Annotated in this window: 116 protein-coding genes, 1 tRNA gene, 5 rRNA genes, 3 pseudogenes and 3 riboswitches (1 of these 128 running past the window's edge); of the genes and pseudogenes, 106 read left to right on the plus strand and 19 right to left on the minus strand. The window is 41.6% G+C overall.

Features of this window, described 5'->3' with window-relative positions; genetic code table 11:
• The 7 genes from ACN6MY_RS03450 to tsaD form a co-directional block, all read left to right on the plus strand.
• Positions 1 to 453 (plus strand): 23S ribosomal RNA (locus ACN6MY_RS03450); it begins 2,478 nt to the left of the window's first position.
• 106 nt (positions 454 to 559) lie between these two features.
• Positions 560 to 676: ribosomal RNA gene (gene rrf / locus ACN6MY_RS03455) — 5S ribosomal RNA — on the plus strand.
• Positions 677 to 737: 61 nt separating this feature from the next.
• Positions 738 to 811, plus strand: a tRNA-Met gene (locus ACN6MY_RS03460).
• A 218-nt stretch (positions 812 to 1,029) separates the two neighbouring features.
• Complete coding sequence (tsaE, locus tag ACN6MY_RS03465) at positions 1,030 to 1,485, plus strand: tRNA (adenosine(37)-N6)-threonylcarbamoyltransferase complex ATPase subunit type 1 TsaE (RefSeq protein WP_419882745.1); 456 nt, start codon at positions 1,030 to 1,032, stop codon at positions 1,483 to 1,485.
• On the plus strand, positions 1,482 to 2,189 hold the full coding sequence (gene tsaB / locus ACN6MY_RS03470) for a tRNA (adenosine(37)-N6)-threonylcarbamoyltransferase complex dimerization subunit type 1 TsaB (protein ID WP_419882746.1): 708 nt from the start codon (positions 1,482 to 1,484) through the stop codon (positions 2,187 to 2,189). Before tsaE ends, tsaB begins: the two co-directional genes overlap by 4 nt.
• A 21-nt stretch (positions 2,190 to 2,210) precedes the next feature.
• Positions 2,211 to 2,663: a ribosomal protein S18-alanine N-acetyltransferase gene (gene rimI, locus ACN6MY_RS03475; RefSeq protein WP_419882747.1), complete on the plus strand. Its 453-nt coding sequence runs from the start codon at positions 2,211 to 2,213 to the stop codon at positions 2,661 to 2,663.
• Positions 2,660 to 3,673, plus strand: coding sequence for a tRNA (adenosine(37)-N6)-threonylcarbamoyltransferase complex transferase subunit TsaD (tsaD, locus tag ACN6MY_RS03480; RefSeq protein WP_419882748.1), 1,014 nt, complete (start codon positions 2,660 to 2,662; stop codon positions 3,671 to 3,673). Before rimI ends, tsaD begins: the two co-directional genes overlap by 4 nt.
• Positions 3,674 to 3,940: 267 nt before the next feature.
• On the opposite strand, the gene ACN6MY_RS03485 is transcribed toward tsaD, so the two are convergent.
• On the minus strand, positions 3,941 to 5,866 hold the full coding sequence (locus ACN6MY_RS03485) for an ABC-F family ATP-binding cassette domain-containing protein (RefSeq protein WP_419882749.1): 1,926 nt from the start codon (positions 5,864 to 5,866) through the stop codon (positions 3,941 to 3,943).
• A 140-nt stretch (positions 5,867 to 6,006) separates the two neighbouring features.
• Here ACN6MY_RS03485 and moaC point away from each other — a divergent pair, with 140 nt between their 5' ends.
• The 3 genes from moaC (at position 6,007) to ACN6MY_RS03500 (ending at position 7,913) form a co-directional block, all read left to right on the plus strand.
• A complete protein-coding gene (gene moaC / locus ACN6MY_RS03490; protein WP_071353222.1) occupies positions 6,007 to 6,501 on the plus strand; it encodes a cyclic pyranopterin monophosphate synthase MoaC in 495 nt (164 codons plus the stop codon).
• Positions 6,502 to 6,535: 34 nt separating this feature from the next.
• The gene (locus ACN6MY_RS03495) at positions 6,536 to 7,204 is read left to right on the plus strand and encodes a redox-sensing transcriptional repressor Rex (RefSeq protein ID WP_419882750.1); all 669 of its coding nucleotides are present in this window, start codon (positions 6,536 to 6,538) and stop codon (positions 7,202 to 7,204) included.
• An 88-nt stretch (positions 7,205 to 7,292) separates the two neighbouring features.
• Positions 7,293 to 7,913 (plus strand): DUF3885 domain-containing protein, encoded by a 621-nt coding sequence (locus ACN6MY_RS03500; protein ID WP_419884061.1) that lies wholly within the window; start codon positions 7,293 to 7,295, stop codon positions 7,911 to 7,913.
• 54 nt (positions 7,914 to 7,967) lie between these two features.
• Here the strand turns inward: ACN6MY_RS03500 and ACN6MY_RS03505 are convergent, their stop codons facing one another.
• The gene (locus ACN6MY_RS03505) at positions 7,968 to 8,174 is read right to left on the minus strand and encodes a YdiK family protein (RefSeq protein ID WP_071350479.1); all 207 of its coding nucleotides are present in this window, start codon (positions 8,172 to 8,174) and stop codon (positions 7,968 to 7,970) included.
• Positions 8,171 to 8,902, minus strand: coding sequence for a CPBP family intramembrane glutamic endopeptidase (locus ACN6MY_RS03510; RefSeq protein WP_419882751.1), 732 nt, complete (start codon positions 8,900 to 8,902; stop codon positions 8,171 to 8,173). Before ACN6MY_RS03510 ends, ACN6MY_RS03505 begins: the two co-directional genes overlap by 4 nt.
• Before the next feature lie 400 nt (positions 8,903 to 9,302).
• Here ACN6MY_RS03510 and groES point away from each other — a divergent pair, with 400 nt between their 5' ends.
• Positions 9,303 to 9,587 carry a co-chaperone GroES gene (gene groES / locus ACN6MY_RS03515; protein WP_419882752.1) on the plus strand — a complete coding sequence of 95 codons (285 nt, stop codon included), beginning with the start codon at positions 9,303 to 9,305 and terminating at the stop codon, positions 9,585 to 9,587.
• Between the two features lie 60 nt (positions 9,588 to 9,647).
• Positions 9,648 to 11,276, plus strand: a complete 1,629-nt coding sequence (gene groL / locus ACN6MY_RS03520; RefSeq protein WP_419882753.1) for a chaperonin GroEL — start codon at positions 9,648 to 9,650, stop codon at positions 11,274 to 11,276.
• A gap of 78 nt (positions 11,277 to 11,354) precedes the next feature.
• Here the strand turns inward: groL and ACN6MY_RS03525 are convergent, their stop codons facing one another.
• The 4 genes and pseudogenes from ACN6MY_RS03525 to ACN6MY_RS03540 all read right to left on the minus strand — a co-directional run bounded on the left by ACN6MY_RS03525 (position 11,355) and on the right by ACN6MY_RS03540 (position 14,197).
• Entirely contained in the window at positions 11,355 to 12,644 is a 1,290-nt protein-coding gene (locus ACN6MY_RS03525; RefSeq protein ID WP_419882754.1) for a tyrosine-type recombinase/integrase, read from the minus strand.
• 146 nt (positions 12,645 to 12,790) lie between these two features.
• On the minus strand, positions 12,791 to 13,282 hold the full coding sequence (locus ACN6MY_RS03530; RefSeq protein WP_419882755.1) for a PH domain-containing protein: 492 nt from the start codon (positions 13,280 to 13,282) through the stop codon (positions 12,791 to 12,793).
• A gap of 18 nt (positions 13,283 to 13,300) precedes the next feature.
• On the minus strand, positions 13,301 to 13,741 hold the full coding sequence (locus ACN6MY_RS03535) for an ImmA/IrrE family metallo-endopeptidase (protein WP_419882756.1): 441 nt from the start codon (positions 13,739 to 13,741) through the stop codon (positions 13,301 to 13,303).
• 16 nt (positions 13,742 to 13,757) lie between these two features.
• A pseudogene (locus tag ACN6MY_RS03540) lies at positions 13,758 to 14,197 on the minus strand (helix-turn-helix domain-containing protein).
• A 166-nt stretch (positions 14,198 to 14,363) separates the two neighbouring features.
• Here ACN6MY_RS03540 and ACN6MY_RS03545 point away from each other — a divergent pair.
• The 55 genes from ACN6MY_RS03545 (at position 14,364) to ACN6MY_RS03815 (ending at position 52,890) form a co-directional block, all read left to right on the plus strand.
• Positions 14,364 to 14,591, plus strand: a complete 228-nt coding sequence (locus tag ACN6MY_RS03545) for a helix-turn-helix transcriptional regulator (RefSeq protein WP_419882757.1) — start codon at positions 14,364 to 14,366, stop codon at positions 14,589 to 14,591.
• A gap of 66 nt (positions 14,592 to 14,657) precedes the next feature.
• Positions 14,658 to 14,960: a hypothetical protein gene (locus tag ACN6MY_RS03550; RefSeq protein WP_419882758.1), complete on the plus strand. Its 303-nt coding sequence runs from the start codon at positions 14,658 to 14,660 to the stop codon at positions 14,958 to 14,960.
• Positions 14,960 to 15,658: a BRO family protein gene (locus ACN6MY_RS03555; protein WP_419882759.1), complete on the plus strand. Its 699-nt coding sequence runs from the start codon at positions 14,960 to 14,962 to the stop codon at positions 15,656 to 15,658. Before ACN6MY_RS03550 ends, ACN6MY_RS03555 begins: the two co-directional genes overlap by 1 nt.
• A gap of 61 nt (positions 15,659 to 15,719) precedes the next feature.
• Positions 15,720 to 16,247, plus strand: coding sequence for a helix-turn-helix domain-containing protein (locus ACN6MY_RS03560; protein WP_419882760.1), 528 nt, complete (start codon positions 15,720 to 15,722; stop codon positions 16,245 to 16,247).
• Entirely contained in the window at positions 16,244 to 16,513 is a 270-nt protein-coding gene (locus tag ACN6MY_RS03565) for a hypothetical protein (RefSeq protein ID WP_419882761.1), read from the plus strand. Before ACN6MY_RS03560 ends, ACN6MY_RS03565 begins: the two co-directional genes overlap by 4 nt.
• Positions 16,514 to 16,808: 295 nt before the next feature.
• Positions 16,809 to 17,027: a hypothetical protein gene (locus ACN6MY_RS03570; protein ID WP_419882762.1), complete on the plus strand. Its 219-nt coding sequence runs from the start codon at positions 16,809 to 16,811 to the stop codon at positions 17,025 to 17,027.
• Between the two features lie 224 nt (positions 17,028 to 17,251).
• Complete coding sequence (locus ACN6MY_RS03575; protein WP_419882763.1) at positions 17,252 to 18,649, plus strand: hypothetical protein; 1,398 nt, start codon at positions 17,252 to 17,254, stop codon at positions 18,647 to 18,649.
• Between the two features lie 2 nt (positions 18,650 to 18,651).
• Complete coding sequence (locus ACN6MY_RS03580; RefSeq protein ID WP_419882764.1) at positions 18,652 to 19,665, plus strand: RecT family recombinase; 1,014 nt, start codon at positions 18,652 to 18,654, stop codon at positions 19,663 to 19,665.
• Positions 19,666 to 19,856: 191 nt separating this feature from the next.
• Positions 19,857 to 20,510, plus strand: coding sequence for a DnaD domain protein (locus ACN6MY_RS03585; protein WP_419882765.1), 654 nt, complete (start codon positions 19,857 to 19,859; stop codon positions 20,508 to 20,510).
• Positions 20,476 to 21,339, plus strand: coding sequence for an ATP-binding protein (locus ACN6MY_RS03590; RefSeq protein WP_419884062.1), 864 nt, complete (start codon positions 20,476 to 20,478; stop codon positions 21,337 to 21,339). Before ACN6MY_RS03585 ends, ACN6MY_RS03590 begins: the two co-directional genes overlap by 35 nt.
• A gap of 174 nt (positions 21,340 to 21,513) precedes the next feature.
• Positions 21,514 to 21,714 (plus strand): hypothetical protein, encoded by a 201-nt coding sequence (locus ACN6MY_RS03595; RefSeq protein WP_419882766.1) that lies wholly within the window; start codon positions 21,514 to 21,516, stop codon positions 21,712 to 21,714.
• Positions 21,715 to 21,725: 11 nt separating this feature from the next.
• On the plus strand, positions 21,726 to 22,163 hold the full coding sequence (locus ACN6MY_RS03600) for a RusA family crossover junction endodeoxyribonuclease (RefSeq protein WP_419882767.1): 438 nt from the start codon (positions 21,726 to 21,728) through the stop codon (positions 22,161 to 22,163).
• An 11-nt stretch (positions 22,164 to 22,174) separates the two neighbouring features.
• Positions 22,175 to 22,870 carry a 2-methylcitrate dehydratase gene (locus tag ACN6MY_RS03605; RefSeq protein ID WP_419882768.1) on the plus strand — a complete coding sequence of 232 codons (696 nt, stop codon included), beginning with the start codon at positions 22,175 to 22,177 and terminating at the stop codon, positions 22,868 to 22,870.
• A gap of 294 nt (positions 22,871 to 23,164) precedes the next feature.
• Complete coding sequence (locus tag ACN6MY_RS03610) at positions 23,165 to 23,599, plus strand: hypothetical protein (protein WP_419882769.1); 435 nt, start codon at positions 23,165 to 23,167, stop codon at positions 23,597 to 23,599.
• 43 nt (positions 23,600 to 23,642) lie between these two features.
• Entirely contained in the window at positions 23,643 to 23,801 is a 159-nt protein-coding gene (locus ACN6MY_RS03615; protein ID WP_419882770.1) for a hypothetical protein, read from the plus strand.
• A gap of 53 nt (positions 23,802 to 23,854) precedes the next feature.
• Entirely contained in the window at positions 23,855 to 24,013 is a 159-nt protein-coding gene (locus tag ACN6MY_RS03620) for a hypothetical protein (RefSeq protein ID WP_419882771.1), read from the plus strand.
• 66 nt (positions 24,014 to 24,079) lie between these two features.
• Positions 24,080 to 24,271 carry a DUF3954 domain-containing protein gene (locus tag ACN6MY_RS03625; protein WP_419882772.1) on the plus strand — a complete coding sequence of 64 codons (192 nt, stop codon included), beginning with the start codon at positions 24,080 to 24,082 and terminating at the stop codon, positions 24,269 to 24,271.
• 84 nt (positions 24,272 to 24,355) lie between these two features.
• Complete coding sequence (locus tag ACN6MY_RS03630; RefSeq protein WP_419882773.1) at positions 24,356 to 24,739, plus strand: ArpU family phage packaging/lysis transcriptional regulator; 384 nt, start codon at positions 24,356 to 24,358, stop codon at positions 24,737 to 24,739.
• A 429-nt stretch (positions 24,740 to 25,168) separates the two neighbouring features.
• Positions 25,169 to 25,321 (plus strand): hypothetical protein, encoded by a 153-nt coding sequence (locus tag ACN6MY_RS03635; protein WP_419882774.1) that lies wholly within the window; start codon positions 25,169 to 25,171, stop codon positions 25,319 to 25,321.
• A 49-nt stretch (positions 25,322 to 25,370) separates the two neighbouring features.
• Entirely contained in the window at positions 25,371 to 25,934 is a 564-nt protein-coding gene (locus ACN6MY_RS03640) for a hypothetical protein (RefSeq protein ID WP_419882775.1), read from the plus strand.
• A 76-nt stretch (positions 25,935 to 26,010) separates the two neighbouring features.
• Positions 26,011 to 26,883: a terminase small subunit gene (locus ACN6MY_RS03645; RefSeq protein WP_419882776.1), complete on the plus strand. Its 873-nt coding sequence runs from the start codon at positions 26,011 to 26,013 to the stop codon at positions 26,881 to 26,883.
• On the plus strand, positions 26,876 to 28,168 hold the full coding sequence (locus tag ACN6MY_RS03650) for a PBSX family phage terminase large subunit (protein WP_419882777.1): 1,293 nt from the start codon (positions 26,876 to 26,878) through the stop codon (positions 28,166 to 28,168). Before ACN6MY_RS03645 ends, ACN6MY_RS03650 begins: the two co-directional genes overlap by 8 nt.
• 5 nt (positions 28,169 to 28,173) lie before the next feature.
• Entirely contained in the window at positions 28,174 to 29,517 is a 1,344-nt protein-coding gene (locus tag ACN6MY_RS03655; RefSeq protein WP_419882778.1) for a DUF1073 domain-containing protein, read from the plus strand.
• Positions 29,510 to 30,283, plus strand: coding sequence for a minor capsid protein (locus ACN6MY_RS03660; RefSeq protein ID WP_419882779.1), 774 nt, complete (start codon positions 29,510 to 29,512; stop codon positions 30,281 to 30,283). The genes ACN6MY_RS03655 and ACN6MY_RS03660 overlap by 8 nt, the downstream gene beginning before the upstream one ends.
• 437 nt (positions 30,284 to 30,720) lie before the next feature.
• Positions 30,721 to 31,848, plus strand: coding sequence for a DUF2213 domain-containing protein (locus ACN6MY_RS03665; RefSeq protein ID WP_419882780.1), 1,128 nt, complete (start codon positions 30,721 to 30,723; stop codon positions 31,846 to 31,848).
• Positions 31,849 to 31,877: 29 nt separating this feature from the next.
• Positions 31,878 to 32,342, plus strand: a complete 465-nt coding sequence (locus ACN6MY_RS03670) for a structural cement protein Gp24 (RefSeq protein WP_419882781.1) — start codon at positions 31,878 to 31,880, stop codon at positions 32,340 to 32,342.
• Between the two features lie 26 nt (positions 32,343 to 32,368).
• Positions 32,369 to 33,250, plus strand: a complete 882-nt coding sequence (locus tag ACN6MY_RS03675) for a DUF2184 domain-containing protein (protein WP_419882782.1) — start codon at positions 32,369 to 32,371, stop codon at positions 33,248 to 33,250.
• Entirely contained in the window at positions 33,250 to 33,582 is a 333-nt protein-coding gene (locus ACN6MY_RS03680) for a hypothetical protein (protein WP_419882783.1), read from the plus strand. The genes ACN6MY_RS03675 and ACN6MY_RS03680 overlap by 1 nt, the downstream gene beginning before the upstream one ends.
• A gap of 17 nt (positions 33,583 to 33,599) precedes the next feature.
• Positions 33,600 to 33,866, plus strand: a complete 267-nt coding sequence (locus ACN6MY_RS03685) for a hypothetical protein (protein WP_419882784.1) — start codon at positions 33,600 to 33,602, stop codon at positions 33,864 to 33,866.
• 16 nt (positions 33,867 to 33,882) lie between these two features.
• Entirely contained in the window at positions 33,883 to 34,218 is a 336-nt protein-coding gene (locus tag ACN6MY_RS03690; protein ID WP_419882785.1) for a DUF4054 domain-containing protein, read from the plus strand.
• A gap of 1 nt (position 34,219) precedes the next feature.
• The gene (locus ACN6MY_RS03695; RefSeq protein WP_419882786.1) at positions 34,220 to 34,834 is read left to right on the plus strand and encodes a hypothetical protein; all 615 of its coding nucleotides are present in this window, start codon (positions 34,220 to 34,222) and stop codon (positions 34,832 to 34,834) included.
• Positions 34,834 to 35,196: a hypothetical protein gene (locus tag ACN6MY_RS03700; RefSeq protein WP_419882787.1), complete on the plus strand. Its 363-nt coding sequence runs from the start codon at positions 34,834 to 34,836 to the stop codon at positions 35,194 to 35,196. Before ACN6MY_RS03695 ends, ACN6MY_RS03700 begins: the two co-directional genes overlap by 1 nt.
• Complete coding sequence (locus tag ACN6MY_RS03705) at positions 35,177 to 35,656, plus strand: phage neck terminator protein (RefSeq protein WP_419882788.1); 480 nt, start codon at positions 35,177 to 35,179, stop codon at positions 35,654 to 35,656. Before ACN6MY_RS03700 ends, ACN6MY_RS03705 begins: the two co-directional genes overlap by 20 nt.
• Positions 35,657 to 35,667: 11 nt before the next feature.
• A complete protein-coding gene (locus tag ACN6MY_RS03710; protein WP_419882789.1) occupies positions 35,668 to 36,678 on the plus strand; it encodes a DUF3383 family protein in 1,011 nt (336 codons plus the stop codon).
• Positions 36,679 to 36,694: 16 nt separating this feature from the next.
• Positions 36,695 to 37,087, plus strand: coding sequence for a phage structural protein (locus ACN6MY_RS03715; RefSeq protein WP_419882790.1), 393 nt, complete (start codon positions 36,695 to 36,697; stop codon positions 37,085 to 37,087).
• A gap of 5 nt (positions 37,088 to 37,092) precedes the next feature.
• Positions 37,093 to 37,443: a hypothetical protein gene (locus ACN6MY_RS03720; RefSeq protein ID WP_419882791.1), complete on the plus strand. Its 351-nt coding sequence runs from the start codon at positions 37,093 to 37,095 to the stop codon at positions 37,441 to 37,443.
• A gap of 43 nt (positions 37,444 to 37,486) precedes the next feature.
• Complete coding sequence (locus ACN6MY_RS03725; protein ID WP_419882792.1) at positions 37,487 to 37,630, plus strand: hypothetical protein; 144 nt, start codon at positions 37,487 to 37,489, stop codon at positions 37,628 to 37,630.
• A 33-nt stretch (positions 37,631 to 37,663) separates the two neighbouring features.
• Positions 37,664 to 41,125, plus strand: a complete 3,462-nt coding sequence (locus ACN6MY_RS03730) for a transglycosylase SLT domain-containing protein (protein WP_419882793.1) — start codon at positions 37,664 to 37,666, stop codon at positions 41,123 to 41,125.
• A complete protein-coding gene (locus ACN6MY_RS03735; protein ID WP_419882794.1) occupies positions 41,125 to 41,700 on the plus strand; it encodes a LysM peptidoglycan-binding domain-containing protein in 576 nt (191 codons plus the stop codon). The genes ACN6MY_RS03730 and ACN6MY_RS03735 overlap by 1 nt, the downstream gene beginning before the upstream one ends.
• A complete protein-coding gene (locus ACN6MY_RS03740; protein ID WP_419882795.1) occupies positions 41,697 to 42,041 on the plus strand; it encodes a phage baseplate plug family protein in 345 nt (114 codons plus the stop codon). The genes ACN6MY_RS03735 and ACN6MY_RS03740 overlap by 4 nt, the downstream gene beginning before the upstream one ends.
• Positions 42,031 to 42,873 carry a phage protein gene (locus ACN6MY_RS03745; protein ID WP_419882796.1) on the plus strand — a complete coding sequence of 281 codons (843 nt, stop codon included), beginning with the start codon at positions 42,031 to 42,033 and terminating at the stop codon, positions 42,871 to 42,873. Before ACN6MY_RS03740 ends, ACN6MY_RS03745 begins: the two co-directional genes overlap by 11 nt.
• Entirely contained in the window at positions 42,873 to 43,328 is a 456-nt protein-coding gene (locus ACN6MY_RS03750) for a hypothetical protein (protein WP_419882797.1), read from the plus strand. Before ACN6MY_RS03745 ends, ACN6MY_RS03750 begins: the two co-directional genes overlap by 1 nt.
• On the plus strand, positions 43,325 to 43,687 hold the full coding sequence (locus tag ACN6MY_RS03755) for a DUF2634 domain-containing protein (RefSeq protein WP_419882798.1): 363 nt from the start codon (positions 43,325 to 43,327) through the stop codon (positions 43,685 to 43,687). Before ACN6MY_RS03750 ends, ACN6MY_RS03755 begins: the two co-directional genes overlap by 4 nt.
• Entirely contained in the window at positions 43,680 to 44,849 is a 1,170-nt protein-coding gene (locus tag ACN6MY_RS03760; protein ID WP_419882799.1) for a baseplate J/gp47 family protein, read from the plus strand. The genes ACN6MY_RS03755 and ACN6MY_RS03760 overlap by 8 nt, the downstream gene beginning before the upstream one ends.
• Positions 44,846 to 45,574, plus strand: coding sequence for a hypothetical protein (locus ACN6MY_RS03765; protein ID WP_419882800.1), 729 nt, complete (start codon positions 44,846 to 44,848; stop codon positions 45,572 to 45,574). Before ACN6MY_RS03760 ends, ACN6MY_RS03765 begins: the two co-directional genes overlap by 4 nt.
• Before the next feature lie 37 nt (positions 45,575 to 45,611).
• A complete protein-coding gene (locus ACN6MY_RS03770; protein ID WP_419882801.1) occupies positions 45,612 to 45,908 on the plus strand; it encodes a hypothetical protein in 297 nt (98 codons plus the stop codon).
• A 12-nt stretch (positions 45,909 to 45,920) separates the two neighbouring features.
• A complete protein-coding gene (locus ACN6MY_RS03775; RefSeq protein WP_419882802.1) occupies positions 45,921 to 48,476 on the plus strand; it encodes a hypothetical protein in 2,556 nt (851 codons plus the stop codon).
• Positions 48,476 to 48,631, plus strand: coding sequence for a hypothetical protein (locus ACN6MY_RS03780; RefSeq protein ID WP_419882803.1), 156 nt, complete (start codon positions 48,476 to 48,478; stop codon positions 48,629 to 48,631). Before ACN6MY_RS03775 ends, ACN6MY_RS03780 begins: the two co-directional genes overlap by 1 nt.
• Positions 48,632 to 48,669: 38 nt before the next feature.
• Positions 48,670 to 48,966: a hypothetical protein gene (locus ACN6MY_RS03785; RefSeq protein ID WP_419882804.1), complete on the plus strand. Its 297-nt coding sequence runs from the start codon at positions 48,670 to 48,672 to the stop codon at positions 48,964 to 48,966.
• A gap of 71 nt (positions 48,967 to 49,037) precedes the next feature.
• Positions 49,038 to 49,244, plus strand: a complete 207-nt coding sequence (locus tag ACN6MY_RS03790; RefSeq protein ID WP_419882805.1) for a hypothetical protein — start codon at positions 49,038 to 49,040, stop codon at positions 49,242 to 49,244.
• 213 nt (positions 49,245 to 49,457) lie between these two features.
• On the plus strand, positions 49,458 to 49,844 hold the full coding sequence (locus ACN6MY_RS03795; protein ID WP_419882806.1) for a hypothetical protein: 387 nt from the start codon (positions 49,458 to 49,460) through the stop codon (positions 49,842 to 49,844).
• 16 nt (positions 49,845 to 49,860) lie between these two features.
• On the plus strand, positions 49,861 to 50,127 hold the full coding sequence (locus ACN6MY_RS03800) for a phage holin (protein ID WP_419882807.1): 267 nt from the start codon (positions 49,861 to 49,863) through the stop codon (positions 50,125 to 50,127).
• A gap of 45 nt (positions 50,128 to 50,172) precedes the next feature.
• Entirely contained in the window at positions 50,173 to 51,201 is a 1,029-nt protein-coding gene (locus ACN6MY_RS03805) for a peptidoglycan-binding protein (protein ID WP_419882808.1), read from the plus strand.
• Positions 51,202 to 51,428: 227 nt separating this feature from the next.
• A complete protein-coding gene (locus tag ACN6MY_RS03810; protein WP_419882809.1) occupies positions 51,429 to 52,331 on the plus strand; it encodes a DUF6731 family protein in 903 nt (300 codons plus the stop codon).
• Positions 52,332 to 52,335: 4 nt separating this feature from the next.
• Positions 52,336 to 52,890 carry a hypothetical protein gene (locus ACN6MY_RS03815; RefSeq protein WP_419882810.1) on the plus strand — a complete coding sequence of 185 codons (555 nt, stop codon included), beginning with the start codon at positions 52,336 to 52,338 and terminating at the stop codon, positions 52,888 to 52,890.
• A 358-nt stretch (positions 52,891 to 53,248) separates the two neighbouring features.
• Here ACN6MY_RS03815 and ACN6MY_RS03820 read toward each other — a convergent pair whose 3' ends face one another.
• Positions 53,249 to 53,494 carry a hypothetical protein gene (locus tag ACN6MY_RS03820; protein ID WP_419882811.1) on the minus strand — a complete coding sequence of 82 codons (246 nt, stop codon included), beginning with the start codon at positions 53,492 to 53,494 and terminating at the stop codon, positions 53,249 to 53,251.
• Positions 53,491 to 53,691 (minus strand): hypothetical protein, encoded by a 201-nt coding sequence (locus tag ACN6MY_RS03825; RefSeq protein WP_419882812.1) that lies wholly within the window; start codon positions 53,689 to 53,691, stop codon positions 53,491 to 53,493. The genes ACN6MY_RS03820 and ACN6MY_RS03825 overlap by 4 nt, the downstream gene beginning before the upstream one ends.
• Positions 53,692 to 53,722: 31 nt before the next feature.
• Here ACN6MY_RS03825 and ACN6MY_RS03830 point away from each other — a divergent pair, with 31 nt between their 5' ends.
• Positions 53,723 to 53,947, plus strand: a complete 225-nt coding sequence (locus ACN6MY_RS03830) for a peptidoglycan-binding domain-containing protein (RefSeq protein ID WP_419882813.1) — start codon at positions 53,723 to 53,725, stop codon at positions 53,945 to 53,947.
• A gap of 46 nt (positions 53,948 to 53,993) precedes the next feature.
• On the opposite strand, the gene ACN6MY_RS03835 is transcribed toward ACN6MY_RS03830, so the two are convergent.
• A complete protein-coding gene (locus ACN6MY_RS03835) occupies positions 53,994 to 54,308 on the minus strand; it encodes a hypothetical protein (protein ID WP_419882814.1) in 315 nt (104 codons plus the stop codon).
• A gap of 1 nt (position 54,309) precedes the next feature.
• Positions 54,310 to 56,178, minus strand: a complete 1,869-nt coding sequence (locus tag ACN6MY_RS03840) for a DEAD/DEAH box helicase (protein ID WP_419882815.1) — start codon at positions 56,176 to 56,178, stop codon at positions 54,310 to 54,312.
• A 199-nt stretch (positions 56,179 to 56,377) separates the two neighbouring features.
• Here ACN6MY_RS03840 and ACN6MY_RS03845 point away from each other — a divergent pair, with 199 nt between their 5' ends.
• Positions 56,378 to 56,614: a hypothetical protein gene (locus tag ACN6MY_RS03845; RefSeq protein ID WP_419882816.1), complete on the plus strand. Its 237-nt coding sequence runs from the start codon at positions 56,378 to 56,380 to the stop codon at positions 56,612 to 56,614.
• Between the two features lie 394 nt (positions 56,615 to 57,008).
• Here ACN6MY_RS03845 and ACN6MY_RS03850 read toward each other — a convergent pair.
• Positions 57,009 to 57,845, minus strand: a pseudogene (locus ACN6MY_RS03850) (tyrosine-type recombinase/integrase).
• A gap of 474 nt (positions 57,846 to 58,319) precedes the next feature.
• On the opposite strand from ACN6MY_RS03850, the gene ACN6MY_RS03855 reads away from it, so the two are divergent.
• A complete protein-coding gene (locus tag ACN6MY_RS03855) occupies positions 58,320 to 60,026 on the plus strand; it encodes an exosporium glycoprotein BclB-related protein (RefSeq protein ID WP_419882817.1) in 1,707 nt (568 codons plus the stop codon).
• 224 nt (positions 60,027 to 60,250) lie between these two features.
• Here ACN6MY_RS03855 and ACN6MY_RS03860 read toward each other — a convergent pair whose 3' ends face one another.
• Positions 60,251 to 61,330, minus strand: a complete 1,080-nt coding sequence (locus ACN6MY_RS03860; RefSeq protein WP_419882818.1) for a glycosyltransferase — start codon at positions 61,328 to 61,330, stop codon at positions 60,251 to 60,253.
• 462 nt (positions 61,331 to 61,792) lie between these two features.
• Complete coding sequence (locus ACN6MY_RS03865; protein WP_419882819.1) at positions 61,793 to 62,032, minus strand: hypothetical protein; 240 nt, start codon at positions 62,030 to 62,032, stop codon at positions 61,793 to 61,795.
• Between the two features lie 89 nt (positions 62,033 to 62,121).
• Here ACN6MY_RS03865 and ACN6MY_RS03870 point away from each other — a divergent pair, with 89 nt between their 5' ends.
• Positions 62,122 to 62,607, plus strand: coding sequence for an HNH endonuclease (locus ACN6MY_RS03870; RefSeq protein ID WP_419882820.1), 486 nt, complete (start codon positions 62,122 to 62,124; stop codon positions 62,605 to 62,607).
• Positions 62,608 to 63,105: 498 nt separating this feature from the next.
• Here ACN6MY_RS03870 and ACN6MY_RS03875 read toward each other — a convergent pair.
• Positions 63,106 to 63,288 (minus strand): annotated as a pseudogene (locus ACN6MY_RS03875) (tyrosine-type recombinase/integrase); the annotation flags it as partial.
• 167 nt (positions 63,289 to 63,455) lie between these two features.
• Between ACN6MY_RS03875 and ACN6MY_RS03880 the strand changes: the two are divergent.
• The 3 genes from ACN6MY_RS03880 (at position 63,456) to ACN6MY_RS03890 (ending at position 66,349) form a co-directional block, all read left to right on the plus strand.
• On the plus strand, positions 63,456 to 63,872 hold the full coding sequence (locus ACN6MY_RS03880) for an NUDIX hydrolase (RefSeq protein WP_419882821.1): 417 nt from the start codon (positions 63,456 to 63,458) through the stop codon (positions 63,870 to 63,872).
• A gap of 387 nt (positions 63,873 to 64,259) precedes the next feature.
• On the plus strand, positions 64,260 to 65,486 hold the full coding sequence (locus tag ACN6MY_RS03885; RefSeq protein WP_419882822.1) for a Bcr/CflA family multidrug efflux MFS transporter: 1,227 nt from the start codon (positions 64,260 to 64,262) through the stop codon (positions 65,484 to 65,486).
• Positions 65,487 to 66,058: 572 nt separating this feature from the next.
• Positions 66,059 to 66,349 (plus strand): hypothetical protein, encoded by a 291-nt coding sequence (locus tag ACN6MY_RS03890; RefSeq protein ID WP_419882823.1) that lies wholly within the window; start codon positions 66,059 to 66,061, stop codon positions 66,347 to 66,349.
• A gap of 231 nt (positions 66,350 to 66,580) precedes the next feature.
• On the opposite strand, the gene ACN6MY_RS03895 is transcribed toward ACN6MY_RS03890, so the two are convergent.
• The 3 genes from ACN6MY_RS03895 to ACN6MY_RS03905 form a co-directional block, all read right to left on the minus strand.
• Entirely contained in the window at positions 66,581 to 67,060 is a 480-nt protein-coding gene (locus ACN6MY_RS03895; protein ID WP_419884063.1) for an ECF transporter S component, read from the minus strand.
• Between the two features lie 318 nt (positions 67,061 to 67,378).
• Positions 67,379 to 67,699 (minus strand): YolD-like family protein, encoded by a 321-nt coding sequence (locus tag ACN6MY_RS03900; protein WP_419882824.1) that lies wholly within the window; start codon positions 67,697 to 67,699, stop codon positions 67,379 to 67,381.
• Positions 67,700 to 68,196: 497 nt separating this feature from the next.
• On the minus strand, positions 68,197 to 68,751 hold the full coding sequence (locus ACN6MY_RS03905; protein ID WP_419882825.1) for a glutathione peroxidase: 555 nt from the start codon (positions 68,749 to 68,751) through the stop codon (positions 68,197 to 68,199).
• A gap of 188 nt (positions 68,752 to 68,939) precedes the next feature.
• Between ACN6MY_RS03905 and ACN6MY_RS03910 the strand changes: the two genes are divergently transcribed.
• From ACN6MY_RS03910 to essA, 7 genes are all read left to right on the plus strand, one after another.
• Entirely contained in the window at positions 68,940 to 70,295 is a 1,356-nt protein-coding gene (locus ACN6MY_RS03910) for a TrkH family potassium uptake protein (RefSeq protein ID WP_419882826.1), read from the plus strand.
• A 272-nt stretch (positions 70,296 to 70,567) separates the two neighbouring features.
• The gene (locus ACN6MY_RS03915) at positions 70,568 to 70,864 is read left to right on the plus strand and encodes a WXG100 family type VII secretion target (RefSeq protein WP_419882827.1); all 297 of its coding nucleotides are present in this window, start codon (positions 70,568 to 70,570) and stop codon (positions 70,862 to 70,864) included.
• Between the two features lie 115 nt (positions 70,865 to 70,979).
• Positions 70,980 to 71,219 (plus strand): EsaB/YukD family protein, encoded by a 240-nt coding sequence (locus tag ACN6MY_RS03920; RefSeq protein WP_419884064.1) that lies wholly within the window; start codon positions 70,980 to 70,982, stop codon positions 71,217 to 71,219.
• Positions 71,220 to 71,274: 55 nt separating this feature from the next.
• Complete coding sequence (essB, locus tag ACN6MY_RS03925; RefSeq protein WP_419882828.1) at positions 71,275 to 72,603, plus strand: type VII secretion protein EssB; 1,329 nt, start codon at positions 71,275 to 71,277, stop codon at positions 72,601 to 72,603.
• 43 nt (positions 72,604 to 72,646) lie between these two features.
• Entirely contained in the window at positions 72,647 to 77,101 is a 4,455-nt protein-coding gene (essC, locus tag ACN6MY_RS03930) for a type VII secretion protein EssC (RefSeq protein WP_419882829.1), read from the plus strand.
• Between the two features lie 52 nt (positions 77,102 to 77,153).
• On the plus strand, positions 77,154 to 79,961 hold the full coding sequence (gene esaA / locus ACN6MY_RS03935) for a type VII secretion protein EsaA (RefSeq protein ID WP_419884065.1): 2,808 nt from the start codon (positions 77,154 to 77,156) through the stop codon (positions 79,959 to 79,961).
• The gene (gene essA / locus ACN6MY_RS03940) at positions 79,951 to 80,454 is read left to right on the plus strand and encodes a type VII secretion protein EssA (protein WP_419882830.1); all 504 of its coding nucleotides are present in this window, start codon (positions 79,951 to 79,953) and stop codon (positions 80,452 to 80,454) included. The genes esaA and essA overlap by 11 nt, the downstream gene beginning before the upstream one ends.
• Positions 80,455 to 80,519: 65 nt before the next feature.
• Here essA and wecB read toward each other — a convergent pair whose 3' ends face one another.
• Complete coding sequence (gene wecB / locus ACN6MY_RS03945) at positions 80,520 to 81,653, minus strand: non-hydrolyzing UDP-N-acetylglucosamine 2-epimerase (RefSeq protein WP_419882831.1); 1,134 nt, start codon at positions 81,651 to 81,653, stop codon at positions 80,520 to 80,522.
• A 325-nt stretch (positions 81,654 to 81,978) separates the two neighbouring features.
• Here wecB and ACN6MY_RS03950 point away from each other — a divergent pair, with 325 nt between their 5' ends.
• The 25 genes from ACN6MY_RS03950 to purF all read left to right on the plus strand — a co-directional run bounded on the left by ACN6MY_RS03950 (position 81,979) and on the right by purF (position 115,248).
• Positions 81,979 to 83,178, plus strand: coding sequence for a glycosyltransferase family 4 protein (locus tag ACN6MY_RS03950; RefSeq protein WP_419882832.1), 1,200 nt, complete (start codon positions 81,979 to 81,981; stop codon positions 83,176 to 83,178).
• A 14-nt stretch (positions 83,179 to 83,192) separates the two neighbouring features.
• Positions 83,193 to 84,509, plus strand: a complete 1,317-nt coding sequence (locus ACN6MY_RS03955) for a glycosyltransferase (protein WP_419882833.1) — start codon at positions 83,193 to 83,195, stop codon at positions 84,507 to 84,509.
• Between the two features lie 67 nt (positions 84,510 to 84,576).
• Positions 84,577 to 85,875 (plus strand): nucleotide sugar dehydrogenase, encoded by a 1,299-nt coding sequence (locus ACN6MY_RS03960; RefSeq protein WP_419882834.1) that lies wholly within the window; start codon positions 84,577 to 84,579, stop codon positions 85,873 to 85,875.
• Positions 85,876 to 85,978: 103 nt separating this feature from the next.
• A complete protein-coding gene (locus ACN6MY_RS03965; protein ID WP_419882835.1) occupies positions 85,979 to 86,902 on the plus strand; it encodes an LCP family protein in 924 nt (307 codons plus the stop codon).
• Positions 86,903 to 87,063: 161 nt separating this feature from the next.
• Positions 87,064 to 88,017: an AAA family ATPase gene (locus ACN6MY_RS03970; protein ID WP_419882836.1), complete on the plus strand. Its 954-nt coding sequence runs from the start codon at positions 87,064 to 87,066 to the stop codon at positions 88,015 to 88,017.
• Positions 88,018 to 88,022: 5 nt separating this feature from the next.
• On the plus strand, positions 88,023 to 89,225 hold the full coding sequence (locus ACN6MY_RS03975; RefSeq protein WP_419882837.1) for a DUF58 domain-containing protein: 1,203 nt from the start codon (positions 88,023 to 88,025) through the stop codon (positions 89,223 to 89,225).
• A complete protein-coding gene (locus ACN6MY_RS03980; RefSeq protein ID WP_419882838.1) occupies positions 89,222 to 91,399 on the plus strand; it encodes a transglutaminaseTgpA domain-containing protein in 2,178 nt (725 codons plus the stop codon). The genes ACN6MY_RS03975 and ACN6MY_RS03980 overlap by 4 nt, the downstream gene beginning before the upstream one ends.
• 57 nt (positions 91,400 to 91,456) lie before the next feature.
• Positions 91,457 to 91,558, plus strand: a riboswitch (purine riboswitch).
• A gap of 131 nt (positions 91,559 to 91,689) precedes the next feature.
• Positions 91,690 to 93,243 carry a glutamine-hydrolyzing GMP synthase gene (guaA, locus tag ACN6MY_RS03985; RefSeq protein WP_419882839.1) on the plus strand — a complete coding sequence of 518 codons (1,554 nt, stop codon included), beginning with the start codon at positions 91,690 to 91,692 and terminating at the stop codon, positions 93,241 to 93,243.
• Between the two features lie 237 nt (positions 93,244 to 93,480).
• On the plus strand, positions 93,481 to 95,037 hold the full coding sequence (locus ACN6MY_RS03990) for a hypothetical protein (RefSeq protein ID WP_419882840.1): 1,557 nt from the start codon (positions 93,481 to 93,483) through the stop codon (positions 95,035 to 95,037).
• Positions 95,038 to 95,178: 141 nt separating this feature from the next.
• Positions 95,179 to 95,280: riboswitch (purine riboswitch) on the plus strand.
• A 98-nt stretch (positions 95,281 to 95,378) separates the two neighbouring features.
• Positions 95,379 to 96,713 carry an NCS2 family permease gene (locus ACN6MY_RS03995; protein ID WP_090991291.1) on the plus strand — a complete coding sequence of 445 codons (1,335 nt, stop codon included), beginning with the start codon at positions 95,379 to 95,381 and terminating at the stop codon, positions 96,711 to 96,713.
• Positions 96,714 to 96,885: 172 nt separating this feature from the next.
• A complete protein-coding gene (glcT, locus tag ACN6MY_RS04000; RefSeq protein ID WP_419882841.1) occupies positions 96,886 to 97,728 on the plus strand; it encodes a glucose PTS transporter transcription antiterminator GlcT in 843 nt (280 codons plus the stop codon).
• 193 nt (positions 97,729 to 97,921) lie between these two features.
• A complete protein-coding gene (ptsG, locus tag ACN6MY_RS04005; protein WP_419882842.1) occupies positions 97,922 to 99,991 on the plus strand; it encodes a glucose-specific PTS transporter subunit IIBC in 2,070 nt (689 codons plus the stop codon).
• A gap of 333 nt (positions 99,992 to 100,324) precedes the next feature.
• A 16S ribosomal RNA gene (locus ACN6MY_RS04010) occupies positions 100,325 to 101,875 on the plus strand.
• Positions 101,876 to 102,014: 139 nt separating this feature from the next.
• Positions 102,015 to 104,946 (plus strand): 23S ribosomal RNA (locus ACN6MY_RS04015).
• Positions 104,947 to 105,007: 61 nt separating this feature from the next.
• A 5S ribosomal RNA gene (gene rrf, locus ACN6MY_RS04020) occupies positions 105,008 to 105,124 on the plus strand.
• Together the 16S, 23S and 5S rRNA genes form the textbook arrangement of a ribosomal RNA operon.
• A gap of 800 nt (positions 105,125 to 105,924) precedes the next feature.
• The gene (locus tag ACN6MY_RS04025) at positions 105,925 to 106,470 is read left to right on the plus strand and encodes a DUF2179 domain-containing protein (RefSeq protein ID WP_419884066.1); all 546 of its coding nucleotides are present in this window, start codon (positions 105,925 to 105,927) and stop codon (positions 106,468 to 106,470) included.
• Positions 106,471 to 106,480: 10 nt separating this feature from the next.
• Positions 106,481 to 106,663 carry an NETI motif-containing protein gene (locus ACN6MY_RS04030; protein WP_419884067.1) on the plus strand — a complete coding sequence of 61 codons (183 nt, stop codon included), beginning with the start codon at positions 106,481 to 106,483 and terminating at the stop codon, positions 106,661 to 106,663.
• A gap of 78 nt (positions 106,664 to 106,741) precedes the next feature.
• Positions 106,742 to 106,844: riboswitch (purine riboswitch) on the plus strand.
• A gap of 135 nt (positions 106,845 to 106,979) precedes the next feature.
• Complete coding sequence (gene purE / locus ACN6MY_RS04035) at positions 106,980 to 107,468, plus strand: 5-(carboxyamino)imidazole ribonucleotide mutase (protein WP_090991036.1); 489 nt, start codon at positions 106,980 to 106,982, stop codon at positions 107,466 to 107,468.
• The gene (purK, locus tag ACN6MY_RS04040) at positions 107,452 to 108,612 is read left to right on the plus strand and encodes a 5-(carboxyamino)imidazole ribonucleotide synthase (protein ID WP_419882843.1); all 1,161 of its coding nucleotides are present in this window, start codon (positions 107,452 to 107,454) and stop codon (positions 108,610 to 108,612) included. The genes purE and purK overlap by 17 nt, the downstream gene beginning before the upstream one ends.
• Entirely contained in the window at positions 108,609 to 109,901 is a 1,293-nt protein-coding gene (purB, locus tag ACN6MY_RS04045) for an adenylosuccinate lyase (protein WP_419882844.1), read from the plus strand. The genes purK and purB overlap by 4 nt, the downstream gene beginning before the upstream one ends.
• A gap of 91 nt (positions 109,902 to 109,992) precedes the next feature.
• Positions 109,993 to 110,712, plus strand: coding sequence for a phosphoribosylaminoimidazolesuccinocarboxamide synthase (purC, locus tag ACN6MY_RS04050; RefSeq protein WP_419882845.1), 720 nt, complete (start codon positions 109,993 to 109,995; stop codon positions 110,710 to 110,712).
• Complete coding sequence (gene purS, locus ACN6MY_RS04055; protein ID WP_419882846.1) at positions 110,705 to 110,959, plus strand: phosphoribosylformylglycinamidine synthase subunit PurS; 255 nt, start codon at positions 110,705 to 110,707, stop codon at positions 110,957 to 110,959. The genes purC and purS overlap by 8 nt, the downstream gene beginning before the upstream one ends.
• Positions 110,956 to 111,642: a phosphoribosylformylglycinamidine synthase subunit PurQ gene (gene purQ, locus ACN6MY_RS04060; protein ID WP_419882847.1), complete on the plus strand. Its 687-nt coding sequence runs from the start codon at positions 110,956 to 110,958 to the stop codon at positions 111,640 to 111,642. The genes purS and purQ overlap by 4 nt, the downstream gene beginning before the upstream one ends.
• Positions 111,626 to 113,848 carry a phosphoribosylformylglycinamidine synthase subunit PurL gene (gene purL, locus ACN6MY_RS04065; RefSeq protein WP_419882848.1) on the plus strand — a complete coding sequence of 741 codons (2,223 nt, stop codon included), beginning with the start codon at positions 111,626 to 111,628 and terminating at the stop codon, positions 113,846 to 113,848. The genes purQ and purL overlap by 17 nt, the downstream gene beginning before the upstream one ends.
• Positions 113,833 to 115,248, plus strand: a complete 1,416-nt coding sequence (gene purF / locus ACN6MY_RS04070) for an amidophosphoribosyltransferase (RefSeq protein ID WP_419882849.1) — start codon at positions 113,833 to 113,835, stop codon at positions 115,246 to 115,248. Before purL ends, purF begins: the two co-directional genes overlap by 16 nt.
• Positions 115,249 to 115,343 lie beyond the last annotated feature (95 nt).

The raw sequence follows: 115,343 nt of genomic DNA on the forward strand, positions 1-115,343 counted from the left end.
GATAACAGGCTTATCTCCCCCAAGAGTCCACATCGACGGGGAGGTTTGGCACCTCGATGTCGGCTCATCGCATCCTGGGGCTGTAGTCGGTCCCAAGGGTTGGGCTGTTCGCCCATTAAAGCGGTACGCGAGCTGGGTTCAGAACGTCGTGAGACAGTTCGGTCCCTATCCGTCGTGGGCGCAGGAAATTTGAGAGGAGCTGTCCTTAGTACGAGAGGACCGGGATGGACGCACCGCTGGTGTACCAGTTGTCTTGCCAAAGGCATAGCTGGGTAGCTACGTGCGGACGGGATAAGTGCTGAAAGCATCTAAGCATGAAGCCCCCCTCAAGATGAGATTTCCCATAGCGCAAGCTAGTAAGATCCCTGAAAGATGATCAGGTTGATAGGTCTGAGGTGGAAGCGTGGTGACACGTGCAGCTGACAGATACTAATCGATCGAGGACTTAACCAAAATGACGCGTAAACCCTTCACTATTATCTAGTTTTGAAAGAACAAAAAAAGTTCTTGCAAAATTTCTTGAAAAGATATATAATAATAAATGTCTTCAGAGAAAATGTTTGGTGGCGATAGCGAAGAGGTCACACCCGTTCCCATTCCGAACACGGCAGTTAAGCTCTTCAGCGCCGATGGTAGTTGGGGGTTCTCCCCCTGTGAGAGTAGGACGCCGCCAAGCGAAATTTATGTATATTCACCTGAAATATGGTTATAATATATATGAATCAATATTTTATCGTCGCGGGGTGGAGCAGTCTGGTAGCTCGTCGGGCTCATAACCCGAAGGTCGCAGGTTCAAATCCTGTCCCCGCAATCAGGAAAACGAAACTTTTGTTTCGTTTTTTTTTGTTTTCTGAGATCTTGAAATACGCTTCACCCCTTTTAGCTAAAATGAACCTATTAATTATGCTTCAAAACCAAGCTATCCTTTTTCTAATTTGTTTCTTTTTTTGAAAAAAGGTACACTAAGATTATGTATACACAAGCTGTAAACTAAAATAAAATTGAATGAAGTTAAGTGGTGAACGATAGATGGAAATATTTAAATGGATTTCTCAAAGTGCGGAAGAGACGGATCAATTCGCAATGGAACTGGCAAAGCACTTAATTGCAGGAGATGTACTTGCCCTGGAAGGAGACTTGGGTGCGGGAAAAACGGCATTCACGAAGGGGCTTGCGAAAGGTTTGGGAGTAACAAGGAATGTCAACAGCCCCACATTTACCATCATTAAAGAATATCAGGGTCGCCTGCCTCTGTATCATATGGATGTTTACCGTGTGAGCGAAGGAGAGGAAGATTTGGGATTTGATGAGTACTTTAATGGTGATGGCGTGACGGTTGTTGAATGGGCTCATTTGATTGAGGGCCAGCTGCCGGCAGACCTGCTGCAGATACAAATTTTACGGCTGGATGAGACAAAGAGGCGCTTTGTTTTCGAAGCTCATGGCGAACGATATGTTAAGTTATGTAAGGAGATTCTTTCATGAAGGTTTTAGCTATTGATACATCGAATTTTACTTTGGGCATTGCATTGATTGAAGGCAGCCAGATAATTGGGGAGTATGTAACCAACCTGAAGAAAAACCATTCATTAAGAGTTATGCCTGCAATTGAAACCCTCCTTAAGGACTGTGAAACGGCTCCGGGGGAAATAGGCAAAATTGTAGCAGCAAAGGGACCAGGATCATACACAGGTGTGAGGATCGGTGTGACTATCGCCAAGACCCTTGCCTGGACGCTAAAGGTTCCTTTGTCGGGAGTTTCAAGCCTTGAAGCGCTCGCAGCAAATGGAAGGTATTTCAATGGTTTGATCTCCCCTTTATTTGATGCAAGACGCGGGCAGGTTTATACGGGCTTATATCAATACGGAGAATCAGGAATAGAGACCGTGCATGAAGATACCAATATCTTATCCTCTGAATGGGCCGCGAAATTAAAGGAATTTGGAAAGCCCGTCTTATTTGTCGGACAAGATATAAGCCTTCATAAAGAGGCCATTGCCGAACAGCTTGGTGACCTGGCTGTATTTTCTCCTCCTCAGGCTTATATACCGCGTCCATCTGAGCTTGCTTTCATTGGCAGGGACAAGAGTGAGGAGGATATCCATCATTTTGTCCCCAACTACGTACGCCTGGCTGAGGCGGAGGCTAAATGGCTCGAGCAGCAGGGCAGTTCTCAGGGAAAAAAATAAATGGGAAAGAGACCGATATGGATGAGTAAAACAATGATGTTCCGGATGATGAAAACAGAAGATATCGATCAAGTTCTTATCGTAGAAAGAAAGTCATTCACTCTTCCATGGAGCAGGGATGCTTTCTTTAATGAATTAAATCATAACCAATATGCAGTCTATATGGTCATTGAAGATGAAGGGGAAATAATCGGTTATTGCGGAGCCTGGATTGTCATTGATGAGGCCCATATTACCAATATTGCCATCCTGCCAGATTACAGAGGCCAAAAGCTTGGTGAGGCGTTACTAAGAAAGATGATAGAAATATCGCTGAGCCAGGGTGTGAAAAGAATGACTCTGGAAGTGCGTGTTTCAAATACGACTGCAATTTCATTATATGAAAAACTAGGTTTTCAAAAAGGCGGCATCCGGAAGAATTATTATACAGATAATCAAGAGGATGCCTATGTGATGTGGGTGAATTTATTATGAAAAAGGATCAAATTATCTTGGGCATTGAAACAAGCTGTGATGAAACAGCAGCTTCAGTGGTCAAAAACGGAACAGAAATCTTAAGCAATGTTGTAGCTTCCCAAATTGAAAGCCATAAGCGCTTTGGCGGGGTAGTGCCGGAGATTGCTTCAAGACACCATGTTGAACAAATCACTTTGGTAATTGAAGAAGCTATTGAGCAGGCTGGAGTCCAGTATGGAGATATCGACGGGATTGCTGTTACGGAAGGACCAGGGCTTGTAGGAGCTCTCTTGATAGGAGTCAATGCTGCAAAAGCAGTTGCATTTGCCCACAATATCCCCTTAATAGGCGTGCATCATATAGCGGGCCACATTTATGCGAACCGGCTTATAAAAGAGATGGTATTTCCGGCTCTTTCATTAGTCGTGTCCGGCGGGCATACAGAGCTTGTTTTGCTTGAGGCGCATGGAAAATTCAGAGTAATCGGGGAAACAAGAGATGATGCTGCGGGGGAAGCGTATGACAAGGTTGCCAGGACCTTAAACCTGCCATATCCAGGCGGCCCGCATATAGATAGGCTTGCACATGAAGGGCAGCCAACCATTCGCCTTCCAAGGGCATGGCTCGAAGGATCGTATGATTTTAGCTTCAGCGGATTAAAATCAGCCGTGATCAATACCCTTCATAATGCAGAACAGCGCGGGGAAGAAATTGAACCGGCAAACCTGGCTGCAAGTTTTCAGCAGAGTGTAATTGAAGTGCTGGTCAAAAAGACGCTGCAGGCAACAGCAGAATATAACGTGAAGCAAGTCCTGCTTGCTGGGGGAGTAGCGGCCAATAAGGGGCTTAGAGCGGCTTTATCAGAAGCTTTTGCAGACCTGCCAAATGTTGAATTGGTCATTCCTCCACTGAATTTATGCACAGACAATGCAGCGATGATTGCTGCGGCCGGAAGTGTGCTCTATGAACGCGGGAAACGCTCGAATCTCGCGCTTAATGGCAATCCGGGGTTAGATATAGAAGCATAATGAAAGCCTGCTGCGCATTACAATGCGCAGCAGGCTTTTTTTGTACACTCAAATAAGACTTCAGGAATGGTGTGGATATCTTTTTTTTAGAACAGCTGAAGCATGTGTATAAGTAGGGGGAATTGTGGATAAGTGGCGTTTTCGGTGTGGATAGTGTGGAAAACTATTAAAAAAGCTGTTAATACAGTATGCAGTTTGTTGATAAACCAGTGGATAAGTAAGTTCTTAATAAAAAAACAGGCATCTCGAGGAGAAGCCTGTTCATAATTAGCTTAGTATTTCTTCCAGTTCAGCCCATTCTTCCATATATACCTCTAAATCTTGCTGTGCTTTTTCTAATTTTTCTTGTATTTCAAGGACCTTTTCATGGTTCTGGAAGATTTCCGGGTCACAGAGATGTTCATTATGCTGTTTAATTTCTACCTCTAACTGCTCCATATATGCTTCAACTTCTTCTAATCTTCTTTTTCGCTGACGTTCTGCCTTTTTTGCTTCCTTGTCCAATTTATATCCTGTCTTTTCTGCAGCTTGTTCAGTTTGAATAGATGCTTTGGACTCAAGCTCGAGTATTTCGGCTTGTTCCTGCTTCTTCTGAAGATAATAATCATAATCTCCCAGGAATTCTTCACTGCCGGTGCCAGAAAGCTCTATTACCTTGGTTGCTATCCTGTTAATGAAATATCTGTCATGAGAAACAAAAAGGATGGTCCCTGGATAATCAATCAAGGCATTTTCGAGTACAAGCTTGCTGTCTAAGTCAAGATGGTTGGTTGGCTCATCCATGATAAGGAAGTTGCCTTTTTCCATCATGATTTTCGCAAGTGCAAGGCGTGCCTTCTCACCGCCGCTAAGTGTGGAGACAGTCTTCAGCACATCGTCCCCTGAGAAAAGGAAGTTGCCAAGAACGGTACGGATATCTTTTTCAGGCAATAGGGGATGTTCATCCCATAGTTCGTTCAGCACGCGTTTATTGGAAACAAGGTTCGCCTGCTCCTGATCATAATAGCTGACCTGTACATTTGTGCCAAATCGGAAATCACCCTGTAAGGGCTGCAATCTGCCAATGATTGTTTTTAGCAGCGTTGATTTACCGACGCCATTTGGTCCAACAAGCGCCATGCTGTCTCCTTTAGCGATCCGAAGAGTGACATTGCTTGCTACCGGCTGTTCCTGATAACCGATCCCCAGGCTGTTGATGTGGAGAACTTCATTGCCGCTTTGTTTATCAATTCCAAATGAAAAATTGGCGGATTTTTCATCTCCCTGCGGCCTGTCCAAAACATCCATTTTCTCGAGCTGCTTCCGTCTGCTCTGAGCCCGTTTTGTGGTGGAGGCACGTGTTATGTTTTTCTGCACAAAGTCACGCAGCTTTTCGATTTCATCCTGCTGTTTTTCAAATTGCTTTAAGTCACGGTCATAATCCTCCGCTTTTTTCACCAGGTAATTGCTGTAATTTCCAAAGTATTTCTTTATAGAGTGCCTGGAAATTTCATAAACCTGATTGACCACCTTATCAAGGAAATAGCGGTCATGTGATACAATTAAAACAGCTCCCTGGTAGCCTTGGAGATATTGTTCGAGCCAGGACAGTGTTTCAATATCCAAATGGTTGGTCGGCTCATCCAGTATCAGAATATCGGGTTTTTTCAGCAAAAGCTTGGCAAGGGCAAGCCTCGTTTTTTGGCCGCCGCTCAAGGAAGATATAAGTGTTGAGCTGTCAAAGCCTGCGAATTGAAGGCCGTGCAGGACAGAGCGAATATCCGCTTCATACTGGTACCCGCCTTGTTCTTTAAAGCTGACCTGAAGTTCATCATATTCCTTCATAACCTTTTGGTACAGGACGTCATTTTCGAAGATTTCAGGCTTCGACATGCTTTCTTCAAGTCTTCGCAGTTCTTTTTCCTGATTAATTAAATCACTGAAAACCGTCAGCATTTCATTTTGGATGGACAGCTCTGACTCAAGGCCGGTATCTTGAGCTAAATAACCGATGGATACTCCTTTAGGCTTCAGGATTTCTCCGCCATCATGCGATAATTTTCCGGCAATTATTTTTAACAGGGTCGATTTTCCGGCGCCATTGCGGCCAACCAGAGCAATCCGATCCCGGTTTTGTACCTCAAGCTTCATATTTGATAATATTAATTCAGCACCATAATACTTTGTGAGCTGATTTATTTGCAGTAAAATCATCGTATTCACCTCAATTGCTATAGTGATAGTGTAACGTATTGCAGGCTCTATCGGCAATAGAAGTGATTATGTGAAACATAAAACAAAGGTTCCGCAAAATGGGTATAATAGTGTATCATTTAAGAAAGAGGTGTTTTTTTATGGCTGAATTTACTCATTTTAATGAGCAGGGAAGGGCGAAAATGGTCGATGTGAGCCAAAAGCCTGAAACAGTCAGGACGGCTGTGGCCGCTTCGAGTATTTCTTTAAATAGAGAGATTTACGAGAATATAGTCCATAATAAGATGAAAAAGGGGGATGTCCTTGCTGTGGCACAGGTGGCTGGAATTATGGCAAGCAAGAGCACATCAGTCATTATTCCAATGTGCCATCCCATTCCGCTTCAGGGCGTCAATATTTCGTTCCAATGGAAAGAAGAGGAAGACGGCTATCGTCTTATGATAGAAGCAGCTGCCAAGACAAAAGGAAGTACAGGAGTGGAAATGGAAGCGCTGACAGCCGCTTCAGTTACTGCGCTGACTGTCTATGATATGTGCAAGGCCATTGATAAAGGAATGGTCATCGGCCCGACATACTTAATCGAAAAAACTGGCGGGGTCTCCAGTCCGGATTATAAAAGGCAAATCAATCAATAGCATAAAGAGATTTGCTTGAAAGCGGGGGAAAAGAATGAGTCAAGAACAAATGAAGATACCGCAGGCAACAGCGAAACGGCTGCCCTTATACTACCGATTTCTGAAGAATTTGCATGTCTCTGGCAAGCAGAGGGTTTCCTCCGCGGAACTAAGCGAGGCAGTGAAAGTTGATTCAGCGACAATCCGGCGGGACTTTTCCTATTTTGGTGCGCTTGGCAAAAAGGGATACGGGTATAATGTGAATTACCTGCTTTCTTTTTTCTCAAAGACGCTCGATCAGGATGAATTGACAAAAGTTGCTTTGATTGGTGTGGGCAATTTGGGGACTGCTTTTTTAAATTATAATTTTTTGAAAAACAATAATACAAAGATCGAAATTGCTTTTGATGTAGATGAAGCGAAAGTAGGAACCACGATAAGCGATGTGCCTGTTTTTCATATGAATGAAATCAGTGCAAGACTAAAGGAAAGAAATGTGGCTGTAGCTATTTTGACGGTTCCAGCACAGGCTGCACAGCCGATTACAGACCTTCTGGTTGAATCAGACATCAGGGGAATCCTGAATTTCACACCTGCAAGGCTGAATGTGCCGCAGTCAATCAGGATCCATCATATAGATCTTGCAGTTGAGCTTCAATCGCTGATCTACTTTCTTAAACATTATCCGGTTTCCGGGGAAGAAGTTCTTCCTGACAACGAATAAAAAATGCTGCCGGAATGGGCAGCATTTTTATTTTTAGCTTTTTCTTACAAAAATGTTATGAGGTGCTGGAGTGAAAGTAAATGAATTTATGCACGAAACATTCCCTGATTTAGAACTAAAACCACCTTTATTTTATAGCTGGGATACTGGCATACGATTTGAGCTTGGAGCGGAGTGGAAAAGGGAGTATTCTTATCCGAACAGCCCATATGTGTTAGGCTGCTATAAAAGGGTCATTACATTATTTGAAGCCCTGCATTCTTCTGATGATGATATTTTTGTAAGTATGGATGTAAATGATTGTGATAAAGGAAAATACAGTATACGTAAATTCAGTAACTTTTCACCGTATGTTGAGAAGCCGCTTTTGTATAGGTTAAAGCACGAAATAATGCCCTATTTATATCCGGAAGATGATCAAGAAGGAATATATAGAACACACAGGTTTTCTCTGAAGTGCAAAACGGCTGAATTGACATATAAACCTTTGTTAAAGGCGATATGCAATCAGGATCTTGGTATAAAACCAAGGATGCATCATAGCGTTTATTTCATTAATATAAATAAGAAAACCATTTTTCACGTTTATGATGATAGAGGCTGTGATGTATTAGCAGCTTCACCTTACACAATTAGAGGGATGTATGAATTATATAATGATTGGATATTGGATTATGACAGGCCAAGAAATGATAAGGTTTTCAATTGAAGGATGTAGAAAGGGAAACACCATTACAGGTGTTTCCCCCGAAAATTTAACAGACTATTTTTGTTTAGAAGATTTTATCTTGGCATATAAAAGCAGCATCCGTATTCCAGATCCAATGTCCAGTGTGGCCAAAAGGATGAGAAATAATGAAATGAATCCCCATCCAGAGTGAGAGACATGCTGGATGGCATATACAGTAAATAGAATGCCTAAGCCGAAATAAAGGATCCCCATAGCAAGCGGTGATTGCTGCCGTCTCATAAAAACCCTCCGATGATGCCTTGCACATGTTTAGCATTTTGGGCCATTTTTTCGATATCCTTGCTGAACAATTGCAAAATAACGACCAATGTATTCATTGCCACGTGGGCAAACATTGATACCCAAATTCTTTTCGTTTTATTATATAAGAATGCAAACGAAAAGCCCATTGCCGTATAAAGTAGAATATGAACGAATTCCATATGGGCAAGACCAAAAATGAACGAACTGATCAATGCAGACAAAAAGAAATTATAACGCTTATGAAGTGATCCGAAAATAATTTTCCTGAAGATAATTTCCTCAAGGATCGGCCCGATAACGGAACTGACAAAGATGACCCACGGCACCTGTTTGATAAGCGTCAGGATGTCCTGAGTATTCTTAGAGCCCGGGCTGATGCCAAAAAGCTGTTCCAGATAGGACGCGATGGACTGGGAAAACAAGGCGAGAAAGATCCCTGCAACCGCCCACGCAATTGACACAGGAATAGAAGCCTGATTCCGGCTGTTCCTGCTTTCTCTCATATCATGCCTCATAAAGAATAAAACAAGCACCAGTGCTGCCAGGAAGCTGATGACAATCCAATATGCCCCGGACTTCATCTGCAGATCATGGTGAGAAGCACCTGTTAAGGCGCCAAGCATCATAAGGATGGGTACGCCGACAAATCCCGATAGCTGCATGGCGATATATGTGATGATGACAAACCAATATTCTCTTTTCAAAAACGAAAACTCCTTTAATAGAAAAACTTCCTTTATTCTTCTTGCAGTCCATGCTGCAAAAGATCCTTTAAACAGCATAACAGTTTTTCCTGAAAGTGTGCGAATGTTTTAAAAGGTACAGCCCGTCAAAAAGATTTCTATACATAAAAGGGTACCAAAAAAACACGGAGAACTCCAATTAAAGGTTTGCGGGCAGCCTATTTGGTGCATTATCTGAGCCTATTGCTATTACGATATAGCATTTCCCAATTGCCTTAGAAATTTATAAAAAAATTTTTCATGAAGATACTTGCAAAAGATGGATGATTTATTTAATATAGGAATTGTGTTAGCACTCGTTAGTGTAGAGTGCTAATAATCTAAACCAATTAACCAAAGAATTTGAGGAGGTTGTTTCACTTTGTTAAAACCATTAGGTGATCGCGTTGTTATTGAACTAGTTCAATCGGAAGAAAAGACTGCCAGCGGTATCGTTTTGCCGGATACTGCAAAAGAAAAGCCTCAAGAAGGCAAGGTTGTAGCTGTCGGAACAGGCCGTGTGCTTGATAATGGCGAACGTGTTGCTTTAGAGGTAGCACAAGGCGATTTAATTATCTTCTCAAAATATGCCGGTACTGAAGTGAAGTACGAAGGCTCTGAATACTTAATTTTACGTGAAAGCGACATTTTAGCTGTAATCGGCTAATTTCTAGCGGCATACTTAACGAATCATACATTTAAAACCATTAGGGAGGTAACTTATACAATGGCTAAAGATATTAAATTTAGTGAAGAAGCTCGCCGTTCCATGCTTCGCGGTGTGGACGCACTTGCAAATACAGTAAAAGTAACGCTTGGACCTAAAGGACGCAACGTGGTTCTTGAGAAGAAATTCGGTTCTCCATTAATTACAAATGACGGTGTTACAATTGCTAAGGAAATCGAATTAGAAGATGCATTCGAAAACATGGGTGCCAAGCTTGTTGCTGAAGTTGCAAGCAAAACAAATGACGTAGCTGGAGACGGTACAACTACTGCAACCGTTCTTGCTCAAGCCATGATCCGTGAAGGCCTTAAAAACGTAACAGCGGGCGCTAACCCAATGGGAATCCGCAAAGGAATCGAAAAGGCAGTTAAAGCTGCAATAGAAGAATTAAAAGTGATATCTAAGCCAATCGAAGGCAAAGCATCCATCGCACAGGTTGCTGCAATCTCTTCTGATGATGAAGAAGTTGGACAACTGATCGCTGAAGCTATGGAGCGCGTTGGAAATGATGGTGTTATCACAATCGAAGAATCTAAAGGATTCACTACTGAGCTTGATGTTGTGGAAGGTATGCAATTCGACCGTGGATATGCATCTCCATACATGGTTACTGATTCAGATAAAATGGAAGCAGTTCTTGAAAATCCATACATCTTAATCACTGACAAAAAAATCACAAGCATCCAGGAAATCCTTCCTGTTCTTGAGCAGGTTGTACAGCAAGGAAAATCACTTTTATTGATTGCTGAAGATGTTGAAGGTGAAGCATTGGCAACTCTTGTTGTGAACAAGCTTCGCGGAACATTCAATGCAGTTGCTGTTAAAGCTCCTGGATTCGGTGACCGCCGTAAAGCAATGCTAGAAGACATCGCTGCCCTTACAGGCGGAGAAGTCATCACAGAAGAAGTAGGCCTTGACCTTAAATCTGCAACGATTGAATCTCTTGGTCGCGCTTCTAAAGTGGTTGTTACTAAAGAAAACACAACGATCGTTGAAGGCGCTGGCGAATCTGCTGCCATTTCAGGACGTGTTAACCAAATCCGTGTTCAATTAGAAGAAACAACTTCTGAATTTGACCGTGAAAAACTGCAAGAGCGTCTTGCTAAATTAGCTGGCGGAGTTGCAGTCATCAAAGTGGGTGCTGCTACTGAAACTGAGCTTAAAGAACGCAAACTTCGCATTGAAGATGCATTAAACTCTACTCGTGCAGCAGTTGAAGAAGGAATCGTATCAGGCGGAGGAACTGCTCTTCTGAATGTATACAATAAAGTGGCTTCTCTTCAGGAAGAAGGCGACGTGGCAACTGGTATCTCTATCGTGCTTCGCGCAATCGAAGAGCCTGTACGCCAAATCGCTCACAATGCCGGTCTTGAAGGATCTGTCATTGTTGAACGCTTAAAACGCGAAGAAGTCGGCACTGGCTTCAACGCTGCTACTGGCGAATGGGTAAACATGATCGAAGCTGGTATCGTTGACCCAACTAAAGTAACACGCTACGCTCTTCAAAACGCTGGTTCAGTTGCAGCTATGTTCTTAACAACAGAAGCTGTTGTTGCTGACAAGCCAGAAGAAAATGCTCCTGCAATGCCTGACATGGGCGGCATGGGCGGTATGGGCGGCATGATGTAATTCACTCAAAAATACCTTGATATATAAGGTATTCGAGTGAAACATCCCCTCATTTGATGCCATTTTGGTGCCAATACTTTATACAGAGAGGTTTCTCATTAGTTCTCCGAACTTCTGGGAAGCCTCTTTTTTACGATCTTTGGTAATATGCAAATATACCTGAGTCGTTGTTTCATCATCTGAATGCCCCAGACGATCCATAATTTGTAATAGCTCTACTCCAGCCTCCGCAAGCAAAGATGTATGTGTATGACGTAAAGAATGGGGAGTAAGATGCTTTTTTATATTCGGCAAATTCTTCATGACTGATTCCATCCGGTTTTCTACAGTTTTTATAAAATGGGGATAACCATAATAAGGACCGTTCATTCGTGCAAAGATAAAATCTTCATCGAAGTATTCTTTTCCAACCTCTAGCTTCATAGCCTTTTGCTTTAACTGGTGTTTTTGGAGGACCTTTAGAACTTCATCTTCCACGATCAGCTTTCGAATTGAACCGGCTGTCTTAGGGGGAAGCAGGGTGAAGTCTTTCGTGTTATTCTTCGGATTATAATATGTCTTGGTCACATTTATGGTCTTTTCCTCAAAATCTATATCCCGCCATTTTAGAGCTACAAGTTCTCCTGCTCGGAGACCTGTCCACGCTAAAACAAAGAGCATAGTGTATGTTTCCTCATTTAGTTCCTTTGATTTTTCAAGGAATAATTGCAGTTCGTGTTTTTCCAAGTATTTATCCTGAACTTTGGCATTTTCAATGTCTTCGACTGTTTTTTTATCTTTTGGAATAAAGGCATACTGTGTCGGGTCATTCATAATTAAATCCTGCTCCATGGCACGCTTAAAGATCATTCTTGCAGTACCATGAATACCGGAAATGGTGTTATGAGCCAGCTTTTTGTCATTTTTAAGGGTGGTTAAAACATTCTGATACATTTTCTTAGTGATATCTTTTAATTTGTATTGGGCTAAAAATGCATTTAAATGGCCAATTTCATGATTCCTGACCCTCAAGGTGCTAATCTTTCTGTCTGTTAATCCATATACCGATAACCATTCTTCAGCCATTTCTTTAAAAGTCATATTGCCTTTGGTATCAAGATTTCTAATTCCAAGTTGGTATTCTAATTCTTTGGCAGCATCTACGGCTTGTTTCTTTTTTTCGAAACCACGCCTGACGACTCTCCTGCGGGACCCGGTCTGTGGATCTATCCCGTTTTCAATAATAAACATCCAGCGTTCGCCTTTAGCTGTTTGATATTTTTGGACACGTGCCATTTTTTCCACTCCTCTTAATGGTTCTCTTCCTTCTTTGTCGGCAATCATTGCCTGTAATCTTTCCTGCTTGGTTTCCGACAACCTTTCCGACAACTCTTCCGACAACCTTTCCGCATTAATTAAACTAAACTAAACTAAACATTAGATGATGATAATAAACGAACAAAAGATTTACATCTGAAACAGGAATGTATGTTCTGTTTTTGCCGTGAAAGAAAAGCCCTGTTAGTGGGCCTTATTTAAATTCCAAGCAGCTGCTTCTTCTTTGCGCTAAATTCTTCCTCAGTAAGAATGCCTTGATCTCTTAGTTCTGCAAGCTTTTTAATTTGGTCAGCTTCATCAATGTTTGTTGAGGTTGGTGCAGCATTAGAGGCATTGCCAGTAATCTGGTTCCTTACTTCTGATATGAAAGATTCTAAGTCCCCTTTATTAATCCATTTCATTGATACTTTGTTTCCAGAAGAGAAAAATGAAATCTTGTGACCCATCATAGACTTACCCATTTCAAATGAACTGATATTTTTATATGGAAATGATTCAAGATCGAAACCAAAAGTTCTTTTACCATAAAAAACAACTCGACGATCAGTTGCTATCATTATTCCATTCTTAACTGTATCTGCTCCTAGTGATTTTGTTTCATAAGCACCATAAATTGTATATTTAGCTACTTCACCAGTTTCAAAATGTTCCTTAGCTTTTTGTAATAGTTTCTCGATATTTACAGCCATAGTTCATTCTCCTTATTTTTAATTTTCAATCTCTTTGAGTTGAGAGAAACCTTTAGGAATTCCACAAATTTCTCCAATTTCATCAAGTGATAGATTAGTATGGTTAAAACCAGTTAATATCTCATCTGGCATTAATAACTCTACTGCAAAAGAATTAGCCTCGACCTCAATTTTCTCTATCGAAAATAAGGTTTTCTCCCTATAAAATGGAGTATTAGAGCGAGGGTGAAGCAAAGCGTGTCCTAACTCATGGGCACAAACAAAACGTTGTATCTCCCAATTTAAATTGGAATTAATAAAAATAAACTTATTTCTTTTGTCGTATTTATAAAATCCTCTAATTTCTTTGTGCAGGTCCCACGGAACAACTTCAATACTTAATAAAGATGCGAGCTCAAAAGGGTCCGTTGTTTTGTGTTTCTGTCCTAATTTGATCACAACATTTTTGATCCATTTCATGAAATCGCCCCGTGTCCTATTCTTCGTTGTCATCTTTTCTATGTTTTTTAGGAATGTACTTTTTATTTATCCTCTGAGTTTGTCGAAAAGCATATTCCATAGCCTCTGATAATGATTCAATGGCTTCTTCACTCATTGGTTCCCCATTAAAACTTAAACCATCTTGTTTTGTTAAGTCTTTTCTAAACTCTTCCATGCGTTTAGCAATATCTTTCTCATCTTTGTCGACTGATTTCTCGAAGGTAGGGGTTATTAAGTTTTCTTCGCTTCTTCCGAGTAAATAGTCTGTAGTTGTATTTAATATATCTGCAAATTCCGCAGCATTTCATTTGATGGTGTACTATGGCCATTTTCATAGTTGCTTATTGTGCCTTTTGTGACGTTTACTTTTTTTGCCAAGTCATCTTGTGTAAGTTTCTTTTCTTCTCTCTTCATTTTTAATCTATTTTTCAACATACAGGAATTCCTCCATAGGTTATATGTACAAGGAAATTGTACCTTAATTCAAAAGAAAAGAAACAAAAGTACAAGAAAATTATATTTTATTGTTGACGTACAAGATTCTTATACATTATAATCTGATTAAAGGTACAAGTTACTTATACAAAGGTGGTGAATCAATATGAAAAACAAAAGGTTACTAGCTGCTAGGAAAGCTAAGGAACTCACACAAGAAGAGTTAGCTATAAAGCTGGGGTTTAAAGGGAAACAGACTGTTGCCAATTGGGAAAACGGGCATTCGCAACCTACACTTAATAAAGCAATTGAAATATCTAAGATACTTGAACAAGATATAGCTTATTTATTCGGAAAACATGTACAAGAAACTTATACAAACAATTCAGCCTAACGATGCCAACCATGAATCATAAGCCAAAAGAAAAGGTTCACTGTCGCAATTTATAGGAGGTTACCAATGCCACGAACATCCATAACTTTTGATGAACTGGAAGCAAACTTGTTTCAGTCACGAATGGAAGAGCTGTTTCAAAAAGCATATGAAAAAGGTGTTGAGGACGGAATGAAACGATTTTCGTATCCTCCCACTCTAACCAATAAACATCTAGCTGAAATACTTCAAATAGCACCACCTACCGTCCTGAAGGTAACAGCTAATCCTACCTTCCCTAGGCTACAGACAATTAAAGCACGCTATCCCCGGGACCAAGTATTTGAGTGGATCAAAGCCAACTCAACAAACATCAGGGAGGCGATCTAATGAACGAATTACAAAGGCTTTTCGAATTCCGCGGGCAGGAGCTGCGCATTGTTGAACAGGAAAAGGAACCTTGGTTTGTTGCAAAGGATGTTGCTGACATCTTAGGCATCAAAAACAGCCGCGATACATTGTCCAGGCTTGATGAAGATGAAAAGGATGTAGTTTCAGCCGACACCCCCGGCGGCCGGCAGCAGATGACAATTATCAGTGAATCTGGCTTATATGCATTCGTACTATCCAGCAGAAAGCAAGAAGCGAATGATTTTAAACGATGGATCCGGAAAGAAGTCCTGCCATCAATCAGGAAAAACGGAGTCTACTTAGGATCTAACGTGATTCCTCTAAATGATAAGCAATCTTTGGTTGCTCTAATGAAACTCTCAGCAATCACAGCCGAGGAGACGGAAGAGCTGAAATTAGTCACGAACGATCATTCTAAAAAGATCCAACAGCTTGAAACCAAGGTGGAGGAGCAGATCACCCTGGATTACGGCGAACAGCGTCGGCTTCAAAAAGGTGTGGCCCGCCGAGTATATGAATTTACGGAAGATAAGAAAGAAGCAGCCAGGCTATTCAGAGAACTCTATCGCGAGATTAAAGACCGCTTCGGGGTAGCCAGCTACAAGGATGTAAAACGAAAAGAAATGCAGAGTGCCATTCGTTACATCGAAAATTGGATACCTCGTAAGGTTTCTTAATTCCTTAATTTTATTTTAACAAGATTATCCAATAACACTGGTAGAAAGGGGGAAGCAAATAATGAAAAATGGCAGGGCAAATAAAGCCTTACAACTTGGTAGAAAAGAAGCCAAGTTAACTCAAACACAATTATCCTTTAAGCTTTTCAGTTCTAGAGAAGCGATTTCACAACAGGAAACAGGAGCTTATAAGGTACAGCCAAGCACAGCTCAATACTTTGCGGATGAAATTAATAATCCTTGGGTAGCAATGGAGGCTGCCCAGGAGTATACAAACTGGGGTATTCCTAAGCTGGACGGTGACGCTGTCGACCTACATAGAACCAACGTATCGGTGGTTACCGAGGAAGAATTAGAGGAGGCATTAACAGCTATTTCAATAGCTTCTAAAAAACTGAGAAATAACCCCAATACTGTAAATTCAGATGATATCCAAGTAATTGAAAAGGCAATTCAAGAAAGTATTGATGCTATTACGGCACTCAATCATTATGTAGCGGTTCTTTGTAAGGAGTACGGAATATCGTGGATAAAAATGTGGACACAACACAAATTGAAGTTAATTCAAAGGAGGTTCCTAAGAAAATGAATTTTCAACAGCAGCTACATAGTGAGCTAAGAAAGGAAGTTAATGAAAAGCGTTGTTTTCACACATGCTTAAGCCGGATTGAAGAATCCATTATGAATAAGGACTTCAAAGAAGCTAAATTAACTGCCTGCGATTTATTAAATAGCATAAGGGAGCTTGAAAAAATTGAAGTGAAGAGAAAGAACAGGAAAGATTTAAACCGCATGGTTCAGGGACTGACTTCATTAGGGGTACGCGCACAATTGATATCCAGGGGAGGCAAGTGAATGGGGTATCTAGTGTTTTTTATAGCATTCATCATCCTAATGGGAATTGGAGTAGTTATAGCAGCCAAAACGGGCTGGATGGAATAAAAAAAGCAGCGAGCTGTGAACTCACTACTTTCTTCTAACATATTAAAGGTTGGCTTTATTATAGCAGGTTGAAACTCTCTACGGCAAGCTTGTTTATGCCGTCATGGTCAAAAGTGGGGCTTGGAGTTCTCCCTTCACCCGCGGAAGCACTTTTGATCATGCCGGTGCAAATAACGCACCATCAATAGTTTAGAAAGGAGAAGGGAAAATGAACATCGTTGAAAATCCAATGGTTTTGGATGTTTTATGGTCCAAGGACCCGCAGGTGTTTGGAGAATGCCTGGGCTGCCATGAAGATATCTATGCTGGAGAAGAACTTTATGAATTTGAGGATGGCCAAGGAGAAACCGTTTATGTGCATCAAAAATTGGAATGCTGCCGGGATTACATTGCAGAAATGTCAGTTTGTGAGACTGCCGGAGAATAAAACAAAGACCCCTGCTGTAACAGGAGTCGAAGGTTTGGAAAATTCAATTACAAGTATTTTATCTCATTTTAAAAAATCAAGCAATATAGGAGGCAATTATGAACGTATCTATTAAAAAAATTGAAGCCTGTAACTTTAAAAGCCATGCTGCCTTGTCCCTTGAATTAGCAGAGATTAATAGAATCATGGGAAGGAACGGAGCAGGAAAGTCCTCTGTCGGGGATATGGTAACTTGGGCGTTATTCAGTACAGATATTCTCGGGTCAAAGTTAGATCCTAAGCCAATTCATGACTCATCACTTGAAACCAAGATTGAACTTCTGCTTGAAGTTGATGGGAAAGACATCAAGCTTTGCCGCAGCCAAAAGAAAACAGCAAGTTATCACATTGATGGTGTGCCAGAAAAAGCTACAGCCTATAACGAGCTAGTTGAATCCTTGTTCGACAAAGATCTTTTTCTATCTTTATTTAATCCAACGTACTTCTTTACTCAGAAGTGGCAAGAACAGCGCCAGCAGGTTCTCCAGTATGTCGATGAACCTCTAAATGCTGAAGTGTATGCGGAAATGCTTCCTATTCATAAAGAAGCTCTTGAAGGTCCACTGAAAAAGCATTCATTAGAGGATTTGGAGAAAATACATCGTGAGCGTTTCAAAACACAGGATAAAGCTTTAGAAAGGGCTGGGGAGAGGGTGTTAACCCTTGAAGAACAACTATCAAGTGCGAATACTGACGAGTTGGATAAGAATGCGATTCAAAAGCAAATTGAAAACCTAATAAAAGAACGTGATGCTCTGGATGACAAGCGTTTTGAACAGCAGCGAACTAACCAAAGCCGTTTAAGGATAGAGTCCAAAGTGGAATCTATTAAAAGCCAGATTACCCGTCAAAGAAACTTGGTAGATTCGATTAAAAATGAAAGCATTGATGAACATTGTGCCACATGTGGACAAGCTCTTGATGAAGAATCTATACAAAATGTAAAAGATTCGCTTAATAGCCGCTTTTCAAAAGAAGTGCAGGCCGGCAAACAATTAGTGGCTGAATATAACGAACTGAATGAACAACTTAAAGAGTTACCTGAATTATTAGAAGTGGATTCATCTGCTATTACAAAAGAGTTAGATGCGAAAATTTATCCTTTACGTTCGCAGCTTGAGCAAGCCAGCCGACTGGTAAAGCTGAAAGAAGATATTGAAGCAGCCAAAGCAAACCGGGATATCATTCGGGAAGAGCGTGCTGAATCTCAGCGGATTATCGAAGCCATAAAAGTCTTTAGAGGGAAGCAAGCTGAACTAATGGTGAAGAAGGTCGGGGACCTTTTTACAACAATATCTGTTCGCCTTTTCGAGGAATTAAAGAACGGTGATTTTAGAGATACATTTGAAATTGAAATGGATAACAAACCATATAGCAAACTATCAACGGCCGAAAAAATCAAATGCGGATTAGAAATGATTGAGGTTCTTAGCCAGCAATCTGGGGTTATTACTCCCACTTTTGTAGACAATGCGGAATCAATCCTTAAATATACAGCTCCTGCCGGCCAATTAATCACCGCAAAAGTAAAGGCTGGGGAATTTAAAATCGAAACTGAAAATCCTAATAAGGAGGTTGCATAAGCATGAGTGAAAACCAAATGGTTCAAAAAAATGATCCTAACGAGGTTGTAGTCGGAGGAATGACACGCGGGGAAGTGGCAACGTTAAAACAAACCCTCACACCACAAGGAATAAACGATGCACAATTTAACCTATTTATTCAAACTTGTGCTGCATCCGGTCTAAATCCTTTCATGAATCATATCTATGCCATTCCTTACAAAGGCAAGATGAACATTCAAATAAGTGTTGAAGGAATCCACTTCTTAGCTAGAAAACATCCAGAGTATATTACGGCCAGCGGTGAGGTTATTGGAGAAAACGAAGTTGAAAACTTTGAAGCTGAACTTGTGGATGGTGAGTTCAAAATCCTTAAACATAAAATTGCTTTACCGCTCAGAGGAAAAGCTGTAGCAGCCTACGCCATAGCTAAACGAAAAGGTGCACCTGATCAGGTTGTATTTATGGACCGTAGCGAGGTTGAGCATTTGGAAAAAGGAATTAATCCTCTCTGGAAGTCAAACTTTAATGACATGTTCAAGAAGCATGTCTTAAAGAGAGCTCTTAAAGCGCAGTTTGGTGTTGATATTGATGATCATACCGTTGAAGGAAGTGTTGATTCAGTCCAGGACAATGCAAGAAGAATGGAACGGAAAGAAATTTCAATTGAAGATGGGGAATCCATCGATGAAGAAGATGCAAAAACTGCACTAATAAATGAAATTAAGCAAGATGCTGGAAAATTTGGATTTACAGATAAGCAAGTTAACGAAATAGCTCAAGAACGGTTCCAACAAGAAATAAATGAATTAAGCATTCAGAAATTAGCTGCACTTAAAAAATTCGTGGAATTAGAAGGGCAAAGAAGCAAGGCAAAGGTTAAAGAGGCTGAAACGATAGAGGCAAGCTTTGAAGAAATTAAATCCACGCCGACAGAAGCACCTGTTGAACAAGAAAAAGAACAATATGGAGAAGCCCCTCCGGACATGATGAGCTTTGAAATGGATTTTGATGAAGATAATCCTCCGTTCCTATGATAGGTGACAGTGACGTTCCGCACCGTGTTTTGCTTCCGAAAAAAATTTGGGAGCAGGCACGGGACAAGGAACACTTAAAGCGGTTGATCTATGAATATATCGCCAAAGGCTATCCAGATTATCGAATAAAAGCAGTAAAAGATGGCTTTGCAATTTGCACCAAATGATGGGAATAAGAGGGGAGGTTCACCATGAACTACATAAAGCTGATAAATACATTCTATGATCGGCTCGAAACAAATTCACTTAGCACATCGGCAATTGCTTTATGGCATGCCTTGGTGCACATAAACAATAAGGCCGGATGGCAGAGAGAATTTACGGTGGCTGTATCGGTGCTTTGTATTAAAACCGGCCTCTCTGAAAGAACCATTAGCAATGCAAGAAACGAATTGAAAACCAAAGTCTATATAGATTTTAAATCCAGGAAGGGTAAGCAGTCAGCAATTTACAGCTTAATTGATTTGTCGGCAACTATTGCCGACAAAGTTTCCTACAACGTTTCCGACAAGAAGGAATTAGAGGAAGATAAGCAACCAGTCAATGTATTTGGATTCTTTGAGGCGGAAGGATTCGGCACTATTAGTGGTTTCACTGCAGAACGGTTAGGCAGCCTGATTGATGATTACGGAGAGGAAAAAGTGCTGGAGGCTATGAAAGAAGCAACCTTACATGGAGCGAGAAACCTTAAGTATGTGGAAGCTGTTCTTAAAAACCCTGATAAACCTACAAGAAAGGGGACCATTAATGGCTACAACAATAGATCAAATTCTCGAAAACCTGCGGCACCGGAACAATCAATCACAGGAAATGAAGTTGGATGGATTGGAAGAAGAAAAGCCTAAATGTCTTAAATGCAAGGATAAGCAGATCATCATTTATAGGGTTCATGAAAATACGGAATGGATTGCTGAAACGAGAGGAACGGATTGCAGACTAACTCCTGCCAGCATGGTATTGGAAGATGATTACCTTGCGGGCAAGATATGTGGACCTGAAGAGGCAAAGGAGTGGCATACAACCTTTTCAATCCGATGTGATTGTGTTCAGCGGTATAAAACAGAACGTATCATCAAGGCCAGTGAGATTACCGACCAATTTAAGAAGCTGGGTTTTCAAAATTTTATAAGAAACGGAAAACCGAAGGTCATAGCAGATGCCTATGATTGTTCCATGGCCTACCTAAAAGGCTATCAAACTATTAAACAGGAACGGCAGAACAGCATTGCTTTGTTGGGGCAGCCTGGTGCCGGCAAGACGCATTTGCTTACCGCGATATCCAATAACCTTATTCAACGTGAGAGCGTGCCTGTACTTTATTTTCCATACGTTGAGGGATTCAGTGACCTGAAAGATGATTTCGATAAGTTAGAAGCAAAACTGGAACGAATGAAGCAAGTTGAAGTGCTTTTTATCGATGACCTGTTTAAGCCAGCAAAAGGAGTTCCCCGGGCTACTGAATGGCAGATAGAACAAATGTATTCAGTTATAAATTATCGCTACCTGAACCATAAACCTATCCTTGTTTCCTCTGAATTGACGGTGGATCAGCTGGCGGATGTGGACGAAGCTCTAGGTACTCGAATTTATCAAATGTGCAGGGACTTTACAGTAGTGATTCAAGGTGACAGAAAAACATTAAATCATAGATTGGCAGGTGCTCCAAATGTGTGAGCGATGTAAAGGTACCCGAATTATAAATAAAATTGGCAGCTATTTCTTAGAGAAAACAGGTTGCCCTGATTGTGGGCTAGATCAATCCATACTGGCAGAACAAAAGGCCACATTCGCCAGGATCCAAGCGGACATTGACCGCAAGCGCCTGCTTATGAAGAAGGGGGCATAACGATGGAGGGAAAATCACTCCTTAAGCTTAAAGAAGCTAACGCCACAATCCGGGATATGGAAGAAAAATATCGAGTGCTGCACGCAATGTACACCATCACAGAGGACAGGCTTAAACGGGCCAATGAACGTATCCAACAGTTAGAAGGCAAACATCTTATGGCAACTGAGCACAAGCCTAAATACATGGATTTGGATGATTGAGGGGGGATAACATGATTCAATTCACAGTTTATGGTGAACCTGTCGCCCAGGGGCGCCCGCGGGCAACCACAATTAACGGGCAGGTAAGGATGTATGATCCTGCTAAGTCCCGGGATTTTAAAAAATATGTACAAGTAGTCGCTTCGCAACATAAGCCAAAAACATTATTGGAAGGTCCGCTACAACTTTTTGTGAGAGTTTATAAGCCATCACTTAAAAGCTTTAGTAAAAAGAAAAAGGCTGCAGCTGAGTGTGGCGATTTGAGACCAACAACCAAACCGGACGTTGATAATTATGTGAAGGGGATAAAGGATGCCTTAAACAAAGTTATTTGGCAGGATGACAGTCAGGTTGTCGAACTTCATGTTAGTAAGTGGTATAGCGAGAATCCACGTGTAGAAGTTATGGTTAAACCATTTGAAATGCAGCAATTAAATCTATCAATCTAGGAGGAAACAAAATGTCATATATCGATTTTAAAGCCTTAGTAAAGAAAATTAATCTTAAGCCAAAAGGCGTTAAGGAAATTGTTCTGGAGGTAAGTGATTCTGGACTTGATGGAAAACTTGATAGCCTTTCTGAAATGATAGATCAAAAGGCAGAAATTCAGCTTGAATCTTTAATCGTGAATTACAGTGTAACGGTTGATTTAAGAACAAATGAACCACTTACTCGTTACACAGTAGATGGAAACGGCACTGTTTCAGAATTGAAAAATGAAAACCAGCAATTAGAAGCTGATCTGGGTCTGCCTAAAGAAAAGCCAAAAACCAAGGAAGAGAAAAAAGAAATTGATCGTGAACCGATTGATAAATTCATCCTTGAAGGGCTTGCACCAAATTATGATGACCTTCCTAATGACTTTGCGGAACTTGTAAAACGACGTCTTGAAGGAGAATCTTTCATTAAACTAGCAAATGAACTTGATATCAGCTCTGGTAAAGTTGCGGAAATGATGGATGATTATCGCCAAAGAGTGGCCCCCCTTGCACAGGCGTGGTGGGATTGGAAAGAGGGAGAGCCAAATTCAGTAAACACTGAAAAACTGGATGAACCCGTTAAAGCACCAGAAAATGCTGATTTCCTAATTGATAAAGAGCCGGACAAGCCCGACCAAGCTGATGATAAAGATGATACGCAGGATGGCGTAGCCTAATGTCCAGGAGAAAATGGATGCTTCTCTTCCGCTGGGAAGAGGGGCGTCGTGTTTATATCTATGAGCCATTGAGAAAACACGAGCTGGAGAAACGGCTGCTTAAAGGTTGGAAACTAGATATGGGAGGATAAATAGGATGCCAGGCATTTTTCTTATAATTCTAGGGGTTATATTGGGAGCATTTGGAATGGGTCTTTTTTCAGCAAATGCATATACAAAAGGATTTAGAGATGGCTGCAGATCCCGTAAATCAAAATTCACGCGGTACAAAATGAGGCATTAGGCGGTGATTGAGTGGAACAGATGACAATCTTTGATTTTCTGGAAGAGGAAGAATCTTATAAAGACTATGCTGCTCAGTTTATAAGGACCTTGAAGAAACTCGTAAAGCAGGAAATTGTTCAGTATGCAATTCAATGGATTCATCATAATGACCCATACATTGAAAAGGACGGCGCATTGTTACATGTAAGGGTCCTGACGAAGACGAAATATCTTTATTTGAGGATATGTAACCAGAAATTACAGTTAAATCCTCCATTAAGAAAAATGCACGGGATAGACCAGGCTATTCCTTTAGAAAAAGTCAATGATCCAGGAACAGCAATCTCTGAAAAGTTGGTCTATGAAGATTTTGAAAATGTCATTGAGCTCGATGGATTGAGCATTTGGAACGAATTCAGAAATGCTGAAGAAACCAGAGAAGCAATGGCACTTTATGAATGGTAGATATACCGTACATTCGATAGTTATAGCGAAGGAGTGACAATTTTTGAAAAAGGATGATGTTGTTGTTTTTATTATTGGAAATGACAAAATAAAATACAAAGTAATCGCTGATGAATACGAGTTATCAGGAAGAAAAGTAGTTGATTTAGAAGGATATTCAGGTGAAGTTGCAACGGAATATCTTAAAAAAGTAAATGTATAATCCGTTTCTATTTTGCAGGTTGTGAAAGGAAACGTCATAAAGGGGGAATCGTTTTGAGTGAAGTAACAGTTTGGTATATGACCGAAGATGAAAGACTTGCTTACATAGAGAAGCATCCAATTGTAAAAACCGAAAAGCCCAAAGGGAAAAGGGACTTAGCCTTTGCAAATATTAATAATCGATATGAATGGGGCAACCGTAAAAAGGCATAAAAAAAGCCAAGATTTCTCTTAGCGATGGTACCTGACAAAATCCATTATACCATAGGGGGAATCTTGGTGAAACAAGCTGCCGTTAATATAGAAACTATGAAAGCTGAGATTGATCTCATGAAAAATGCGACTTATATCGTTAAGGATGGAACTATCCACGAAATCATAAAGCCCGAATCCGGTTATGGAAAGCAAATCATTAACTGGCAAGGGCATAAGCCTTGTAACGTTAAATTAGAGACAGATATAAAATTTTAAATACGCTTATCGGAAAAACCGAGGGCACTAAATGAACGCTTTTGCGTTTGTTTGGTGTCCTTTTATTATTTAAGGGGGATTACTGTGGGGGCAAAACAACTGGCTTTTTTTGAAGATATAGATGAAAAAGAAGTACGGAAAGTCATTACAAGGGAGCTAAAACAGTATAAAGCGCTTAAAGTAGCGATGGAAAACAAGGTGGAACAAGAGCAGGAAGGAACAACAATTCTTTTTCCTGCATTGATTAACCGCGAAAAAGAAAAGAACCTGAAAGTGAAACAAATAGATCGTGCTCTGCAGCATGCATTGGATGATGTGGAACGGCAGATTATTGAACAAAAGTATCTATCGAACAATCGTGTGAAGGATATTAACATCTATTTAGATTTAGGCCTTGCCAAAGATCAGTATTATTCACATAAACGGCAAGCCATCCTTTTAATTGCAACAGCACTAGGAATTATCTAAGTGCTGTTATTTTTTTTGCCGACAAAAAGCCGACAAAATCCAGAGAAAAAGCGGACAAAAATAAGGATATTTTTAGGGATAAAACAGGGGACTTTTTATTTTTCCATTACAGGTAAGATTTTCTTATCAGGTAATTAGCCTGGTGGGAGACGCACAGATCCCTTATCAAGGTGTACTCGGGAAAATCAGTCGATGTTGAAGGTTGCCAGCTGCACAGGGGGAGCAACCGGAGTCGATACAGCTGTAGTGCGGTTGATGGGCCACGGGGGAACAAAAGGTGAAAATCCGTTTGTAAGGTAATGGTGCAACAATGGCCGACCGATTTAACAATCCTAGCAATCCTCCTGGGTGATTGATTTGAGTCGGGAAACCAATACATAGAAGCTATTAGCATAAGGTGGTGCTTAATCAGAAACGGGAGAGATGAATATGAAATTAAGTGAAGTGTTGAAGCAGGAAGACAAACAGAAACTTCAGGGAGCTGCCGAAGAAGAAAAGCTATCCAGAAAAGATTGGCTAGAGATTATGAATACCAACAAGGATACATACAAAAGAGTCAGAGGTAGTATTAGAAGAAAATAACAATTCACACTTTATCCATTGTATAATCGGCATAGGGGGGATATAAGTAGTGAAAGAAATATTAGAGATAGTAAGAATTTTTGCAGCACCTGTTATTGGTTTAATAGGCGTATGGTTAGGTAGCAGGTTAAAACAAAAGTCAGATATAAAGGTTCAAAAAGAATTTCTATTAAGAGAAATTAAAATTAAAAACCTTCAAGAAGTATCTCAAGATTTATCTGATTTAATAAGAGAAGTAGTTTCTCCTTTTGGATTAATATTTAAACTCACTAAAAATAAAATCGCTTTAGGAGAATTTCAGCAAGGTAACGACTTACATCAAGAAAGAACTACAAAGTTATATAGAGGTATAAAGGTAAAAATACTATTTTTAGACGAGGATTATAAGAATAATATTGAAATCTTTTATGATAAGTATCTATTACTGGCAGATAAAATTTATGAAGGCTATTATCAATTTCAGGATATAGAACCGCAAAATAGAAAATATTCAATAGATGAAGTATCGTTTGATGCTATACGTATGGATATAGATGATGCTGCCAGTTTCGGTTACAATATTCTAGAATCGTTAAATAAAGATTTAATTGAAGAGTTGGGAAAATTAAAATAGCTCAATGACGTATAGGCTTCCATTCAGGGATGCCTTTTTTGTTTTTCAAAAAACTCTTGGGGGTGGGTGAAATGTAGTGCCAAGAAAAAGAGATCCTAATAGAGATAAAGCCTTTAATATTTTTAAGGAGCATGACGGTAATATTCAAAACAGAGAGATAGCCAAAATCTTAGATGTTTCTGAAAAGACCGTCGGCGGGTGGAAATCAAAGGATAAATGGAGTGAAAAATTGAACGGAGTACTCCATTCAAAAATACGGAGTACTCCGTTCAAAAAAACTGAGCAGAAGGCGCGTGCGCCTGATGAAGAAATAACCTTGGATAACTTTCTTGAAGAAGCTGAACTTACTGATAAACAAAGGATTTTTTGCCTTTACTACGTCAGAAGTTTTAATGCTACACAGGCAGCAATCAATGCCGGATATTCTGTGGCAACTGCCCATGTTCAGGGTCCAAGGTTGTTAGGGAATGTTAGAGTTCGCCAAGAGATAAAACGGGTTAAAACAGCAATAACGAATGACTTGTTTTTAGAGGCAGCGGATGTCCTGAATAAATACATCAAGATTGCCTTCTCTGATATGACGGACTATCTTACATTCGGCCAGAAAAACCAACCTGTTATGGGCATGGCAGGTCCGCTTAAAGATAAGAACGGCAGGCAAATTTATGAAGAGGTTAATTTCGTTGACTTTAAGGATTCCAGTTATGTTGATGGAACCATTATTTCAGAAGTTAAGCAGGGCAAGGATGGTGTTTCAATAAAGTTAGAAGACCGCATGAAAGCCCTGGATAAACTGTCCTTATACTTTGATTTGTTCCCTGATAAGTTTAAACGGCAGATTGAGGAAGAGAAAGTAAAGCTTGCTCGAGACAAGGCTAAAAAGCCTGATGACGAAAAGCCAGTTGAAATTATTATTAAACGGAAACAGAGGGTGAAGGACGATGACTGAGAAAGAGGTCAATCCTCACTTTGAAGATTTCCTATTTGACTGGAGCACTAAGTTTCAATTTTTAGTGGGTGGATATGGTTCCTCAAAGAGCTACCATGTGGCCCTTAAATTGATTTTAAAGCTGTTAGAAGAGAAACGTACTGCCTTGATTGTTCGTGAGGTCTATGACACGCATAGGGATTCCACATATTCATTATTGGAAGAGCTGGTCATTGATTTAGGTCTTGATGACCGTATTAAGTGCATGACATCTCCTATGCAGATTCGTTTTCCGAATGGCAGCAAGATTATATTCAAAGGAATGGACAAGCCAGCGAAACTAAAATCAATCAACAATGTTTCAATTGTTTGGATTGAAGAGTGTTCAGAGGTCAAATATGCTGGTTTTAAAGAGCTGTTAGGCCGTTTGAGGCATCCGAAATTAAAACTTCATATGATTCTTTCGACAAATCCAGTCGGTGAAGATAATTGGTCGTTCAAGCATTTTTTTAAAGATGAGCTGAATAATCGCTTGGTATTAGATGACGCTGATCTATATGAAAAGCGTACAGTCATAACTAACGATACCTATTACCACCATTCAACTGCTGATGATAATTTATTCCTTCCGGAGAGCTATATTGAGCAGCTGGACGAAATGAAAGAATATGATCCAGACCTTTACCGCATTGCCCGGAAAGGTCGTTTTGGCGTTAATGGCGTTAAGGTATTGCCGCAATTCGAAGTACAGCCTCATGAAGATGTGGAAGAAGCAATTAGACGTCTCCCTTCGCCAATTAAGCGGGCTGGCATGGATTTTGGTTTTGAGGAATCCTATAATGCTTTGGTTCGGGTGGCAGTGGATCCTAATAAAAAGATTCTCTATATCTATTGGGAGTACTATAAAAATAAAATGACGGATGATAAGACAGCTTTGGAAATTGTTGAATTTAAAGAGTCCAGAGAATTGATTAGGGCTGATTCAGCTGAGCCAAAGACCATCGAGTATTATAAACAAAATGGTTTCAATATGAGGGGGGCTAAGAAGTTCCAAGGTTCCCGGCTGCAGTACACCAAGAAAATTAAACGATTTAAGAAAATCATTTGTTCTGATAAGTGTACTAATGTGATTTATGAGCTCAAGCCATTGACGTACAAAAAGGATAAAAATGATGTCATCATACCTGATGAATTTAGCATTGACCCTCATACGCTCAGTGCTATTTGGTATGCCCTCGATGATTACGAGGTATCAGACTTGAAGAATCCGCTAGAACGTATGAAACGACTTATGGGCAGGAGGTGAGATTTTTGAAAACAATTGACCAGGCCAAAGCCTTTCGAAATGACTTCATGATAGGAAATGGCAAAGGGCACGGGAAAGACGTTTTAACCAGGCAGCAGCCAGGCATGAGAAGAATCCTTTCGGATGCTGATCTTACACAGTTATATGCCAATAATCGTATCATCCAAAATATCATTGATATTCCTGCTGAAGATATGACGCGCAGCTGGTTCACTTTGAAGATGAAGGATGAAACTTTGAAAAACAATATCATGAGTAAACTACGCGACCTGAAAGCACAGGACGCTTTTAAGAAGATGCGCTCTTATGAAAGATTGCGCGGGGATGGCTTTATTTCTCTAGGTGTAACCCAATCCAATCCTTTTGAATTGAAAAATCCATTAGAGGAAGCAAAGCTTAAGCGATTGGATTATATTCATGCGTTTAGCGGGATGAAGGTTAGCGATTTCTTACAAAATGAAGATATGTTTAGCCCGAATTTTGGACAAGTTGAAATGTTCCAGATCAATAGAAGGTCAAGGGTAGGGGAACAGATAGCAGGCATTAGTCAGGAGAATGTACATGCTTCTCGTATTATTCACGATCAGACAAGGCGATTAGAGGATGAATACAGAGGTCAGTCATTGCTTGAACCTTTATATGACATTATCACTATCTTGGATACTTCCTTATGGTCAGTAGGCCAGATGCTTTATGATTTTGCCTTCAAGGTTTATAAATCTGACGGGATAGATGGAATGTCTGCTGCTGATAAAAACGAGCTTGGTATGCTGATGGATTATATGTTCAGGACAGAGGCCCTGGCCATTATCGGTAAGGACGAGGAACTGACCAAACAAGGCACTCCAATTGGAGGTATTAAAGACCTTCTCGATTACGTCTGGGATATGCTTGCAGGTGCAGCCAGGATGCCGAAAACGGTGATTAAAGGTCAGGAGGCAGGAACGATTGCTGGCGCTCAATATGATGTCATGAACTATTATTCACGTATAGCAGCACAGCAGGAAAATGAAATGCGCCCTCACTTAGAGCGGCTTATACGCCTACTGCTGATGTCTACCGATGAATTGGGCGGGGCAATTGACCCTGCAAAAGTAGAGTGGTCTTTGAAATTTAATCCTTTGTGGGAAGTGGATTCGCAAACAGACGCAACGATCCGAAAGATAGTAGCAGAAACAGACACGATTTATCTAACCGATGGAGTCCTAACAGCTGACGAAATAAGGGAAACACGTTTTGGACAATTCGGGTTAACGAATATCACAAAGTTTTCAGGTGATGAGGCTGATTTAAAGGCGATGGCAGATGAAATTTATAGGGCTCATAAGGAGAATGGTACACATGGCTAAAAAAGTGCCTCCTACGCGTTTTCCTGATGCTGTCGCAGTTTCATATTACCGAGACCTTAATCGCCTTATAACAGAGCTAGGACGAGCTACGCTGAAGGTGTTTGACGAACATATCAAGCTACAGATAACACTGTATCGATCCCGGACGGATAGTTCTTCCTACAAGCAGGATGGTCCACTGTCTGTTATTCAGCATTCCATTGATTTGATTAAAGGCTTATCTCTTAATATTTTTACATCAAACAGTGTTTTAGAAACAGCGACTCGGTTTGTTAACAATCTCAATGGTTTTAATTCTAAGAACATGCAGGCCCAGGGACGAATTAAAGGAATTGATCCTACACTAAGCGAACCGTGGCTTGCTGATTATATGAAAACAACCATATCTGAAAATGTTAGCTACATTACAACCATAAAAGATGAATATTTTCCTAAAATTGAAAGCATCATCTATCAGGGCGTTAAGAATGGCAATAGCATTAAAGACATTCGCCAGCAGCTTGTTGAAAGAGTGGGAATGAGCAGGAAAAGAGCACAATTTATTGCTGTGGATCAATCGGGTTCTGTTTTTGGTCAAATGACAGCCAAGAGACATCAGCAAATGGGCGTGGATAAATTCAAATGGCTAACTTCCCAGGATGAAAGGGTCCGAGCTACCCACAAAGCACTCAGTAATAAAGTGTTTCCATACACTGAACCGCCTGAAGTTGGCTTACCTGGTACAGATTATCGGTGCCGATGTGTGGCTATTCCTGTTTTTGATTAATACTGGTTATAAGAGAAGCCTCGATTTTTTATTAATGATATAACTTATCATCATTATCGTGTTAAAATTTAATTAATTAGTAAAAAATAGGTAATTTATAACCGAGGTGAGTTAGTTATTATGAAACCATTGATTAAATTCTGTAAATGGCTTTTTAAAAGAGGTACAAATGAATTAAGTAGCTTTATCGCATTTGTTATAAGTTTTTTCGTAGTCATTGTTATGGCTCCTTTTATAAAAAATCCAGTATTGTACCTAATTCCTTTCTTACTTTTGGTTATAATAGTTCTTAGGTTACTTGAAGTAGGTTTAAGAAAAATATTAGGAAATCGCAATATTGTAGTAAACAATAGGTACTTTACTCTAGTTATGATTATAGCCATAATTATTAATCTATTTTTCATTAATAAATAAATTTAACTCCAGAAAGAGGTTGATTGATAATCAGCCTCTTTTTTAATTTAAAGGAGGTGAAAAAAATTAAAAATCAGCGTTTTGATAAAGCATTCATAAAGGATTACAGCGAAACACCAGAAGGATATCTAACCGTTACGGTACCGATAACCAGACCTGGTGTTTTTCCTTATCAGCGGCAGGATGGAACCATTCAGATGGAAGCCAAGCTGCCGGATGAAATATTCAGCGACAAAACAATCTATTCAGCCAAGTCAAAGCCGGTAACAGACGATCATCCCAATGAGCCGGTCACATTAAAAAACTATAGCAGGTATGCCAAGGGGCTTTCCCATACGGATGCCAGGGTGGAGAATTTAAAACTCTATGTATCTATGACCATTACGGATGAAGCACTCATTCAAAAAATTCAAGATGGCAAGAGGGAAATCAGTATTGGTTTTTTATCTGATGTGGTGGCTGAACAAGGGGCTTATAATGGCCAGGCTTATGAATATGTCCAACGAAATTTAGAAATTAACCATATTGCCATTGTGGATCAGGGCCGGGCGGGGCCAGAGGTGGCTATCCGGAATGACTCTGATGCATGGCAAATTGAAAAACAGGGAGGAAAAGAAAAAATGCCAACTTATAAGATTGATGGAAAAGACTTTGAGGTGCCATCTGAGGTTAAGTCCTTTTTAGATGCACAGCAGGCACGTTTGGATGCTGCAGGAACAAAAGCAAAGGACTTTGATGCACTGCAGGGCCGTTATGATGCTCAGGAAGTAAAGCTTAAAGAAACAGAAAAGGAATTAAAGGAGGCGAAGGAAAGCCAGCTGTCTGCTGATCAGTTGGATGCAAAGGTTCAGGAGCGCGTGGTCCTTATTAGTGGTGCTAAAACGTTGCTTGGTGATTCCTTTGATTTTACCGGCAAAACAGACCGCGATATTAAAGAGGCGGTGATTCAAAAGGCTAAGCCAGATTTTAAAGGTGATGGTAAATCAGAAGATTACATCGATGCTTTCTATGAGGCAACAGTAGAACGTGTGAAGAATGACGGTTTTTCTTCTACTGGACCCAATCATTTACTGACGGGTGATGGAGCTTCGAATACTAAAAAGCTGGAAGAAATGAAGTCTCAGCGCTTGAATATGAATCAATCTAAATAAAATTATTAAATTTAGGAGGTCCACTGAATATGGCTATTACTGATTACGAGAAATATATGCCGGAAGCAAACGGAAAAGGGAAATTGGCAAATTATCAGGATTATAGTGCGGATACTAAAGCTGCAGGGGAAGTGATTCCGTTTGGTGCAGGTGTTCAACTTGGTCCAGATGGTGAAACAGTCTTAACAATTAAATCTTCAGGAAACAAGCCGTATGGGATTGCACTTGCTCAAGAGGTTCACGATTGGGTAACGAAGGCAAATGATCAAAGCTACCCTCAATTTGACCCTGTTGCAGTTATTCGCAAAGGTGTTATTTGGGTTGAAGCAGGTGAGGATGTTATTACGGGTGAAGCTGCTAATATCAATCCTTCAAATGGGAAGTTTTACGCATCTGACACAGCAACGTCCGGAACCATTGTATTCCCTACTGCAACATTTAAATCAAAGGCAGCTGCCGGATCCCTGGTTCAAGTAGAAATTAATTTACCATAATAGAAAATTAGGAGAGTGAAAGAAATATGACACTAATTCGCCCTATGGACCTTGAGGCCATTGATAGCCGAATTTACGAAGCAAAGAAAGAAGAGCTAAAAGCACGTTCCATCTTTAATGTGAAGAGTGATGTACCAGAGGGTGCTGAAACATATAGCTATGATGTCATCAAACGGTCAGGTGCTGCTAAAGTACTTGCTCCGGGTGCCGATGATATTCCATTAGTTGATGCGGATATGGAGCGCCATACTGAAAGAATTTATTCTATTGCTGCAGCATTTCGTCTTACTGTTCAAGAGCTACGACAAGCGGCTATGTCTGGCCGTCCTGTTGAAGCTACTAAGGCAGATACAGCTAGAAAAGCCATTGCTGAAAAAGAAAACCGCATTGTATGGATTGGAGACGCTAAACATAACATTCTTGGTGTTACAAACGCAGAAGGTATTCAGATATTAGCATTGGATAAGAATGGAGCAGGCGCTTCGACCAAATGGAAAGACAAAACGGGCCAGGAAATTGTTTCTGATTTAAGGAAAGCACGCACAACCATTAATCGCCTGCCTGGTCATACAGCTAATACCTTGGTGGTAACCCCTGACGGGATGGAAGAATTAGAGAAAGAATATAATCAATATACCGGACAAACAGTCCTTCAATATCTACGTAGCCAGAACTGGTTCAGCAGGATTGAATTCACTTCCGATTTGGAAAAACAGGGGGTTGGGGCAACTGATTGCTTCTTAGTGTTTGATAATTCTCCAGATGTAATTGAAGTGCTGATTCCAATGGACATCAAACGCCATCCTGAAGAATATAAGTTTCCGAATTACAAGGTGCCTCTTGAGGAAAGAACAGGCGGTGCTATTGTGCGTTATCCAATGGCAATCATGAGGGGAGATGGCATTTAATGTTGGTGCATAACAAAGGAAAATACGTCCGTCATGCAGCCGGTGTAATGCTGGTACCGGGTGGCAACCAAGTGTCACCAGAAGAATTCAAGGAATTTAGTGCACATCCTCTGATGAAAATACTTGTAGACAAAGGGGAAATCGTTCCTCAAAAAGGCCTGAAAGACCTATCTGCTGAGGATGCTATCGATCTTGTAAAGGACACGTTCTCAGTTTCCCTACTTGAAGAAATGAAGGAAACAGAGAAGCGCAAAAAGGTTCTTGAATCCATTGATGCTCAGCTTGTAGAAATTCAAGGCGGAAATGGCGATAAAGATTCAGATGATGAATAAAAGAAAGGTGTGATTAGATGATCGTACGCAATACTGATAAATATGTTCGTCATATTGGAGTAAGGTTAGTTCCTGGTGATAATGAGCTCTCCTTATCTGATCAGGAGAAGTTTCAAGAAGTCTATAGTAATCCACTAAATCAGCATTTGCTAAAGGATATCGAGATTGTGGATGAAGCTGAAGAACAAGCATTAGCAGCTGAACCAGAATCTATTCCAGTACCTGAGCAGGAAGCAGGGGGCCTTGGGGATAAACCAGACAAATTGAAGAAGAAAGTGAAATAGGAAGGGGTGACGTCCTATGACAACCACACCTGGCCGAGTGAGAAGTATGAGCAAAGAAATGGCTTCTCTTTCAGATGATCAGCTGAATATGTACATTGAGGACGCTTCTCTTGAGGTGTTCTTTTTAAATGTAAAAGAGGAACAGAAGGAGCGGCTTACTCGTTATCTAGCTGCTCACCTTGCTTTCGTCAACATCAAGCGGGTTAAATCGGAGAAAGTCGGAGAGTTGGCCAGAACATATGCTGATTCCAGCAGTGAATCCGGGCTTAATTCCACGCCTTTTGGGCAGGAATATCAAAGGATTATAGCAGGGCCGCCGGTAAAAAAGAGCCTGAACTTGACGGTGCTTTAATATGCCATCTAGACGAAGTCATGCAAAAGTAACCATCAAAAACGATAGATTAGAGGACCTTATAAGAGTCCTGGATGAATTAGGGAAGTACTCCGTTGAAATCGGAATTTTTGCTTCCGATGATTCTTTTTATGCCATGATTGCGAATGTCCATGAATTCGGGATGGTGATTAAGCCGAAAGGAAAAGCCCTAACCATTCCGACTAAGGAAGCTGAGGGACGGAGTGCGGCAGAAATACCACGGCTATTTAAGGTGCCGGGCAAGAACATACTAGCTGTGCCGGACGGTGATGGGATAAAGGTCATGTTTTACTTAGTGAAAAGCGTGACAATCCCTGAACGGTCTTTTATTCGTTCAACGTTTGATGAAAAGAATGATGAATGGGTTCAGTTCATGGAAAAGCTGGTTGAGAAAGTAGTTTCCTTTAAGATCACTCCCGAGAATATGTTCAATCAGGTAGGTAGCCGTGTAGCTGGTGATATCCAGGAAAAGATGACTTCTCTGCGCTCTCCTGCCAACTCCCGAATTACCCAGGAAAATAAGGGGTCCTCAAATCCTTTGAAGGATACTGGAGAGTTAATTCGGCGGGTTACCTGGAAAGTGGTGAAGGCATAATGGCGGAGATCATGGAGTTCAAAAGCATGATTGAAGAATTCGGTGTACCTCTTGTTTCTTATCAAAAGAGGGAAGGCCATTGGGCAGAAAATGGTGATTGGATTACGGACAGTAAGCTCGTTCAAGGAACTATCACAGGGGTTGTTCTACCTTTCACTGATGATGATTTAAAATATGCTGAAAATGGCACCTATCATGCGAGAGATAGAAAGATATATGTAACACAGGAGCTCAAGCAAGGCCAGAAGGTCGTACACCGTGATATCCCTTATACAATCCAATACTTTAGAGACTTTCGGGATTACTCGGATGTTTTCATTTATATTGCGAGGTGGGCAGGTCATGAATCTGGCAGCACTTAAAGAAATGATTGCCCAGATAAAAAAGGATACAGGCCTACAGATTATTAAAAGAGATACCACCAATGAACCTCCTGATTTGCCATATGGCGTGTATACCATTACAACCCCTTATATCAAAGGAAGAGGCAGAGGATCTATCACTCACTTTGAAGATGAAACGGGAGATTACGAAAAAAGGACCAGTGAGTATAAATTCACTATTTCTTTTTCCATATATGCTGAAAACACAGAAACCACTATTGAACTGGCACACAAAGTTCATCAGTGGTTTTTATTTTCGGGAGAATACTTCCTTCAAGAAAAAGACATTGTGGTCGCAAATGTCTGGAATATAGAAAATCGAACCACCTTTCTTATAGATGAATATGAGTACAAATTTGGATTTGATGTCCAGTTCCGGGCAACAGTTGAACAAATCAGAGTCATGGAATCTATAGGAGCTGTCATTATTACAAATTAGGAGGGTGAAGGATGCCATTACAAGATGTCACCGTAACCATTGATTTAATTAAACCGCCTCAGCTGATTGGCTTTGGCAAACCATTGATTCTTGCATCCAAGGCAGGGGCTTCAACTATTAAAAACTATCTAGAAATAGCCGCGGTTAAAGCTGATTTCCCGGAGACAACAAATGCTTATAAAAAAGCAGCAGCGATTTTCGCACAAGATCATGCACCTCAGTCTATTGCCATCGCAACATATGATCCAGCAGCAGTGACAGGAATTAAATATCCGGTTGATGCAGCAGCAAAGTATCTTGATAATGACTGGTATTTCTTGCTTACCGCGGATGCCGCACTAACTGAACAGGTAGCAGTTGCAGACTTAGTTGAAGCTGCGAAATACAAAATTTATGTAACCAAAACAAGCGATGCAGCAGGACGTACAGCGTTTAAAACCAAAAACTATGACCGCACTATCGATTTTTATCACACGATTGCTGTCGAGCAACCTGACGCTGCTTTAGTTGGAGAACTAGGCAGTTATGTGGTTGGTTCGATTACCTGGAAGTTCAAAAAATTAAGAGGGATTACACCAATTGACGTTAATAAAACAGAATTGGCTGCTATCCATGCAGATGGTGCCATTGCTTATGTGACAAAGGCCGGCATTAACCAAACAAGCGAAGGCATTGTTACCAGCGGTGAATATATCGATGTAATCCACGGTAAGGATTGGGTTAAGGTCAATATCGAAAATAATATTCAAACAGCGTTTGCTAATGCAAAAAAACTGCCGTATGACAACCGGGGTATAAGTGTGTTGAATGGGCAAGTAACCACGACCCTACTGCAGGGATTTACTAATGGAATTATTGCAGCAGATGATGACGGTAATCCTCTATATTCAGTTAAAACAAAATCACGTACAGAGGTACCGGGTCCAGAACGGGCAAAGCGTATCTATAATGGCCTGACATTTTCATTCCAACTTGCTGGAGCCATTCATGAATCAAATATTGCTGGCGAAATTTTAGTGTAAGGGGGCTTATAAAAACATGGGAAATTACGATGCAAATCTATGTACATTAACAGTGGATGGAACGTTCATCACAGGTTTTGAAGACGGAACAATGATTTCTGCAGAGAAAGATGAGGATGCTTTTTCTACAAAAGTCAGCGCTTTGGGGGAGGTTATTATTTCTGAAACAAATAACCCTCTTGGAACGGTTACAGCAACTTTGTCGCAAACTTCTCCATCCTATGCTTTTCTGATGGCAAAGGCTAAGTCAAAAAAGGAGTTTCCGATTTGGGTGAATTATAGCGGCACGCCACCTGAGAAAGCTGGGGGCACCCGGGCAAGGGTAAAGAAAACACCAGCCAAAGAGTTTGCCGATGAAGCGAGCTCGCGGGAGTTCGCCTTCCAGATATTTGATTTCACAGAAAGCTGATTTGAATGGAAATTAAAAAGAAAAAAAGCAATCTAAACAGGCAGTCCAATCGGGCTGTCTTTTTACATCTAAAACTAAAAAGTGAGGTAAATAAAATGGCTAAAATCGGTACTCAAAAGAAAGTAACTGTTGAAGGAATTGAATATACACTGCAGCATCCAGGTTCCCTGGAATATACACGCATTCAGGACAGAATGGTTAATGATAGTGGTGTTCCATCTGCTGAAAAAACTGCCAAGGAAATGTTTAATCATGTCATTGTAGATCCTAAAGTTTCCTTTGAATATTTTGACGAACACGATGGAATGGAAGAGGTCTTAAAAGAAGCAATGACCTTTCTTCGATCAGGAAAATAATTCAGAGGATCCGAACAAGCTCAGGGCGGAAGTACACCGTGAAATGTGGTTTTACCGCCCAATTATTGAAAAGGTTGTAAGCATTACTGAAGCCGGCCAATTATCGAAGCGGCAAATGATGCTGCTGAATACTGCACTTGATATAAAAGCAGAAAATGAAGAAGCAGCAATAAAAAAAAGGCAGTAAATAAACCAAAATACTGAGGAAAGGAGGTAAATCGTGAGCCTTAGAGATATGATCATCGATATGCGTTTGAATACCGATTCTTCTCCGTTACTCGACCTGAATAGAGAAATGAACCAGGTTATCCGTGGTACTGAGAATTTTAACTCTGGACTAAATCGTATGGACAGACAGCTGAGGCGTTCTAATAGAGGCATCATTCAAGAAACCGAAGCGTTAAATGACCATGTGTCGCGTCAAAGTGATTTAATCAGACAGCTTTCAAGTGATATGGGGACCAGTGCGGTTCATTTAGCATCTGACTGGCAGGATATGAGCAAAGATATGCGAAAATCTCTTATCCAAAATCATAATCAGATGGTGGGTCATCGCAAGGATTTGTTGAATGTTCAAAATGATATGCGAAAACTCGGCAATCAAATGGGACATTATAGCGGGTCTACGAATGATTTTATGAAAGAAATCACAGAATTAGGAAAACGGAATAAAAAAGTTACAGATGCCATGATCAATAACAACCTGTCGATGAGACAAGGGTTAATACAAACAATTGCAACAATGTCCGCAATGAGCAGTCAGAGTGAAAAAATCGCTAAGAACTACGACCGTATGGGTGGAGCATTTCTCGGGGTAAATAAACCTTTATTGCATGTAACAAGCGGATTAGATCGAATTGCTAGGAACGGTAATGCGGCTCAACTGTCCTTAGAAATGCTTGGTCCAAACGCAAACATGAAAGCATTGCAGGATATGACAGCATTGATTACAGCTGGAGTTATGCGACAACAAGGAGCTGTCATTGCTTTGGGTGTAGCCTGGCTAGGATTTACTGCAATAATGGCTAATGCTTCATACGGGGCAGATCCTAACGCTGTAAGAGCCCAAGAAGCACAAGTAACAACAGAATATAAGAATGCTTGGCAGGATCGGGTAACCGCCATTCGAGGCTTCGTTAATATCTTTCAGAAGGTCTCCGTTCCAAAAGTGAAACCAGCTGAGATGATGAAGGCTATGCAGTCCCAGTTGGATGCAATGCTCCTTTGGAGAAAGAGCATGCAATCTCTGACCAAAAAAGGGGTCGATGAAGGATTATTAGCTGAACTGAGGAAAGCAGGTCCTGCCGCAGCCGGTCAAATTAGAGCCTTGGATAAAATGAGCAAGCCTCAGCTAGATAAATATGTCTCTACATGGCGAAGTTCAATGGGGTTGGCGAGAGCATCAGCAACAGATGAGCTTGCTAAGATGCGTCAGGAGACAGCTAAAAAGATAAAAGAAATAAGGGAAACTTTAAATCCACTTGGAGTAGCCTGGGACAAGTTAAAAAATAAATGGACAGAAGCTGCAGCTCCATTTGTAGATATTTGGGGTAAGATTGCTTCCAAAGTTGTTGATGGAGCAGGAGTTATTATCGATCTTATCAATAAATTAAATGATATAAGCCCATGGATTACTAAGATTGCGGGAATGTTTATTTACGTAGCGGTATCAGCAGCATTATTACTAACTCCAATGGCCGCTGGAATAGGTTATATAAACGGCATGAGATTGGCATTTAGCACGTTGTGGACAGCTATTGGGCCTGCAGCAACAGGTTTGGGAGCCTTTGTAGGAACTGCTTTACTGGTAGCTGGAATCGTTGTAGTGGTTGCAGCAGCATTTTATTTGTTATGGAAACACTGTGAAACTTTCAGAAAAGGCGTTATCTGGGCTTGGACTCAGATTAAAACAGCTGCCATTGCTGTTTGGGAATATCTAAAGCCCTATATCATGGATGCAATCAAAGCCGTAACAGGGTTCGTTTCTGAAAAATTGAACCAGTTGAAATCTTTCTGGCATTCAAATGGCTCAGGAATTATGGACATAGTAAAGTTTTATTTCGGGTTTATTTGGGGTTACATCAAGTTTGTTGCTGGCATGATCTTTGGTATTTTCAAAACAGTTTGGCCCTTAATAGTCGGAATTGTGAAGGTTGCTTGGGCTTTCATGAAACTAATAATAAATAACGCTCTAACCATAATCGGTGGTGTTATAAAAGTTGGTGTGGCCCTTATACATGGTGACTGGAAAGGAGCCTGGACAGCTATTAAGGACACCGCCAAAAATATAGTGGGGAACATCATGAAATTCTTTAAGGGCCTTGACTTTAAAAAGATTGGTAAAGACATGATCCAGGGCATGATTAACGGCATTAACAGCATGGCTGGCACCCTATCCAAAGCCGTTAATGCAATAACCGGTGGAATCAATAAGGTTCTGAATGCTTTCGGAATCAAGGCGCAAATTCCTGAATGGCATCCAACTATAATTGGAGGCAGTGCAGGGACAGTCAGCAAATCTAAGATGGCGACAGGTGGCGTGTCGATGGCGTCCTATGCCCGGGGAACCAATTTCCATCCAGGCGGGCCGGCCATTGTCGGAGAGGCAGGAAGGGAACTCATTCACGCTAACGGAAAAACCTTTTTAGCCAATAAGCAAATGATGCTCAACCTTCCGAGAGGTGCTTCAGTGCTTCCGAATAAGCAGACGGAACAACTACTTGCCGGAGGAATGCCGGGCTATGCCAGCGGTGTAGGTGACTTCTTTAAGAACATTTGGAATTACGTTTCGGAACCTACCAGTCTTGTAACCAAGCTCTTTGACAAGATCGGGATTCCTTCCTTCCCTGACGTTGGCGGTGCATTAGGCAACCTTGGCAAAGGGGCGTTGGATCTTCTCAAAAAGAGTGCTACATCGTTTGTAAAAGGAAAGCTGCCTGACTTCTCCCTGGGCGGCGGTAATGCTCCAGCTACCGTAAAAAAATGGATCATGCAGGCAATGGTCGCGACAGGCACACCAGGAACATGGCTTGGCCCATTAACTCGGCTTGCGATGAAAGAGAGTGGTGGGAATCCGCGGGCGATAAATCTATGGGATAGCAATGCCAAAGCTGGCCATCCATCAAAGGGCCTGATGCAAACAATTGATTCAACCTTTGGTGCTTACAAAATGAGTGGTCACGGAGATATTTGGAATCCAGTAGATAATGCGATTGCGTCCATACGTTACATGAAATCGAGGTATGGTTCAGTCTTTAATACTCCTGGAATGAGAAGTATGGCTAAAGGCGGTGGCTATAAGGGCTACGCCACTGGAGGCGTTGCGACAAAACCACAATGGGCTACGCTTGCGGAGAATGGCTGGAAGGAATTTATCATCCCTACTGAGCCACGCATGCGAAAGCGTGCTATTCCATTGCTGAAACAGGCAAATAAGGAGCTTGGTGTTTCTGCTGATCCTGCTTCAGGTGAAACAAAAAACAATCTTTATAAACCGTCATTAGGTGGTCCATCGACATCTAAAACAGTTCAAATAGACTTCAATCCTACCTACGAAATTAATATTGAAGGTAATGGTAAGCTTGAGAATATCAAGCAGCAGGTCAAGGACGCTGTTAAGGAACTAACAAATGATCAGTATCAGGCTTTATTGGCTTTATTGGGAACAGAGGTGGTGCGCTAATGGCGAAGCTGGGAAACGTAAAACTGCAAATTACAGATGAATCAATCAGCAATTCAGTAGATGCCACTACCTACCCGGTTGAAAAAGGGGAGCCGATGACGGACCACATTCAGGAAAATACTCGGCCAATTTCACTAAACGGGTATATCCTAGGTTCGGATTCAAAGACTCGGTTAGCCCAGCTGAGAAATTCCATGAGAAAAGGCGAGATTCTTACCTACACAGGGCGCACAGTTGCACAAAACGTCATTATCTTAAGTATTGATGATAACCGAACAGCAGAGGCAGCCAATGGCAGCGCAGTCAGTATTAAACTTCAGTTTGTTCGGCTTGTCTCAACTCCCTGGCAAAAGGCACCGGCAAAACAAAAGGCTCAACAAAAGCCGGTGACGAATTCCGGAAAAAAACAGGCGGTGGCCAAAAAATCGTCTGCCGCCGAATACTATACGATAAAAAAAGGGGATACCTACTGGGAGCTGGCTCAGAAATATAAGACAACAGTGAAAGCACTTGAGAGCCTGAATAAGTGGCCAGCCAAGGCAATTCCTATCGGGGTAAAGGTGAGGGTGAAATGAGAAATTATGTACCGATTGATAAAGAAGAAATTCCCCAGCGTTTTCAAATGGACTTGGCGGAAGAAACCTTTACTTTTGAATTTAATTATAATGAGTCGGCTGATTTTTTTACTGTTGATTTATATGATGCTGCCGGGAATATTCTTGTTTATGGAGAGAAGCTTGTTTTAGGCATACCTTTATGGGCGGATATTGTAAACCCGCACCTGCCGGGCCCTTCGCTGGTTCCGTTGGATGAGTCAGGAAAAGAAGATCGAATCACCTATGAGAATTTTGGTGTTTCGGTCTTTTTATATATTGATGATGTTTCAAGTGAAGAAGGTGAGAGCGATGTCGTCTAACCTTTTAAGCCGGGTGATCAAGGTATCGGTAAAAGGAAACAATTCTACTACCTTTACGAATGATGATTTAGAGATTCAATTTGAGGTACCCTTTGATGATGATGCAAAACCAAATGAAAGTTTAATTGAAATCTATAATCTTTCGGATGATTCCATTCACCGGATGGCGCGGGCAGATACATGTACTGTTCAAAGCGGATCGAAAACGGATTATGGGGTTTTATCTATCGGGAAAATTTCTCGGATCCTTACCAGGCGCGAAGGAGTGGATAAAATAACGGCCATATATTCACTGGAGGGTGAAGATTTTTCTCGAATTAAAGTAACAGCTAAAACCGCGGACCCGGCTAAAAAAGGTAAAAAACAAACACTTCATATATCTTTCAAGGCTGGGACGCATGCCTCCACGATTATTAAGAAACTATGTTCCATTCTAGGAATCAAACTTGCGTTAATGAAGCTGCCGAAAGATGTTGTTTACAAAAAGGGATATAACGTAACGGGGCAAATTCTAAATAATTTAGAAGATGTGGTTAAAGATTGCGGAGCTGTTATGTATCACCGTCGTGGCAGCCTGTTCATTCGCTCCCTCAAAGAAGGTAATGATGAAAGCTTTACACTTAACGAGCTTACAGGCCTGATAGGCAGTCCAGAGCCATTTGAAGAAGATGGAGTAAAAGGGTTCAAGGTCAAAGCCCTGCTACAGCATCGAATCACTACGGCTTCTATCATTACAATTAAAAGCAAAACGGCAAATGGGAAATATCGAGTTAGGAAAGGCACTCATTCCTTTAATGGCAGTGAGTATTTAACAGAAATTGAGGTGATTTAATGACCATTCATACACAGGTCTTTGAAGCCTTTGAAAGAAGGCTGCTAGTCAGCCTGCATACTTTAGCCCCGGCAAGAGTTATATCCTTTGATGAATCGAAGCAAACGGCTGACGTTGAGCTTCTTTTTTTATCTGTGGATAAGGATGGGGATAAAGAAAAATACGCACCTATTCAAGATGTTCCGGTGCTCGGTATGCGATATAAAATCTATCATCCTATCAAAGCAACTATTAATGGCTTGATGGGCGTACATGGTGGCGTGGATGGATCTGCAGCAGTGGTAAATCTTGAACAGGAAATTGAGTGCAAACCTTTCTTGAAAAAGGATGATGTGGTTTTCGTTGGATTTGCAGAAAGAGCCCTGGATCACTTAGATGGGCCCAAAGCCTTTGATCCGGAATTTAACCGCACCCACGATGTCCGAGATGCCTTTGTGTTAGGGGTGAGGTTTTGAGAGCTTTAAAAATAATGGATGGCGATATAGTCATTGATGAAAACGGAGAATTCGTCATGATTGAAGGCGATGAGGAATTGGCTCAGGCAGTAGAGGAAACCTTGGAGACAAGAAAGGGTGAGTTTTTCCTTGAACCGGAGCATGGCCTTGTCTTTGACAATATTCTTGGAAAAGAGGCCAATCAGGATGAAGCACTTGAGGATATTGTAGAGGCAGTTTCCCAAGAGGATCGCATTGCTTCTGTAGAAGAAGTCATTTTTAATGATGATCTACAGGCCAGGACCCGTTCCATTTCTCTTGTGCTTCGCAAGGAGGATGGGGAAACGCTCTCCATAAAGGATGTGAATATAGATGCTTGATGAAAATGGATTTAATAGAAAAACATACGCCATGCTCATTGAGGAAATGAATGATAAGGCTAAAGAGCTGTTCGGTGAAACCATCAATCTCTCCCCAAGGACCTTCTTAGGGATTTTAATTCGCTTGTATGCATGGTTCCTAACAATCATTTGGCAGGTGATGGAGAGCGTGTATAACAATTCGTTTCCAGGAACGGCGACCGGAGTTTCGCTTGATCGTGCCGTTAAATTTAAGGGTCTGACAAGAAATAAAGAAGGCTATTCATACGGGAAAATTAGAATCAGAGGAGAGCCAGGGAACACCATTGAGGCAGGCTTCATTGTAGGGACTAAAAGAAATATTTACTTTGAAACGGTTCAAGATGCAGTGCTGGATGAATTGGGGGTTTCTATTGTAGATATTTACGCTTCTGAGACCGGTTCACAAGGTAACGTGGCAGCTGGGGATATAACAGAAATTTTATATCCGGATCCGGAAGTGGTTTTTGAAGTGATCAATTTAGAACCAACTTCCGGCGGCCGCGACCGGGAAACAGATTCCGAGCTTTATGCAAGGTACCAGGAATCACCGTCGAATAGTGGTTCTTCAGATATTGAAAGTATTGAGTCCACTTTATTAGAGACTAAGGGAGTTAGGGATGCTGTCGTCTATCAAAATACGAAAAGCGTAGAAAAAGACGGCATTCCAGCTCACAGCATAGCTCCATTTGTTTTTGGTGGAGACGATGACGAAGTGGCCCGAGCTATCTTTGCCGTTAAATCAGGAGGCATTGAGTCTTTTGGAACCATTATAAGGGAAGTCAGAGATTCTAAAGGGCAGCAGCACTTTGTAGGATTTAGCCGGCCTGAAGAAGTGCAAGTTTATGTAAAGGTAAGCCTGACGAAGAAATCTGATTTCCCTTCAGATGGGTTGAAAATGGCACGCTCACAGGTGCTCTCTTATATTGGAGGTAAAGATGAATCTGGCACAGAATACTCAGGCCTTGGTTTAAACGAAAATGTCATACAGGCCAAAATAGTGGCCTCAGTCTTTGCTTTAGGTAGTGTGGAAGATGCCAATGTGCAGCTTAGCCTGGATGGAGTAAATTATACTACCGGAAACCTTGTGATTGCATCTAACCAGGTCGCGAAAACTACCTTTGATAAGGTGGCGGTTACATGATTTTTTTAGATACTATGCTTTCAAAGCTGACCGATGTTTTTCAAAAAGCCAAAGATAGCAATATCGGAAAGACCATTTCTCTTGTCGCTACTCAAATGGATGACATTAGCAGCACGCTTGACAGGATGGATGAATGGCGTGACGTGGACCTGGCAAAAGGGAAGCAATTAGACAGAATTGGTGAAGAGATTGTCGGGGAATATCGGTCAGGAGCTTCAGATATAGAATATCGATTGAAGATCAAAACGAGAATCGTCGCGAATTTCTTATCTAGAGGAGATATAGAAACCATTATTAAATTACTGCAAATTTACCTTGATGAGCATTTAATAAATGTTCAGGAAGCTTGGAGCATAAAGGATGGCCCTTTTTCAGGAGAACCAGCCACTTTAATCGTCACAATAAAGGGGAAAAATGAGGATTATGGCATCCCCTTCCTGCAGCTGGCCAGGGTTGTAACAGGCGGGGTTGGTATTCAGTGGGAATATATTTTAGAAACCAATCTGACAGTAAGCTCACAGTACCAGCGATGGATGTATCCGTTTGATAAGTATGCTGGGGAGCTTTTAGCCGGAGAAGAAAGAACACAAAATGATAATAAAGTGTATTTATCTTCATTTGAGCTGTCAGGATCTTATGCTAGCAAGTTAAATGACTATTTAATCTGTGGTGAAAGTGTTGCGAATAACAAGAATGATAATATTTCCACTCCGGCTTTGCACTAAGCGGGAGTCATTTTGCGTTGCGGGAGAGGTGAAATAAATGGCTATTACAACTCAGGGGCATCTAAAGATGAAAAACTGGCTGATTGGAATTATTAAGGAAGGCCAATACACCATGGGAGGAGTTAAATATAAGACTCCTATTTATAAAACGGATCTAACAGGAGATGTAGCTACTATATATCTATATTTAGATGATTCGGTAAGTGGGACGATTACCAAATTTGAATTAATAGATCAGGACGGTGCAACGTTTGATGACCAGCCAGACAACATTAACAAGCCAAATATCAATGGCCTGCTCATTTCTTTTAAATACACATTAAAAAAACTATAGGAGGCTTTCTGGATGACCTACGATAAAAAATTATGGCAAGACAGAATTAGAGACGCAGGCGGCAACATCATTCAGGAAGGAACTCCTGTCAGCGCCGGAAATATGAACCACATTGAGCAAGGGATTTCAGATGCTCATGCTCAGCTCGATGGTGCAACGCGGCAAAAACAAATTCTATCTCATGGCCTTTCCGTTCTAAATGGCAATAACAATGCACCGGTGGATATCCAGATTGAAGGACGTACATTGGTTTCTATGGGTACCACTCCATTGGATCCGATGAAGAATTATGTGCTTGCTGCCAAGCATACAAAATTAAGATTTGCTAATAACACTTATCAAGGTGTAGCTAAATTTACTGGTGAAAACGGGAAACCGGTAATAAGCAGGATTGCGACATTTTTAAATAAGGTTTCTGCAAGCACATTGGAAAGTCCACACATCTCTAAAGTTAGCGGAGCTTCCAGTACACTACTTCCTCCTAGTGGTACTTTTGGGGAAATATCTAACACTGAATACGCAAATATGAGTTCTCTTAATGGAGTAGTGTATACGCCAAAGACTTCAACCAGCGGAAACATACAACAACAGTTATTCTCCTTCGACATTGTTCAGGAAATCGAACGTCAAATTGGTCGGATTCCAAGAGTATCTTTGGCTGATAAAGTTCAGTGGTGTAAGGACAATTTAAATTCGTTTGCCCTTTCGTGGTATGGGTACGGTTCAAGTGTTGGCGGAAATAAAGCAACGTTAAAATGTTGGGATGTGCCTAGTAATGGGTATTCAGCAAGCTCCGTTAGTCATGCAACGTCAGTTGTTACAAAATTGGTTTATGGTGTAGGGAGTTTCGTAGGTAACAAAGTGGATGCTAATGGGTTTATCCATTTCTTAGCCTATGCAGAAGCTTCTGACGGTACAACAGCCAGCACGATCAACACAGATTATATTGAACTTGAAATTGAACTGAAGCCTGATGCAATCCTGTTAGATCCAGTTGTCCCTTTATATGAAATACCAACTGATGAATTTGCAAAAATCCTTGTTGATTGGAATGAGGATGCTGTTATAAGTCGCTATCCAAAAGTACAGGGTACGCAGCACTTGCAGAATCCAATTATTACAGCTGAAGGGGAAAACTTACTTCCTCCGTTTTATGAGTGGAGCTTACATGCAAATACTAAAGTGAACAGTCCATATGAATTAGAGTTAAATGCCACGGCTGTAGATCAAGTATCTGAAACACCACTTGTAAATTGTTTACCGAGTCAAACATATACTTTTTCTAGCGTACCTAGTAACAAGTGGCAGATAGATGAGTACACAGATAGCGGAGTCTTTTATCAGACTGTATTCTCTTCAGTTGTTGCAAATTCTTACACTTTTACTACATCTTCAGGTGCAAGAAAATTAAAATTCAGAACAAGAAATACAGCAGCGACAGGTAAGTTAACATTCAGCCAACCAATGCTTTCCCTAGGTTCGGTTGCAAAGCCATTCGTTCCAAGAAATCCATCATATATGTACGCTAGTGTGAAATTAGGGCAGATTGGAACAGCAAAAGACGTTCTTTACAAACAAGATGGAGATTGGAAAATTAACAAGGCGATTGAAAAAGATGTTGTCCTGGATGGAAGTTTTGCGTGGTCCTATTATGGTGATAATTTAGGGTTTAAGTCGTTTGGCATCCCTATTTCTACCTTAAATAACCCCTTAAATAACAGCCATTTTATAACAAAGTATAATGGATTATCTTTAATTAGGGGGTCCAACTCTCCATTAGATTCTTTTGACAAAACGATATTAAATAGCGCATCGAGTACGGGGATGCAGATATCAGTTTCCGACTCTGACTCAGGATTCGGTGAAACCTACACACCTGTCACAGCAGAAATTCAAGCCTACTTCAACGGCTGGCAAGCTAAAACGCTGGATGCAACTGGAAAACCAACAGCCTGGAAAAACATTGTGGATGGTACGGATGCACCAACACAAACCCTTGCGTATGTTTCAACAACAAAAGCAGCCAATTACACGCCCTATAAACTCTCTTATATTTTAGCAACTCCTGTTATTGAAACAGTTACTAATAAGGTTGAAGGCGACATTTCAGTTAATGGACAAACTCAAGTGTCAGTGGATGCAGGGGTTATTATGAGGGAGAAGGTAAAACCACAAATATCGGGTGGTTATTACTATGTAAATACACTACTTATTCCATTATCTTGGCTTACTTATCGAGCAGCAAAATTATTAAAAGTTTATAAAAATGGTGTTGAAGATACTAAATGGTTGACCGAAAATCCTTCAAATTCCGGAAATGGATTATCGAGAACAAGAATATTAGCAGCCGACTATGACACTGCAGCCGACTACACTGTAACGTATCTGATATTGGATAGAGAAAAATTCACAGCAAACGCAATTAGCGTAACTGCAACCTTTGCAAATAACATCCGGTCAGCGGTGGATGATGTCGAAAAAAGGGTTGAGGACAATACAGCAAATATAAGCATCCAGGCCAATGTGCTGTATGACGTACTTAAACGATTGAAAGCAGGTGGATTGTAATGAATGAGGAATTTATCGCACGGGTAGTGGTTGCCGCCGGTAAAACGATGGATGAATTTAACCGAGAAGTCGAAGAAATTCAGTCCCAAGGATTGGGCCCAAATCAGAAATTGAAGCAGTCAAACAACAACTGGCAGAGACAAGCGCTTTACTAATGGACTTTATGGAGTTTGTAACGGAAGGCGGGAACTAAATGGCTATCCTAAGTTTTATGACAAAATCATATGCACAAAATGTTTACATTTTTGGGAATCGTACTTTATCAGGAGGGGTCCCGGCCGATTATCAGGAGCCGGTTAAGAACCAGGCCGCAGCTGCTTATACAGACCAGCAATTGAAAGCTTCCCTAGATGCGGGTTACATCACGGAAGATGAGTATAATCAAACGATGAACATTAAATATCCAGACTGGAATAGCGATCCTGAGCCTATTGAAGAATCTTTTCCTACAGATGTCCAACCTCCTATAGAAGCTATACCTACCGAATAGGTGTATTTTTTATGTTTAATACAGGATAATAGTCCTCAAATGGAGAATATTACCATTAAGGAGGACGTGCGATGAAAGATTATTTCAAAGGTGAAAAGCCAGTGAAAGTTAAAATAAATATATGTGAAGATCACATATATATTTATAGCGGAGTTTATCAAAAGCCTGTTAAAGTTAAGAACTCACTATTTGAAGATCCTAATGCTGTTACTAATGCAATTCGTTTATTTGAAGAAATTAACGGCATAAAAATCACAGGAAATCAAAAATGTTATTAAGGCCACCAGTCATTTATATGGTGGTCTTTTTTTATCTAACTTAAAGCAATTAAAAAAAACGACTGTCTCTTTTAATAAGAGAAGCAGTCGTTTTTATGTCTCTAATACCACTAATAACTTAACAGTAAAGGAGATGATTTGTAAATGCTTTACAGTTAATTGTTATTAAATAGAGATAATTTTGACGGGGGGATTATATTGGAGGCGGAAATCATGATAGAAAAACATGAGCAGGTTATCAACGAGAATATACTACCACGTTTAGAAGGATTGGAAATGGAGCACGCTCATTTTAAACAAGAAATGGCTTCCCTTAAAACTGATTTAATGGGAGTCCAAAAGGGTCAGGTTCAATTGGAAAAGGGTCAAAAAGACCTTGAGTTGACTGTTGTAAAGGAAGGACAAGCAAGCAGAGATATTATGAATGAAAATAAAGCATTCACCAAGAAACTTCTAGATCATGTTTTGAGAAAGGATGAAAAAGAAACGCAAGCTGTTATTGATCGTACAAAACAAAAGTGGGAACTATTCGGAAAAATATCATTGGCTATATTCGGCGCCGGCGGTTTATTAGTAGTAATTGTACAAGCTTTTCAATAATAGGGAGGAATTTTATATGAGGAAACACGACAAAGGCACTGTCTTACGGACGGTGCTTCTTTTATTAGCATTCGCCAACCAGGCTCTAGCTGTATTTGGTAAGGAAAAATTACCTTTTTCAAATGAAGAAGCAACATCATTTATAGATATGCTCTATTCCATTGGTTCTTTTATTTTTACGGGAGTAATTGCAGGCATCTCTTGGTACAAAAACAACTACGTTACCAAAAAGGGAAAGGCTCAGAAGGTTGTTTTAGTTAAAGAAGGATTAGCAAAAAAATAAGCTGCCATTCGGCGGCTTTTTCTAATTGAAAAGGAGAGGATTATATTGTCATTCAAAATGAAATATCCAATTATTAAAGATTATCTTCCACACTACCCAGGAGTTCATATGCAAAGGCGCCAAGGATATGTATTGGAGAAATCGCTTTTTGGGGTGGTTCATGATACCGGTAATCCGGATTCAACGGCCAAAGGGAATATAGCTTTTTATAGAAACAGCGCAAAAAACAACTTTGCAGGTGCGCAAATTTTTGTAGATGATAAGGAAATTAGAGAGTGCATTCCTTATTTAACAGGCAAACCTGAAAGGGCAAATCATGTTATTTACAATGTGACAACTGATAATCAAATGTTTGGTGATGATGCTAATGATGTGGCGCCAGGTGTTGAATATTGCTACGGACCAAGTATTAATGCTGAAGAAGCATACAAGCGATACGTGTGGGTTTGTGCGTATTGTTCTTATATCGGAGGATTCTCACCTAAAAGTTGGGTGGGCCATTTTATCTTGGATCCTAAAAGGAAGATTGATCCGCGGAACGGACTTTCTAAAAGCGGCCGCACGTATGATCAGTTGTTGAAGGATATTGTGTCAGAATACAATGAATGTGTGGGAGCGGGCAGCCAAGCACCAGCGAAAACTGCAACAAAAGCACAAGTACAAACAAGCGTTAAATCTTCTGGAGATACGCAAATTAAAACCATTCAAGACACTTTGAATAGCCGTTATAGATATAAAGTTAAGGTGGACGGTAAGTTCGGGCGTGAAACTAAGCTATTCCTACTGTCCGCATTTCAAACAGAGTTAAATAAGCAATATCATGCTGGCCTTAAAGTTGATGGAAAATGGGGCTCAAAAACAAAAGCAGCGGCAGTTCCTGTGAAAAAAGGAGCAAAAGGGAATCTTGTATGGATTCTTCAAGCTATGCTCTATTGTTTAGACTTTGATTCAAACAGAGTTGATGGAGTATTTGGCCCAGGGACTGAAGTGGCAGTTAAAAACTTTCAACATTCAAAGAAGATTAAGCAAAATGGGGTAACCGGTGTAGAAACCTGGTCAAATCTTTTTAATTAAAGTAAAATGTCCTTCTCAAAAGAGAAGGACATTTGTTATATAAAAAAAGACATATAGTTCCATAAGTGGTAAAATGTACTCAATAAATAAAAAAAGACATGCAGAATTACCAAACATGTCAAAAATAAATATTCTAATCATAGTATACTTTAATTTTATTATGGTTTCTACCTTTCTCAACTTATTTATATATGTTTGGTGATTATTGCATTTTTGGGGGCAATGATTTGATTACTAAGTATGTGAATTTTGACTATTTTTTAGTGACCTGTAGACCACAAGGTGCTGCAGCAAATATTCGAAGTAAGCCTTTCGATTTAAGAGCTATTTTTTCGATTTTAGAAAGTAAAGATCTTCCTAACCGAACGGTTGGGTATAAACAAGAACAAGCAAGAATGGAACAATTTTCGTTTATGGGGCATACACAAAATTTATGGGACATGTATTTTTCTAGACTAAGAGATTTTAATCTACCTAGGAAGGCAAAGGTAAATACAGTATCTGAACCAGTGGATCTTGATGATGATGAATATATTGGCGAAAATGTTTCAGCAATTTACGATCAATCAACAAATATAATAATGATACAAAGAAATAGATACAGCTTGGGGCCAGCTGCAATTGAGGAATATTTTAATGCTTTTGCTAATCCAAATGATGTAATAAAATTAGAACCAATTTTTGTTACAGACATGCAAAAAAGGATAAAAAGTGCTAGTACTGTAAGAAAGTTACGAATAAAGTTTGCTGATGTAAAAAAAGCAAGCAAGAATGTAGAAGGTCAATCTTTAAAGAAATGGATTAAGATGTTTGATGAATATGAAACAATTTCAGGTGAAATAGTCCTTACAGTAGGTAGAAAGCGGAAGGCTACCTTAGGGGGTAACCTAAATGGGCTTGTTGATGAAATCTACGAAAATCAAGACCTTATAACACGTGCGGAAGCCAGTATAAAGAAAACAGATTTAGCCGACAATGAGGTAATAGATTTATTTAATGATAATGCTCACGACATAGCTTCTTTCCAGGTTCCACCTCGTACAATTTTGAATCATGAAGCAGTAATTTTACAAATGGAAAGACTCTACGAACAAAGGAGAACTCAATTAATCCGATTACTAGGGAGATGATAAATTGGGGCGTATATGGGATAAATATTACCCGTTGTTATTAGCTGTAATTAGTATTGTGGCTGCGTATTTATTAGGATTTAATCCGAAGATTAAGGGATTGGATAACGTGTTAGATGGATTTATTTCTTTTTCATCGATAGTTCTAGGGTTTGTGGCTGCTTTGCTGGCCATTATTCTTGGGATATCTAAATCAGCTGCTATGACACATTTATATAACTATGTAGGTTCAAATAGTAATATTAATGGTAAAAATATAATGTATAAATACTTTCAAACATCATTAATAAGTGGGTTTATCACTGTAATCATTTCCATCTATATGTTTATTGTTGTGAATAAGGAGAAAATACATATATATGATACGATAACAGCGTGTGCTTGGCTTGGAATAGCAGTATTTTTTGTTTTCTCATCTTATAGAATAGTATCTATAATTATGTATATGTTATTTAAACATGATGCATATGAAACATCTTCATACCAGCAAGAAACTCAGCCAGTTAATGATTATGACTCACTTAGAGAAAGAAACACTAGAAATATCGACCCACAATAATAAAGCTCTGGCTACTAAGCAGAGCTTTATTTTGATTGGGTTAATCCTCAGATTCATTATGTAAATATTCCCTTAGCAACTCCTCAACTCTATTCCTTAATCGAGGATTGAAATAGCTATGATAATCCACATATCCATTATAGGTAAAAGCCAACATAGTAAAAATTTCATTCCTTTTAATATCTCGTGTCTCATTAATCCATGCTTTATTGTTTGGAATTTGACCCAAGTGGCATTGATGGTGTCTTTTGGTCCAGGGACAGAAGCTGCTGTTATTATTCACATATGGTCCTTTTCTATTTGAGAGGGGCCAGTAATTTGATTTGTACATCAATTTGTTCAATAACTGTATTCTAATTTAATCAAAAGGTTTCATGAATTCTTCCTTCACTAAGTCCGTGATATCCTTTTCCTCGTTGTATTTCACCTGTAAAATCTTTAAGTCATGGCTAGAAGCCTGCTTAATTTCTCTTATCCATTTATATGCCACTCGAGCAGCTTCCTTATCAGGATCTTTTTTAAACTCACGAGCATTCACATCAAATTTTCCCTTTTGCAAAAATCGGGCTGTGCTCCCGAACATAACTTGTATTAAAACTTTCATTTCTCAACTTCCTTTAAGTCCAATTCTCTAATCTTAATATCATACTGCTCGATTTTTTCAATTACTTGCAGAATATCCAAACAACCATCTGCTTTTGAGTAGCAATCATCTTCATGTAATTGGGCAGCTATCTTTATTAATTGATGTTTTAACTCAGCATATTCCTCTTTTATTTGTAAAAACTCTGTCAAATCCATAAGACATCAACCTTCTTCAATTTGATTAGTTATGGTGCTCATTATATCCATTATAGAAAAATACATAGCGAAAACCTCATCCTTTTTAACTTCATGTATCTTTATTTTATGCTTTATTGGTAGGAATTTTATAAGTGGAATTGATGGAGTATTCGGCCCTGGTACTGAAGTTGCTGTTAAAAACTTTCAACATTCAAAGAAGATAAAGCAAGATGGGATAACCAGGGCAGGAACCTGGTCAAAACTTTTCACCTAAAAAAACAGGCCCTTCTCAAAGAGAAGGGCCACTATTTTCATCATCGTTAAGAAACTAATACATTGCTTTTTGTTATATTTTTCAGCAATTGCTTCGCTTCAGTGTATTTGTCAAACACTACTTTCTCTTTATTATTTATATTTAAAGTTTGCTTAATGAGTTCATCTTTTAAGTTAAAGATGTAATTATCTACGACCGTGATATCATATGCTGTTTTAAACTCTGTAGTTAGACAATATGAGTAATCGTCTTTATTAATACTAAACTGTTTTCCTTCGTTAAGAGCAATTGATATTAAATCGGATATTTTTGGACCTTTGTACATTAGTAATTTAGCAACTTGATCGATTGAATTTTGCATTTTAACTCAACCCTTCAATTTTTATTTTTAATCTTCCCACCAACTCAGGCACAAGCTTTTCAGCTTCTTCGAAATCATATGTTTCCCATTCGTCAATGCCACGTTTTAATTTCGTTTTTAGATTAGAGTTGATGTACTTTATACAGTATCCGCTATTTGATCCTGAAGATTTTAAAAAAGCACTTGTGGTATTATTAGGTAATTCGAGACCGGTTAGTTCCAGCCCTGTTTCGCGTAATAAATTTTCAACATACTCAATAATACGGTTTTTGTGTGCATCTTGCAATTCTTCTCTTAGTAGATCTTCGCGTAACTTTTCTCTTTTGTTATTTACTTCCTTCTCAAGATCCCGTTGTCTATTTTCAATAAATTCGCGGATATAATCATCAGGAATATCAGCATCTTGCATTTTTTTCACAGTTTCATCTATTTCCTTTTTTTGCTTTACAATACTAGCTTGAATCATACTCATGTAATGATTTCCAATACCGTCAGTTAAAAACTCCTTTGTAGTGCTAATTATATCACCATCAATTTTAACTTCACCAACACCCAGGTTTTTTTCGAAATCCCGTGATTCAAAATCAACCTCAATTATTTTCTTTCGGTCAGCTTTTTCCTTTTCCCCTGTATAATAAGACCATAACTCATCAAGATCTAATTCAGTATGATAGATAACATGTGCAATATTATCTATCCCATCAACCGGATTACCCTCCTGGATAATTCTTAAAGATCTCCCAATAAATTGTGCATAAGGAGCTAAGCTTCTAAATGGTCGGAAAATGGCCGCAATACTTATATTGGGATGATCAAAGCCCTCTCCTAACATATTGACATTAACTAACACGTCAATTTGTCCTTTTTTAAAAGCAATAATTATCTTTTCAGAGTCATCTTGACGGTCACTGGATACATAATCAGCCGTTAATCCGGCCCTATTGTATAACTCCATTATGTCTTTGGCATGTTCTATACTACAGGCCACGGCAATTATTTGATGATGAGCATTTCCGTATTGCCTTTTTTCTCTAAGTCGTTTTATACTCATATCAACTATAGTTTTATTGCATTCTGGTGCATACGCAACCGTTCTTGTTAGCCAATTTGAGTCCATTATCTCCAGTGCTTTTTCTTTATTTACTGGTTCACCATCGATAACAAATTGTAATTTTTGATTTGTATAGTCCTCTGCTACCAGATTTTTCACATACTTATCCTTTATCGCATCTGATAATGAGAATTCGTATACTATTTCACCTACTAATTTTTTGTTATCTGCTCTGAAAGGAGTAGCAGTTAACTTAACAATTTTTTTTGCATTAAAATGATTTAAGGTTTCTTTCCATGATTCAGCTTCTGCATGATGTGCTTCATCTATAATAATCATGTCAAAAAAGTCTTTATCCAGAAGATTAACTAATGCTTTTTTTGAAGAAGAACTATAAACTTTGTGGATATTTGCTATTATAATGTTAGATTCATTAAGTTTTCCTATAATTCTTTTTTTATCTGCTGGTGTTTTAAAACCAACATAACGATATACTGTTGGTAAATCATTGTCATCAATAATAATATTGCGTTTTGTCCAGAAGTTAAATTGACTTCTAGTGTCAAAATCATCAGAAATACCCTCTCTAATTATGAGGCTTGGAGTAATAACTAAAACGCGGCCGTCACTTATTTCAAAAGGAGTAATACCGATTACCCCAGTTTTACCTGTTCCAGTAGGTAAAACTATAATTTTGTGAGTATTTGAATCTTTCTGAAAGGAACTTTTCAATTCTCTGTGAGCGGACCGTTGTGGGGTTCTTAAGCCAGAGTTACCATGTATAAATGCCTTTGTGCTTTTAAAGTAAGATGTTGACATGTGCGCTATACCTCCAATAAATAATATGTAATGAGAAACCAATTTAATTAAATCAATAATACCATTTATTACTAGGTGAAAAGAGAGAGTAATGGAAAATGTTATAATTTTAGGTTTTTTGTGGGAATATATCAATTATACATTACGCTGTTTATATAAAAATATTTGATATACTTTAATAAAAATGGAGGTAGTCAATATGATTGAAGTTCTTATTGATCATTCTTATGAGGATGATTATTTTATGATTTCAGCAGTTTCAATACAAATAAAGGATGAATTTGAAAAAGAACGTATTGAGAAATTAGTAGAGAAGAACAATATGGTTGGCTCTTTAGTTAACGGTGATAGAGGTTTAGCACTTCGAATAGCAGATGAATTAAAAGTACCTGTTAGTATTATTAATATAGAAACAAATGAAATAGACTTAATGTAGTATTGAGAAAAAATACAGACTAACAGAGGACTGAAAAGTTTTAATCCTTGATGTTTTAAAGAAAGTTGGAGAGGCTGCGGTATAAGAAAGAGGAATCTCCCATTTTAAAGCAATATAAAATAAGAATGGCACCAAAATTAAATTGGTGCCATATCGGTGCCAAAAGAAATATAGTTTAATACAGTCTGGTGAATAGATGAATGGTTTATATGAAATGAATTACTTTATTAATAGAAGGAAATAGGTTGATATTGTTGAGGAAATCACCGCAATGCATGGGCGGCATGATGTAATAAGGGGTTTAAAACCTTGTTATATCAATGTCTAAAATGATAATATGATTTTCTTGTCCTCGGATTTGTCCTCACATCGAATCCATGACAAAAAATGCTAACTATAAGAGAAGGTCTTTCATCAGTTTGCTAAACTGTTGGGAGGCCTTTTCTTCCATATTGGCGGTCATATGAGCATAAGTATTCATTGTCGTATTTATATCCGTATGTCCAAGCCGCTGTTGTATTTCTTTAATGCCGACTCCAGCCTCAATTAATAGTGAAGTGTGGGTATGCCGAAACGAGTGTGGAGTGATGTTTTTTTCAATTCCTGATTTTTTCAGAAGTCGTTTAAGCCGGGTATTAACTACTTTTCATAATTGTGGGTGTCCATCCTCTCGAGCAAAAATAAATCCGTTATCCTGGTAAACAAGGCCGTTTTTTAATTTAATCTCATTCTGTTTAATGCGGTGCTTCTTTAACATGTTAATCAGCATTTCATCAATCTTGATTGCACGGACAGATCCCTTTGTTTTTGGTGTTAAAAGCTGATATTTCTCAATATGGTTGTTAGGGTTATAAAGTGTTTTTGTCACGCGAATAGTGCTTTGTTTTTCGTTAAAATCTGCCCATTTTATGGCCAATAATTCGCCAATTCTTAAACCAGTATACGATAATACCGTGAAGATTAAATGATCCATTTCAAGCCCATCAGATTGGGCTAATTTTAGAAAATGAGCAAGCACCTCTTTTTCCAAAAAAATAATCTCTTCTTCAGCTTTCTCCAGCTCTTCAATACTTTGCTGCTTTTTAGGCATTTTGAAATCCTCAGTAGGATTATTTTTTATCAGCCCCCGAGTTAATGCTTTCCGAAAAATCATTCTTCCACAAGCATGAATACCATCCATATAATTTTGACTGTATTTTTCGTTTAATTCCAGGATCCTTTCCTCATACATTTTCTTAGTGATGCGGCTTATAGGAACGGCCCCCAATCACTAATGAAATGCTTCATTTCCTTTTCCCTGGCTCTTACACTGCTAACTTTTACGCCACTACGACTATATGTTTTAAGCCAGTCATGGGCGTTTTTTCCAATTAATGTATTCGTTTTGCAGTGCCCTCGCATAAGGGGATTTATTTTATCTTTGAATATGTAGTAGTAGGAATTATCATCAGAATAGATAATGTACATGGTATCCGAGTATTTGGAAGGTACTGAATTAAAAATATCTCGTACGAAATTGCTCTTGGGCGATCTTTAGTTTAGGCATTGTACCGGCCAACTCTTATTTTCCCATTAATATGAAACCGAGTGTTATTAAAAAAAGTGAAAATATTGAAATCAAATTTAAAAAATTAAGGAACTTGTCCATTCCAAATAAATTTCCCATCATATAATACCGTATCTCTTATTAAAGGGTGGTGAAAAATTGAGTAATGATAAAAAATGTAAAGATTGCGGGCATAAAACATGTCAATGCGAATCTAAAGTAAAGCAAAAAGTCGTGGTCAAGGTAAACGCACCTGCTGGAACAACAGGAGCAACAGGACCTGCTGGAGCAACAGGAGCAACGGGACCTTCAGGAGCAACAGGAGCAACGGGACCTTCAGGAGCAACAGGACCTTCAGGAGCAACAGGACCTTCAGGAACAACAGGAGCAACAGGACCTGCTGGAGCAACAGGAGCAACGGGACCTTCAGGAGCAACAGGAGCAACGGGACCTTCAGGAGCAACAGGACCTTCAGGAGCAACAGGACCTTCAGGAGCAACAGGAGCAACAGGACCTGCTGGAGCAACAGGACCTTCAGGAGCAACAGGACCTTCAGGAGCAACAGGACCTTCAGGAGCAACAGGACCTTCAGGAGCAACAGGACCTTCAGGAGCAACAGGACCTTCAGGAGCAACAGGACCTTCAGGAGCAACAGGACCTTCAGGAGCAACAGGACCTTCAGGAGCAACAGGACCTTCAGGAGCAACAGGACCTTCAGGAGCAACGGGACCTTCAGGAGCAACAGGACCTTCAGGAGCAACAGGAGCAACAGGACCTGCTGGAGCAACAGGAGCAACGGGACTTGATGGAGCAACAGGAGCAACGGGACCTGCTGGGGCAACAGGAGCAACAGGAGCAACGGGACCTTCAGGAGCAACAGGAGCAACAGGACCTGCTGGGGCAACAGGAGCAACGGGACCTGCTGGGGCAACAGGAGCAACAGGAGCAACGGGACCTTCAGGAGCAACAGGAGCAACAGGACCTGCTGGGGCAACAGGACCAACGGGACCTGCTGGGGCAACAGGAGCAACAGGAGCAACGGGACCTTCAGGAGCAACAGGAGCAACAGGACCTGCTGGGGCAACAGGAGCAACAGGACCTGCTGGGGCAACAGGAGCAACGGGACCTGCTGGGGCAACAGGAGCAACGGGACCTTCAGGAGCAACAGGAGCAACAGGAGCAACAGGACCTGCTGGGGCAACAGGAGCAACGGGACTTGATGGAGCAACAGGAGCAACGGGACCTTCAGGAGCAACAGGAGCAACGGGACCTGCTGGAGCAACAGGAGCAACGGGACCTGCTGGGGCAACAGGAGCAACGGGACCTGCTGGGGCAACAGGAGCGACTGGAACTCCTGGAGCTGGTGCTATAATTGCATATGCGTCAGGTACTCCTGTTGCACTTACGAGTGTTTTAGGAGGATTACTTGATACTGGGGCTCTTATTGGGTTCGGAAGTTCTTTTGAGGGTGTTACTATTGGTGGAGGAACAATTACTCTGAGCCCTGGTATCGGAGGCGTTCTTGACTTCGCATTCGTGGTTCCTCGTGCCGGAACTGTATCATCAATATCTGCATTCTTTAGTACGACAGTGGCAGCAATTATAGGTACACCTGTTACCGTAAGAGCAGAATTATATACGGCACCTGCAGCTAGCAATACCTTTTCTCCATCAGGCGCCTTTGTACTTTTATCACCAGCTTTAGGACCTATAATTAACCTTTTAGACGTTTCTACTGGTACTGCTGCAACGGCACTCCCGGTTGTTACAGGGGATAAATTATTAATGGTTTTCTCTATAGATACTGCAGTTGCTGTTCTCACATCTCTTGTAGGTTTTGCAAGCGCAGGTATTGTAATCGATTAATTTAATTTTGTTAAAAATCTTCAAATTCAAAACTCAGTTACTGTTTAACAAAAAGGATAAAAAAACGGGAAGGATTATTTAAGTAAACCTTCTCGTTTTTATGTGTATTCAGTTTGAGTTTGAAAAATTATTAGTAAAAATCTCACCTCCCAAAATGATTAATACAGATCAGCATATTTTCATACAAAGGAGAATAGAAACGTTTTTATAAAAAATCCTAATTATTACACGTCATAATTTTTAAAAAACTTTTCATTTGTCTTCACACTTGAGTCATTCGGTCGATATACTTTGGCCCTATTATTATGTTCTTCAGCTAGTTTTTGCTCTCCTGTTTCCCAATAACATACACATAACTGAAGATGTGGATACCATGTTGAATATGCCTCTTGCCTAAACCCAGGGTTATTAACTGCCTCTTTTTCAAGAGCTAGGCGGTACCATACAATGGCTTTGTTGAATTCTTTGTTTTCTTTATATAAGTCCCCTAATCGACATGAAGCTTCAGGTCGTGGTACATCATAAATAAATGACATCACAAGTGATTCTTTTTCTTTTATCAAATTACCAAGGTTTCTATAACACTCCGCCATGTTTATACAGGCACGGATTTCATCTTCAATCCATCCTTTTTTTGTATCTAAGAAATTGTGATAATACTTTATAGCTTTCTGAAAATCGGCATGGTCTTTTAATTCATTTGCATAATAATATAAATCCCTCGGTGAAAAGTCTTCTCCATTTTTTAGACGATTTTCATAAATAAGAATGTTTCGGTCACTTTGAACAGATTTAGTTTTATCCGATTTTCGATGAGTAATAGCTATATCAGCTGTATAAATATTACCGCTAACTTCTAAATATTCATGTACAAGACCAATCCATTTGAATTTTTTCTCTCTTCTTACTAAACGGTTTCTCCTATAACTAAAGGTTGGTTGGCCGTATTCATCGAAAGCGATATTGTAAATCATAGAAACCGCATCAATTGAAGCATTTAGATTTTTCTTTAGTATTTTAAATTTTTGATGATCTTCTTTTAGTAAAATATCATCTGCATCTAACCATAAAATATAGTCCTTTGTAGCATGACTAAAAGCAAAGTTTCTTGCAGCCGAAAAATTATCAAACCATTCAAAATCAAAAATCTTTTCTGTGAAATTCTTTGCTATATCCTTAGTCTTATCCATTGAACCTGTATCAACAATAATTATTTCATCACAAATTTCCTTTACACTACTTAAACATTGATGCAAAACCTCTTCTTCATTTTTCACGATCATACAAAGAGTAATTGTACACATAGCCATCACCACTCAAATATATTAGTTATTCCTAATATATGTATCTCAAAGTGTTTCGTAACATAATTAAATTCTTTTATTAACCAAACTTTGAATCCGTTTTTCTCTTTATCTAAACAATCTTTAGATCCGAACAACTGGGGAGCAATATGACTAATGAACTTTTAGAATTAATAACGTATTAATTATTAAATCTCCTGGATAGGGATAAATAATGTCGACTATATTGGTTATTTTTTAACCACGTACAACACGCTCTAACGTATTTCAACTGATCTAAGAGGTGATCGTCACGATTATCTTCGTGTCTATTTTTCAGTTCAGATAAAACGATAGCACGTAAATGTACAACAAGTTCCATTAAGTTTACTTTTTTTCTAACACGAGGCACATCATCTTCATTATCAAAAAGATTGATCAAGGGACCAAAAATAAATTGATTGGTATCATAAGCAATAGCTTTTAATAAATCTTTGTGATCGTCAGTTGGTTCATATTCATTAAAATTTTGGACTTGTCCAAGATACCGGTCAATCTATCTATTTCCCAGTCACGAAGCGCATCTTCAATTATCTGCCGATTCCCAAGAACTGTTGCATTGATTGCTCGAATAATCTCCATTGTTCGTGGCTCATCTTGTCTTGCTTTTTCTCTTTCCAAGTAAGCATTTATTGCCGCAATAATGACTTGATAAACATTCATAAATAACCTCCTATACCTGTTGTTCATGGGAACATTTTTTCAATCAATATGGAATGAATCAAATCGTTAAGGAAGACTTTATAGGAATATTGAAATTATCATTCAATAATGAAACAAATGATATTGCAGATGTTGATCAAGAAATTAGATTAATCCAACAACAACAAAAGAGAGGTTATTTTGTCGACGACCAAAGGTCTGAACAAAAAATTCGCGTTGGTCACAAAGTGTTCGCCGATCAAGTAAAGCTAAACTATGGATATAAATGTGCTATTACGGGGATTACTACAAAAGATTTTTTAGTATCATCACATATTGTCCCATGGTCTGAAAATAAAGAATATAGGCTAGATCCACAGAATGGGATTTGTCTTTCGGTTTTGGTGGATAAGGCCTTTGATAAAGGATACATAGGGATCTCTAATGAATACAGAGTAATTTTTGCACCAAAATTATACAAGGATGTTGTTTTATCAGAGCTGCTAAGGCCTTATGAAAATAAGAAGATAAAGTACCCGAACTTTGCTCCACCTAAGAAGGAAATTTTTGGAGTGGCATCTAAAAGAAAGATTTAATAAGTAGTATGATTGCATACTCGATTCCCTATGGGAATCAGTGAACATCCTAAGAGGTTCTATCGACTCCAATGACTGTCTGACTCGCGAAAACGCTATTAATTAGTAAGTGTGCTCCGTTTCGTCGAGGGCATCCCTTAGGGTGCTTTTACCTTTTAATACATACTCGTCAAAAGTGACCGGGTTTTTATTTTGCCTTTTTAAGACTTAGAAATATTAAAGGACAAACGCTGATGAACTTTGTCAGCATTTGTCCTCGGGATTGTCCTCGACATTTTTAAAAAATATTTAAAGTTATTTAAGGTGGAATTTTAAAAACGTTGAGATGTAGGGCTTTTTAAAACCCTATTTACTTCTATTATATATCAAAATGAATGGGCGGCATGATGAAATTGCCTTCTGAACCCTTGGTATGACTGGGTTTGTATGTAAGGTGAAAGTGAAATGCCAACATTTTTCTAAGGTTAATCTAGAGGCTTCTCATAAGAGAGGCTTCTTTTATATTTCTTGGGTTACGTGGAGATGCACATTTTTCGTAATTTGATCGTCAGTATAACCTAAACGATCCATAATTTGTTCGAGAGTGACTCGGGCCTCGGCAAGCAGAGATGTATGAGTGTGTCTTAGACTATGAGGTGTTAACTCTTCATTCAAACCTGCGATAAGCAGCCTTTTCATTCGATCTGGCACATTTGTAATCACGAGCCTTTGCTATGTATAACTCTGTTTTCTTTCACCACTTACTGTTTTTATTTAGTCGACGAACAGGAACAATTCATGTGAATATAAAAGATATAATTTATCTTTAAAAATAAGACTTTTTAATAACAAACAGGAAGGTATATTAAATGACAAATCCAAATAAAATAGTTGTTGCTCTTAAAGGTGTCATTGTCAATGAAGGAAAAGTTTTGATCGTTCAACGTGATAAAGACGATGAAATTGGCGGAGGAACTTGGGAATGTGCTGGCGGGAAAATTGAATTTGGGGAGGATTTAGAAACTGCACTTTTACGTGAAATTAAAGAAGAAGTAGGTTTATCTGTTGCAGTAGAGAAGATTTTATATGCAGCCACATTCAAAACTGATCCAATGAGACAAGTTGTTATTTTGACCTATTTATGCAGCAGTAATACTAAAGAAGTTATACTATCCAAGGAACACTCTGACTTCAAATGGGCAACTAAAGATCAATTGAGATTATTATTGCCTGAAGAAATAATAAGTGATTCGAGAAAAATAATATTTTCTCCTTGGAAGTATTGAATTAAGTTTTTGGGTCTCTGTAAAATCTTTTGAAAGTCTATGTTACTTGAAAGCAAGTATAAGTCTTCAAGGATTTTCTCTCTTAAGCCTCGAACCAATTTGCTGAATTTGTAAGAGGTATTTTTATGATTTGTTGCTTAGACGAACACTTTTGAGGTTACCGCATCTAATTGTTGGCGGCCGTGTATTACTGCCTTAAATATTCTTTATTATGAAACGGTAAACTAATTGCTGAAGAAAAGAATATGACTCACCATTTGAAATATTTTATTGTTTACCAACAGGCAAGTTTCCAGTTATAATAAGGAATGTTAAATTTCGGTTATCGAAACATTTGTGTTTGTGTATTGATGATGAAAAAATTAAATAAAGAAAGGCGAGAGCATCTTGGATAAATCTAGCGGAAAGAAACGGCTTCAGCTTGCTGTGCTTTTAGGATCATTAGGAATTTTGGGTCCTTTTACAATTGATACGTATTTGCCGTCCTTTCCTACAATCGTAAATGATTACCACACGACCCCGTCACTCGTTCAAATTAGTTTGACATCCTGTTTATTGGGTCTTGGTTTAGGGCAATTAGTCATCGGCCCATTAAGTGATGTGAACGGACGCCGGAAACCTTTGTTGTTTTTCCTTGGTTTATATATCTTGGCATCCCTGACATGCTCATTTTCACCTAATATCTATTTCCTTATTGGGTGCCGATTTGTACAGGGGTTTGCAGCCTCAGGCGGAATTGTTATATCAAGGGCCATTGTAAGGGACCTTTATAGCGGGAAGGAACTGACAAAGTTCTTTTCTTTAATCATGCTGGTAGGAAACCTCGGGCCCATTGTAGCCCCGATAGCCGGAGGAGCGATTCTTGCTTTTAAAGGATGGAATTGGGTTTTTATTGTATTGGCATGTATTGGGATCATCTTAATCTTTACTGTTGCATTTAAGTTAAAAGAGACGCTGCCGGCTGGAAAGCGTGTACCGAGTAATTTACCTTATGTATTAGGGAATTTTGGAACGTTATTTAAAAATAAAGAGTTCATGGGCTATGCATTAACACAGGGGTTTATCACTGCCGGTATTTTTGCCTACGTTTCTGGCATACCGTTTGTCTATCAGAATGTTTACGGTGTGAGCCCCCAGCAATTTAGTCTTTTGTTTGGGGTCAATGGGCTCGCTTTGATCATTGGAAGCCAGTCAGTCGGCCGCTTTAATGATAGCATTTCAGAAGGGACTTTCCTGAAAATAGGCCTAACCCTTGCGAATGTATCTGGTTTATGGCTATTGATTGCACTCTTACTAAAAGCGCCGCTTATTGGTGTCGCTATCCCGGTTTTCTTCTTTTTATCATCCATTAGTATAATCGGGACGACATCTTTCACCTTGGCCATTCAGTCACAAGGACATATGGCGGGCAGCGCTTCTGCTTTATTGGGGGTATTGCCTTTTGTTATGGGCTCTCTTTCTGCCCCGATTGTAGGAATTGGCGGAGCGTACACAGGAGTTCCAATGGCCGCCGTCATTTTTGGCGCCAGCGCTTTGGCTTTCCTTTGTTATTTCATCCTGGTGAGAAAAACCAAAAACCAGGAGACACTTTCCATGGCCAATCGGAAAGCTTGAAAAATATGATAAGTTTTTAAAAACTGCATAAGTTCATGCATCCTGTTGAATCAGAGGCATGAACGCAGACTAAAAAGGATAGAAAGAGCATATTCATTGGTGCTTATCTATCCTTTTTATTTTAAATAATAAGCCACAATTTCCTGTTGAACCATAACCTATTCCACTGGAAATTTTTGTTATTAACGAGGTAGATACTGTCCAGAATCAGGATTACTCCTAAGTTATAGTAAGCGGCCACCTACCATTTGATTACCCCTTCTTGAACTTCCTTTATAACCCTTCAAAACACACAATGAAATTTTTTATAGTTTCTAGTTGTTTGGCCTTCATATAGAAGGAATCCTTCACCGCCGGGTACTTTACTGAAGATGTAAACAATATCTGAACCGAAATAGTGAACCCTGATTTTAACGAAGAAGAAATTCTTCTATACCAATGACGACTTAAAATATCAATTTCTATTAATCACTGTCAATTAGACATTACTTCCAATAACGAAAATTGAAGCCACGATTACATTTTTTTGTGTTATTCTTTTTTTGTTAATGCAAAAATTGGAGGGAATTGGTATGGATACAGTAAAGCTTGAGAAATCATTAAAATCGATTGGTAAGAAATCTTTCGTCGAAGATTATAATATTTATAGGGATTTCAATATGACAACGAATGAAAAAGTTGTTAAACTTGCTGAAAAATATACAGCTAGTGGTGCAGCAATAAGAGTTTCTTTTGCTAATGATATATTCAAGGATAAAAAACAAGAAGACGCATTACGGATTATTATTGATTCTCCAAGAATATCAGAAAATGTTAAAGCACTAGCTCGAAAGTATTTATTTGAGTTAAGAGTACAAGCATAATAAATATTGAAAGAAAATTACATCCTGTTAAAATTAGAAAAAATCATAATAAAAACTGATTGTGTAACGGTTAAGGCTAACACAGTCTAATAAAGAGAATTCACATTTAATTTTTAAATCATTATACAAAAAAAAACCCCATAAAGTAGTTTCCTGCTCCATAGGGTGCCTATTACAAGTCTAAATGTATTCAACAGATTCTCATTAAATGCCCGAAATTTAAGGAGCTGTTCAAATCTGTCCGGTTCTCTTCTTGAATCGCCCTGCAAGCGGCACTACAATGATGCCGGCTAGTACGACCTGAATAATGTTTCCTGGGATGGAGCCGAATGGCTGTATCCAGTTGCCGTAAAGGATAACTTCGGCAAAATAGTAGCCCACGATTTTTATAATCAGGGCAGCGGCTACTGCCAGTGTGTTTACCAATGCTCTTTTGCCGGGTGCCTTCTCAGATATGAGGCCTGCTATAAAGCCCATGACACCTACAATGATAAAGGTGAAAGGCGCCCAAGCGGCCCAGCCGGAGAAAAGATCAGATAAACCCATTCCGAAGGCGCCTGCTATGGCCCCCGTTTTTTTGCCGTAAACCATGGCTGCTATGAATAGAGGCACGTTGCCCAGATGGATGAGGCCGCCGTTGCCTATTGTTGGAAGCTTTATGTGGATGAACATGGTAGCTACAAGGGTTAATGCGATAAAAAGGGCGTTCATGACTAAGGCCCTTGTTTTAGCTGTTTGTGTTTGTGGAAATGTTGAATTCACCGGATGACCTCTTTCTTTTTTTACATATTATCATACTCCAAATCTGACCGTTAATAAATATGTCAGAACTATTTATTTGAAACATGTTCAAAGTTGATTACAACCGCTATAGCGATAAGTGTCTATAAGAAGAAAGGCAATTGGAAAAGTGAAGTGGAAATGTTGATGAATGAGGTAACCGGGGGAATCCCGAAATGTTTAAGAACCCGCTCTGTGCCGGTCCTTACAAGCAGACCGGTGATTTTAAGCCAGACGCCATCCTGGTATTTAAACTCTTTCAATAGCTACTAAATGGTCTATCGGGATGGAAATGCTGCCGCTTAATAAATCTACAATTATCTCCCTATTTAGCATGTCTACATCTGCCACGATTCCTATTTTGGTATCAAACAGTCCATCCTTCCAGTATATGGTCCGGACAGGGATGGTAAGGTTCAGGGAATCAAATGCTGCTAGCCCAAGCTGCTGCATTTGCTGTCCGTCTAAAATGGGCTTCTTTCCTAATCTATTTTCTTCTATTAGCTGTCTTAGTAATCGAATATGCTCCGGAAGCATGAGAGAAGTCCATTTTATATTGTCTTTAATCATTTTCATCAGCTCCTTATCTTTTGTCTCTGTTAACTTGCCTGTTGATTTCCTTTCAGTGCATCCGGCTAGCATTCTCACAGAATGCTCATGATGGGAATTGGCCGTAACACTATCACACCGGAGCGAAATGGATCCACTCCGGTCATATAACCTTTTCTAAAAGTATATACGAACATTTGTTCTATTTCAATTAAAATAAAAGTCACTTTTCTCAGAAATTGTGATTTTTGGGTTCTGTGAGGTGATTACATTGTTAAATCTGGTTGATTGGAGCGTAAGGTGCGAGACTCCTGCGGGATTAGCAGAACAGGTGAGACCCCGCAGGCGCAGCCGAGGAGGCTCACCGCCTGCCCCGCGGAAAGCGAGCATCCTGAAGCGGAAATCAACCACTTGTTCCATAGCAGCAAATTTTTGATTCGATGAGCGGGTTTTTTTTGGAGTATAGAAATCAAAAAAAAAATAGAGAGGTTCCCTGAATAATGGGAACCTCTCTATTCTTATGAATACTTCAAAAGCAGTTCAATGTCTTTTTCCATATCCATAGGGTCTGTGGTAGGTTCAAACCTTTTGACGACATTTCCTTTTTTATCAATAAGGAACTTTGTGAAATTCCATTTTATTGAGTCGCCGTATATGTATTCTGGATGTTTTTCATGCAGTAAAGGAATCAGTACCTTTGCGACTGGATGTGATTCATCGAAGCCTTTAAATGGCTGTGAAGATGCAAGGTAGTGAAAGAGCGGATGGGCGTTTTCATCCCGCACATCGATTTTTTGGAACATCGGGAAACTGACGCCGTATCGAAGGGTGCAAAAGAATTGAACCTTTTCATTATCATCCGGTTCCTGGCCGGCAAATTGATTGCAAGGGAAACCTAAGATCACAAAGTCCTTTTCTTTATAACGGTCATAAAGACGCTGCAAATCTTCATATTGAAAGGTGAAGCCGCATTGTCCGGCTGTATTGACAATGAGAACCACCTTGCCTTTGAATTCTTCTAAACTTATATCCTGCCCGTTCATGGCTGTTGCTGAAAAATTATAAATGCTCAATTGTTTTTCCTCCAAAATGTATGTAATATCATATAGTTCATAAGACTTGAGTCCATACTACTACTTACGCGCACGCAATAAAACTAATTAACCTTTTTAAATGTGCTAAAAGCCCTTCAGCTGTCCCGAACTTTTAAAGTTTGAGAGGATTCGATATAATATGTAAAAAAAACGAAATCAGGAGAAACATGAAAAGTCCAATTGAAAATCGATCAAAACAGATATCACCGGCACAGGTTATAGTCATTTATTACATTTTGGCAGTGGCGGTGTCTACCGTACTGCTATTGCTGCCTATCACACTTAAGCCGCATGCTAAGCTTTCATTTATTGATGCGCTTTTTACGGCAATTAGTGCTGTGAGTGTAACAGGTTTATCCACGGTTAACTTGAGTGAAATCCTCAGTGTGCCAGGAACCTTCATCTTCGCTGTGATTCTTCAGTTTGGAGGAATCGGCATTATGGCGTTTGGAACGTTTATTTGGCTGATGCTTGGGAAAAAGATCGGCTTAAGAGAGCGGATGCTCATTATGACCGACCAGAATATTTCTTCCCTGGCAGGGATTGTCCAGCTGGTGAAGAGGCTGCTGATTTTGTTTACGCTCATTGAGCTGGCAGGGGCAGCGGTGCTTGGAACTTATTATCTAAAATACTTTCCTACCTGGAAGGAATCTTTCCTGCAGGGCTTTTTTGCAAGTGTGAGTGCTTTGACAAATGCGGGATTCGATATAACAGGAGAATCTTTAATACCCTTTGCAAAGGACGGGTTTGTTCTTACCGTCACGATGTTTCTGTTAATAATCGGAGCCATTGGTTTTCCCGTGCTGATGGAGGTGGTTCAGTTCTTTAAAGTGAAAAATCGTAAAAATTTCAGGTTTTCCCTGTTTACAAAGATCACGACGATCACTTTTTTTGGATTGATCATCATTGCGGCAATGATGATTTTTATATTGGAAAATCATCATTTTTATAAAAATATGCCGTGGGGGGAATCGCTCCTGTATTCTCTCTTCTACTCGGTTTCTTCCAGGAATGGCGGACTTAATACGATAGATATCCGGGAGTTTTCTGCACCTACACATTTTCTGCTGAGCATCCTTATGTTCATTGGCGCATCGCCAAGCAGTGCCGGCGGGGGGATCAGGACGACAACGTTTGCCATAATGCTGCTTAGCATCTATTATTTTGCTAATGGAAACACGACAATCAAGGTATTTAGAAGAGAAGTGGTCATGGAGGATGTGATTAAGGCGTATATCGTGACGGTGACAGCGACGATATTGTGCAGCTGTGCGGTTATGCTTCTGATGGTCCTTGAGCCGCGCTTTTCTTTTATGGAGATCGTATTTGAAGTAGCCTCAGCCTTTGGGACGGTAGGTTTTTCGCTGGGCATCACTTCGGATTTGCATACCTTTGGCAAGATTATCATTATGGTGTTAATGTTTATCGGAAGGATAGGAGTTTTCACCTTTTTATTCTTATTGGGGGGAAAGCCGATCAAGAACCATTATCACTATCCAAAAGAAAGAATCATTATTGGTTAGATATTGAATTCTTAAGCTTGCAGATGCAGGCTTTTTCTTTTGGAATGATCCTGTTAAATTTGCCTGATACAGAAAATATGAAAAATATGGATTTATTTTTAAAATATGGGTTTAGGTGATATTGTACTGGGTAAAAAGTCTATTATAAAGAAACTAGAGATTTATACATTAGTAAAAATTAACCATTTTTAAAAGAATATCACGGTATCAATGGAAAAATTTGTATGGGTAATTTACAATGTAACTAATTAAATTTTAAGGAGGAATATGTAATGGCAGCAGGAAATATTCGCGTTACACCAGATGAGTTAATTGATGCTTCGAAGAAATACCAGACGGAAAGCCATGAAATTGATTTAATGATTGGCCGCTTGGATACTTTGATTGGCCACCTGAACCAAATTTGGGAGGGTGCATCAAGCGAAGCATTTCATGATCAATATGAACAGTTAAAGCCATCCTTCAAGGACATGTCAAATTTGCTGGAAGATGTTCACCAGCAGTTGGATAAAGCTGCTAATATTATGCGTGATACTGATAATCAGATTGCCAGCCAAATTCGCGGATAATAGAAACATAGTGATTGTAGGAAAAGCGCTGCGAATCTATTAAGATTATAGCGCTTTTTCTCTGTTTAAACACAAAATTAACGGAGATTTAAATGCGCTACAGGGGTGATTTCATATTTATATCCAGCTTACCGTTGATCTGAAGAATTATAGCGGAGAAGTATTTGATCTTCAGCTATCAAATTACCTTTCTATTAAAAAGGTTATAGAAGTCATTTGGCAGGTCAAAAACCTGTCCCGCCCTCCCCGGGAAGGCTATTGGATCAGGATTCAAAATAAAAAGTTCGTCTGTTCAGGAAACGGGACCTTGCTTGAGAGCGGCATCACAAATGGAGACAGGATCGAGATCCTGTAGCCGGAAGGCAGAGTCATAGTCTTAGAATCTCTGGAAAGAGGTAAAGGAGCAGGAAATGGAAGAGGTAAAATCATCTTATTTAGATAAAAGAATTGAAGCTGCGGTGACGAAGGATGATGGATATGTCTTTATCTTTCAGAGAGCCAGGTTGAAAGTGAAAAATGAGCTCGAGCTGCAAGTGCTTAAGGATGCAGACGATGTGCTGCACAAAGAGATAGAAGTGAATGACGAAGAAGTGAGGATTTCGGTTAAAGTGCCGGAAACCTTTGTGGAATTTTCTGAAATCAAAAAGAAAAATGAACTATCCAGATGGCTGTTTTCGCATCAGCTGATCAAAAAAGTGCAGAACGGCCGCTCGCCAAGGCTGCATATGGTGGTCTGCCCGGAAAATATCGTGCTAGATTCAAGCTTGACGCCATACTTCCTCCATTACGGAGTAAGAGAAAGCTTGCCTCCCTATGAAAAAAATCCAGAACTTTTACTGCAGGAGCTAAAGGCTGCTGTGGCGGAAAGCGTAGATGGTCAATATACATTCGAACAATATCTTTCCTATCACCAAACCTTGAAGCTATCTTCTTCCGTGAAGGGAATCCTTTCGGCTGGCAGCCTGGATGACCTTGCAGATCTCGTACAGTCACATATAACAGAGCTTGAGAAAAAGGAAAGGACGATTATACATATCCCGCAGAAGAGATGGAAAAGGAACCGCTATTTCTTATTTGGCAGCCTGATCCTTCTTGTGCCTGCCCTCGTTTACACACTTTATTCCATGTTGTTTCTCCAGCCGAGGGAAACGGCTTATGTGGATAGCGGGAAGGCATTCCTCCAGGAGAAATACAGTGAAGTGATTGACACCTTAGAGAATGAAAATGCAGAAAAAATGCCCGACGTTGTCCAGTATGAATTAGCTTATGCTTACTTCGTGAATGAGGATTTATCAGATGATCAGCGAAAGGTGCTTGAAAATACACTTAATCTCCAATCGGATAAAAAGTACTTCCTCTATTGGATCTATCTTGGCAGAGGAGAGAATGAAAAAGCAATCGACATTGCCCGTTCGCTTCGTTATCAGGATCTGATCATGCTTGGCTTAATTAATTACCAGGTAGAAATTCAAAGTGACGACAGCCTGACAGGCAAGGAAAAGGAAGAGAAGCTTAAACCTATTACTGCAGAATTTGATGAATATAAGCGGCAAAAAGAAGCTGAAAAAGCTGAAAAACAAAAAGAATTGGATAAAGAGCTCGAATTGCAAAAGCAGCAGGAGGAAGCAATGAAACAGCAGGCGGAGAAACAAAAGCGTGAGCAAGCTGCGGCACAGGCTGCGGCCCAGAAAAATAAAACAAACAGCAAATCGAAAGAGGCAGCCAAAAGCACGAAGTAATGAATCGATAATTTCAACAGCGTTTTGCAGGAGATGATTTTTAATGGAGCAGTTATGGATTTTTTATAGTGATGCCTATCAGCATTTTTCAATTGAAGGAAATCATCCTGGCACCCTGACCATAGGGAATGAAAAAAGGAATACATGCACGGTCCGCTCTTTTTCCTTTAAAGAGGGTTCAATAGAGCTTCAAAGACAGGAAAACAGCAGCGGTTACCGTGTTATCCAAAATTCAAGGCAGATTGGAGAGGTGAACCATGGCGGCGCCTTCTCCTTTGAAGTATCTGGTGAAACGATGACCATCTGCTATTCCGCATTTCATGAAGATGAGCAGGTCTACTATATTGGTAATCTTGATGAATTGACGGTTTCCTCCAATAGCTGGGCAGACATTAAAAAAGAAGCATCAAATATCCGTGAAGATCATGGGTTTGAAATGGTCAGGCTGAACGGACAATGGATGCTGCCTGCTCAAACAGGTTCTGTGTATGTGAACGGCCATAAAGCAGAAGAAGTAAGAACCCTTGAAATAGGTGATGTGGTTTTTTCCCCGTTTCTGGAATTCTCGCTTCTTGAAAGTGACCTGCTGAAGGTAAAAGGGGCTGCTTCCTTCCAGACAGAGCTGACGAGGACGCTTCCGCCAGTTTCCGAGATGCAGAAAAATTACCCACAATACAGGCGGACACCAAGAATGGTGTATGACCTGCCGGATGATAAAGTGGCCATCACGTTTCCTGCCCAGGAGGCAGATGATCATCAAAGAGGATTATGGCTGATGATACTGCCGCCTCTTTTAATGATGATTGTAATGGGGGTTGTTGCCTATATTCAGCCGAGAGGGATCTTTATTTTAATCTCGATAGTGATGTTTACAACGACAATCTTTACTTCAACGGTTCAATATATTAAAGACAGGAAAAGCCGCAAGAAAAGAGAAGCGAGGCGTCTTAGGGTATACACACGCTACTTGGAGCAAAAACGCGAGGAGCTGCATGTGCTGTCAAAGAAACAGGAAGATGTCTTGCAGTACCACTTTCCTTCCTTTGAGAGAATGAAATATATGACTGGCAACATCAGCGCCCGTATCTGGGAAAGAACTGCAGACAGCGGGGATTTTCTGCATTTTCGGATCGGGAAGGCAACTATTCTTTCCAGCTACGCAGTAACAGTGGGTTCCAATGATATGTCCAACAGGGATATGGATGATTTGCTTGAAGAGGCACAAGAGCTTGTCAGCACCTATAAATACATAAGAAATGTGCCCTTAGCCATTGATCTTTCACATGGGTCCATGGGGCTTGTCGGAAAGAGTTCGATTGTTAAAAATGAATTGCAGCAATTGATCGGCCAGCTTGCCTTTTTCCATAGCTATCATGATGTGAGATTTGTAGCCATTTTTAATGAAGAAGATTATAAGGAATGGGAGTGGATGAAATGGCTTCCGCACTTTCAGCTGCCGCACTCCTATGCCAAGGGATTTGTTTATAACGAACAAAGCAGGGACCAGCTGCTGTCTTCTCTGTACCAAATGCTCCGGGAGCGCGACCTGGATGAAGAAAAAGAAAAGAAGCGTTTCTTCCCGCATTTTGTTTTTATTGTTACAGACCGCAATCTTGTGGCTGAGCATGTAATCATGGAATATCTGGAGGGAAAAGATGTCCAAGTGGGCATTTCTGCCATATTTGCCACCGATGCAAAAGAAAGCCTGTCAGAAAACATCCATACGCTTGTCAGATACATTAATGAACGGGAAGGTGAAATCCTGATTGGCCAGGGAAAAGCCGTTCATACCCCGTTTGTCCTGGATATTCATAAAAAAGAGGGAAATGAAGATTATGCGAGGCTGCTTCGTTCCCTTAATCATCAAAAGGGGATGAACAACTCCATTCCGGAGATGGTTTCCTTCCTGGAGCTTCATAATGCCAAAGAAGTGAAGGATCTGCAAATCGGAGAAAACTGGCAAGTCAATCAATCCTCACAGTCGCTTGCTGTTCCAATCGGCCTAAAGGGACGAAAAGATGTTGTAGAGCTGAATCTTCATGAAAAAGCGCATGGACCGCACGGATTGCTTGCTGGAACAACAGGTTCCGGGAAAAGTGAATTGCTTCAGACATATATTCTGGCTTTGTCTGTTCATTATCACCCGCACGAAGTGGCCTTTTTATTGATTGATTATAAAGGCGGCGGGATGGCACAGCCGTTTAAAAACATTCCGCATTTGCTTGGCACGATTACGAATATTGAGGGAAGCAAAAACTTCAGCGCGCGTGCACTTGCTTCTATCAACAGTGAATTGAAGAAAAGGCAGCGCCTCTTTGACCGCTATGAAGTGAATCACATTAATGATTACACAGATTTGTACAAAGAAGGAATAGCAAGCGAGCCGCTCCCGCACCTGTTTTTAATCTCAGATGAGTTCGCTGAGCTTAAAAATGAGGAGCCGGATTTTATCAGGGAGCTTGTCAGTGCGGCCAGGATTGGGCGCAGTCTTGGGGTCCACCTGATTCTAGCTACACAAAAACCTGGCGGAATCATTGATAACCAGATATGGAGCAATGCACGCTTTAAGATTTCCCTAAAGGTCCAGGACGCGGGCGACAGTAAGGAAATTTTAAAAAATGCCGATGCGGCCAATATCACGGTAACAGGCCGGGGATATCTCCAGGTCGGCAATAACGAAGTATACGAGCTATTTCAGTCAGCATGGAGCGGGGCGCCGTATCTAGAGGACACCTATGGTGCAGAAGATGAAGTGAGCATCGTGACCGATCTTGGACTGATTCCAATCTCCAATGTCCCTGCTAAATCATTAGGAGGGGGCCAGGAGAAGAAGACGGAAATCGAGGCTGTTGTAAAAGAAATCCTGGCCGTTCAGCAGGAATTGAAAATCGAAAAGCTTTCAAGTCCTTGGCTGCCTCCTCTTGAGGAAAGAATTTTCAAGCCTGAAAACAGTGATAATGAGCGGCTCTTCCCAATCGGGCTGATGGATGAGCCTGAAAAGCAGAGCCAGGCACCCTATGCCTACAATTGGATCGAGGATGGGAATATTGGGATTTTTGGTTCCTCGGGTTACGGTAAATCAAACACTGTACTTACTCTGTTAACGGGGTTTGCAGAAAAACAGACGCCGGAAATGCTTCAATATTATATTTTTGACTTCGGTAACGGGGCGCTCCTGCCGCTTCGGCAGCTTCCGCAAACCGGTGATTATTTCCGGGTTGACCAGGAGCGCAAAATCGAGAAATTCATGATGTTCATAAAGGCAGAGATGGAAAAGCGAAAGCAGCTGTTTACCGAGAAGGAGTTCAGCAGCATTACTTTATATAACTCCCAGGTAGAGGAAAAACTGCCGGTCATTTATGTGGTCTTGGATAATTTTGATCTCGTGAAGGATGAACTGCCGGATCTTGAGATGCAGTTTACCCAGTTTGCGCGTGATGGCCAGTCACTCGGGATATTTATGATTCTGACGGCAACCAGGATCAGTGCCATCAGGCAGCCTCTTATGAATAATTTAAAAACAAAAATTGTCCATTATTTAATGGATAGCTCGGAGCAGTATTCCATCCTTGGCAGAACGCCATTTAATAATGAGCCGATTCCTGGAAGAGCACTTGTCAAGAAGGACAATGTCCATCTTATGCAGGTTTATCTGCCCGCAGAAGGCAGTGATGATCTGGAGGTCCTGGATGGTGTTAAACGGAATATTGCCAGGCTGAATAAGAAATATGAAAATTATACGAAACCAAAAGGAATTCCTATGCTTCCTTCGAGGCTGGATATCGGAAGCTTCAAATCCTTCTATTCACCAGCCAATAAGGCAGGGCTGATTCCTATAGGACTTGCGGAAGAAAGTGTCACACCGGTTTATGTGGATTTAATGTCCAATCCTCATCTGCTGATTGCCGGACAGTCCCGGAAAGGAAAAACAAATGTGCTGAAGCTGATCGTCGAGTCACTTTTAACACAAGAGGTTTCCAGTGTTGCAATCTTTGATGCTGCAGACAGAGGGCTTGCCCCGTATGCAGGCAGGGAGAATGTGTATTATTTAGAAACCAAAGACGCCATTTCTGATTGGCTGGACCAAATTCTTGAAGCCTTTGAAGAAAGAGAGCGGGAGTATATCCAGGCGATTGAGCAAAGAACAATCGGCAGCCTGTCATTCGAACCAGTGCTGTTTGTTATCGACAGTATCACAAGGTTTCAGCAAACCATCGACAGTAAAATCCAGGATAAGATGGCACTCCTAATCAAGCAATACAGCCATCTTGGATTTAAGCTCATCGTTTCAGGGAATGCCGCAGACTTTACAAAAGGATATGATGCACTTACGAGCGAGCTGAAGCAAATCCGCCAATGCGTCTTGTTAATGAAAAAATCCGATCAAAGTCTCTTCACCCTGGCATATTCAAGGAAAGAAGAAGAAATTCAGCCAGGCTATGGCTACTTTGTCATGAATGGCAAGGAAAATAAAATACAGATTCCCCATATAAATTGAAGATGATTATTGATAGTTTACAGGAAAGCAGGTGCATAGAGTGTCTGGAAAAATGAAGCCACTGATCCTAGTCGGGAAAATATTGGTGATTTTGATTCTTCCGGTTTTATTCTTTTCCTATGTGGGAGAAAATCCAATGAAGAATACTGAAAAGGCATCACGCCAAATTGCTGTCGTTAATGAAGATGCAGGAGCAGAATTCAATAAAGAATCCCTGAATTTCGGAGATAAAGTATCCGGGGTTTTGAACAAGGATTCACAGTATAAGTGGGAGAGCGTGAACAGAAGCCTTGCAGAGGAAGGGTTGGAGAAAAAGACATATGATGCTGTCATTTATATGCCTTCCGACTTTTCTAAAAACATATTTACCTTTAATGAAAAAGATCCTGTAAAAGCAGGCGTCAATTATGAAATACAATCGGACTTAAATGCAGAGAACATGGAAAAGGTTCAAAAGGAACTGGAAATGGCCAAAAATAAAATGAATACGAAAGTATCCACGTTATATTGGAGCTATGTTTCCCAGTCTGTTGAAGATGTGCGCAAAAAGTTCAGCAAAATACTAGAAAAGGAGATTGCCTTCCAGCAGTCTATGTATAATTTTTATACACCGAACTCAAAAAAGCTGGCAGGGGAAATAGACCAGCAGAAGAAAATGCTTGAGGGTGTGTTCGCTTCTACAAAAGAAGCGGGCAAGTCCACAGGGCAAACCCTGAAAAATATTGATGATGCCAAAACGAAGGTCGCATCCTTTATCGAAGATGTTAATTTATATCAAGAGTATCAGAATCAGCAAGCGAATCTATTTCAGCAAACATCCGCTGAAAATCAGCAGCTGCTGCAGACAGGCATGAGCCAGTACAATACAGCACTGAATGATGAAACACAGAAAATCAGCGATGGGCAAAAGGATCCAAAGCCAAGCTTTGATAACAACGGTGAGGATATGGATCAGAATGTCACTGAAATTGAAGGGAAGATTTCAGACAGTACAGAACAGCTGAAAAAGATATCTGAGGACTTAGCGAATTCAAGCGGCGGGCAGCTGAATGATTTCCTTAGTACGGTCATGAAGCAGTATAAACAAAAATCAGTAAATGCTTCATTGGATGAAATGGAGAAAAACCTTGGGCCATTGCATGAAAAAATACAAAATGCATCGCCAGGTCAGCCGGGCACACCAGGAACACCTGATCCGCAAGTTCCTGTTCCAAACCCGCCCCCTGCTCCAGATCCGGCAAACCCCGGGGACATCACTCTTACGGGATTAAAGGATCAGATTGCCATTTTAAAGAAAAGTCTAGAAGCAGTTAAGCCGCAAGAGCAGCCAGAGAACTGGGCTGCCATTAATGAAACGATTAAAAATCTTGAAGCCGATTTGGAAAAGGTAGAGGGAGAGGTACAGAAGCAGGCTGATGGCCAAAAGAAGCTGGAAGTGAATTATAAGGAGCTCCTTGCTTCTCTAAAAGCACAGCTTGAAGAAGAAGGGGAACCGGTTCCTGCAGATGCAGAAGAACAAACCGTCAAAAACATCAGGACAAAGGAAAAAAATATACTCGAATCTTCTGTGCTGTCAGAGGATAGGAAAAATGCGCTCGCTGGAATTTTTCAAAATGATATCAAAAGCACCAATATGGAAGATTTGATGGCTTACAGCGATATGCTTTCCGCCTATCAGGCAATCCTGCAAAAAGCCGGAAATTCAGACGATGCGCTAATGAAGGATATTGTGGAAAATCAGGAGGGCTTCAAGGATTCTCCTTATTTGGCAGCAATGAATAAATCATTAGAGGACGTAAAGAACAACTCAGCAAGCATAGAAGGAGTCGGCAAGGATTTTGGAAGCTTCTCTAAATCCCTGGATTCATTCATTGCCCAATACGATCAAAATGTAAGTGATCAGCAGACTGCAATCCAAAATGAGCTTGGTGCAATCATAGAAAGCGCTGATCAGGTTTCGGCAAACCTTACGCAAAATACAAAGACCCTTGAAACGGAGTCTATTCCGGTGGGAAGCCTTAACGGAGAGTTTATGCTGTCCGTCCAGGATACAACCGCGAGTGAAGTCAGCACAATAACAGATTTGGTGAATTCCCTGGCCGATCGCCAAAATCAGGTGACAGACTATACCAATGAGCTTCAGACAAAGGTAGGCTCTGTTCAGAAGAAGGCTGATGAATTAAATAATAACTGGGCACTCAATGTAGGCTCTACGAAGAAAGTCAAAGGTGATGTGTATAATATTCTAGGCAATACCATGATTGATGACCAGCAAAATGGCTATGTCTATGATTATCTTGCAAATCCGGTCAAAGTCAGCGGTGAAGCGCAGGTTCAAAAAGCGTCATATGCTCCTCCGGTACTCATGCTCATCATTATATTGATAAGCGGGCTGTTAATAGGATTCTTCCTGCACCATTATTCAAGCCTGCCGGTTCTGGTTCATATCGCACTGTTTCTTATGCTGAATCTGATTGTCGGTTTGGTCATCAGCATTTACGGATTGAAAATTTATCCGCTTCATGATGTACAGGCGCTTAAGTGGACAATCTTCACTATCCTGCTGTTAATGGCAGCGTCAGGCATTATCCGCCTTGCATTCTTTATCGGGCCTTTCATCGGTTCCTTGCTTGCAGCAGCGCTTATTGTCTTCTTTGTCACTCCGGCACTTGATTTGATTATGCCTAATTTCTCGGTCAGCCATCCGGTTTCGAATGTTTACCTGTCCATCCAATATGGAGATCAGTCTTCCTTCCTTCCGGCAGCTCTGATATTGGCGGCAGCGGTTATTATCGCGTCTGTCATTCCATATATCATGAATCGAAGGCAGGCAGAACAAGAACTGGCACATGAAGCGTAAATTTGCGATATCTTTCATCATTTTTAATATTTTGTACATGTTCCCGCTGCACGGATTTGCTGAAGAGGGAAATCCGGCAGTAAAGCCGAATGCGTACCATGAAAAAAAGATCGATTTGAAAACAGATTATTTTCAGGAAGATTCCAGCTTGAGAAAAAAGCATGCCTTGCCGGAAGAACAAAAGGCGCTCACATTTGAGAAGAAACCTGATGAGCAGGTCAGTGAAATTAAATCGGAGCTTTTTAAAAAAGAACAGAAAGATAATAATTCGATACAAGCAAAAGTAAAGCAATTGAAGCTTTTTGAAAAGGATGCAGCAGCAATTGATACGGCTTCTGAACAGGATGAGGAGACGGACAATGAGCAGAGCTTTGCTTTCAGCCTGACCCTCCTGCTAGGCATTATCCTGGTACTCTCTCTCATCGTTTTGTTCTTCATCCTTGTTCCAAGAATGATGGCAGGTTCGCAAGAAGGTAAGAAAGTGAAAAAATAGTAAACAGCGCAGAATGCTGGATAGCAAAAAGGGGTGCAGTGTGAAAACTGCACCCCTTTTTGCTGTTAAAATGTCAGGACACCAGTTTCTGAATGGCTCAGTTCCTTCAGCAGAATTTCAGCGATTCTCCGGGAAGCGAAACCGTCTCCATAAGGATTCGAGATTTTAGCCATTGCATCGTGTTTTTTCCTGTTTTGAAGCAATTCGCTGGCAAGCGAGAAAATCTGGTTTTCCTCAGTCCCTGCCATCAGCAGTGTTCCTGCTTCAATTCCTTCTGGGCGTTCAGTGGTATCGCGGAGCACCAGCACAGGAACGCCCAGCGATGGGGCTTCCTCTTGTATGCCCCCGGAATCTGTCATAATCAAATGCGCCCGTGCTGCAAAATTGTGAAAGTCAATGACTTCTAATGGTTCTATTAAATGAACCCTGTCCAATTTACCGAGAATATCAGCAGCGATCTTGCGCACGATTGGATTTTTATGTACAGGATAAACAACTTGAACATCCGGATGTGCTTCTGCGAGACGCTTTGCGGCACGGAATATGTTTTCCATCGGTTTCCCTATATTTTCGCGGCGGTGCGCCGTCATAAGAAGGAGCCGGTCATCTCCCAGTCCTTCAAGGATAGGGTGCTTATAATTTTCCTGTACCGTGTATTTCAGTGCATCGATAGCGGTATTGCCAACAATGCGGATGCTTGCCTCCGGTTTATTTTCCGCTAGAAGATTATCGGCGGCCAGCTGTGTCGGTGCAAAGTGGAAATCAGCCAGTATCCCGGTGAGCTGGCGATTCATTTCCTCCGGATAAGGAGAAAGCTTATTTCCGGTACGGAGTCCTGCCTCCACATGGCCAACAGGGATTTTGTGATAAAATGCTGCAAGACTTGCGATGAAGGTCGTCGAAGTGTCTCCATGAACAAGGACAATATCCGGCTTTGCCTCTTCTAACACTCCATTCAGCTTAGTTAGTCCGCGTGTTGTTATATCCATTAAAGTTTGCTGGTTTTGCATGATATTTAAATCATAATCCGGAGAAATTCCGAAAAACTCCAAAACTCCGTCGAGCATGTCCCGGTGCTGGGCAGTAACTGTGACAATGGTTTCGATTTCCTGGTGCTTTTGCAATTCTAAAACTAAAGGAGCCATTTTTATCGCTTCTGGCCGAGTGCCGAATACAGTCATAACTTTTAGCTTTTTCATAGTGGAACCCTCTCTTTCATTACATGCATTTTATGATCATTAAGATATCACTTCATGAATCCATCGCACTCCGCCTCATGCAGCAAGGAGGTGCTTGCGATGGATACATTATATAAGAACGGGATAGCCGGTTTAGCTCTTTTCATCAATCTATACAAAAACTTTACGAGATTCCTGATAACTTAATTGTCCATTAATAACCCCAACAATCCGTTAACAACTCTAAAGAAATCTTTATTTTACATTCATATGCTCTCAATATTCTGACTTCATAATAAAAACAAGAACATGATTAATCCAAATGGAGATTGGGTGATTTGAGCAAATGAAAAGTGTGCTGATGATTGTCCAGAATTTTTACCCCGAAATAGGCAGTGCGGGCAATAGGCTGAAAAATGTCTATCTTAACCTGAAGCAGAATGGCTATGATGTGACCGTTTTGACCATGAAGCCAAGCTATCCGAATCAAAGTCTGTATCAGGATGAGCAGTTTTGGGATGAAAAGGACATTGAAAAAGATATTGTAAGACTTCAGCCGGGGAAGATCAAAAGCTACACCAGCAGCAAGTGGAATCGCCTTTTTCATTATATGGAAACCATGATTCTATTTATTTGGAAGGTTATGACCCTAAAGAAAAAATATGATTACGTGTTTGTATCCACACCTCCCATCTTCCCGAGTGTGGCTGGAATGATTGCAAAGAAGAAAATGAAGGCTGCCCTCATTACAGATGTAAGAGATTTATGGCCGGAGTCGCTTATCGGAGTAGGTGTGTTTGCGAATAAGCGAATTTTGAAACTCGCCTATTATTTTGAGAAGATGCTTTATCAGTACAGCGACAAAATTATCATCAACAGTCCGGGATTCCGTGAATACATCCTGTCAAAGGGAGTTGGCGATAACAACATACAATTCATCCCAAACTCTTTAACTGCTGAAGAATTTGATATTAGAAAAACCCTTCCACCCCTGTCTGAAAAGAGAATTAAGGTAATTTACACCGGAAACATCGGGCTTGCCCAGGATGTCAGCAAGCTGATAGAAGTGGCGGAAAAACTCAAGAGCCATACCTTTATGGAATTTACGATCATCGGATATGGATTCAGAAAGAAAGAAATAGAAGAAGCTATATTAAAAAAGGGTCTCCGGAATATCAAGCTGATCGATGCCAGAAATCGGAGGGTGACCCTTCAGGAAATATCCTCCTCTCATATCGCTTATGTAAGTCTTGTGGAGAAGGATGTGTTTCATAAAGTGCTTCCCGGCAAAATCATTGATTATATGTGCGTCGGAAAACCGATTGTGGGTGATGTGGCAGGGCGGGCACAGGAAATTATCGGGGAAGCGCAATGCGGGCTTGTTGCAGAGGAAAGAAATGTTGAACAAATTTGCCGGCATATCCTCACACTTGCGGAAAATAAGCAGCTCCGCAAGGCATATGGGGAGAATGGATATCAATATGCCAAACAGCATTTTCAGTGGAATCAAAATATACAAGGCTTGCTGAATATTTTAGAAGCTTAACTTGGAGGAAAACCATGTCTAAAAAGGTATGTATGTTCGTTTGGAACCATTTCACGAATGATGCAAGGGTCCTGCGGTCATGCTCGGCATTGTCCGAATCAGGCTATGACGTGAGCCTCGTAGCCATTCATGACTGGAAAAATGAGGTGCTGCCGAAGCGTGAACAGCATAAAAACGGGTTTCGCGTCATTCGTGTCAATAACAGAAGCACAGCATTAAATAAGGTGCTTAGGGGCTTCCGCCAGCTGAAAAAAAGAAAGATCGAGTTACTTGTTCTCTTTCTGCTCACTCTGAATATCCTGGCAAGCCTCCGGGTCATAACGAACCTGTTCCAAGCCGCCCTATGCACAAGCGTGATTCTTATTGCGGCACTTGCAGCATTCATTATGACAAAAACCAAGCTTCCAACCATGCTGGTACGAGCCCATATATTCACCCAGATGGTCCGGGAAGGAAGAAAACAGAAATTTGATTATTACCACAGCAACGATTTAAATACCCTGATGCAGGGAGTGCTGAGTGCAAAACTTTTTCGGCGGCGAAAGCTGATTTATGATTCGCATGAAGTGCAGACGAGCAGGACCGGCTATAACAGTAAAGTCTATGGCGTCATGGAAAAATTTCTGCTGGGCTTTGTAGATGAAATGATTGCGGAAAACCATACAAGGGCGAAATATAATGAAGAATTATATGGCATCTATCCGAATGTGGTGCATAACTACCCAATCCCGCAGAAGCCGGAGCAAAGTTCATCGGTAAACCTTCACGATATGCTGGGTCTGCCTAGGGAAGAACCCATTCTTTTATATCAGGGAGGCATTCAGACTGGAAGGGGGCTGGAAAAAATTATCGAAGCAGTTCCGTTCATAAAACGCGGCACTGTTGTATTTATCGGAGATGGCAGAATCAAGCCGCTTCTGGAAAATATGGTCCATGATAAAAATCTTGGAGACAGAGTCAAATTCATCCCAAAGGTACCGGTGGATGAACTGCTTCACTACACAAGAAACGCCTACTTAGGCTTTCAGGTGCTGAATAATGTGTGCTTTAATCACTATTCTGCGTCTTCTAACAAACTATTTGAATATATGATGAGCGGAGTACCTGTCGTTGCCTGCAGTTTTCCTGAGATTCAAAAAGTAGTAGAGCAGGAAAACATCGGAGTTTGTGTAGATTCTCATGAACCTGCTTCTATTGCAGAGGGAGTCAATTATCTCCTGGAGCATCCAGAAGCAAGAGATGATATGAGCAGCAATTGTCTGGAAGCAAGGCACAATTATAATTGGCTGAAGGAAAAAGAGATATTCATCGAAATTTACGAAACAGCATGAGCCTAAGCTGAACATTTTTAGAGAAAACAAGTTTTCTAAAATATAATTGAACAGGAGCTGTCAGATTATGAAATTATGTACAATGGGATTAGGATATATTGGTTTGCCTACATCAGTAATGTTTGCGAAACACGGCGCAGAGGTAGTAGGTGTTGATGTTTTTCCTGAAATCGTAAATAAGCTGAATAACGGACATCTTCATATTGAAGAGCCTGGGCTTTATGAGCTTCTTCATGAAGTATCGGAAAACGGCAAGTTCCACGCCTCTCTTGAACCGGAAGCTGCGGATGTATTCTTAATTGCCGTCCCGACTCCTAATAAAAAGGACGAACATAAATCATGTGATCTGACCTATGTCCTTCAGGCAACAGAGCGAGTGCTGCCATATGTTAAAAAAGGAAATGTGATTATTATAGAATCCACGATTGCTCCCCGCAGCATGGATGACTATGTGAAGCCAATTGTAGAAAAAGCCGGCCTTAAAGTGGGACAAGATGTATTCTTGGTTCATTGTCCTGAGCGTGTTCTTCCGGGGCAAATCTTTCATGAGCTTGTCTACAATAACCGGATTGTGGGAGGCATGACCGAAGCCTGTGCAGAAGCGGGGGCCAAGGTTTACGAAACATTTGTGAAGGGCGAAATTATCCGTACAGATGCCAAAACGGCTGAAATGTCCAAATTAATGGAAAATACGTTCCGTGATGTGAATATTGCTCTTTCGAATGAATTAGCGAAAGTTTGCTTCGACCTTGATATTAATGTACTTGATGTTATTTCAATGGCCAACAAGCATCCGCGTGTGAATCTTCATCACCCCGGGCCGGGAGTAGGCGGACATTGTCTGGCCGTTGATCCTTATTTCATCGTTGCCAAATCACCTGAGCTTGCTAAGATCATTCAGCTTGCGCGTGAAACTAATGTCTCTATGCCGGAATATATTGTCGACCGGGTAAAAATGCTGCTTGGGGATATTCGATATCCAAAGGTTGCGGTATTCGGCCTTCCTTATAAAGCGGATGTGGATGATCTGAGAGAAAGTCCGGCTATAGAAGTTGTCAACAAATTGATGAGCGAGGGAAATATAGAAGTCTCTTTCCATGATCCGCATGTGCAGCCTAGCAAAATGCCGGTTGTGTCGGCAGAAAATGCAGTAAAGGATGCGCATCTTCTGCTGATTTTAACCGACCATAGCGAGTTTAAAGGCATGGACTATGACAAGCTTGCGGGAAGCATGGCACAAAAAGTGATCCTTGATACGCGGAATTGTATAAATACTGCTGAGTTTGAAAAGATTCAAGTGGTGAATTTGGGAAATATGCACGAATATAAAACCTATCAGCAGAAAAGAATATCGCGCGCCATCTGAGTCCCTTCTGATTTCTGTTAATATGCCACGGAGGAACACTGTATTTGCAGTGTTCCTTCCTTTATGAGTGCAGCATCCATCACAGTAAAGGAAAAATAAAAATATGAGAAGAAAAAAGAAAAGCAAATTAAGAATGAAAAGAGTCTTTTTGTTCCTGGCGGCATGTATGGCAGCTGCCGCGTTATGCCTCGGAGTAAAGGTATATTCAGAAGTGGGCAGCACAACGAAAGCCATTCATAAGTCCATTAAACAAAGCGATAAGCGCAAGGGCAAAGTGGATGTTAATGAAAAGCATCCATTCTCTGTTCTTTTAGCCGGAGTGGATGAGCGAAAAGGAGATACAGGGAGATCCGATTCTTTGATAGTAGTTACGGTAAATCCTGAAAAAAACACCACGAAAATGCTGAGTATTCCCAGGGATACACGAACGGAAATCATAGGGCATCATACGGTGGATAAAATTAATCATGCTTATGCTTTTGGAGGCATTCAGATGACCATAGATTCCGTGGAAAACCTGCTCGACATTCCAATCGATTACTATGTGCAGGTAAATATGCAGGGATTCAAGGATATTGTAGACTCCGTAGGCGGGGTCACGGTCAGTAATGATTTTGAATTTACGTACAAGGGCGTGCATTTTGCCAAAGGAACCATTTTCTTAACAGGGTATGATGCCCTTATTTATACAAGAATGCGCCATGAGGACCCTCGCGGAGATTTTGGGCGTCAGCTTCGCCAAAGAAAAGTCATCAAAGCAATCGTTAGCGAAGGAACCAAGGTTCATACCCTTACACATTATGACGAAATCATGAATGCCATCAAAGGGAATATAAAAACAAACCTGACATTAAACGAAATGCTTGAGATTCAGAAAAACTATAAAGACGCGGCCCGTTCCATACAAGAACTTCAATTGCACGGAGAAACACAAAAAATAGAAGGCCTGGATTATCAGATCGTCTCCCCTAGAGAAAGGGATGAGGTGTCTTCGGTATTGAGAGGGCACCTGCAGATGAAGCATTAAGCACTCTTGAAAAAATCTTCCTCTTAACAGGAAGATTTTTTTCGTCACAATGATTAAAATGCGAACGGGATTAAAGGTAAAAAAAGGGATTTTGTGTTTTGGAGTCGAATAGGATAACAGTTTAGCATTTTAATTTCTATGGCTTCCACAGGAGGGAACGTATGACATATACACAAAAACATTCTAAGCTTGAGAAGGTGCTCGGCAGCATTGAGAAAGTGATTATCGGTAAAAGGGAGATTGCAGAGCTTAGCCTGGTTGCCCTGCTTGCTGACGGCCATGTTTTATTGGAGGATGTGCCTGGCGTGGGGAAAACGATGATGGTCCGGGCCCTTGCCCGTTCGATTTCGGCAAGCTTCAAACGAATCCAATTTACTCCTGACCTGCTTCCGTCCGATGTGACAGGAGTTTCCATATTCAACCCGAAAGAACAGGAATTCATTTTTCGGGCCGGCCCCATTATGGGAAACATTATTTTGGCAGATGAAATCAACCGAACTTCTCCTAAAACGCAATCCGCACTATTGGAAGCGATGGAAGAAGCAAGTGTGACAATAGACGGAGAGACAAGAAAACTTGAAAAGCCATTTTTTGTTATGGCTACTCAAAACCCGATTGAGTACGAAGGTACATATCCGCTTCCTGAAGCCCAGCTGGACCGGTTTCTTTTAAAGCTCAAGATGGGATACCCGAGCGCTGAGGATGAAGTCGAGGTCCTGAACCGTGTCCAGTTTATACCGCCGATTGATGATCTTGAGCCAGCCATTACCCTTGAAGAGCTGCGTGATTTGCAGAATGAGGCAAAGGCGGTGCATATCGATGAAACGATCAAAAGATATATCGTCGAAATGGCCGCAAAAACTAGGAGCCACCATAGTGTTTATCTTGGGGCAAGCCCGAGGGGTTCCATAGCATTGATGAAAGCTTCCCAGGCGTACGCCTTGCTTCAGGGCAGGGATTATGTCCTTCCAGATGATGTACAATATCTAGCCCCTAATGTATTTGCCCACCGCATTATCTTAAAACCGGAGGCGAGATATGAAGGGAAAAGCTCTGAAGGCATCATGAAGGAGATTGTCAGAATTGTTCCGGTGCCAGTAAAAAGGTTTGTGTAGCTTCCATGAGAAAAATACTGCGAAGATTGGGTTTTTATATGAAAATACCGAGTCTCATACTCATTGCTGCGGCATCCTTTGCTTTCGCCATGTTTCAGGGAGGCTTTGTCAGCTGGTTCCTTTTTTATACGTTTTTTCCGTTTGCGGTTTACCCGATTATCCTGTTTTTTTATCCTATGAAGGATTTCTCGGCGGAAAGGCTCGTAAGCAGAACAGAATGCATAGCCGGTGAAAATATAGAGATCAGCATCAGAATTACCCGCAGGAGCCGTTTTCCTTTATGTTATTTAGTAGTAGAGGAGATGCTGCCGCGTAAGCTTTCTGCAGGCAGGCAGAGCGCGAAAGCCATTGTTTTTCCTCTTTTCAAAAAGGAAATCACACTTCATTACTCTTTTGAAAATATGATCAGGGGAGAGTATCATCTTCAGGAAATCCGGGTCCGGACCGGGGATATTTTCGGGTTTTTTGAAAAGGAGGAATCCTTCGAACTCCGCCAGAAGCTTCTTGCGCTGCCAGCCTATTACGATCTTCCGTACAGGCAGCTTGAAAACTTTTTTGACCAGGGTCTGGCAGGGACAACCAAAAAGCTCCAAAGGGAAAATTCAGTAGTAAGCGGAATCCGGGAATATCAGCAGGGTGACCAGCTTTCCTGGATTAACTGGAAAGCCACCGCGAGGACGAATAAAATTATGACAAAAGAATTTGAAGAGCAAAAAAACCATGATTTATTCATTATCCTGGATGAAGAAACATCCGATTTCTTTGAAGAATTAGTATCATTTACAGCTTCCTTTGCCCATTCGGTCCTTAAAAAAGGCATTCAAATTGGTTTTCTTGGAACGAATGAAGAAATCATTTTGCCTGTCAGGGGAGGGGACATTCAGCGGAAAAAAGTCCTCTATCAGCTGGCAAAGGCTGAAGGAGGCCAATCCGCTGCATCAGACCGGGTTTTTGATATGAATAAAGCGCTGCTGCCTCCGAACGCTGTTTTGGTTTATATCACGTCTGATCTTACGGATGCGTCCATTGAATTACTGGAAACCTATAAAAGGAACATGGCTGCGGCCGTCTTTTGCCTGAAGAAAGATTCTTTTATAACAGAATATGAAAATAGGCTTCGTCAGGCTGCATTTAAAAGAGGTATCAAAGTAAGCTTTATGGAACACAGCCATTTGGAAGAAGGGTTATCCGGGGTGATTGCACAATGAGGCATAATAGCCGGCTCGAAAACTTTACGCATTTACTGTTATATGCTTTTGGCATCCTGCTTTTATGGGAATGGCTGAGGCCTGTCGATGAGCTTACGAATACCGACAATATTTCTATATTCATTCTTTTCGCAGGGCTTTCTCTTTTGCTTCACTACTTCAAGACGCATATTCTTCTGAGGTTTACTATCCTAATTGCTTATATTGCCGCTGCGCTGCACTATTTTTATTCCAATGTTCCTTTTTTTGATCCCAGCTGGGTTTTTGGGTATATCGCTGAATTTTATAGAAGCATCACAATTGTTTTTCATGCAGACTGGCAGATGTTGAGTGACCCATTCCGGACATTTCTGCTGTTCATTCTGCTTTGGCTGGTCACTTATTTAATTCATTACTGGGTGATGGCAAGAAATAGCATCTTTTTGTTTTTCTTTGTCACGATTGTCTTTTTGGCTGTGGCAGATACCTTTACTCCCTATGATGCGAAAAATAGCATTGTACGCTTAATCATCATTGGCTTTGTTATGCTCGGGCTGCTCAGGCTTATCCGCCTGACAGGGCGTGAAAAACTAAGACTGTCCGGGACGTCGGTCAAAAGGTGGACAGGCGCGCTTGCGGCCATGGTTGCAATAAGCGCATGCATGGGATTTGCGCTTCCGAAATTCAAGCCTCAATGGCCGGATCCCGTGCCATTCATTGTTTCCCATTCCAACAAGGCGGGAGCAGACGGGGCTGGAGGGCCGCATAAAGTGGGATACGGAAAAAACGACTCCCGGCTTGGCGGAACGGTCAAGGAGGATGATTCAGTTGTTTTTTACAACGATGCTCAAAGCAGCCATTATTGGAAGGTTGAGAATAAATATTTCTATACAGGCAAGGGATGGGAAGATCAAAAAAAAATTGGAGACGTCACAATGTTTGTGAATGATAAGGTATTGGATACACCTGTTCCTGTCAATAAGAAAAAAATCCAGCATGTGCATATATCCGTCAAAGAAACACACGAGCACGTCCTGATGCCGGAAGCCAGCTATGTATTAAAAGTAAACGCACCAGATGGAGTTATATACCGCCATTATACGAGTAAAGACCGGGTAGAGGCTGTAAATGAGAAAGGAAAGAAGCTTTATCTGGACGAGTATGATGAGGAATACATTCCCCGTAATTATGACATTCAAAAACTGAGGAAAGCTGTTTTTCCTGCAGGATACTATATGGATGAAATGCAGCTTCCTGATAGCTTTCCCGAAAAAATCAGAGATTTAGCCATTTCAATTACCAAAAATAAAACAACTCTTTATGACAAGGTGAAAGCCATTGAAGATTATTTTGACCGGCCGGAGTTTACGTATGACAAACAAAACATCCCGTACCCGGCTGAAAATCAGGATTATGTAGAGCAGTTCCTTTTTGAAACAAAGAGGGGATATTGCGATAACTTTTCAACAGCCATGACCGTTATGGTGCGTTCGATTGGAATCCCTGCAAGATGGGCAAAGGGGTACACAGAAGGAACTGTTGAGCAATACAAGGGTAAATCCCAGTTTAAGGTTACAAATGATAACGCGCATTCGTGGGTGGAAGTGTTAATTCCAGGCAGCGGGTGGGTGCCGTTTGAACCAACCAAAGGCTTTTCCCAAAGCACATCCTTTTATGACTCTGCTGTACTGAAAACCCAAAATGATAAGCAGGAGGTTACCCCTCAAGCGAAAGCGAAGGCTGCACAAAAGACACCGCCGAAGCAGGATCTCCTGCGGGAGGACAGCCCTTCAAAGACTGCTGTTCAAAAAGAAAGCTGGCTGAAGAATTATAGCAAAATTGCATGGGCTGCTGCTGCAATTGTTTTGGCTGTTTTAGTTACGGCTGTGCTGACATGGAGGAAATGGCTGCCGCATCTTCTTATTCTTGTATACAGAAGGAAAGCAGGCGGCGAAACGTTTGCACATGCGTATCATGTGCTGCTTAAACAGCTGGACCGGTCAGGAGTGAAGAGGCCGGCTGGACAGACATTGCGGGAATATGCCGCGTATGTTGATTTTGTATATGGTACAGATGCTATGAAGATTATGACAGAAAGATATGAAAAACTTGCTTACAGGGGAGACAGAGATGCCGGGGATTTTGGAGAATATCAAGAATTATGGGAAAAATTAATTAAAAAAACTGCCTCTTGACCTGCTTTTTGTTCCCTTGTTACAATGAACTCGTACAATTGTATTTAAATTATAGTAATAAAATTTAATAGTGTCCTTCGTATATCCTCGATAATATGGTTCGAAAGTTTCTACCAAATCACCGTAAATGATTTGACTATGAAGGCAGAATCTTTGATATATCATGACAGGATTCTGCCTTTGTATAATTTTACGAAGGCAGAATTCTGTTTTTTTTATTTATTTCAGCACATTTTAAAGAGGAAAGGCTTATTTTTAAAATGTGAAATACATCAATTGAGGTGACGACTGTGCCGGGAAAAAAAGAATTGCAGCAGCAGGAAATGATCGTAGTATTAGATTTTGGCAGCCAGTACAATCAGTTAATTACACGCCGTATACGTGAAATGGGAGTATACAGCGAGCTGCATCCCCATACCATTACGCTTGAGGAAATCAAAGAAATGAATCCGTCGGGAATTGTTTTCTCAGGAGGCCCGAACAGTGTATATGATGCTTCTGCTTTTGGCTGTGATGAGAGAATCTTTGACCTTGGCCTTCCCATCTTAGGAATATGCTACGGCATGCAGCTGATGACCAAGCATTTTGGCGGCAAGGTAGAACGTGCGAAAAACCGTGAATATGGAAAAGCTGTGCTTAAACTCCAAAATCAGTCTGCCTTATACAAGGGTCTTCCTGAGGAACAAATTGTCTGGATGAGCCATGGAGACTTAGTTGTGGAAACTCCAGAAGGCTTTACGGTTGATGGAATCAATGCTTCCTGCCCGATTGCTGCGATGAGTGATGAAGCAAGAAAGCTATATGCTGTGCAGTTTCATCCTGAGGTCCGCCATTCTGTCCATGGAAATGAAATCCTCAAAAATTTCGTTTTCGAAGTTTGCGGCTGTGAAGGCGATTGGTCCATGGAAAACTTTATTGAAATTGAAACAGAAAAAATCCGCCAGGCAGTTGGAGACAAAAAGGTTTTATGCGCATTGAGCGGCGGGGTGGATTCTTCGGTCGTTGCCGTACTAATCCACAAGGCAATCGGCGATCAATTAACATGTATTTTTGTTGATCACGGCCTTCTTCGTAAAGGCGAAGCAGAAAGTGTAATGAAGACCTTCAGCGAAGGGTTCCATATGAATGTCATCAAAGTGGATGCACGCGACCGGTTCATGAGCAAGCTTGAAGGCGTATCAGATCCTGAAAAGAAGCGTAAAATCATCGGCAATGAATTCATCTATGTATTCGATGATGAAGCAACCAAGCTTGAAGGAATCGAGTTCCTTGCACAGGGCACTCTTTATACGGATATCATCGAAAGCGGGACGGCAACAGCTCAAACCATCAAGTCCCACCATAATGTAGGCGGTCTGCCTGAGGATATGCAATTTAAACTGATCGAGCCGCTGAACACCCTGTTTAAGGATGAGGTGCGTGCGCTGGGAACAGAGCTTGGCATATCTGACGAAGTAGTCTGGCGCCAGCCTTTCCCAGGTCCGGGACTTGGGATTCGTGTTCTTGGCGCGATTTCTGAGGACAAGCTTGAGATCGTGCGTGAATCAGATTTCATCCTGCGCGAAGAAGTTAAAAAGGCTGGACTTGAACGGGAAATCTGGCAGTACTTTACCGTGCTCCCTGATATCCGCAGTGTCGGCGTAATGGGGGATGCCCGTACCTATGATTATACAATTGGCATCAGGGCTGTCACTTCCATTGACGGTATGACCTCTGACTGGGCAAGGATACCGTGGGATGTTCTTGAAATTATCTCAACTAGGATTGTCAATGAAGTTCCGCATGTAAACAGGGTTGTGTATGATATTACGAGCAAGCCGCCTGCGACGATTGAGTGGGAATAAGATAAGCTTCCACTAGCAGCTGCCTGCATTACAATTAATACAGAATCATTTTAAAAATGGAGCGCCCAATAAACGGGGTGCTCCATTTTTAGCTTGAAACCGCGATAGAAACGATAAAAATAAAAGAATTATTTAATTGAATAACATCCGGAAAAGTATATGATAGAATCAGCAAATCTGCTGTAGGGAAGCCTAAGGCAGAACGGAAAAGTTAAAATAGAGGAGAGAAGACAGTTTATGTTCATCCAAAAACTGCATGAAATTCTTGATAAACAAAGAGCGGAAGGATATGTGCCTGCGATCCGGAGCAGCTTGTTTTTTGTTTATGCATGTAGCATTATGTTATTTTTCACCAAAACCTCTCCGCTGTTTTCCTTTAATCCCTGGGTGGACTCGAATGCTTTTTTTACAATGGGAAAAGGAATGGCCAATGGATTAGTTCCATATAGAGATTTATTTGAGCAAAAAGGACCGCTGCTTTATTTTTATCACGAAATTGCGTACTTTATTTCAAATACAAGCTTTACTGGGGTGTATATGCTGGAGTGCATCTTTTTGTTTTTCAGCATGGTGCTTATGTTTAAAATTTCATCCTTGTATTCGGGCAAAAGAACCTCAGCCATCATTGCTGTGTTGTTCCCGGCACTCATCCTGAACGAGAATGCCTTCTTATCCGGTGACAGTGCTGAGGAATTCTGCATTCCCTTTTTATTATTGCTTCTCTACTCTGTGCTGAAGCATTTCAGGTTAAAACGAGAGACTTTTTCAACAGGCTTTTACCTGGTGAATGGACTGTCGATTGGGGCCGTGCTGTGGACGAAATATACACTTCTTGGGGCATGGATTGGTTTCTATCTGATGATTGCTGCCATCTGCCTCTATAAAGGGAGATGGAAAGAATTGATCCGGGCAGTTTTTTATACAGCTTCCGGACTCGTCATTGCCTCGGTTCCGTGGATTGGCTATTTTGGTATGCATCATGCCCTGCACTCGTTATTTTCCGTGTATTTTATTTTTAATATGGTGTCCTACCCTTCCGAATATGGCTTTTTAGGCAAACTGCTTCACTGTGCCATAAATATCGGCAAGGCATTTGGCAGAAACCCGGCAGCGCTGGTGCTCACTTTGGCGGGTTTTATTGATTTTATGTTCACGAAAAAGTATCTTAAACAACCTTCTGGCAAGCTGATGCTTTTCAGTATCATGTTGTTTTTGCTGTTTGGCGTCTATTATGGAGGAAGAGATTATTATTATTACTTTTTGATCATTACGCCATTATCAGGATTAGGGCTGATTACGATTGCAAACCTGCTGAAGAGGGTGTCCTTATTTCAATCGTTCAATAAAGACTACATGTTTCTAACATATGTCTTTTTTACAGCTCTCGCGATTGCCCTCTGCTTTTCTGTGAATCAAAATATACTCGGATCCAAAATTTACGTGAAGGAACGCAGCCCGCAGGAAAATTTTGCGGAGATCATGAATTCCTCCTCTCATCCCACGCTGCTGAATTATGGTTTTTTGGACGGAGGGTTTTATCTAAAATCGAATATTATCCCTACAATCAAGTACTTTGAAAGGCAGAACATTAGCTATGATATCTTTCCTGAGAATATGAATGAGCAAAACCGGTATCTGAGAGAGAAGAAAGTCCGCTTTGCAGTGGTGAGGACTTTCCCTGGTGTTCCTGCTGAAAGGCTTAGAATCCCGTTTATTCACCAAAATTACCGGGTGGTTGCAGAACAGCAGGATCATGAGCGGATATTTAAATATGTTCTGTTTCAGGCAAAATGAAACGGGAGGGAAGGCTGTAATTTTAACGATTTTTTGGAAGGAAGCCTTCATTCCTGAATACGAATGATCGGAACTGAATCCAGTTTAATATTCGTTTTAGAGGTTGACGAAAAAAATTAGTTTTGTTAAAATAAAGTTGAAATCATAATAATATATGTTCGTCGTATAATATTGGGGATATGGCCCAAAAGTTTCTACCGAGCTGCCGTTAACAGCTTGACTACGATGTGATTGAAAAAGGCTGGAGTCTATGCCCTTTTCTATTTCCATTTACAGTCAAGCCCCGTTCGGTTATAGAATGGGGCTTTTTTATGCGACGTGCCAATCAGAGGAGATTAGGTATGAAAAAATATTTTCAGTTTGAAGAGCTGGGAACCAGCTACCGCCGTGAAATCCTTGGAGGCTTAACGACCTTCCTGTCAATGGCATATATTCTGGTCGTTAACCCGCTGACACTTTCCTTGAACAGTGTAAAAGATTTCCCGTCTGATTTAAGAATGGATTATGGAGCGGTATTTGTAGCAACCGCCCTTGCTGCGGCAATCGGCACCATGCTGATGGGCCTCATAGCCAGATACCCGATAGCGCTGGCACCGGGCATGGGATTGAATGCATTCTTTGCCTACACAGTGGTCTTGACGTACGGAATTCCTTGGCAGACTGCCTTAACCGGTGTTTTCATCTCAGGTGTGATATTCGTTCTCCTGACGATGTCGGGAATCCGGGAAAAAATCATAAATGCGATTCCGGCTGAACTTAAATTTGCAGTTGGAGCGGGGATAGGGTTATTTATTACATTTGTAGGGTTTCAAAATGCAAAAATCATAGTTAATAACGATTCAGTACTTGTAGGATTAGGCGATTTAACAAACCCGCAGACCCTTTTAGCGGTATTTGGGATTATTTTAACGGTTATTCTGCTGGCTAGAGGCATACACAGCGGTATATTTATTGGAATGGTCATCACCGCAATTGTTGGGATGATTTTCGGCTTAATTGAACTTCCGCATCAGGTAGTTGGAGCGGTGCCAAGCCTTAAGCCGACATTTGGAGCAGCCTTCCAGGCATTTGGGGATCCTACACATAAGTTATTTACCGTTCAGATCCTGGTTGTTATCCTAACTTTCTTGTTTGTTGCTTTCTTTGATACAGCAGGTACACTCGTAGCTGTTGCCCAGCAGGCAGGACTCATGAAAGGGAATGTGCTTCCGAGAGTAGGAAAAGGACTTTTTGCAGATTCTCTTTCAATCGTAATCGGTTCAATACTTGGCACAAGTACAACGACATCTTATGTGGAGTCTACAGCTGGTGTTGCTGCTGGAGCGCGTACGGGGTTTGCTTCAATCATTACAGGATTGCTATTCGTTTTATCCATCTTCTTTTTCCCGCTGCTTTCAGTGGTTACATCGGCCGTTACTGCACCGGCGTTAATAATTGTGGGTGTCCTGATGGTAGCATCACTCAAGAAAATTGACTGGGAAAAATTTGAAGTTGCCGTTCCAGCATTTTTCACCGTGATTGCAATGCCGATGACATACAGCATCGCAACAGGAATTGCTGTAGGATTTGTCTTCTACCCAATCACCATGCTTGTGAAGGGAAGAATCAAAGAAGTTCATCCTATAATGTTTTTGTTATTCTGTATATTTATCCTTTACTTCATTTTTTTGGTATAATAATTAAATTGATCACATTGAAAAAAGGAATCCTGCCGGGCAGGGTTCTTTTTTTTGGCAAAAAAAGAAGAAACAGCTTTTAGAGCGAGCGCCTAATTTTAATAGTTGCTTTCCTGAAAGCAGATAGTCTAACATGTACTCATACTACAAGGGACAAAATGAGGGAACAAACATGCCGGAAATTATAATTAATAAGGTATTGAATAATAATGTAGTCATTGCTTCCCATCCGGATCATGGGGAAGTTGTGATGATAGGGAAGGGTATAGGCTTCAATAGAAAGAAAAATGATGAAATCGAACTGAAGTCGGCGGAGAAAATGTTCGTATTGAGAAATGAAAAAGAGCAGGAAAACTATAAAAAGCTGCTTCCGGAGATGAATGAAAATCTGCAGGCGGCCATTATTGAAGTGCTCGAATTGATCAGCAGCAAAGTGCGCGGCAATTTAAACGAACATATTCATGTCGGCTTGACGGATCATCTGCTTTTCGCCTTGACCCGTGTAAAAAATGGCATGGAAATTAAAAATCCTTTTCTAGTCGAAACCATCACCCTTTATCCTTTTGAATTTGAAATAGCCAAAGAAGTTATAGACTTAATCGAAGAGAAGACAGGAGTTGGGCTGCCTGAGGGTGAAATCGGATTCATTACCTTGCATATACACAGTGCCATCACCAACAAAAATTTATCTGAAGTTAACCAGTATTCCCAGCTGGTTTCCCATCTGATTTCTGTTGTGGAGGATCAGTTCGGGTTTTTGATAAATAAAGAAAGCGTGGATTACATGAGGCTGGTCCGCCATTTGAGATTTACCATTGACAGGGTGCTTGGCGGTGAGATAGTAGAAGAGCCGGAAAAAATAACTTTACTCTTGAAAGAAGAATACCCGCTGTGTTATAATCTCTCGTGGAAGCTAATAAAAATCATGCAACAACAGTTAAAAAAGCCAGTCTTCGATGCCGAAGCGGTATATTTAACCATGCATCTACAACGTTTACAAAAGAAAATTAAATAAACGAACCGATAACTTTACGTGTTACTGATTCGATCAGGCATAAGTAAAGATTGCGATTGAATGTCAGGCGTTTGGGCATATTAAAACCCAGAGCCATACATCGATGCTTTCTTTGCTTATGCTTTTTTGTTTATTTTATTTTAATGTAACCGTTTTATTAGTTGATTAAAAAATTTAATAGGGGGTTTGCGTTTTGTTTAAGAAATTATTCGGAGTTCTGCAAAAAGTTGGTAAAGCACTAATGCTTCCAGTTGCAATCTTGCCTGCAGCCGGTATTCTTCTGGCGTTTGGTAATGCACTGCAAAATCCTACTTTGTTGGATATTGCTCCTTTCTTGCATAGCCATGGTGTTGAAATGGTTGCATCAGTCATGGAGAATGCGGGAAATATTATTTTCAGTAACCTTTCCTTGCTGTTCGCTGTGGGGGTAGCGATCGGCTTGGCGGGAGGGGACGGAGTTGCGGGATTAGCAGCAATCATCGGTTTCCTTATCATGAACGTAACAATGGGTACAGTTCTTGGAATTGAGCCCGGCGACATCAAAGGAAGCCAGGAGTATGCAAGTGTACTCGGAATTCCAACTTTATCCACAGGTGTATTCGGCGGTATTATCGTCGGTATTATTGCAGCATTTATGTACAATAAATTCTTCCGCATCGAATTGCCGTCTTACTTAGGCTTCTTTGCAGGAAAACGTTTTGTTCCAATCGCTACAGCTGCCAGTGCGGTAGTACTAGGATTAATCATGATCGTGATTTGGCCTCCTGTACAGCATGGCTTAAATTCATTTTCACAAAACATGCTTGGTGCAAACCTTACATTATCAGCATTCATTTTCGGTTTAATTGAAAGATCATTAATACCATTCGGCCTTCATCATATTTTCTATGCGCCTTTCTGGTTTGAATTTGGAAGCTATACAAACCATGCCGGAGAAGTCGTTAAAGGTGATCAAGCCATCTTCATGAACGAAATTAAAGATGGTGTACAAAACCTTACTGCCGGAACATTCATGGCAGGTAAATTCCCATTCATGATGTTCGGATTGCCGGCAGCGGCGCTTGCGATCTATCATGAAGCACGCCCTGAAAGAAAGAAAATTGTCGGCGGTCTTATGGCCTCTGCGGCACTGACTTCTTTCCTTACTGGTATCACAGAACCGCTTGAATTTTCATTCTTATTCGTAGCTCCGGTTCTATTCGGAATTCACGCAGTATTTGCAGGTCTTTCATTTATGACTATGCACCTGCTTAATGTAAAAATCGGTATGACATTCTCCGGGGGATTAATTGACTATGTATTATTTGGTCTTCTTAACCCGCAGACAAACGCGTGGCTTGTTATCCCGGTTGGTTTAGTATTTGCTCTTATCTACTACTTCGGTTTCCGTTTCGCGATCCGCAAGTTCAATCTTAAAACTCCAGGACGCGAAGATGCGACTGAAGAAGATGAAGATGAATCAGCGCCTGCAGGCAAAAACGCAGGTACCCTTCCTGGAGACATCCTTCAGGCAATGGGCGGAAAAGAAAATATCGCTCACTTGGATGCGTGTATAACACGTCTTCGTGTTTCAGTTAACGACGTGAAAGAAGTAGACAAAAATAGATTGAAAAAGTTAGGGGCAGCTGGTGTCCTGGAAGTCGGCAACAACATCCAGGCAATCTTCGGACCTCGCTCTGAGACCATCAAAGGTCAAATGAAAGATATTATGGACGGAAAAACTCCGCGTCCGGTTGAAACGGTTCCTGAAAAAGAAGTGGAACACCAAATTGAAGATGTAGTTCCAGGCGCTCTTCAAACAGACGGAGAGGATGAAGTTTTCGTTTCTCCAATTAAAGGCGAAATCAAACCGATTTCTGAAGTTCCAGATCCGGTATTCGCTGAAAAAATGATGGGTGACGGATTTGCAATTCTTCCTTCTGAAGGCACAATCGTTTCACCGGTTGATGGAACAATTGTCAACCTATTCCCTACCAAGCATGCTCTTGGAATTGTATCTGATGGAGGACGCGAAGTGCTGATTCACGTTGGTATCGATACAGTTAAATTAGAAGGAAAAGGATTCAATGGCCTTGTTTCCCAGGGAGATAAAGTCAAAAAAGGACAACCGCTGCTAGAGGTTGATCTTGAGTACGTGAAAAACAATGCACCTTCTATCATTACACCTATTGTCTTTACAAACCTGAAAGAAGGCCAGGCGGTGAAGATTGAAAAAACAGGTCAAGTAGATAGAGAAGAAAAAAATATTATTTCTATAAAATAAATGATGCAAGGAAGTCGGGTCCTATTATAGGGGCCCGGCTTTTTTCTTTGTGGTTTGGAGTTTTATGCTGAAAAATGTAACTATTTTACATGATTTAATTACATAAATAACATTGACTTGAAGAATCTGGGGTGATAATATGTAAAACATACCTCACAAACATAAAATATTTTTTTATGAAAGTGTTGACACCGTAATGAATCCGGTGGTAAGATGTAAAAGTCGCTTACGAGATAAACGACAGATTGCTCTTTGAAAACTGAACAAAACTAAGCGCCAACGTTTTAAAATAGTGAGCACACACTCTAAAAGCAAATGAGCAAGTCAAACATTTCTTCGGAGAGTTTGATCCTGGCTCAGGACGAACGCTGGCGGCGTGCCTAATACATGCAAGTCGAGCGAATGGATGGGAGCTTGCTCCCTGAAGTTAGCGGCGGACGGGTGAGTAATACGTGGGCAACCTGCCTGTAAGACTGGGATAACTTCGGGAAACCGGAGCTAATACCGGATACGTTCTTTCCTCGCATGAGGAAAGATGGAAAGACGGTTTCGGCTGTCACTTACAGATGGGCCCGCGGCGCATTAGCTAGTTGGTGAGGTAATGGCTCACCAAGGCCACGATGCGTAGCCGACCTGAGAGGGTGATCGGCCACACTGGGACTGAGACACGGCCCAGACTCCTACGGGAGGCAGCAGTAGGGAATCTTCCGCAATGGACGAAAGTCTGACGGAGCAACGCCGCGTGAGCGAAGAAGGCCTTCGGGTCGTAAAGCTCTGTTGTTAGGGAAGAACAAGTGCCAGAGTAACTGCTGGCACCTTGACGGTACCTAACCAGAAAGCCACGGCTAACTACGTGCCAGCAGCCGCGGTAATACGTAGGTGGCAAGCGTTGTCCGGAATTATTGGGCGTAAAGCGCGCGCAGGTGGTTCCTTAAGTCTGATGTGAAAGCCCACGGCTCAACCGTGGAGGGTCATTGGAAACTGGGGGACTTGAGTGCAGAAGAGGAAAGTGGAATTCCAAGTGTAGCGGTGAAATGCGTAGAGATTTGGAGGAACACCAGTGGCGAAGGCGACTTTCTGGTCTGTAACTGACACTGAGGCGCGAAAGCGTGGGGAGCGAACAGGATTAGATACCCTGGTAGTCCACGCCGTAAACGATGAGTGCTAAGTGTTAGAGGGTTTCCGCCCTTTAGTGCTGCAGCTAACGCATTAAGCACTCCGCCTGGGGAGTACGGCCGCAAGGCTGAAACTCAAAGGAATTGACGGGGGCCCGCACAAGCGGTGGAGCATGTGGTTTAATTCGAAGCAACGCGAAGAACCTTACCAGGTCTTGACATCCTCTGACAACCCTAGAGATAGGGCGTTCCCCTTCGGGGGACAGAGTGACAGGTGGTGCATGGTTGTCGTCAGCTCGTGTCGTGAGATGTTGGGTTAAGTCCCGCAACGAGCGCAACCCTTGATCTTAGTTGCCAGCATTCAGTTGGGCACTCTAAGGTGACTGCCGGTGACAAACCGGAGGAAGGTGGGGATGACGTCAAATCATCATGCCCCTTATGACCTGGGCTACACACGTGCTACAATGGATGGTACAAAGGGCAGCAAAGCCGCGAGGCCGAGCAAATCCCATAAAGCCATTCTCAGTTCGGATTGCAGGCTGCAACTCGCCTGCATGAAGCCGGAATCGCTAGTAATCGCGGATCAGCATGCCGCGGTGAATACGTTCCCGGGCCTTGTACACACCGCCCGTCACACCACGAGAGTTTGTAACACCCGAAGTCGGTGGGGTAACCTTTATGGAGCCAGCCGCCTAAGGTGGGACAGATGATTGGGGTGAAGTCGTAACAAGGTAGCCGTATCGGAAGGTGCGGCTGGATCACCTCCTTTCTAAGGAAAATAACGTTCGCTTACGTTTTGTTCAGTTTTGAAAGAAGCAATTCTTTCAGAATGTTGTTCTTTGAAAACTAGATAATAGATAGAAGGCAAATTTTTGCGTCAATCTTTTCAAAAACATACCATGTTTTATGGTTAAGTTAGAAAGGGCGCACGGTGGATGCCTTGGCACTAGGAGCCGATGAAGGACGGGACTAACACCGATATGCTTCGGGGAGCTGTAAGTAAGCTTTGATCCGGAGATTTCCGAATGGGGAAACCCACTGTTCGTAATGGAACAGTATCTTTACCTGAATACATAGGGTACTGAAGGCAGACCCGGGGAACTGAAACATCTAAGTACCCGGAGGAAGAGAAAGCAAACGCGATTTCCTGAGTAGCGGCGAGCGAAACGGAATTAGCCCAAACCAAGAGGCTTGCCTCTTGGGGTTGTAGGACACTCAACATGGAGTTACAAAGGAACGGGGTAAATGAAGAGGCTTGGAAAAGCCCGTCAGAGAAGGTAATAACCCTGTAGTTGAAACTTCGTTCCCTCCTGAGTGGATCCTGAGTACGGCGGGACACGAGAAATCCCGTCGGAAGCAGGGAGGACCATCTCCCAAGGCTAAATACTCCCTAGTGACCGATAGTGAACCAGTACCGTGAGGGAAAGGTGAAAAGCACCCCGGAAGGGGAGTGAAATAGATCCTGAAACCGTGTGCCTACAAGTAGTCAGAGCCCGTTAATGGGTAATGGCGTGCCTTTTGTAGAATGAACCGGCGAGTTACGATTTCATGCAAGGTTAAGTTGAGAAGACGGAGCCGCAGCGAAAGCGAGTCTGAATAGGGCGAATGAGTATGAGGTCGTAGACCCGAAACCAGGTGATCTACCCATGTCCAGGGTGAAGTTCAGGTAACACTGAATGGAGGCCCGAACCCACGCACGTTGAAAAGTGCGGGGATGAGGTGTGGGTAGCGGAGAAATTCCAATCGAACCTGGAGATAGCTGGTTCTCTCCGAAATAGCTTTAGGGCTAGCCTCATAATGAGAGTCTTGGAGGTAGAGCACTGATTGGACTAGGGGCCCTCATCGGGTTACCGAATTCAGTCAAACTCCGAATGCCAAAGACTTATTTATGGGAGTCAGACTGCGAGTGATAAGATCCGTAGTCAAAAGGGAAACAGCCCAGACCACCAGCTAAGGTCCCAAAGTATACGTTAAGTGGAAAAGGATGTGGAGTTGCTTAGACAACCAGGATGTTGGCTTAGAAGCAGCCACCATTTAAAGAGTGCGTAATAGCTCACTGGTCGAGTGACTCCGCGCCGAAAATGTACCGGGGCTAAACGTATCACCGAAGCTGTGGATTGACACCTCTGGTGTCAGTGGTAGGAGAGCGTTCTAAGGGCGTTGAAGCTAGACCGGAAGGACTGGTGGAGCGCTTAGAAGTGAGAATGCCGGTATGAGTAGCGAAAGAAGGGTGAGAATCCCTTCCACCGAATGCCTAAGGTTTCCTGAGGAAGGCTCGTCCGCTCAGGGTTAGTCAGGACCTAAGCTGAGGCCGAAAGGCGTAGGCGATGGACAACAGGTTGATATTCCTGTACCACCTATTCATCGTTTGAACGATGGGGGGACGCAGGAGGATAGGGTAAGCGCGCTGTTGGATATGCGCGTCCAAGCAGTTAGGCCGGAAACGAGGCAAATCCCGTTTCCATGAAGGCGGAGCTGTGATGGCGAGGGAAATATAGTACCGAAGTTCCTGATTCCACACTGCCAAGAAAAGCCTCTAGTGAGATGAAAGGTGCCTGTACCGCAAACCGACACAGGTAGGCGAGGAGAGAATCCTAAGGTGTTCGAGAGAACTCTCGTTAAGGAACTCGGCAAAATGACCCCGTAACTTCGGGAGAAGGGGTGCTTTTTAGGGTGAATAGCCCGGAAAAGCCGCAGTGAATAGGCCCAGGCGACTGTTTAGCAAAAACACAGGTCTCTGCGAAGCCGCAAGGCGAAGTATAGGGGCTGACACCTGCCCGGTGCTGGAAGGTTAAGGGGAGAGGTTAGCGCAAGCGAAGCTTTGAACCGAAGCCCCAGTAAACGGCGGCCGTAACTATAACGGTCCTAAGGTAGCGAAATTCCTTGTCGGGTAAGTTCCGACCCGCACGAAAGGTGTAACGATCTGGGCACTGTCTCAACGAGAGACTCGGTGAAATTATAGTACCTGTGAAGATGCAGGTTACCCGCGACAGGACGGAAAGACCCCGTGGAGCTTTACTGCAGCCTGATATTGAATTTTGGTACAGCTTGTACAGGATAGGTAGGAGCCTGAGAAGCCGGAGCGCCAGCTTCGGTGGAGGCGTCGGTGGGATACTACCCTGGCTGTATTGAAATTCTAACCCGCGCCCCTGATCGGGGCGGGAGACAGTGTCAGGTGGGCAGTTTGACTGGGGCGGTCGCCTCCTAAAGAGTAACGGAGGCGCCCAAAGGTTCCCTCAGAATGGTTGGAAATCATTCGCAGAGTGTAAAGGCACAAGGGAGCTTGACTGCGAGACCTACAAGTCGAGCAGGGACGAAAGTCGGGCTTAGTGATCCGGTGGTTCCGCATGGAAGGGCCATCGCTCAACGGATAAAAGCTACCCCGGGGATAACAGGCTTATCTCCCCCAAGAGTCCACATCGACGGGGAGGTTTGGCACCTCGATGTCGGCTCATCGCATCCTGGGGCTGTAGTCGGTCCCAAGGGTTGGGCTGTTCGCCCATTAAAGCGGTACGCGAGCTGGGTTCAGAACGTCGTGAGACAGTTCGGTCCCTATCCGTCGTGGGCGCAGGAAATTTGAGAGGAGCTGTCCTTAGTACGAGAGGACCGGGATGGACGCACCGCTGGTGTACCAGTTGTCTTGCCAAAGGCATAGCTGGGTAGCTACGTGCGGACGGGATAAGTGCTGAAAGCATCTAAGCATGAAGCCCCCCTCAAGATGAGATTTCCCATAGCGCAAGCTAGTAAGATCCCTGAAAGATGATCAGGTTGATAGGTCTGAGGTGGAAGCGTGGTGACACGTGCAGCTGACAGATACTAATCGATCGAGGACTTAACCAAAATGACGCCTGATATGTACTTCTTCTATTATCTAGTTTTGAAGGAACAACGTTCCTCATAGTTTGGTGGCGATAGCGAAGAGGTCACACCCGTTCCCATTCCGAACACGGCAGTTAAGCTCTTCAGCGCCGATGGTAGTTGGGGGTTCTCCCCCTGTGAGAGTAGGACGCCGCCAAGCAAAACGAGAGGCCAGCAGAGATGCTGGTCTTTTTTGTGTGCAGAAATGGATATTTCTTAAGAGCTCAAAAGAGTCCAAGAGTCCAAGAGTCCAATAAGCTAAAACCTGAATGCTAAGAACCAAGGAGGCCGAGGAAGCGAAGAAGTGAGCACCGGAGTGTAGGTTATAAACGAGGAGCGGAATGACTGAAGCTGACGAAGAAATGCGCAGTTTACCTCCATTCGGTAGTTCGAACACGGCAGTTTAGCTCGCGCACCGATAGCAGTTGGACTGCATGGAGCTTCTGCTAAAAACCCGCCACGTCCTGTAGCAGCGCAGAAGTAAGCACGTCTTGAGCAGTCCAGTGAGAATAGGAACCGCCAAATAAACGAAAGGCCAGCAGATTCGATGTGCCGGTATTTTTTTTGTGTAAAAAATGAGATTCATCATAACTAAATTCTTTAAAGACTTTCCACCAGTATGTGTACCGGTTAGCCTTTTAGCCTAATTCGCTCTAATAAACTGCTATTTGGCTCGAATGGAAGGTGATTTCGCTCTAATCAGAGAGAATTTCGCTCGAATGACAGCCGATTTGGCTCGATTATCCATATTTTTGGAAATTAAACGACCGCAATTAATAAGCATTTAACGTTTTAGGCATCCTTTTAGGCAAGAAAACTATGAATCAGTATTAAACTCACCCATAATAATCCAGATGTAAGGATTTACCTCTCTGTTTTTCATGTGTTTTGACTGCAATGGGGTATATAATACATGAAGACACAGCACAATCTACTACATATTGCATCGGAGTGACGGATATGCTTGAGAACGGCATTATCATGATTGGCATCATACTAGCCATTAATATTGTTTATGTTTCTTTTAATACGATTCGGATGATTCTTACCTTGAAGGGCCAGAAGTATTTGGCCGCATTCATCAGCATGATTGAGGTCATTATATATGTAATAGGCCTGAGGCTTGTGCTGGATAACCTGGATCAGATTCAGAATTTGATTGCTTATGCTGCGGGCTATGGAATCGGTGTGCTTGCAGGGATGAAGATTGAAGAAAAGCTGGCATTGGGTTATATTACTGTAAATGTCATTTCAACGGAACAGGATAAAAACCTGCCTAAGCTGCTCCGTGATAAGGGCTTCGGGGTAACGAACTGGGAGGCTCAGGGGCTTGAGGGAAACCGGATGGCTCTTCAGATTTTAACACCAAGAAAACATGAGCTGAAGGTGTATACTGTTATTAAGCAGATTGATCCCAAAGCATTTATTATTACTTATGAACCTAAAACGATACACGGTGGCTTTTGGGTGAAATCCGTGAAGAAAGGGAAGCTGTTTGGTGAGTAAAAAAAGTAAAATGATTTTTGAAGTGCAGGAAGGCGAGAGCATTGATGATTGCCTGTATAGGATGAAAGAGGAAGGCTATATGCCGGTGAAGCGGACAGAAAAGCCGATTTTTGAAGAAAAAAAGATCGACGGACTGTTAAAATATGAGCCTGTAAAGAGGAAAATCGTATTTGAAGCAAAGTTAGTCGACTAAACACGAACGATTTTAATTTATATTAAGATAATATTCGATTATTGCTTGACAGTGAAACATGGTCAGCGTTACTATGGTGATAGTGAAAATGAAATCTCTCATATAATACTTGGGGATATGGCCCAAAAGTTTCTACCCAATAACCGTAAATTATTGGACTATGAGAGAAAGTAGATGAACTTCCAGGATGTAATATGTCTTGTTTCTTAATGTTGGACAGACTGCGTTCCGGACAGACTGCTTTCTCTTTATGAGGAAGGTCTGTCCGGTTTTTTTATTTGCGATAAAAGAAAACCGGCAAGCTGGAGGAGAATATATGAAACCATCTGTTGGCGTTATTATGGGAAGCATTTCGGATTGGGAAACAATGAAATATGCGTGCGAGGCATTAGATCAGCTAGAGGTGCCGTATGAAAAAAGGGTTGTATCAGCCCATAGGACACCGGATGTTATGTTCGAATATGCAGAAAGCGCGAGGGACAGGGATATTAAAGTGATTATAGCGGGTGCCGGGGGAGCTGCCCACCTTCCGGGCATGGTTGCTTCCAAAACCACATTGCCTGTAATCGGCGTCCCTGTGCAGTCTAAAGCACTGAAGGGCATTGATTCATTGCTGTCGATTGTCCAGATGCCTGGCGGGATTCCGGTCGCGTCCGTTGCCATAGGAAAAGCAGGTGCCACAAATGCAGGGCTGCTTGCCTCACAGATGCTTGCCATCGAGGATAAGGAACTGGCACAAAGGCTTCAGTCCATGCGTGATGAAATCAGAGATAAGGTGCTTTTGAGTAATGAACAGCTTAAATGAGAAAGTGATCTTGCCGGGGCAGACGATAGGCATTATCGGCGGAGGGCAATTAGGCAGGATGATGGCACTGTATGCAAAGTCAGCCGGCCTTAACATTGCTGTTATCGATCCAGCAGAAAATGGACCATTAGCACAGGTGGCGGATGTTGAAATCATTGGGGCATATGATGACATGCTGGCACTTGAACAGCTTGCTGAAGCGAGTGACGTGATTACCTATGAATTTGAAAATATCAGCTCAGAAGCGCTGGATTGGCTGAAGGGGCATGCATATCTTCCTCAAGGCTCCAAGCTGTTAAAAATGACACAGGACCGCATCACGGAAAAGAAAGCGATACGTGAGGCAGGGGCCATGCTTGCACCATATTTCGAAATTAAAGAGCTTCAAGATGTTTATGATAAGATAGACGAGTTGGGCTATCCAAGCGTGCTTAAAACATCACGTGGCGGCTATGACGGAAAAGGGCAGCTTGTCATCCGGAAACAGGAAGAAATCGCAATGGCTGCCCCTTTGCTGAAGCATGGAGCTTGTGTGCTGGAGGCATGGGTACCATATAAAAAAGAGATTTCTGTGATTGTGGCAAGGAAAGAAAATGGCGAAATGAGTTATTTCCCTGTCGCGGAAAACCTTCATGTGGAAAACATTTTGCATCAAACCATTGTACCGGCGCGCATTAGCGCTGAAGCGGAGAAAAAAGCGCTGGAGATGGCCGGAAAACTGGCCGAATCTGCCGGGCTTGTCGGTTCGCTTGCCGTAGAGATGTTTCTGACAGAAGACGACAGCATTCTCATCAATGAGCTTGCGCCGCGGCCCCATAATTCTGGGCATTATACGATAGAGGCGTGCGAAACTTCACAGTTTGAGCAGCATATACGTGCGATATGCAACTGGCCTCTTGGAAGTACTGAATTAATGAAGCCGGCCGTGATGGTGAACATACTTGGACAGCATATCAATCCGATTATGAAGGCGATTCCTGGCCTGAAGGATTGGAACATTCATCTTTATGGAAAAAAAGAAGCCAAGTACAACCGGAAAATGGGGCATGTTACCCTGCTGCGGGAGTCTGTCGATGCAGCTCTTTCCGAGATACGTGAAAGCGGCATTTGGCTAAGAGAAAGCGAAACGGAGGACCAATTATGATTGAACGTTATACACGCCCGGAAATGGGTGCGATTTGGACAGAGGATAACCGCTTTAAAGCATGGCTTGAAGTGGAGATTCTGGCATGTGAGGCATGGTCAGAGCTTGGAGTGATACCAAAGGAAGATGTCAAGCTTCTTCGCAAGAATGCTTCTTTTGATGCAAAAAGGATACAGGAAATTGAAGAAGAAACACGCCATGATGTGGTTGCTTTTACAAGAGCAGTTTCAGAAACATTGGGAGATGAGCGCAAATGGGTGCATTATGGACTTACCTCTACGGATGTTGTCGACACAGCCCTTTCTTATGTCCTGAAACAAGCAAATGAAATTCTTGAGAAAGACCTGGACCGTTTTGTGGAAATTTTGAAAAACAAAGCCCGTGAACATAAGCATACCGTGATGATGGGGCGTACTCACGGAGTTCATGCCGAGCCTACTACCTTTGGCCTTAAGCTTGCTCTTTGGTACGAAGAAATGAAGCGGAATGTAAATCGTTTCAAGGAAGCCAGGAAGAATATCGAGTTCGGCAAAATTTCCGGAGCTGTTGGAACATACGCCAATATTGACCCGTTTGTTGAGCAATATGTATGCGAAAAGCTTGGCCTTAAGGCTGCGCCGATTTCAACGCAAACCCTGCAGCGGGACCGCCATGCGCACTATCTCAGCACAATTGCTTTGATCGCTACCTCAATCGAGAAGTTTGCAACTGAAATACGCGGCCTTCAGAAGAGTGAAACAAGAGAGGTCGAGGAATTCTTTGCAAAAGGCCAAAAAGGTTCTTCTGCTATGCCTCATAAGCGCAATCCGATCGGTTCGGAAAATATGACAGGTATGGCACGCGTCATTCGCGGTTATATGATGGCGGCGTATGAAAATGTTGCCCTTTGGCATGAACGTGATATTTCACATTCTTCAGCAGAACGGATCATTTTGCCTGACGCAACGATCGCTTTAAATTATATGCTGAACAGGTTTGGAAATATTGTGAAAAACCTGACCGTATTCCCGGAGAATATGAAGCGGAATATGGACCGAACACTTGGCTTGATCTATTCACAGCGTGTGCTGCTTGCGCTGATTGACAAAGGCCTTGTTCGCGAAGAAGCGTATGATACGGTCCAGCCGCATGCCATGGCTGCCTGGGAAGAGCAGGTCCCTTTCCGCTCATTGCTTGAACAGGATGATAAAATCACCAGCCTGTTAACGAAGGAAGAGCTCGATGACTGCTTTGATTACCATTACCACCTGAAATATGCAGATGTGATCTTTGACCGTCTGGGATTATGATAGTTCCCCTGCTGCCGTCTGGCGGCGGGGACTTCCTTAACAATCGCTTTAAAAATAAAATTGCCAATATTCCGCAAATGGGGGCCTCAAAATGGAAAAGCGCGAATTGCTGTACGAAGGGAAAGCCAAGAAGATTTATGGAACAGACGATGAAAATATACTATGGGTTTCGTATAAGAATTCTGCTACAGCCTTTAATGGTGTCAAGAAAGAAGAAATAGAAGGCAAGGGCAGGCTCAATAATGAGATTACCAGCCTGATATTTTCAAAGCTTCATGAAGCCGGTATTCCGTCTCATTTTATAAAAAAAACATTGGACAGCGAACAGCTGGTAAAAAAGGTTACCATCATCCCGCTTGAAGTTGTGGTCCGGAATACAGCAGCAGGAACTTTGTCTAAACGCCTTGGGCTTTTAGAGGGCACACCGTTAAAGAAAACATTGGTGGAATTTTATTATAAGGATGACGAGCTGGGCGATCCGCTATTAACCGAAGACCACATTTGGGAGCTTGATCTCGCTTCTAAGGGAGAATTGCTGCAGTTAAAGGAACAAGCACTCAAGGTGAATACCTTTTTATCAAGCTTTTTTAAAGAACTGGGTGTGAATCTGATTGATTTCAAACTTGAATTTGGCAAGACAGGGGACAATGAAATCCTGCTGGCTGATGAAATATCTCCAGATACATGCCGTTTATGGGATTCTGAAACAAACGAAAAGCTCGATAAAGATGTATTCCGCAGAGACCTTGGAAGCCTCACAGATGCATATGAAAAAATTTTAGCAAAGCTTGGAGGACGTCAGCATGTATAAAGTTAAAGTCTATATCACATTAAGGGAAAGTGTACTGGATCCCCAGGGAACAGCAGTCATGCATTCACTGCACAGCTTAACATATGAAGATGTGAAAGATGTGCGCATCGGGAAATATATGGAGCTTATGATTGAGAAAAACGGGAATGATGTGGACCAGCTTGTAAGGGATATGTGTGAAAGGCTCCTGGCGAATACTGTCATTGAAGATTATCGCTTCGAAATCAAGGAGGTCGTATCACAGTGAAATTCGCCGTCATAGTTTTTCCGGGTTCCAATTGTGATATAGACATGCTGCATGCCATCAAGGATGAGCTTGGAGAAGAAGCGGAATATGTGTGGCATACTGCTGACAGCCTAGACGAATACGACGCCGTTCTTTTGCCAGGGGGCTTTTCATATGGAGATTATCTGCGTTCAGGAGCCATTGCGCGCTTTTCAAGAGTCATGATCGAAGTCATAAAAGCAGCGGAAGCAGGAAAGCCGGTTCTTGGGGTCTGCAATGGATTTCAAATTCTCCTGGAAGCTGGCCTTTTGCCTGGAGCCATGTTAAGGAATAGTGATCTGAAATTTATCTGCCGCCCTGCCAGCCTGAAGATTACAAACGCCGGAACATTATTCACAACAGGTTATTCAGAGGGCGAAGTTATCACAATTCCCATCGCACATGGTGAAGGTAATTATTATTGTGATGAAGAAACTCTACAGTCACTGACAGAGAATAATCAAATTGTGTTCACGTACCACGGGGAAAACCCAAATGGGAGTCTTCAGGATATTGCCGGGATTGTGAATGAAAGAGGAAATGTACTCGGAATGATGCCGCATCCAGAGCGTGCTGTGGACAGCTTGCTTGGAAGCGCCGATGGAATAAAGGTATTTCAGTCAATCGTGAGAAACTGGAGGGAATCACATGCAGTTAATGCTTGAGCCAAGTCCGGAAATGATCAAGGATAAACGGATTTATGCAGAAATGGGACTTAGTGATGAAGAATTTGTGATGGTTGAAAAAATCCTCGGGCGCACACCAAACTATACGGAAACAGGACTGTTTTCAGTGATGTGGTCTGAGCACTGCTCGTATAAGAACTCCAAGCCTGTGCTGAAAAAATTCCCGGTAACAGGCGAAAAAGTGCTCCAGGGACCAGGTGAAGGAGCCGGGATTGTGGATATTGGCGATAATCAGGCAGTTGTCTTTAAGATTGAGAGCCATAACCATCCTTCTGCAATCGAACCCTACCAGGGAGCGGCAACAGGGGTTGGCGGGATCATCCGAGACGTATTTTCAATGGGAGCACGCCCTATCGCTCTATTAAACTCGCTTCGTTTCGGAGAACTTGATAATCCCCGTGTGAAGTATCTATTCAAAGAGGTCGTGGCAGGCATTGCAGGATACGGAAACTGCATCGGCATTCCGACGGTTGGAGGAGAGATCCAGTTTGATCCGTGCTATGCGGGAAATCCCCTGGTGAATGCGATGTGCGTCGGATTGATCAATCATGATGAAATCCAAAAAGGGCAGGCCCGCGGCACGGGAAATACGGTTATGTATGTAGGAGCCAAAACAGGCCGTGATGGCATTCATGGAGCGACATTTGCCTCTGAAGAGCTTACAGATGCTTCTGAGGAGAAGCGCCCTGCTGTGCAGGTTGGGGATCCATTCATGGAAAAACTTTTGCTTGAAGCATGCCTTGAACTGATTGGATCAGATGCACTGGTTGGAATCCAGGATATGGGCGCTGCAGGACTTGCAAGCTCATCAGCTGAAATGGCCAGTAAAGCAGGGTCGGGAATCGAGATGAATCTAGATCTTGTGCCGCAGCGCGAAGCAGGGATGACCGCTTATGAAATGATGCTTTCAGAGTCACAGGAAAGAATGCTGATCGTCGTGAAAAAAGGGCGCGAGCAGGAAATCATTGAGCTGTTCCAAAAGTACGATTTGGAAGCTGTTGCGGTCGGGAAAGTAACGGATGATAAAATGCTAAGGCTTTACCATAATGGCTCAATTGCGGCAAATGTGCCTGCTGATGCTCTGGCGGAGGAAGCGCCGGTTTATCATAAACCCTCCCGCGAACCAGGGTATTTCCGTGAGTTTCAGGAAATGGATATGCCTGTCCCGCAGGTGCATGATTATAAAGAAACCCTTAAAGGACTGCTTAAGCAGCCAACCATTGCCAGTAAGGAATGGGTGTTTGATCAATACGATTATATGGTCAGGACCTCCACGGTTGTTCCCCCGGGTTCTGATGCAGCGGTTGTCCGCATCAGGGATACCAATAAGGCGCTGGCAATGACAACCGACTGCAATTCCAGGTATCTCTATTTAGATCCTGAAACCGGCGGAAGGATCGCGGTTTCTGAAGCTGCGCGGAACATCGTCTGTTCCGGTGCAGAACCCTTGGCGATCACGGACTGCCTTAACTTCGGAAATCCTGAGAAGCCGGAGATTTTCTGGCAGATTGAAAAAGCAGCAGATGGAATGAGCGAGGCATGCCGCACACTGGGCACACCGGTTATTGGCGGAAATGTATCTTTATATAACGAAACAAATGGCATGGCGATTTACCCGACTCCGGTTATCGGCATGGTTGGCCTGGTAAAGGACCTTTCTCATATCACTACTCAAAACTTTAAAAATGACGGAGACCTCATTTATGTAATCGGGCAAGCAGAAAACGAATTCGGCGGCAGCGAGCTTCAAAAAATGATTCATGGGAAAATTTTCGGAACAGCACCCGCACTGGATTTGGATCTTGAGAAACAGCGGCAAAGCCAGCTGCTGAATGCCATTCGAAATGGACTTGTTGCTTCTGCACATGACCTTGCAGAAGGAGGATTGGCAGTGGCGCTTGCTGAATCACTTTTTGGAGGGCATGGTCTTGGGGCAAGTGTAGTGCTAAAAGGAAATACTGTTTGTGAATTATTCAGCGAAACACAATCCCGTTTCCTCATTTCCGTAAAACCGGAAAATAAAGATACATTTGAAGCAGGCATAAAAGATGCAATTCAAATCGGTGAAGTGAATGCTTCAGGTTTCCTCAGGATTATGGACAGTGAAAACAATATGATTGTTGACGGGGATACAGAAGAACTATTTTCAGCCTGGAGAGGAGCGATACCATGCTTGCTGAATTAAAAGGATTAAATGAAGAGTGCGGATTGTTCGGGGTCTGGGGACACGAGGATGCAGCGCAGATTACGTATTACGGCCTTCACAGCCTGCAGCACCGCGGCCAGGAAGGTGCAGGGATCGTCTTGACAGATGGCGGGCGTCTCAGCGGCCTTAAGGGAGAGGGACTCGTTACTGAGGTGTTTACAGCGGATAAGATGCAAAGTCTTTCTGGCAAAGCGGCAATCGGCCATGTGAGATATGCAACATCTGGCGGCGGCGGATATGAAAATGTCCAGCCCCTGCTGTTTAACTCCCAGAGCGGAGGAATGGCACTGGCCCATAACGGAAATCTGGTTAATGCCGTTCAGCTTAAAGCGCAGCTTGAAGCACAGGGAAGCATCTTCCAGACTACTTCTGACACCGAGGTTCTTGCACACTTAATAAAAAAGGGCGGCTTCTCGGATTTCAAGAGTCGAGTGAAAAATGCCCTTTCCATGCTAAAAGGCGCCTACGCGTTCCTTATTATGGATGAAAATCAGATGCTTGTCGCACTTGACCCGCATGGACTGCGCCCGCTTTCATTAGGAAAGCTTGGAGACGCGTATGTGGTGGCTTCAGAAACATGTGCCCTTGATATCGTCGGAGCGGAGTTTATCAGAGACATCCAGCCTGGAGAGCTTCTTGTGATTGATGATTCCGGCATTACCGCAGAACGTTTCTCGCTTTCCACACAGCGCTCGATGTGTACGATGGAATATATTTACTTTTCGCGTCCGGACAGCAATATTGATGGAATCAATGTTCATACAGCGAGAAAAAATTTAGGCAAGCAGCTGGCTTTAGAAGCCTTTATAGAAGCAGATGTAGTAACAGGTGTACCGGACTCAAGCATATCAGTAGCTATTGGGTATGCCGAAGCAACAGGTATTCCTTATGAGCTTGGCTTGATTAAAAACCGTTATGTCGGAAGGACCTTCATCCAGCCTTCACAGTCACTTCGTGAACAGGGTGTGAAGATGAAGCTTTCTGCCGTCCGGGGAGTAGTTGAGGGCAAACGGGTGGTTATGGTGGATGATTCCATTGTGCGCGGGACGACTAGCAAAAGAATTGTATCTCTTTTGAAGGAAGCGGGAGCAAAGGAAGTTCATGTTTTGATCAGCTCGCCGCCGATAAAAAATCCATGCTATTACGGAATCGATACATCCACAACGGAGGAATTGATCGCCTCCGACAATTCAGTTGAAGAAATCCGCAAAATTATCGGTGCGGACACGCTTACGTTCTTAAGCGTGGAAAGAACGGTCGCTGGAATCGGAAGGCCTTTTGAGGGAGAGCTTCATGGTCAGTGCATGGCTTGCTTCACGGGTAAATATCCGACTGAAATATTCGAAGAAACCAAGCTTCAGCTTAGCCAAAAATGTTAATCAAACGTTTGATTAAATTTGTTTGAGGCAAGCAGCGCAAGGGTTCTGCCATCTTTCTCCGGAGACTGGCGGAGCTTTCAAAAGAGAGGACTGAA

The organism is Peribacillus sp. B-H-3 (assembly GCF_048572925.1).
Classification (GTDB): Bacteria; Bacillota; Bacilli; order Bacillales; family DSM-1321; genus Peribacillus.

Coding starts and splice junctions, on each gene's coding strand:
- ACN6MY_RS03595 (WP_419882766.1), top strand. CDS start 21,514: ATGGAGGGAAAATCACTCCTTAAGCTTAAAGAAGCTAACGCCACAATC.
- essC (WP_419882829.1), top strand. CDS start 72,647: ATGGAGCAGTTATGGATTTTTTATAGTGATGCCTATCAGCATTTTTCA.
- ACN6MY_RS04030 (WP_419884067.1), top strand. CDS start 106,481: ATGATTTTTGAAGTGCAGGAAGGCGAGAGCATTGATGATTGCCTGTAT.
- purF (WP_419882849.1), top strand. CDS start 113,833: ATGCTTGCTGAATTAAAAGGATTAAATGAAGAGTGCGGATTGTTCGGG.
- ACN6MY_RS03485 (WP_419882749.1), bottom strand. CDS start 5,866: ATGATTTTACTGCAAATAAATCAGCTCACAAAGTATTATGGTGCTGAA.
- ACN6MY_RS03670 (WP_419882781.1), top strand. CDS start 31,878: ATGGCTATTACTGATTACGAGAAATATATGCCGGAAGCAAACGGAAAA.
- ACN6MY_RS03785 (WP_419882804.1), top strand. CDS start 48,670: ATGGCTATCCTAAGTTTTATGACAAAATCATATGCACAAAATGTTTAC.
- rimI (WP_419882747.1), top strand. CDS start 2,211: ATGAGTAAAACAATGATGTTCCGGATGATGAAAACAGAAGATATCGAT.
- ACN6MY_RS03975 (WP_419882837.1), top strand. CDS start 88,023: ATGAGAAAAATACTGCGAAGATTGGGTTTTTATATGAAAATACCGAGT.
- ACN6MY_RS03900 (WP_419882824.1), bottom strand. CDS start 67,699: ATGATTAAAGACAATATAAAATGGACTTCTCTCATGCTTCCGGAGCAT.
- purK (WP_419882843.1), top strand. CDS start 107,452: ATGAACAGCTTAAATGAGAAAGTGATCTTGCCGGGGCAGACGATAGGC.
- purC (WP_419882845.1), top strand. CDS start 109,993: ATGGAAAAGCGCGAATTGCTGTACGAAGGGAAAGCCAAGAAGATTTAT.
- ACN6MY_RS03790 (WP_419882805.1), top strand. CDS start 49,038: ATGAAAGATTATTTCAAAGGTGAAAAGCCAGTGAAAGTTAAAATAAAT.
- groL (WP_419882753.1), top strand. CDS start 9,648: ATGGCTAAAGATATTAAATTTAGTGAAGAAGCTCGCCGTTCCATGCTT.
- ACN6MY_RS03965 (WP_419882835.1), top strand. CDS start 85,979: ATGAGAAGAAAAAAGAAAAGCAAATTAAGAATGAAAAGAGTCTTTTTG.
- ACN6MY_RS03735 (WP_419882794.1), top strand. CDS start 41,125: ATGGCGAAGCTGGGAAACGTAAAACTGCAAATTACAGATGAATCAATC.
- ACN6MY_RS03910 (WP_419882826.1), top strand. CDS start 68,940: ATGAAAAGTCCAATTGAAAATCGATCAAAACAGATATCACCGGCACAG.
- ACN6MY_RS03695 (WP_419882786.1), top strand. CDS start 34,220: ATGCCATCTAGACGAAGTCATGCAAAAGTAACCATCAAAAACGATAGA.
- essA (WP_419882830.1), top strand. CDS start 79,951: ATGAAGCGTAAATTTGCGATATCTTTCATCATTTTTAATATTTTGTAC.
- ACN6MY_RS03550 (WP_419882758.1), top strand. CDS start 14,658: ATGCCACGAACATCCATAACTTTTGATGAACTGGAAGCAAACTTGTTT.
- ACN6MY_RS03705 (WP_419882788.1), top strand. CDS start 35,177: ATGAATCTGGCAGCACTTAAAGAAATGATTGCCCAGATAAAAAAGGAT.
- ACN6MY_RS03990 (WP_419882840.1), top strand. CDS start 93,481: ATGTTCATCCAAAAACTGCATGAAATTCTTGATAAACAAAGAGCGGAA.
- ACN6MY_RS03955 (WP_419882833.1), top strand. CDS start 83,193: ATGTCTAAAAAGGTATGTATGTTCGTTTGGAACCATTTCACGAATGAT.
- tsaD (WP_419882748.1), top strand. CDS start 2,660: ATGAAAAAGGATCAAATTATCTTGGGCATTGAAACAAGCTGTGATGAA.
- ACN6MY_RS03835 (WP_419882814.1), bottom strand. CDS start 54,308: ATGCAAAATTCAATCGATCAAGTTGCTAAATTACTAATGTACAAAGGT.
- ACN6MY_RS03830 (WP_419882813.1), top strand. CDS start 53,723: ATGGTGCTCATTATATCCATTATAGAAAAATACATAGCGAAAACCTCA.
- ACN6MY_RS03895 (WP_419884063.1), bottom strand. CDS start 67,060: ATGAACGCCCTTTTTATCGCATTAACCCTTGTAGCTACCATGTTCATC.
- purL (WP_419882848.1), top strand. CDS start 111,626: ATGCAGTTAATGCTTGAGCCAAGTCCGGAAATGATCAAGGATAAACGG.
- glcT (WP_419882841.1), top strand. CDS start 96,886: ATGCCGGAAATTATAATTAATAAGGTATTGAATAATAATGTAGTCATT.
- ACN6MY_RS03765 (WP_419882800.1), top strand. CDS start 44,846: ATGATTTTTTTAGATACTATGCTTTCAAAGCTGACCGATGTTTTTCAA.
- ACN6MY_RS03545 (WP_419882757.1), top strand. CDS start 14,364: ATGAAAAACAAAAGGTTACTAGCTGCTAGGAAAGCTAAGGAACTCACA.
- purS (WP_419882846.1), top strand. CDS start 110,705: ATGTATAAAGTTAAAGTCTATATCACATTAAGGGAAAGTGTACTGGAT.
- ACN6MY_RS03770 (WP_419882801.1), top strand. CDS start 45,612: ATGGCTATTACAACTCAGGGGCATCTAAAGATGAAAAACTGGCTGATT.
- ACN6MY_RS03505 (WP_071350479.1), bottom strand. CDS start 8,174: ATGAGACGGCAGCAATCACCGCTTGCTATGGGGATCCTTTATTTCGGC.
- ACN6MY_RS03675 (WP_419882782.1), top strand. CDS start 32,369: ATGACACTAATTCGCCCTATGGACCTTGAGGCCATTGATAGCCGAATT.
- purE (WP_090991036.1), top strand. CDS start 106,980: ATGAAACCATCTGTTGGCGTTATTATGGGAAGCATTTCGGATTGGGAA.
- esaA (WP_419884065.1), top strand. CDS start 77,154: ATGAAGCCACTGATCCTAGTCGGGAAAATATTGGTGATTTTGATTCTT.
- ACN6MY_RS03585 (WP_419882765.1), top strand. CDS start 19,857: ATGAACTACATAAAGCTGATAAATACATTCTATGATCGGCTCGAAACA.
- ACN6MY_RS03660 (WP_419882779.1), top strand. CDS start 29,510: ATGGCTAAAAAAGTGCCTCCTACGCGTTTTCCTGATGCTGTCGCAGTT.
- ACN6MY_RS03560 (WP_419882760.1), top strand. CDS start 15,720: ATGAAAAATGGCAGGGCAAATAAAGCCTTACAACTTGGTAGAAAAGAA.
- ACN6MY_RS03825 (WP_419882812.1), bottom strand. CDS start 53,691: ATGGATTTGACAGAGTTTTTACAAATAAAAGAGGAATATGCTGAGTTA.
- tsaE (WP_419882745.1), top strand. CDS start 1,030: ATGGAAATATTTAAATGGATTTCTCAAAGTGCGGAAGAGACGGATCAA.
- ACN6MY_RS03530 (WP_419882755.1), bottom strand. CDS start 13,282: ATGGCTGTAAATATCGAGAAACTATTACAAAAAGCTAAGGAACATTTT.
- ACN6MY_RS03860 (WP_419882818.1), bottom strand. CDS start 61,330: ATGTGTACAATTACTCTTTGTATGATCGTGAAAAATGAAGAAGAGGTT.
- ACN6MY_RS03915 (WP_419882827.1), top strand. CDS start 70,568: ATGGCAGCAGGAAATATTCGCGTTACACCAGATGAGTTAATTGATGCT.
- ACN6MY_RS03710 (WP_419882789.1), top strand. CDS start 35,668: ATGCCATTACAAGATGTCACCGTAACCATTGATTTAATTAAACCGCCT.
- ACN6MY_RS03725 (WP_419882792.1), top strand. CDS start 37,487: ATGTGGTTTTACCGCCCAATTATTGAAAAGGTTGTAAGCATTACTGAA.
- ACN6MY_RS03970 (WP_419882836.1), top strand. CDS start 87,064: ATGACATATACACAAAAACATTCTAAGCTTGAGAAGGTGCTCGGCAGC.
- ACN6MY_RS03760 (WP_419882799.1), top strand. CDS start 43,680: ATGCTTGATGAAAATGGATTTAATAGAAAAACATACGCCATGCTCATT.
- ACN6MY_RS03575 (WP_419882763.1), top strand. CDS start 17,252: ATGGTAACTTGGGCGTTATTCAGTACAGATATTCTCGGGTCAAAGTTA.
- ACN6MY_RS03565 (WP_419882761.1), top strand. CDS start 16,244: ATGAATTTTCAACAGCAGCTACATAGTGAGCTAAGAAAGGAAGTTAAT.
- ACN6MY_RS03700 (WP_419882787.1), top strand. CDS start 34,834: ATGGCGGAGATCATGGAGTTCAAAAGCATGATTGAAGAATTCGGTGTA.
- ACN6MY_RS04025 (WP_419884066.1), top strand. CDS start 105,925: ATGCTTGAGAACGGCATTATCATGATTGGCATCATACTAGCCATTAAT.
- ACN6MY_RS03795 (WP_419882806.1), top strand. CDS start 49,458: ATGATAGAAAAACATGAGCAGGTTATCAACGAGAATATACTACCACGT.
- ACN6MY_RS03635 (WP_419882774.1), top strand. CDS start 25,169: ATGAAATTAAGTGAAGTGTTGAAGCAGGAAGACAAACAGAAACTTCAG.
- ACN6MY_RS03845 (WP_419882816.1), top strand. CDS start 56,378: ATGATTGAAGTTCTTATTGATCATTCTTATGAGGATGATTATTTTATG.
- essB (WP_419882828.1), top strand. CDS start 71,275: ATGGAAGAGGTAAAATCATCTTATTTAGATAAAAGAATTGAAGCTGCG.
- ACN6MY_RS03650 (WP_419882777.1), top strand. CDS start 26,876: ATGACTGAGAAAGAGGTCAATCCTCACTTTGAAGATTTCCTATTTGAC.
- ACN6MY_RS03960 (WP_419882834.1), top strand. CDS start 84,577: ATGAAATTATGTACAATGGGATTAGGATATATTGGTTTGCCTACATCA.
- ACN6MY_RS03775 (WP_419882802.1), top strand. CDS start 45,921: ATGACCTACGATAAAAAATTATGGCAAGACAGAATTAGAGACGCAGGC.
- ACN6MY_RS03535 (WP_419882756.1), bottom strand. CDS start 13,741: ATGAAATGGATCAAAAATGTTGTGATCAAATTAGGACAGAAACACAAA.
- ACN6MY_RS03685 (WP_419882784.1), top strand. CDS start 33,600: ATGATCGTACGCAATACTGATAAATATGTTCGTCATATTGGAGTAAGG.
- ACN6MY_RS03590 (WP_419884062.1), top strand. CDS start 20,476: ATGAAGTTGGATGGATTGGAAGAAGAAAAGCCTAAATGTCTTAAATGC.
- ACN6MY_RS03605 (WP_419882768.1), top strand. CDS start 22,175: ATGTCATATATCGATTTTAAAGCCTTAGTAAAGAAAATTAATCTTAAG.
- ACN6MY_RS03890 (WP_419882823.1), top strand. CDS start 66,059: ATGGATACAGTAAAGCTTGAGAAATCATTAAAATCGATTGGTAAGAAA.
- ACN6MY_RS03500 (WP_419884061.1), top strand. CDS start 7,293: ATGCACGAAACATTCCCTGATTTAGAACTAAAACCACCTTTATTTTAT.
- wecB (WP_419882831.1), bottom strand. CDS start 81,653: ATGAAAAAGCTAAAAGTTATGACTGTATTCGGCACTCGGCCAGAAGCG.
- ACN6MY_RS03750 (WP_419882797.1), top strand. CDS start 42,873: ATGACCATTCATACACAGGTCTTTGAAGCCTTTGAAAGAAGGCTGCTA.
- ACN6MY_RS03690 (WP_419882785.1), top strand. CDS start 33,883: ATGACAACCACACCTGGCCGAGTGAGAAGTATGAGCAAAGAAATGGCT.
- ACN6MY_RS03800 (WP_419882807.1), top strand. CDS start 49,861: ATGAGGAAACACGACAAAGGCACTGTCTTACGGACGGTGCTTCTTTTA.
- ACN6MY_RS03950 (WP_419882832.1), top strand. CDS start 81,979: ATGAAAAGTGTGCTGATGATTGTCCAGAATTTTTACCCCGAAATAGGC.
- ACN6MY_RS03820 (WP_419882811.1), bottom strand. CDS start 53,494: ATGAAAGTTTTAATACAAGTTATGTTCGGGAGCACAGCCCGATTTTTG.
- ACN6MY_RS03495 (WP_419882750.1), top strand. CDS start 6,536: ATGAGTCAAGAACAAATGAAGATACCGCAGGCAACAGCGAAACGGCTG.
- ACN6MY_RS03600 (WP_419882767.1), top strand. CDS start 21,726: ATGATTCAATTCACAGTTTATGGTGAACCTGTCGCCCAGGGGCGCCCG.
- ACN6MY_RS03680 (WP_419882783.1), top strand. CDS start 33,250: ATGTTGGTGCATAACAAAGGAAAATACGTCCGTCATGCAGCCGGTGTA.
- ACN6MY_RS03580 (WP_419882764.1), top strand. CDS start 18,652: ATGAGTGAAAACCAAATGGTTCAAAAAAATGATCCTAACGAGGTTGTA.
- moaC (WP_071353222.1), top strand. CDS start 6,007: ATGGCTGAATTTACTCATTTTAATGAGCAGGGAAGGGCGAAAATGGTC.
- ACN6MY_RS03980 (WP_419882838.1), top strand. CDS start 89,222: ATGAGGCATAATAGCCGGCTCGAAAACTTTACGCATTTACTGTTATAT.
- ACN6MY_RS03715 (WP_419882790.1), top strand. CDS start 36,695: ATGGGAAATTACGATGCAAATCTATGTACATTAACAGTGGATGGAACG.
- ACN6MY_RS03865 (WP_419882819.1), bottom strand. CDS start 62,032: ATGAATGTTTATCAAGTCATTATTGCGGCAATAAATGCTTACTTGGAA.
- ACN6MY_RS03840 (WP_419882815.1), bottom strand. CDS start 56,178: ATGTCAACATCTTACTTTAAAAGCACAAAGGCATTTATACATGGTAAC.
- ACN6MY_RS03745 (WP_419882796.1), top strand. CDS start 42,031: ATGTCGTCTAACCTTTTAAGCCGGGTGATCAAGGTATCGGTAAAAGGA.
- ACN6MY_RS03570 (WP_419882762.1), top strand. CDS start 16,809: ATGAACATCGTTGAAAATCCAATGGTTTTGGATGTTTTATGGTCCAAG.
- tsaB (WP_419882746.1), top strand. CDS start 1,482: ATGAAGGTTTTAGCTATTGATACATCGAATTTTACTTTGGGCATTGCA.
- ACN6MY_RS03555 (WP_419882759.1), top strand. CDS start 14,960: ATGAACGAATTACAAAGGCTTTTCGAATTCCGCGGGCAGGAGCTGCGC.
- ACN6MY_RS03720 (WP_419882791.1), top strand. CDS start 37,093: ATGGAAATTAAAAAGAAAAAAAGCAATCTAAACAGGCAGTCCAATCGG.
- purB (WP_419882844.1), top strand. CDS start 108,609: ATGATTGAACGTTATACACGCCCGGAAATGGGTGCGATTTGGACAGAG.
- ACN6MY_RS03740 (WP_419882795.1), top strand. CDS start 41,697: ATGAGAAATTATGTACCGATTGATAAAGAAGAAATTCCCCAGCGTTTT.
- ACN6MY_RS03880 (WP_419882821.1), top strand. CDS start 63,456: ATGACAAATCCAAATAAAATAGTTGTTGCTCTTAAAGGTGTCATTGTC.
- ACN6MY_RS03995 (WP_090991291.1), top strand. CDS start 95,379: ATGAAAAAATATTTTCAGTTTGAAGAGCTGGGAACCAGCTACCGCCGT.
- ACN6MY_RS03780 (WP_419882803.1), top strand. CDS start 48,476: ATGAATGAGGAATTTATCGCACGGGTAGTGGTTGCCGCCGGTAAAACG.